General features: G+C 69.8%; 77 protein-coding genes, 1 tRNA gene and 1 pseudogene. 39 read left to right on the forward strand and 40 right to left on the reverse strand.

Annotated features, from left to right (window positions below; translation table 11 throughout):
• Window positions 1–168 (forward strand): annotated as a pseudogene (locus EIZ44_RS36365) (flavodoxin-dependent (E)-4-hydroxy-3-methylbut-2-enyl-diphosphate synthase); the annotation flags it as partial.
• Window positions 169–219: 51 nt separating this feature from the next.
• Here EIZ44_RS36365 and EIZ44_RS36370 read toward each other — a convergent pair.
• Window positions 220–690 (reverse strand): nitroreductase/quinone reductase family protein, encoded by a 471-nt coding sequence (locus EIZ44_RS36370; RefSeq protein WP_134669624.1) that lies wholly within the window; start codon window positions 688–690, stop codon window positions 220–222.
• Between the two features lie 89 nt (window positions 691–779).
• Between EIZ44_RS36370 and EIZ44_RS36375 the strand changes: the two genes are divergently transcribed.
• Complete coding sequence (locus tag EIZ44_RS36375) at window positions 780–1,385, forward strand: TetR/AcrR family transcriptional regulator (RefSeq protein WP_134669622.1); 606 nt, start codon at window positions 780–782, stop codon at window positions 1,383–1,385.
• Here the strand turns inward: EIZ44_RS36375 and EIZ44_RS36380 are convergent.
• Genes EIZ44_RS36380 through EIZ44_RS36390 form a run of 3 tightly spaced genes read right to left on the reverse strand, consistent with a single transcriptional unit; the run spans window position 1,382 to window position 2,835 of the window.
• Window positions 1,382–1,627 (reverse strand): hypothetical protein, encoded by a 246-nt coding sequence (locus EIZ44_RS36380; RefSeq protein WP_134733666.1) that lies wholly within the window; start codon window positions 1,625–1,627, stop codon window positions 1,382–1,384. The two genes, EIZ44_RS36375 and EIZ44_RS36380, sit on opposite strands and share 4 nt — an antisense overlap.
• A 31-nt stretch (window positions 1,628–1,658) precedes the next feature.
• Window positions 1,659–2,579, reverse strand: coding sequence for a DUF2891 family protein (locus EIZ44_RS36385; RefSeq protein WP_134733668.1), 921 nt, complete (start codon window positions 2,577–2,579; stop codon window positions 1,659–1,661).
• 1 nt (window position 2,580) lies between these two features.
• Window positions 2,581–2,835 carry a hypothetical protein gene (locus EIZ44_RS36390; RefSeq protein ID WP_134733670.1) on the reverse strand — a complete coding sequence of 85 codons (255 nt, stop codon included), beginning with the start codon at window positions 2,833–2,835 and terminating at the stop codon, window positions 2,581–2,583.
• Window positions 2,836–2,909: 74 nt separating this feature from the next.
• On the opposite strand from EIZ44_RS36390, the gene EIZ44_RS36395 reads away from it, so the two are divergent.
• Together EIZ44_RS36395 and EIZ44_RS36400 are read left to right on the forward strand one after the other, a co-directional pair.
• The gene (locus tag EIZ44_RS36395) at window positions 2,910–3,734 is read left to right on the forward strand and encodes a helix-turn-helix domain-containing protein (protein WP_134733672.1); all 825 of its coding nucleotides are present in this window, start codon (window positions 2,910–2,912) and stop codon (window positions 3,732–3,734) included.
• Window positions 3,731–4,123 (forward strand): VOC family protein, encoded by a 393-nt coding sequence (locus EIZ44_RS36400; protein ID WP_043830372.1) that lies wholly within the window; start codon window positions 3,731–3,733, stop codon window positions 4,121–4,123. Before EIZ44_RS36395 ends, EIZ44_RS36400 begins: the two co-directional genes overlap by 4 nt.
• On the opposite strand, the gene EIZ44_RS36405 is transcribed toward EIZ44_RS36400, so the two are convergent.
• Entirely contained in the window at window positions 4,120–4,455 is a 336-nt protein-coding gene (locus EIZ44_RS36405; RefSeq protein ID WP_134669616.1) for a cupin domain-containing protein, read from the reverse strand. The two genes, EIZ44_RS36400 and EIZ44_RS36405, sit on opposite strands and share 4 nt — an antisense overlap.
• Window positions 4,456–4,526: 71 nt before the next feature.
• On the opposite strand from EIZ44_RS36405, the gene EIZ44_RS36410 reads away from it, so the two are divergent.
• On the forward strand, window positions 4,527–5,462 hold the full coding sequence (locus tag EIZ44_RS36410) for a GlxA family transcriptional regulator (RefSeq protein ID WP_037820331.1): 936 nt from the start codon (window positions 4,527–4,529) through the stop codon (window positions 5,460–5,462).
• Window positions 5,463–5,506: 44 nt separating this feature from the next.
• On the opposite strand, the gene EIZ44_RS36415 is transcribed toward EIZ44_RS36410, so the two are convergent.
• Window positions 5,507–8,116 carry a fibronectin type III domain-containing protein gene (locus tag EIZ44_RS36415; protein WP_134733674.1) on the reverse strand — a complete coding sequence of 870 codons (2,610 nt, stop codon included), beginning with the start codon at window positions 8,114–8,116 and terminating at the stop codon, window positions 5,507–5,509.
• 235 nt (window positions 8,117–8,351) lie between these two features.
• Here EIZ44_RS36415 and EIZ44_RS36420 point away from each other — a divergent pair, with 235 nt between their 5' ends.
• The 4 genes from EIZ44_RS36420 to EIZ44_RS36435 all read left to right on the forward strand — a co-directional run bounded on the left by EIZ44_RS36420 (window position 8,352) and on the right by EIZ44_RS36435 (window position 12,376).
• Window positions 8,352–9,677, forward strand: a complete 1,326-nt coding sequence (locus EIZ44_RS36420; protein ID WP_240691516.1) for a glycoside hydrolase family 27 protein — start codon at window positions 8,352–8,354, stop codon at window positions 9,675–9,677.
• Between the two features lie 493 nt (window positions 9,678–10,170).
• Window positions 10,171–11,025 carry a GNAT family N-acetyltransferase gene (locus EIZ44_RS36425; protein ID WP_037820337.1) on the forward strand — a complete coding sequence of 285 codons (855 nt, stop codon included), beginning with the start codon at window positions 10,171–10,173 and terminating at the stop codon, window positions 11,023–11,025.
• Window positions 11,026–11,067: 42 nt separating this feature from the next.
• Window positions 11,068–11,925, forward strand: coding sequence for a type I methionyl aminopeptidase (gene map / locus EIZ44_RS36430; RefSeq protein ID WP_037820338.1), 858 nt, complete (start codon window positions 11,068–11,070; stop codon window positions 11,923–11,925).
• 10 nt (window positions 11,926–11,935) lie between these two features.
• Entirely contained in the window at window positions 11,936–12,376 is a 441-nt protein-coding gene (locus tag EIZ44_RS36435; RefSeq protein WP_134733678.1) for a hypothetical protein, read from the forward strand.
• Here EIZ44_RS36435 and EIZ44_RS36440 read toward each other — a convergent pair whose 3' ends face one another.
• Window positions 12,377–13,051 (reverse strand): FadR/GntR family transcriptional regulator, encoded by a 675-nt coding sequence (locus EIZ44_RS36440; RefSeq protein WP_043830359.1) that lies wholly within the window; start codon window positions 13,049–13,051, stop codon window positions 12,377–12,379. It abuts the gene before it with no gap.
• Between the two features lie 48 nt (window positions 13,052–13,099).
• On the opposite strand from EIZ44_RS36440, the gene EIZ44_RS36445 reads away from it, so the two are divergent.
• Both EIZ44_RS36445 and EIZ44_RS36450 read left to right on the forward strand, forming a co-directional pair.
• On the forward strand, window positions 13,100–14,374 hold the full coding sequence (locus EIZ44_RS36445) for a CynX/NimT family MFS transporter (RefSeq protein WP_051729806.1): 1,275 nt from the start codon (window positions 13,100–13,102) through the stop codon (window positions 14,372–14,374).
• A 59-nt stretch (window positions 14,375–14,433) separates the two neighbouring features.
• A complete protein-coding gene (locus EIZ44_RS36450) occupies window positions 14,434–14,751 on the forward strand; it encodes a hypothetical protein (RefSeq protein WP_134733680.1) in 318 nt (105 codons plus the stop codon).
• A gap of 7 nt (window positions 14,752–14,758) precedes the next feature.
• Here the strand turns inward: EIZ44_RS36450 and EIZ44_RS36455 are convergent, their stop codons facing one another.
• The 3 genes from EIZ44_RS36455 to EIZ44_RS36465 all read right to left on the reverse strand — a co-directional run bounded on the left by EIZ44_RS36455 (window position 14,759) and on the right by EIZ44_RS36465 (window position 17,444).
• Window positions 14,759–15,016, reverse strand: a complete 258-nt coding sequence (locus tag EIZ44_RS36455; protein ID WP_134669604.1) for a hypothetical protein — start codon at window positions 15,014–15,016, stop codon at window positions 14,759–14,761.
• A gap of 102 nt (window positions 15,017–15,118) precedes the next feature.
• Window positions 15,119–16,513: a mycothione reductase gene (locus EIZ44_RS36460; protein WP_134733682.1), complete on the reverse strand. Its 1,395-nt coding sequence runs from the start codon at window positions 16,511–16,513 to the stop codon at window positions 15,119–15,121.
• A 70-nt stretch (window positions 16,514–16,583) separates the two neighbouring features.
• A complete protein-coding gene (locus EIZ44_RS36465) occupies window positions 16,584–17,444 on the reverse strand; it encodes a M15 family metallopeptidase (RefSeq protein ID WP_134733684.1) in 861 nt (286 codons plus the stop codon).
• 172 nt (window positions 17,445–17,616) lie between these two features.
• Between EIZ44_RS36465 and EIZ44_RS36470 the strand changes: the two genes are divergently transcribed.
• Entirely contained in the window at window positions 17,617–18,435 is an 819-nt protein-coding gene (locus EIZ44_RS36470) for a S1 family peptidase (RefSeq protein WP_134733686.1), read from the forward strand.
• A gap of 20 nt (window positions 18,436–18,455) precedes the next feature.
• Window positions 18,456–18,887, forward strand: coding sequence for a GNAT family N-acetyltransferase (locus EIZ44_RS36475; RefSeq protein WP_134669598.1), 432 nt, complete (start codon window positions 18,456–18,458; stop codon window positions 18,885–18,887).
• Here EIZ44_RS36475 and EIZ44_RS36480 read toward each other — a convergent pair.
• The 4 genes from EIZ44_RS36480 to EIZ44_RS36495 all read right to left on the reverse strand — a co-directional run bounded on the left by EIZ44_RS36480 (window position 18,884) and on the right by EIZ44_RS36495 (window position 25,862).
• Window positions 18,884–20,050, reverse strand: coding sequence for an 8-amino-7-oxononanoate synthase (locus EIZ44_RS36480; protein WP_134733688.1), 1,167 nt, complete (start codon window positions 20,048–20,050; stop codon window positions 18,884–18,886). The two genes, EIZ44_RS36475 and EIZ44_RS36480, sit on opposite strands and share 4 nt — an antisense overlap.
• Before the next feature lie 640 nt (window positions 20,051–20,690).
• Window positions 20,691–22,400 (reverse strand): DEAD/DEAH box helicase, encoded by a 1,710-nt coding sequence (locus EIZ44_RS36485; protein ID WP_134669594.1) that lies wholly within the window; start codon window positions 22,398–22,400, stop codon window positions 20,691–20,693.
• Window positions 22,401–22,721: 321 nt separating this feature from the next.
• On the reverse strand, window positions 22,722–23,678 hold the full coding sequence (locus EIZ44_RS36490) for a serine protein kinase RIO (protein WP_037820360.1): 957 nt from the start codon (window positions 23,676–23,678) through the stop codon (window positions 22,722–22,724).
• Between the two features lie 669 nt (window positions 23,679–24,347).
• Window positions 24,348–25,862, reverse strand: coding sequence for an FAD-dependent oxidoreductase (locus EIZ44_RS36495; RefSeq protein WP_134733690.1), 1,515 nt, complete (start codon window positions 25,860–25,862; stop codon window positions 24,348–24,350).
• Between the two features lie 92 nt (window positions 25,863–25,954).
• Between EIZ44_RS36495 and EIZ44_RS36500 the strand changes: the two genes are divergently transcribed.
• Window positions 25,955–26,557, forward strand: coding sequence for a TetR/AcrR family transcriptional regulator (locus EIZ44_RS36500; protein ID WP_037820363.1), 603 nt, complete (start codon window positions 25,955–25,957; stop codon window positions 26,555–26,557).
• Between the two features lie 85 nt (window positions 26,558–26,642).
• Here the strand turns inward: EIZ44_RS36500 and EIZ44_RS36505 are convergent, their stop codons facing one another.
• Window positions 26,643–27,629, reverse strand: a complete 987-nt coding sequence (locus tag EIZ44_RS36505) for an aldo/keto reductase (protein WP_134733693.1) — start codon at window positions 27,627–27,629, stop codon at window positions 26,643–26,645.
• An 83-nt stretch (window positions 27,630–27,712) separates the two neighbouring features.
• On the opposite strand from EIZ44_RS36505, the gene EIZ44_RS36510 reads away from it, so the two are divergent.
• A complete protein-coding gene (locus tag EIZ44_RS36510) occupies window positions 27,713–29,260 on the forward strand; it encodes a phytoene desaturase family protein (protein WP_134733695.1) in 1,548 nt (515 codons plus the stop codon).
• A 4-nt stretch (window positions 29,261–29,264) separates the two neighbouring features.
• Window positions 29,265–30,353, forward strand: coding sequence for an NAD(P)/FAD-dependent oxidoreductase (locus EIZ44_RS36515; protein WP_134733697.1), 1,089 nt, complete (start codon window positions 29,265–29,267; stop codon window positions 30,351–30,353).
• 205 nt (window positions 30,354–30,558) lie between these two features.
• Here EIZ44_RS36515 and yaaA read toward each other — a convergent pair whose 3' ends face one another.
• Window positions 30,559–31,302 (reverse strand): peroxide stress protein YaaA, encoded by a 744-nt coding sequence (yaaA, locus tag EIZ44_RS36520; protein WP_037820371.1) that lies wholly within the window; start codon window positions 31,300–31,302, stop codon window positions 30,559–30,561.
• Between the two features lie 65 nt (window positions 31,303–31,367).
• Between yaaA and EIZ44_RS36525 the strand changes: the two genes are divergently transcribed.
• Complete coding sequence (locus EIZ44_RS36525) at window positions 31,368–32,333, forward strand: GNAT family N-acetyltransferase (RefSeq protein WP_134733699.1); 966 nt, start codon at window positions 31,368–31,370, stop codon at window positions 32,331–32,333.
• 380 nt (window positions 32,334–32,713) lie between these two features.
• On the opposite strand, the gene EIZ44_RS36530 is transcribed toward EIZ44_RS36525, so the two are convergent.
• Window positions 32,714–33,070: a VOC family protein gene (locus EIZ44_RS36530; protein WP_043834320.1), complete on the reverse strand. Its 357-nt coding sequence runs from the start codon at window positions 33,068–33,070 to the stop codon at window positions 32,714–32,716.
• A 124-nt stretch (window positions 33,071–33,194) separates the two neighbouring features.
• Between EIZ44_RS36530 and EIZ44_RS36535 the strand changes: the two genes are divergently transcribed.
• Both EIZ44_RS36535 and EIZ44_RS36540 read left to right on the forward strand, forming a co-directional pair.
• Complete coding sequence (locus EIZ44_RS36535) at window positions 33,195–34,943, forward strand: proline--tRNA ligase (RefSeq protein WP_134733701.1); 1,749 nt, start codon at window positions 33,195–33,197, stop codon at window positions 34,941–34,943.
• 5 nt (window positions 34,944–34,948) lie between these two features.
• Complete coding sequence (locus tag EIZ44_RS36540; protein ID WP_134733704.1) at window positions 34,949–35,926, forward strand: DUF8017 domain-containing protein; 978 nt, start codon at window positions 34,949–34,951, stop codon at window positions 35,924–35,926.
• Here EIZ44_RS36540 and EIZ44_RS36545 read toward each other — a convergent pair.
• The 8 genes from EIZ44_RS36545 to EIZ44_RS36580 form a co-directional block, all read right to left on the reverse strand.
• On the reverse strand, window positions 35,866–38,037 hold the full coding sequence (locus EIZ44_RS36545; protein ID WP_134733706.1) for a bifunctional lysylphosphatidylglycerol flippase/synthetase MprF: 2,172 nt from the start codon (window positions 38,035–38,037) through the stop codon (window positions 35,866–35,868). The two genes, EIZ44_RS36540 and EIZ44_RS36545, sit on opposite strands and share 61 nt — an antisense overlap.
• 234 nt (window positions 38,038–38,271) lie before the next feature.
• Window positions 38,272–38,973 (reverse strand): haloacid dehalogenase-like hydrolase, encoded by a 702-nt coding sequence (locus EIZ44_RS36550; protein WP_167754388.1) that lies wholly within the window; start codon window positions 38,971–38,973, stop codon window positions 38,272–38,274.
• 30 nt (window positions 38,974–39,003) lie between these two features.
• Entirely contained in the window at window positions 39,004–39,414 is a 411-nt protein-coding gene (locus EIZ44_RS36555) for a YjbQ family protein (protein WP_134669575.1), read from the reverse strand.
• Window positions 39,415–39,430: 16 nt separating this feature from the next.
• The gene (locus EIZ44_RS36560) at window positions 39,431–40,075 is read right to left on the reverse strand and encodes a response regulator transcription factor (RefSeq protein WP_043834330.1); all 645 of its coding nucleotides are present in this window, start codon (window positions 40,073–40,075) and stop codon (window positions 39,431–39,433) included.
• Between the two features lie 24 nt (window positions 40,076–40,099).
• Entirely contained in the window at window positions 40,100–41,395 is a 1,296-nt protein-coding gene (locus EIZ44_RS46025) for a sensor histidine kinase (RefSeq protein ID WP_134733708.1), read from the reverse strand.
• A 285-nt stretch (window positions 41,396–41,680) separates the two neighbouring features.
• Entirely contained in the window at window positions 41,681–41,899 is a 219-nt protein-coding gene (locus EIZ44_RS36570) for a hypothetical protein (RefSeq protein WP_134733710.1), read from the reverse strand.
• A gap of 8 nt (window positions 41,900–41,907) precedes the next feature.
• A complete protein-coding gene (locus tag EIZ44_RS36575; protein WP_134733712.1) occupies window positions 41,908–43,017 on the reverse strand; it encodes a fatty acid desaturase family protein in 1,110 nt (369 codons plus the stop codon).
• Between the two features lie 17 nt (window positions 43,018–43,034).
• The gene (locus tag EIZ44_RS36580) at window positions 43,035–44,123 is read right to left on the reverse strand and encodes a ferredoxin reductase (RefSeq protein ID WP_134733714.1); all 1,089 of its coding nucleotides are present in this window, start codon (window positions 44,121–44,123) and stop codon (window positions 43,035–43,037) included.
• A 92-nt stretch (window positions 44,124–44,215) separates the two neighbouring features.
• Here EIZ44_RS36580 and EIZ44_RS36585 point away from each other — a divergent pair, with 92 nt between their 5' ends.
• From EIZ44_RS36585 to EIZ44_RS36595, 3 genes are read left to right on the forward strand one after another with little or no spacing between them, the layout of a single operon-like run.
• Complete coding sequence (locus tag EIZ44_RS36585) at window positions 44,216–44,893, forward strand: TetR family transcriptional regulator (protein ID WP_037820460.1); 678 nt, start codon at window positions 44,216–44,218, stop codon at window positions 44,891–44,893.
• A 4-nt stretch (window positions 44,894–44,897) separates the two neighbouring features.
• Window positions 44,898–45,299 carry a VOC family protein gene (locus tag EIZ44_RS36590; RefSeq protein ID WP_134733716.1) on the forward strand — a complete coding sequence of 134 codons (402 nt, stop codon included), beginning with the start codon at window positions 44,898–44,900 and terminating at the stop codon, window positions 45,297–45,299.
• A gap of 45 nt (window positions 45,300–45,344) precedes the next feature.
• A complete protein-coding gene (locus tag EIZ44_RS36595) occupies window positions 45,345–46,073 on the forward strand; it encodes a lipoate--protein ligase family protein (RefSeq protein WP_037820464.1) in 729 nt (242 codons plus the stop codon).
• A gap of 78 nt (window positions 46,074–46,151) precedes the next feature.
• Here the strand turns inward: EIZ44_RS36595 and EIZ44_RS36600 are convergent, their stop codons facing one another.
• Window positions 46,152–46,892 carry an Lsr2 dimerization domain-containing protein gene (locus EIZ44_RS36600; RefSeq protein WP_134733718.1) on the reverse strand — a complete coding sequence of 247 codons (741 nt, stop codon included), beginning with the start codon at window positions 46,890–46,892 and terminating at the stop codon, window positions 46,152–46,154.
• A gap of 145 nt (window positions 46,893–47,037) precedes the next feature.
• Here EIZ44_RS36600 and EIZ44_RS36605 point away from each other — a divergent pair, with 145 nt between their 5' ends.
• Window positions 47,038–48,432 carry a dihydrolipoyl dehydrogenase family protein gene (locus tag EIZ44_RS36605; RefSeq protein WP_167754385.1) on the forward strand — a complete coding sequence of 465 codons (1,395 nt, stop codon included), beginning with the start codon at window positions 47,038–47,040 and terminating at the stop codon, window positions 48,430–48,432.
• 29 nt (window positions 48,433–48,461) lie between these two features.
• Window positions 48,462–49,031, forward strand: coding sequence for a TetR/AcrR family transcriptional regulator (locus EIZ44_RS36610; protein ID WP_037820468.1), 570 nt, complete (start codon window positions 48,462–48,464; stop codon window positions 49,029–49,031).
• 324 nt (window positions 49,032–49,355) lie between these two features.
• Here EIZ44_RS36610 and EIZ44_RS46320 read toward each other — a convergent pair whose 3' ends face one another.
• Window positions 49,356–49,955 (reverse strand): hypothetical protein, encoded by a 600-nt coding sequence (locus tag EIZ44_RS46320; protein WP_439098633.1) that lies wholly within the window; start codon window positions 49,953–49,955, stop codon window positions 49,356–49,358.
• Between the two features lie 2,281 nt (window positions 49,956–52,236).
• On the opposite strand from EIZ44_RS46320, the gene EIZ44_RS36620 reads away from it, so the two are divergent.
• Complete coding sequence (locus tag EIZ44_RS36620; RefSeq protein WP_093576929.1) at window positions 52,237–52,740, forward strand: DUF3145 domain-containing protein; 504 nt, start codon at window positions 52,237–52,239, stop codon at window positions 52,738–52,740.
• Window positions 52,741–52,763: 23 nt separating this feature from the next.
• The gene (locus tag EIZ44_RS36625) at window positions 52,764–53,363 is read left to right on the forward strand and encodes a hypothetical protein (protein WP_037820478.1); all 600 of its coding nucleotides are present in this window, start codon (window positions 52,764–52,766) and stop codon (window positions 53,361–53,363) included.
• Between the two features lie 66 nt (window positions 53,364–53,429).
• Here EIZ44_RS36625 and EIZ44_RS36630 read toward each other — a convergent pair whose 3' ends face one another.
• The 5 genes from EIZ44_RS36630 to EIZ44_RS36655 all read right to left on the reverse strand — a co-directional run bounded on the left by EIZ44_RS36630 (window position 53,430) and on the right by EIZ44_RS36655 (window position 58,687).
• A complete protein-coding gene (locus EIZ44_RS36630) occupies window positions 53,430–54,680 on the reverse strand; it encodes a beta-ketoacyl-[acyl-carrier-protein] synthase family protein (RefSeq protein ID WP_037820479.1) in 1,251 nt (416 codons plus the stop codon).
• A gap of 51 nt (window positions 54,681–54,731) precedes the next feature.
• Window positions 54,732–54,977, reverse strand: a complete 246-nt coding sequence (locus EIZ44_RS36635) for an acyl carrier protein (protein WP_037820481.1) — start codon at window positions 54,975–54,977, stop codon at window positions 54,732–54,734.
• Between the two features lie 70 nt (window positions 54,978–55,047).
• Window positions 55,048–56,031 carry a beta-ketoacyl-ACP synthase III gene (locus EIZ44_RS36640; RefSeq protein WP_134733722.1) on the reverse strand — a complete coding sequence of 328 codons (984 nt, stop codon included), beginning with the start codon at window positions 56,029–56,031 and terminating at the stop codon, window positions 55,048–55,050.
• Entirely contained in the window at window positions 56,028–56,939 is a 912-nt protein-coding gene (locus EIZ44_RS36645; RefSeq protein ID WP_134733724.1) for an ACP S-malonyltransferase, read from the reverse strand. Before EIZ44_RS36645 ends, EIZ44_RS36640 begins: the two co-directional genes overlap by 4 nt.
• A 536-nt stretch (window positions 56,940–57,475) precedes the next feature.
• Window positions 57,476–58,687 (reverse strand): PucR family transcriptional regulator, encoded by a 1,212-nt coding sequence (locus tag EIZ44_RS36655; RefSeq protein WP_037820487.1) that lies wholly within the window; start codon window positions 58,685–58,687, stop codon window positions 57,476–57,478.
• Between the two features lie 155 nt (window positions 58,688–58,842).
• On the opposite strand from EIZ44_RS36655, the gene EIZ44_RS36660 reads away from it, so the two are divergent.
• The 4 genes from EIZ44_RS36660 to EIZ44_RS36675 all read left to right on the forward strand — a co-directional run bounded on the left by EIZ44_RS36660 (window position 58,843) and on the right by EIZ44_RS36675 (window position 63,618).
• The gene (locus EIZ44_RS36660; RefSeq protein WP_043835984.1) at window positions 58,843–59,760 is read left to right on the forward strand and encodes an ABC transporter ATP-binding protein; all 918 of its coding nucleotides are present in this window, start codon (window positions 58,843–58,845) and stop codon (window positions 59,758–59,760) included.
• Window positions 59,757–60,971, forward strand: a complete 1,215-nt coding sequence (locus EIZ44_RS36665) for an ABC transporter permease (protein ID WP_134733728.1) — start codon at window positions 59,757–59,759, stop codon at window positions 60,969–60,971. Before EIZ44_RS36660 ends, EIZ44_RS36665 begins: the two co-directional genes overlap by 4 nt.
• A 726-nt stretch (window positions 60,972–61,697) precedes the next feature.
• Window positions 61,698–62,561 (forward strand): mechanosensitive ion channel family protein, encoded by an 864-nt coding sequence (locus EIZ44_RS36670; protein ID WP_078870822.1) that lies wholly within the window; start codon window positions 61,698–61,700, stop codon window positions 62,559–62,561.
• Window positions 62,562–62,979: 418 nt separating this feature from the next.
• Window positions 62,980–63,618 carry a nicotinamide mononucleotide transporter family protein gene (locus tag EIZ44_RS36675; protein ID WP_037820491.1) on the forward strand — a complete coding sequence of 213 codons (639 nt, stop codon included), beginning with the start codon at window positions 62,980–62,982 and terminating at the stop codon, window positions 63,616–63,618.
• Window positions 63,619–63,620: 2 nt separating this feature from the next.
• Here EIZ44_RS36675 and EIZ44_RS36680 read toward each other — a convergent pair whose 3' ends face one another.
• The 3 genes from EIZ44_RS36680 to aceE all read right to left on the reverse strand — a co-directional run bounded on the left by EIZ44_RS36680 (window position 63,621) and on the right by aceE (window position 68,077).
• The gene (locus tag EIZ44_RS36680) at window positions 63,621–63,866 is read right to left on the reverse strand and encodes a hypothetical protein (RefSeq protein ID WP_037820494.1); all 246 of its coding nucleotides are present in this window, start codon (window positions 63,864–63,866) and stop codon (window positions 63,621–63,623) included.
• Window positions 63,867–63,963: 97 nt separating this feature from the next.
• The gene (locus EIZ44_RS36685; protein ID WP_134733730.1) at window positions 63,964–65,175 is read right to left on the reverse strand and encodes an alpha-hydroxy acid oxidase; all 1,212 of its coding nucleotides are present in this window, start codon (window positions 65,173–65,175) and stop codon (window positions 63,964–63,966) included.
• 106 nt (window positions 65,176–65,281) lie between these two features.
• The gene (gene aceE / locus EIZ44_RS36690; protein WP_043835979.1) at window positions 65,282–68,077 is read right to left on the reverse strand and encodes a pyruvate dehydrogenase (acetyl-transferring), homodimeric type; all 2,796 of its coding nucleotides are present in this window, start codon (window positions 68,075–68,077) and stop codon (window positions 65,282–65,284) included.
• 398 nt (window positions 68,078–68,475) lie between these two features.
• Between aceE and EIZ44_RS36695 the strand changes: the two genes are divergently transcribed.
• From EIZ44_RS36695 to EIZ44_RS36705, 3 genes are all read left to right on the forward strand, one after another.
• Window positions 68,476–68,910, forward strand: a complete 435-nt coding sequence (locus EIZ44_RS36695; RefSeq protein ID WP_009074710.1) for a DUF3052 domain-containing protein — start codon at window positions 68,476–68,478, stop codon at window positions 68,908–68,910.
• 55 nt (window positions 68,911–68,965) lie between these two features.
• The gene (locus EIZ44_RS36700; protein ID WP_020657595.1) at window positions 68,966–69,430 is read left to right on the forward strand and encodes a peroxiredoxin; all 465 of its coding nucleotides are present in this window, start codon (window positions 68,966–68,968) and stop codon (window positions 69,428–69,430) included.
• Window positions 69,431–69,474: 44 nt separating this feature from the next.
• Window positions 69,475–69,546: transfer RNA gene (locus EIZ44_RS36705), tRNA-Val, on the forward strand.
• A gap of 280 nt (window positions 69,547–69,826) precedes the next feature.
• On the opposite strand, the gene EIZ44_RS36710 is transcribed toward EIZ44_RS36705, so the two are convergent.
• Window positions 69,827–71,011 (reverse strand): aminotransferase class V-fold PLP-dependent enzyme, encoded by a 1,185-nt coding sequence (locus EIZ44_RS36710; RefSeq protein WP_134733732.1) that lies wholly within the window; start codon window positions 71,009–71,011, stop codon window positions 69,827–69,829.
• Between the two features lie 45 nt (window positions 71,012–71,056).
• Between EIZ44_RS36710 and EIZ44_RS36715 the strand changes: the two genes are divergently transcribed.
• Together EIZ44_RS36715 and EIZ44_RS36720 are read left to right on the forward strand one after the other, a co-directional pair.
• On the forward strand, window positions 71,057–71,671 hold the full coding sequence (locus EIZ44_RS36715; protein WP_134733734.1) for a GntR family transcriptional regulator: 615 nt from the start codon (window positions 71,057–71,059) through the stop codon (window positions 71,669–71,671).
• Between the two features lie 4 nt (window positions 71,672–71,675).
• The gene (locus EIZ44_RS36720; RefSeq protein ID WP_134733736.1) at window positions 71,676–72,437 is read left to right on the forward strand and encodes a metallophosphoesterase; all 762 of its coding nucleotides are present in this window, start codon (window positions 71,676–71,678) and stop codon (window positions 72,435–72,437) included.
• Here the strand turns inward: EIZ44_RS36720 and EIZ44_RS36725 are convergent.
• From EIZ44_RS36725 to EIZ44_RS36740, 4 genes are all read right to left on the reverse strand, one after another.
• A complete protein-coding gene (locus EIZ44_RS36725; protein WP_134733738.1) occupies window positions 72,427–74,052 on the reverse strand; it encodes a CocE/NonD family hydrolase in 1,626 nt (541 codons plus the stop codon). The genes EIZ44_RS36720 and EIZ44_RS36725 overlap by 11 nt on opposite strands.
• Window positions 74,053–74,157: 105 nt before the next feature.
• Window positions 74,158–75,102 (reverse strand): asparaginase, encoded by a 945-nt coding sequence (locus tag EIZ44_RS36730; protein ID WP_134733740.1) that lies wholly within the window; start codon window positions 75,100–75,102, stop codon window positions 74,158–74,160.
• Complete coding sequence (locus EIZ44_RS36735) at window positions 75,099–76,535, reverse strand: amino acid permease (RefSeq protein ID WP_134733742.1); 1,437 nt, start codon at window positions 76,533–76,535, stop codon at window positions 75,099–75,101. Before EIZ44_RS36735 ends, EIZ44_RS36730 begins: the two co-directional genes overlap by 4 nt.
• On the reverse strand, window positions 76,532–77,209 hold the full coding sequence (locus tag EIZ44_RS36740) for a FadR/GntR family transcriptional regulator (RefSeq protein ID WP_043835998.1): 678 nt from the start codon (window positions 77,207–77,209) through the stop codon (window positions 76,532–76,534). The genes EIZ44_RS36735 and EIZ44_RS36740 overlap by 4 nt, the downstream gene beginning before the upstream one ends.
• Before the next feature lie 391 nt (window positions 77,210–77,600).
• Between EIZ44_RS36740 and dnaE the strand changes: the two genes are divergently transcribed.
• The 4 genes from dnaE (at window position 77,601) to EIZ44_RS36760 (ending at window position 85,259) form a co-directional block, all read left to right on the forward strand.
• Window positions 77,601–81,191 carry a DNA polymerase III subunit alpha gene (gene dnaE, locus EIZ44_RS36745; protein WP_134733743.1) on the forward strand — a complete coding sequence of 1,197 codons (3,591 nt, stop codon included), beginning with the start codon at window positions 77,601–77,603 and terminating at the stop codon, window positions 81,189–81,191.
• Entirely contained in the window at window positions 81,191–82,660 is a 1,470-nt protein-coding gene (locus EIZ44_RS36750; protein ID WP_134733745.1) for an MFS transporter, read from the forward strand. The genes dnaE and EIZ44_RS36750 overlap by 1 nt, the downstream gene beginning before the upstream one ends.
• 497 nt (window positions 82,661–83,157) lie before the next feature.
• Entirely contained in the window at window positions 83,158–83,967 is an 810-nt protein-coding gene (locus EIZ44_RS36755; RefSeq protein WP_037820766.1) for a MerR family transcriptional regulator, read from the forward strand.
• A gap of 101 nt (window positions 83,968–84,068) precedes the next feature.
• The gene (locus EIZ44_RS36760) at window positions 84,069–85,259 is read left to right on the forward strand and encodes a low temperature requirement protein A (RefSeq protein WP_134733747.1); all 1,191 of its coding nucleotides are present in this window, start codon (window positions 84,069–84,071) and stop codon (window positions 85,257–85,259) included.
• The last annotated feature ends 334 nt before the right edge of the window (window positions 85,260–85,593 follow it).

Consider the following 85,593-nt stretch of genomic DNA (forward strand, 5'->3'; position numbering starts at 1 on the left):
GGCGTCGCCTCCGGCAACGGCAAAGGCCAGATCTTCGTCAAGGGCGAAGTCATCAAGACCGTCCCCGAGCACGCGATCGTGGAAACCCTCATCGAAGAAGCCATGCGCATCGCCGAGGAATCCGGCGAGTCGATCGGCGAGGGCGCTCCGAGCGTCACCGTCGGCTGAGTTTTCCCTGCGAAAGGGCTCCCCGGCTTCGGTCGGGGAGCCCTTTCTTTTTCAGCAGCGTTCCAGCAGGACGACCGGAACCTGCCTCCCGGAAGAGGCCTCGAACTCGGCGAATTTCGGGACCTGCGCGATCTGCTCGGCCCAGATCTTGGCGCGTTCCTCCCCGGCGGTCAGCCGTGCTTCGACCGGGATTTCCTCCGCGCCCGCCTCGATGACCGTCCGCGGGTTCGCCATGAGATTGCGGTACCACGCGGGGTCGCGCGGACTGCCGCCGTGCGTGCCGAAGACCGCCCAGCTGTCGCCGACCGGCTGGTAGAACAGCGGGCTGATCCGCGCTTTCCCGGTTTTCGCCCCGACGTGGTGCACGAGGATCAAGGGCATCCCCTTTTCCGGAAACCCCGGCATATGCGGCGGAACTGGTCGGCCCGCGGCGAATTCCTCCGGACTGCTCCAGGCGACGTGTCCGGCGTTCTCCCGGAATTCGGCGAGAATCCGGACATTCCAGTCGTCGAGGGTGGGCACGGCATCTCCTTCACTAGGCGGAGCACTTGCTCCGCAAAGTAGCACACTAGACGGAGCACATGCTCCGGGTAAGCGAGTATGCTCGGCACATGGCCGTGGCTGACCCGCAGACCCCCACCCGCCGTCGCGCCCTCCGTGCGGACGCGATCCGCAACCGGGAGGCGATCGTCGAAGCCGCGGCCGAGGTGATGGCCGAGCAGGGAGCCGCCGTCGACGTCCGCGAGATCGCCCGGCGCAGCGGGGTCGGCATGGGCACGCTGTACCGGCATTTCCCGAAGAAGGAAGACCTCGTCCGGACGGTCCTGGACCAGGACTTCTCCCGGTGGGCCGAGTCCGCGCGCCAGGCAGCCATCGAGGCGGAAGACCCGTGGGCGGCACTGACCGACTTCTATCGACAGGCGTTGTCCGGCTGCGCGCGGCACCGGGCGATCATGGAGAGCTTCGCGCTGACGTGGACCGACCCAGATCCGACGGGGATCCCGCAACTCCGTGCGGTTCTGGAGGAGCTACGGGCGCGCGCGGAGGAGTTGTTGCGGCCCGGGGTGACTACGGATGATCTGGTGCTGCTGCTGATCTCGCTGGGGTACGCGGCGCAGTTCACGGACGCTTGCCGGCCGCACATGTGGAACCGGCTGCTGCGGGTATCCCTCGACGGATTGCGGGCGGAACATCGGGAGCCGTTGCCGGAAAGCTAGCCGCCAGGGGTGATCGTGAGCCCGTGGCGCGGATCCGGCACGGCGTCGAGCGCTGTCCTGACTGACGGCTGGGCGCAGAATTCGTCGCGGATCGCCTCGGTTCTGAAGGCGATCTCGAAGACGACGCCGCGTTCGAGCGTCCGCCAGGACCATCGCACGGCGCGGTCGATGATCGCGGCTTTGAGCAACGCGTCGGAGAAGGTGCGCCGCCAATCGCTCGCGGAGGATTCTCCGTCCAGCACTTCGATGGATAACCATGGATCCGACACTGCTTCAGGCCTTCCCCGCCTCGGCGTCGCTCAACAGAAGCAACGCGTAGTAAGCCAAGAAATGCTCCACCGCATACGGCCCCTCCGTAACCTGCGGCAGCCCGGCCTCCGCGTGCTCGCCCGAAGCTGCCTCAATCACCGCGATCCGGCCGTCTCCCTCCGGCAATGCCGCCGCGATCCGTTGCCAGCACCACGCGCGGTGGAGGTTGAGCCCGTGCAGATGGGCGATCAACCCGTCGGAAGCGTCGGTCACCACCGCGGGAGTGAAGAGAGCCGCCGGGTTCCGCTCGCCGATCCCCGGCAGGAAACCCTCCAGCCAGGCACCGAAATCAGGTACCAGCTGGCTCATCAGCTCGGCTTCGGCCAGGGCGGGGCTGAGGAAATCAGCACCGGACGGTTCCCAAGCCCCGGGGTAGTCGCGGTCTGAGCCGAACCAGCGCCAGGCCGTTTCGGTGAGGACCTGCAACAGCTGCGGCTCGCCCCGGGAGGCCAGGTGCCGAGCGTAGGGAAGCGCACGAGAGAGTCCGAAAGCGCCGTTCTCGTGCAGCCCGCACCGCATCGGGTAGGTCTCGAACGTCAGCGCCAGCAGGATCGACCAGCCATACGGACGCTGGGTCGTACGGTGCTGCTTCGGCGCGAAGTAGGCGGCTTCGGCAGCCAAGGCGGGCTCAGTCAGGTGCGCATTCAGCACGGCGCGGATCTCGTCGGCCGGGGCGAGCGTCGGGTATCGGCGCAGCAGATGCACCAGCACCCAGAACATTTCCACGCACGAATGCCAGTCGAAGCTGCCGTAGAAGCAGGGGTGCAGCTCGCGGATCGCCGGGACGGGAGTGTCGTCGAGGCGCCAGTGGCTCTCGTAATGCGGATACTCGCGTACGACATTGGCCAGCGCGACTTCCGCCAGCTCACTGGCGTGCGCGACCATGTCAGCCGCGCAGGTGATGTTGGGCGGCTTCGCGGATCTGGATCCGGACGTTCTCCAGCGAAGCCGCGACCTCGTCGATCTGCCGGATCGCGATCTGCACCGACCCCTGGATCGCGGTCGCGGAGCCGGTTTCGCCGAGCAGGCCGAGCACCTGGGTCTGCAGGTCTTCCAGTTCGCCCGTGGTGGCGAGGGCGATTCCGGTCGGCACCTGGTCGGCGAGCAGTTCGAGCTGCTGTGCCTGTTCCTGGATCGTCATCGGGTTTCTCCTCATCGTGGGGACCGCTCTCCCGTGGTAGCAGAATTCGCCCGCATCGGGGCTAGCCTGGTCGCGTGAGTCACAGCTGGGCCGCCCGTCCGCCGCATCCGGTGCTGCGGGGCCTGGTCACGCGCTACGTCGGGTACGCGCAGGAGAACGTCACCCTCGAGGTGCACCGCGGGCTGCCCTCGCGGCACATCACGCTCGTGATCAGCCTCGAAGACCCGATCCGGTACGCCGGGCTGGCCGGGGCGGGAGCGCTGCAGAGCGTGGTCGGCGGCCTGCACACCGAACCCGCGCTGATCACGCAGGACCGGGTGCAGCGCGGGGTGCAGCTGGAGCTGGATCCGCTGGGGGCGCGGACGTTGCTGGGCGTCACCGCTGCGGAGCTGACCGGCCGGGTAACCGACCTGGCCGACTTCGGCGGCGACCTCGCCCGTTTGCCGGACCGGCTGGCCGCGGCGGACGACTGGCGCACCCGGTTCGCGATCCTCGACGAGGTGCTGGCCGCGCGGGCGGTCGAGCGCGCCGAACAACCGCCGGAGCTGGACCGCGCGTGGCACGAGCTGCGCCGCAGCGGCGGGCTGTTGCGGGTCGGCGAGCTGGCGAACGAGGTCGGCTGGAGCCGCCGTCACCTGGGGGAGCGGTTCCGCGCCGAGCTGGGATTGGCCCCGAAACAGGCGGCCCGCGTACTGCGATTCGAGCGGGCGGTTCGGTTGCTGCGCACCGGACATCGCGATTTGGCTGGGATCGCTTATGCCGCAGGGTATTACGACCAGGCACACTTCTCGAACGAGTGGCGTGCGCTGGCGGGGTGTTCGCCGCGGACGTGGATGGCTGAGGAGCTCCCGTTTCTCCAAGACGAGTCGAAGACCGCCGCCGCAGAATCGGTGGCATGACTCCGCAACCGACAGTCTGGCCCGCTTTCCGTTACAACGACGCGCGCGGCGCGATCCGTTTCCTCACTGACGTTCTCGGATTCGAAGAAACCCTCGTGGTGCCCGGAGAAAACGGCGTCGCGCACGCCGAACTCCGTTGGCCCGAAGGCGGTGCCGTGATGCTGGGCAGTTGCGGCGGCCCAGCCGACGGCGTGCACGACGAGATGAAACCCGGTGCCAGCGCGGTGTACGTGGTCTCGGATCGGGTCGACGAGATCTACGCCCGCGTGCGCGAAGCCGGTGCCGAAATCAGCCTGGAGCTGCACGACACCGACTACGGCTCGCACACGTTCACCGTCCGCGACCCCGAGGGGAACGCTTGGACGATCGGGAGTTACCGCGGCGCTTAGCCCTCGGGGTAGAAGACGAACAGCGTGCAGCCGGTCGCCGAAGCCGGGACGTGCCACGAACCCGCCGGGGCGTGGATGAACGTGCCGGCCGGGTAGTCGCGGGCGCCGTCGTTGAAGGTGCCGGACACGACGAAGACCTCTTCGGGACCGGGCTCGTGCACGTCGCGTTCGGGCCACGTGCTGCCGGGATCGAACTCGACCACGTTGGCGTGCGCGCCGTTTTCGCCCTTCCACAGCGGGCGGAGGCGGATGCCGGGGAAAAGGTCCTTCACCGGGGCTTCGCCGACCGGGACCGAGGTGTAGCCCGGCTGGGCAAGGATTTCGGAGTGCATGACACCCAGGTTGGCTTCCCGTGCCCGCGCGGGACAGTGTCAGGAAAGACGTCATCGGGTACTTTCTTGCCATGCATCGCGTGGTCGCCCTCGTCCGGCCGGTGCAGTCGACGTTCGAACTCGGCTGCGGCGCCGAAGTGTTCGGCACGCCGAGAGACGGCGTGCCGCAGTACTACGAATTCGAGGTGTGCACCGAGAATCCCGGCCCGGTACCGACGTCGGCCGGGTATGCGATGCACGTGTCCAACGGGCTCTCCAAGCTCGCCACGGCCGACACGGTGCTGATCCCCGGCTGGCTCCCGGTCGAGACGCCGCTTTCCCCGAAAGTGCGCCGGGCGTTGCTGAACGCGCACGAACGAGGCGCGCGGCTGGTCACGATCTGCTCGGGTGTCTTCGCGCTCGCGCAGACCGGACTGCTGGACGGAAGAACGGCGACGACGCACTGGGCGCGCGCCGAACAGCTGCGACGGGATTTCCCGGCGGTGCACGTGGAACCGGACGTGCTGTACGTGGACCACGGCGACGTCGCGACGAGCGCGGGTGCGGGAGCGGGCATCGACCTATGCCTGCACCTGGTCCGCCAGGATCACGGAGCGGCGCACGCGGCGCTCGTCTCGCGGCACATGGTGATGCCGACGCATCGCGAGGGCGGGCAGGTGCAGTACGCGCCGCCGCAAGCGTCCGCGAACACGTTGGACGGGCTGCTCGACTGGGCGGGGGAGCGGTTGGGCACGCCGCTGTCGGTGGAGGATTTGGCTGCCCGCTTGCGGATTTCGCCGCGGACGCTGGCTCGCCGGTTCGCTGATCAGCTCGGGACGAGCCCGGGTGCGTGGCTGTTGTCGCGGCGGGTGGCCGAGGCGCGGCGGCTGCTGGAGGAGACCGATCTGCCGGTGGACGCGATCGCGGTGCGAGTCGGCCTGGCGTCGGCGGTGAACTTGCGGCGTCGGTTCCGGGCACAGGTGGGAACGACGCCGGGGGCTTATCGAAGGGCTTTCCGGATAGGGTGATCGGCGCGCACCGGCAGGGAGGTCCGGTACGCGCCGATCACCGGTTACGCGGTGGTGGCTTGCACCGTCACCGCGGGGCCGACGCCGTTTCCGGTCACGGCGGCGATGGTGAACGTGTACGCGGTGCCGGACTTCAGCCCGTCCACGACACGGGTCAGGCCCTTCTGGGTGGGCTGGCTGACGATCGTGTCGCGTCCGGTGACCTCGATGGTGCGGCCGTCGGACACGGTGATCCGGTAGCCGATCACCGGGGTCGACCCGGTTTCCGCCGGCGGCGTCCAGTGGATGCTCGCCGCGTCGGTGCTCGGCAGCGCCTTCGCCTTGGTCGGAACAGCAGCGAGCTGGGTGCCCGGCTGCGCGGCGGTGACCGGTGCCGAAGGCAGCGACGGCAGGCCAACCCCGTACCGGTTGCGCGCCGCCACCGTGACCGTGTACGTCTGGCCGTCAGTCAGCTTCGGGATCACCGTGTACCCGGTGCGTGCGAAGTCCTTGGCAGACACCGAACTCGTGACGCTGTGCTTGCCGTCCGACGCGGTCAGCAGGTAATCCTGCACCGGCGCGCCGTTTTCCGCGACAGTCGGGTTCCAGGTCGCGTACAGCTGGCCGGACACCGAGAAGGTGCCGATCCGCGTCGGGGCCTGCGGAGCGGACGCGCCGTCGATCCGGCGGTTCAGCACCGAGCGGTGGCCCGGTTCGATCCCCGCGTTGTCCACAATGGACTTAGGCGCGGCGGCCGGGTTGTTCAGCAGGTGGTTGCCCGAGGTGATGACGCCCTTCTTGTCGCCGTCCGGATCGCCCTGCTCCCAGTAGTTTCCGGAGATGACGGTCGGGTCGTTGTTGCCGAGCGAGTCGCGGTAGTCGACGTGCGTTGAGGCCACGTTGGCGTACGCCGCGTGGTAAAGCACGTTGCCGGAGACGGTTTCGTAGGTGCAGCCGTTGTCGGTGTAGACCGACTTGCCGAGGCCCCACTGGTCGTAGATGACGTTCCCGGTCACCTTCTCGCCCTCGGACTGCGACGGGCCGGTGATGCCCTGGGTGTAGATGCCGCCGCCGTCGTCGAGGGAAAGCATGTAGTCGTGGATCAGGTTGTCCGACACCACGTTGTTGCGCGAGACGTTCGGCGTCGCGGCCTGCTTGATCTTGTCCGGCCAGCCGCCCCAGCCCATCGAGATGCCGGAGTACGCGACGTGGTCGATCTGGTTGTGCGACACGACATTGTCCTGCGAGTACCCGTTGACGATCGGCACCCCGCCGGTGAATTCGCGCGGCATGCCGTACAGGTGGTTGTTGGTCACCTTCACCCGCGTCGTCAGGTCCGCGCCAGCGGCGGTGGGCTTGCTGACCCCGCCGATTTCGACGCCGTTGCCGGAGATGTCGGTGAACACGCTGTCGGACACGCTGCTGTCCTGCGCGCCCTCGCCGAGATCGAGCCCGGCCGCGCCGAGGTGCGCGAACACAGCGTCCCGGAATTCGATCCGGTGTCCGTGCGACATCGAGACGTTGCCGGGTTCCTTCGTCCAGTCCGCGTACGGGCAGGTGCCGCCGGGCGTGAACTGGCAGAGACCTTGCGTGGCCCAGCCGCGCTCGCCGGTGATCCGGTAGCCGGCCTGGATTTCGGAGAAGCCTTCCGGCGACGAGGGTTCGAGCCAGGTCGCGTAGGAGAACTGGATGCCGCGGAACGAGATGTCGTGGATTGGCGCTTCGGCGGTGCCGCGACCGTCCACGAGCTTCTCCAGCGCGGGCATCTCGACGTCGGCCCAGTGCAGGTTCTCGCCCTTGCGCGGCAGGTAGTACACGGTGTGCGCGGCGCGGTCGAGGTACCACTCGCCGGGCGTGTCCAGCAGCTCGAACGCATTCTCCACATAGGACGGTTGCCGTCCGTTGGTGAGATCGCCCGGGCCGACCATGTTGACCGAACGGCCGGGGATGTCGGCGAACATCACGCGCCGGGTCGAGTTGTCCCAGCACGGCTGCGCCATGGTGATCGTCGTGCCCTGCGCCGACGCGACCGGGCAGCGCGGCTCGGTCCACTGGCCGAGGCCGTTGCGCTCGACGTTCCACAGCTCCTCGCCGCTGGTGTACACCAGTTCGAGGTCGCTCGGGTTCCGCCAGTGCGCCATGGTGTCCGCGGACGCGGTGTACCCGGTGTCGGTCGCCTTCACCGTGACCGGAAGCCGCCCGGACGCTCGCTGCGCGCGGACGCCGTCGACGTACAGCTGGCGAGTGTTGTTCAGTCCGGCGGGCGCGGGCGCGGAGTAGAGACCGGGACGTCCGGCGACCGGATGCCAGCCGGTGACCTGCTTGCCGCCGCTGACCACGGTGCCCGGCGAGCCCTGCCAGACGACCCGGTGGCCGTTCGTGCCGGAATCGGAGGCATCGAGTTCGAGCGGTTTGTCGAGCCGGTAAGTGCCGGAGGCGACATGCACGGTCAGGTCGGAGTTCAGGTGCGCGGCGCGTTGCCGGACGAGCTGCTGGGCGCGGGGGAGCGTGCGCACCGGCGACCAGACGGCCCCGGAGCCGGAATCGTTGCCCCACGGCGAGACGTACACGTCCTGGCTGCCCGGCCACGCGGCCGCCGCACCGGCGGGCAGCAGCGCGGTCGCGGTCAGCGCCGCGATCGCGAGCCCGAGGGTGCGCGCTGGTCTGAACTTCATCCGGGACCTCCGTGTTCGCCAGTGAACGACGCTGGGGCGCGCCGCAAGAAAGATAGGATCTATTCGCGATCGTGTCGAGAGGTCTCCGACGGATATTCCCAGCATTCACGGTGGTGAACAGGGTTGATCCGGTCGGCGGGTTCCGTCCCGGCTAGCGGTCAGTGATCCGATGAATCATTGCTGCGGCCGCCGCGCCGCTTGTACAACGAAGCGATCCCCGGGAGAGGTGGTCGCGATGAAGCGAAGTCGGATCGGTGTGCTGGCCGCGGCGGTGGCGGTGCTGGCCGGAGCGCTGGCGGGAACAGCCGCCGCGGACAGCCAGTCGATCGAATCCTGGACGCCGGTGGCGAGAACGCCGCCGATGGGCTGGAGCAGCTGGAGCGCGCTGCGCCGGAAGTTCACCGAGGAAACGATCAAGGCGCAGGCCGACGTCATGCACGACCGGCTCGCCGCGTACGGCTACCGCTACATCAACATCGACGCGGGCTGGAACGACCACGTCGACGAGTTCGGCCGCGTCGCGCCGGACCCGAAGAAGTTCCCGAACGGCATCGCGTCGCTGGCCCGGTACCTGCACCAGCACGGCCTGAAATTCGGCATCTACCTGGTGCCCGGCGTCCCGGCGCAAGCGGTCGCGGCCGATTCGCCGATCGAGGGCACGCCGTACCGGGTGCACGACATCGTCATGGCGGGCGCGGGCAACACCGCGGACGACAAATCCGCGAAACTCGACTTCAGCAAGCCCGGCGCGGCCGCGTACGTCCGCTCGCAGGCACGGCAGCTGGCGTCGTGGGGCGTCGACTACATCAAGATGGACTTCGTCGGACCCGGCGGTGGCAAAATCCCGGCGGACAACCGCGAGGACATCCGGCAGTGGCACGCGGCGATCCAGGCCACCGGCCGTCCGATCCACTTGGAACTGTCGAACTCGCTCAGCATCGCCGAGGCCACGACCTGGCAGCGCTACAGCAACGGGTGGCGGATCGAGGGCGACATCGAGTGCTACTCGCACTGCGTCGGCCTCACGAACTGGGACGTGCGGGTCAAGCTGCGCTTCGCCGACGCTCCCAAGTGGACTGGCTTCGCAGGCCCCGGTCACTGGAACGACCTGGACTCCATCGAGATCGGCAACGGCGACGCGAATGGCATCACCCCGGACGAACGGCAGAGCGTCATGACGCTGTGGGCGATCGAGGCGTCGCCGCTGCTGCTCGGCACCGACCTGACCAAACTCGACCCGGACGACCTGAAGCTGCTCACCAACCGCGAGGTGCTGGCCGTCGACCAGGCGGGACGGGCGGCGCGTCCGGTTTCGCAGGCGACCCAGCAGCAGGTGTGGTTCAGCTCCGACGGCCGCGGCGGAGTGACGGTCGCGCTGTTCAACCTGGGCTCGACGGAGGCCCCGGTGACCGCGTCCTGGCAGGACCTGGGTCTGCGCGGCCCGGCGGCGGTGCGGGATCTGTGGACGCACCGGAACCTGGGCGTGAGCCGGGACAGCTTCACCGCGACGCTCGCGCCGCACGCTTCGCGGCTGCTGCACCTGGTCCCGCGGCACCACTGAGCCCGCGCACGCGGCAGCCGCCCGTGAAGGGCTCCTTCACGACCGGCTGCGGGTCGTGAGGGGAACCCTGCGGGAATCTGCGTCCGTGAGGGTGGCCCTCACGGACCTTGCCGTGCCCGGGCGTCCGTGAAGGGCTCCTTGCGGGAATCCAAGTCCGGGAAGGGGCCCTTCACGGCCCGCAGGCGTCGTCGGCGAGGGGAGCCCTGCGGGAATCTGCTTCCGTGAGGGTGGCCCTCACGGACCTTGCCGTGCCCGGGTGTCCGTGAAGGGCCCCTTCACGGACGCTGATTCCCTCGGGGAGCCCTTCACGGATCCCCGGGGAAGCTCCGGAGGCGCCCGGGCGGGGTGCCTCCGGAGCGCTCTTCTCTCGATTCGGGCACGGTCGGTGGCGGAGCCCGCCGGGGCGCCGCCGTTCGGGTGCGAGGGCCGTTCATCTCAGCGTGTCGGCCGGCTCGCGTTCCGTTCACCCGGTTCATCTGGCACTCTGGACCCCGTGTTGCGGCTTGCAGGTGCACGGCTGCTCGATGATCGGGACTATCCGGCGGTGCGCGCTGCACTCGCCGCCGACCCGGTGGGCAGCTGCATGGTCAGCGCCCGGGTCGAGGCGGCCGGTCTCGACCCGTGGCGTCTTGGTGGCGAGCTGTGGGCGGCCGACGCCCGTCCGGTGCGCGCCGGACGGCTCACCGGGCTGTGCTTCGCCGGGCCCAACCTGATCCCGTTGCGCGGCAACGCTTCGGCGCTGCGGTCCTTCGCCGACCGGGCGCTGCGCCGTCAGCGCACCTGTTCCTCGCTCGTCGGGCCCGCGCCGCAGGTGCTCGGGCTGTGGGACGAGCTGTCCTCGGAATGGGGCCCGGCCCGCGAGGTGCGCGGCGACCAGCCGCTGATGGCCCTCGAAGGCGACCCGCTGGTGCCCGCCGACCCGCAGGTCCGCACCGTCCGGCCGCACGAACTGGACCGCTACCTCCCCGCAGCCGTCGCGATGTTCATCGAGGAGGTCGGCGTCGACCCGCGCGCGGGCGACGGCGGGGCCAGCTACCGCGCCCGGGTCAGCGAGCTGATCTCCACCGGCCGCGCGTTCGCCCGGTTCGAGGACGGCGAGGTCGTGTTCAAGGCCGAGATCGGCGCGATGTCCGCGCGGGTCGGCCAGATCCAGGGCGTGTGGGTGCACCCGGACCGGCGCGGCGGCGGGCTCGGCACCGCGGGCACCGCGGCGGTGGTGAACCGCCTGGTCCACGGCCTCGGCCGGACCGCGAGCCTGTACGTGAACGGGTTCAACGCGCCCGCTCTCGCGGCATACCGGCGGATCGGGTTCCAGCAGGTCGGCCAGTACGCGACGGTGCTGTTCTGAGCTGGCTGCGCCGCGGCCGGGCGAGGTCGTAGGCTGGGGGACATGTCCGTTCGCGCCCCGTTGAAGCCCGGCGTCCAGACGCCGCGCCGTGCCGTCCCCGCCGACATCGCCCGTCCCGAGTACGTGGACCGGCCGGCGCCGAAACGGGACACCGGCAACGGAGTGCGCACGCCCGAGGTCATCGAGGCGATGCGGGTCGCGTCGAAGATCGCCGCGCAGGCGCTCGAGGAGGGCGGCAAGGCGGTCAAGCCGGGCGCGACCACCGACGACATCGACAAGGTCGTGCACGAGTTCCTGCTCGACCACCGCGCGTACCCGTCCACGCTCGGCTACCGCGGCTACCCGAAGTCGTGCTGCACCTCGCTGAACGAGGTGATCTGCCACGGCATCCCGGACTCGACCGTGATCGAGGACGGCGACATCTGCAACATCGACGTGACGGCCTTCATCGGCGGCGTGCACGGCGACACCAACGCGACGTTCCTCGCCGGCGACGTCTCCGAGGAGGTACGGCTCCTGGTCGAGCGCACCCGCGAGGCGACCGCACGCGCGATCAAGGCAGTCCGCCCGGGTCGGCAGCTCAACGTGATCGGCCGCGTGATCGAGGCGTACGCGAAGCGCTTCGGCTACGGCGTGGTCCGCGACTTCACCGGCCACGGCGTCGGCCCGGCGTTCCACACCGCGCCGACGGTGCTGCACTACGAGGAGCCCTCGGTGCAGACGCTGATCGAAGAGGGCATGACCTTCACGATCGAGCCGATGATCACGCTCGGCACCATCGACTACGACCTGTGGGCCGACGACTGGACGGTCACCACGAAGGACAAGAAGTGGACGGCGCAGTTCGAGCACACCCTCGTGGTGACTGCTGACGGCGCGGAGATCCTGACGCTTCCGTGAGAATGCCGTCGTGAACAACGACGCGAGACGCGCCGCGGTGGCGGCCCTGATTCGGTTGTCGGAAAGCCCCGGCTATCTCGACCGAGCGGACGCCGGTCGCGCCCTTGCCAGCTTCGCCGAGATGCCGGAGGCCAAGGGGCCGCTGCTGGGGCTCGTGCTCGACGCGGACAACACGTTTGTCACTCGCGAGACGGCGGAGGCTTTGCTCCGCCGTCACGACTCGGCCGGGCTTGCCGTGGTTGCCGCCGCTCTTGCCGACGCCGACCAGAACCAGGGCGACTGGATTCATACCGCGGTGGACGATGTGTTCACGGTGTACGACACCGAACGGGACGCAGCGCTGCGGGAGTGCCAGGCGCTGGAAGAGGACGCGGACGAACGGACGCGCCGCGGCGCGAAGCGCTTGATCAGAGCGCTCTCCACCATCCTCGGCCCAGCGCGGAACGACTGATCACAAACCCTCGGCCCGCGCGATCAACTCGTCCAGGAACCCAGCCGCCTCGTCCGCGGCCCGGTCGGCGTCGCGCGCCTCGATCGCGTCCACCAGTTCCCGGTGCCGGATCATCTCCGCGTGTTCCGGATTGTCCGAAGTGGACGCCACGCTCGCGGTGATCGCCTCCATCAGGCCGCGGTAGAGCTCCAGCAGCAGCCCGTTGTGCCCGCACCGGACCACGACCTGGTGGAATTCCGCGTCGCTGCGGGCGAAATCGTCGAGGCGGCCCTCGTCCCAGTCGGTGTCGCGCCGGTTGAGCAGGACGCGCAGTTCCGCCAGGTCTTCCTCGGTGCGCGCGGTCGCGGCCAGCCGGGCGCCCTCGACCTCCAGCAGCCGCCGGACGTGCAGCACCTCGCGCAGTTCCGTCCCGCACAGGCGGCGGATCGCGCCGGACACCTCGCTCGTCGCGCGCACGTATGTGCCGTCACCCTGGCGGACTTCCAGGATCCCGGTGTGCGCCAGCGCTCGCACGGCCTCGCGGACCGTGTTGCGCCCGACGCCGAGCTGCGCCGACAGTTCCGGCTCGGTCGGGATCCGGTGCCCGATCGGCCATTCGCCCGCGGTGACCGCCTCGCGCAGCTGATCGATGACCTGGTCGACGAGTCCGGCGCGGCGGGTGGTGGCCAACGGCACAGCCTGATCCCTTCATCCAATCATCCTACGTATGGAATAGTAGCGCACATGCCCGCCGACTCCCGAGACGCTGCAGCCGTGTCCACCGCCACCTATTCCGACCGGCTCGAGCTCGAACTGGAAGGCAGCCTCGAGGAGGAGGTGCCCGCCGGTCGCCGTCCGGGCGTGGTGGCGGGTGGCGTGCTGCTCGCGGTCGCGGTGGTGCTGACGGCGATGAACCTGCGGCCGGCGATCACGAGTGTCGGCCCGCTGCTCGCGGAAATGCGCGGCAGCCTCGGCGCGTCCGCGGTGTGGGCGAGCATCCTCACGACCCTGCCCGGGCTGTGCTTCGCCGGTGCCGGATTGGCCGCGCCCCTGTTGTCGCGCCGCTTCGGCATCGGCCCGGCGATCGGCCTCGCGCTGGCGGTGCTGACCGCGGGCCTCGCGGTGCGGGTGCTCGACGGACCGTACGTCGTGCTCGGCGGCACGCTCGTCGCGACCGCGGGAATCGCGCTGGTCAACGTGCTGATCCCGGTGGTCATCAAGGATTCGTTCCCGGCTCGCGTCGGGCTCATGACCGGCGTCTACACCGCGGCGCTGCAGGGCGGCGGCGCAGCGGGTTCCGCGCTGAGCCCGCCGCTGGAATCGGCCCTCGGCGGCTGGCGCGCCGCGCTCGGCAGCTGGGGCGTTCTCTCGGCGATCGCGTTGGTGGCATGGCTGATCGCTTCGCGCGGCACCGGCCGTCCGCCGCGACCGGCCGCGGGCTCCGCTCCCGCCCGGTCGCTGATGCGCAGCCCGCTCGCGTGGATCGTCACGATCTTCTTCGGCCTGCAGTCGTTCATCGCCTACGTCGTGATGGGCTGGCTGCCGCAGGTCTTCATCGACTCGGGCGTCAGCAAGGCCGACGCCGGTCTGCTGCTCGGCCTGATCTCGGTGATCGCGGTGCCGATCAGCCTGGTGATCCCGCCGATCGCCGCGCGGCAGAAGAGCCAGAGCCCGTGGATCGTCGGCATGGGCGTCTTCGGCGCGGCCGGCATGCTGGGCCTTGTCATCGCGCCCGGGTTCTCGCCGCTGCTGTGGAGCATCCTGCTCGGCATCGGGATGAGCGTGTTCTCGCTGGCCCTGACGGTGATCGCGCTGCGAGCCCGGACCGGCGCCGAGACGGCGAGGCTGTCGGGGATGGCGCAGGGCTTCGGCTACCTGCTGGCCGCGGTGGGGCCGTTCGTGTTCGGCCTGCTGCACGACGCGACGGGCAGCTGGACGGTGTCGTTGATCGTGCTGCTCGTGGTGATGGTGACGCAGATGATCTTCGGTGCGCTGTCCGGGCGGCGCCGTTTCGTGTGAGGCTGGCGTGACTGTGTCACGCTGAGGCCATGACGGCGCGGCCACGACGGAGCGGCACGGTGAGCCGAGCGGTCTTCTTGTGCCTGATGGCCGTCGCCGGGGTCGCACTGATGTGGTTCACCATCGACGTCTTTTTCGTGAGCTGGAAGCCGAAGTGCCAGCCCTCGCCGAAGGTGCGCTGCCAATGGGTGGACAGCGGGAAGACCGCGACCGTCGCCGACCAGTGGGATCAGAACGCCTTCATCGTGGCCGTCATGTTCGGTCTCAGCGTGTTTCTCATTGTCGCGCCGGTCTTTCTGGCGATCCACGACGTCCTGCGCCGCCGGGACGAAAGCTTCGAGGCTCAGCTGCGCGGGTCGGATCCGCCGCGCAGCTGAACCTCTGTCAGCTCGCCAGCGCCGCCTCGGGCAGCTGGCCAGTGTGGCGGACGTCGTCCAGCGCGGCCACCGCGACCGCGAGGCATTCCGCGGCCCGTTCGGACGGCATCGCCCGAAGCTCCTCCAGCAACGCGAGCGTCGCGGCTGTCGTCCCGAGCTTGGCCCGCCGCACGGCGAACACCAGCTCGAGATCCGTCACGTCGGTCCAGCGAGCGGCCAGATTCTCCGCGGCCGCAACGATTTCCCCGGCGATCATGTCGGTCATGTCAGTCCCCGCACCTCCGCGGAGAACAGTAACAACGCGACATCCTTGTTACCCGATTCGGGAATCCCCGCCCCGGGTGATCAACTCTGGGTATCCCCGGAGTCAGTCCAGCGGCAGATTCAGCAGCGCGTTCTCCACCAGTTCCGGCATCGCCGGGTGGATCCAGTACTGCCCGCGCGCCATCGACCGCGCGTCGAGGCCGAAGCTCATCGCCTGGATCAGCGGCTGGATCACCGTCGACGCCTGCGGGCCGATGATGTGCGCGCCCAGCAGCTGCCCGGTCGCCGGATCGGCCAGCAGCTTCGCGAAACCGGAGGTGTCCTCCATCGCCCAGCCGTAGGCGATGCCCGCGTAGTCCTGCTTCGAGACCACAAAGGACAGTCCGCGCTCGGTCGCCTGCGCCTCGGTCAGCCCGACCGACGCCACCTGCGGCGAGGTGAACACCGCGTGCGGCACGAACCGGTGGTCGGCCTTGATGCGGTCGTCCGGGTGCGCCAGATTGTGCTGCACCACGCGGGCTTCGTGGTTCGCGACGTGCTTCAGCTCCAGCGGCGACGAGATGTCCCCGAGCGCGTAGATGCCTTCGACGGACGTCTGCTGGTAGTCGTCCACCACGACGTGCCCGCGCTCGGTGGTGGCGACGCCGGTGGCGGCCACGTCGAGCAGATCCGAGTTCGGCTTGCGGCCGGTGGCGACCAGGATCAGGTCGGCCTCGACGGTCTCCGCGCCCTGCGGTCCTTCGAGATCCAGCGCGACCCCGTTGTCCGTGCTGCGCGCGCGAACCGTCTTGCGGTCCAGCCGGACGTCGAACCGCTGCGAAGCCAGTTCGGTGAACCGTGCGCTGACGTCCGCGTCCTCCTGGCGCAGCAGCGCGCCGGAACGGTTCACCATCGTGACCGCGACGCCGAACGACGCGAAGACGTGCGCGAACTCCGCCGCGATGTATCCGCCGCCGAGGATGACGATCCGCTCCGGCAGAGTGTCGAGCCGCATGACCGTGTCGGAGGTGTAGTAGCCGGTTTCGGCCAGCCCCGGCACGTCCGGGATCACCGGCCGTCCGCCCGCGGCGAGCACGAACCGGTCCGCGGTGACGACCTCGTCCGGACGGCCGTCGGCGAAGCTGACCCGCAGCTCCTTCATGCCGGTGAACCGGCCTTCGCCGCGGTAGACGTCGACGTTGCGGTTGTCCTCGTGGTTCTCGCGGTACTCCGCGCCGCCCTCGGCGATCGGGTCGATCCGGCCGAAGATCCGGTCGCGGATGTCCGGCCAGCGCACCGCGGTGAGCTCTTCGTCCACGCCGAAGCGCGAGCTGTGCGCGGGCGTCGCGGCGACGTCGGCGGCGTAGACGAACATCTTCGTCGGGATGCAGCCGACGTTCAGGCAGGTCCCGCCGAACACGCCCTTCTCGACGATGGCCGTCCGGAGGTCGGCGAACTCCGGCCCGAGGATCGAGTTCCCCGATCCGGTCCCGATGATCACCAGGTCGTAGTGCGGCACGGCGGTCCTTCCCGAAAGCGGTCTGCTGCCAGCCTAGTCAACCCCGGATGCCCGCCCCGGTGTTCCCGGCTCACTCGCCGTTGGCTGTGAAATGCATCCGGTCGACCGGCGACATCCACGCCCCGCCCCACTGCCAGCCCGCCGCGGCGAAGGCGCGCACGACCGGGCCGCCCGCGGTGACCATTCCCGGCCGCACGTTCGCGCGGTCGACGTAGGCGGACGCCAGTTCGGGGAGGACGAGGTCGTCCTTGGTGTAGGGGTTGCAGAACGGATTGACGTCCACCGCGAGCCCGTACGCGTGGGCGGACCAGTTCTTCTGCCCGCGCACCGGGCGGCAGACGAACGCGCTGGTGTCGTTGCCGTCGCCGGTCGGCGGGGCGTCGAGTTCGGCGGGGGAGGTGATGCGCATTTCCTCGATGGGGAACTGCTGCGCGTACAGCTCGCCGAACGCCTTGACCACCCCTGGAGCCGCGTCCTTGTTCACCAGGAGCTCGCCGGTGTGCGTGCGATGGTCGAAGCCCCAGAAGGAAAGCGTGACGTACCGGAGGTCGGCCGACGACACCGGACAGGCGGCTTGCCAGGTGCTGCGCTTGAGCACGGCGTCGGGGACGTCGGCGATCTTCGAGGTGTACGTCGTGCCGGACGGCGGCGGGAGGAAGTCCTGGGTCGGCAGCGAACGGTTCACCAGTTCGGGTGGAGTCGGCCGGATCTCGCCGAAGCCGTCCGGGCGGCGCGGCAGCGGATGAGCACCCACCTGCCAGGTGACGGCGGGCGCGTTCGTCGCTGTCCGAGTTGCCGGAAGTGTCGGACTGGGCGGTGTCGACGGCGCGCTCAACGGGCTGGGCGGGGGAGCCGCGGGGGTGCTGGTGGCACATCCGGCCAGCAGAAAGAGCGTCAGCGCGCCGGCCGTCGCGGCTGTTTTCCGTCGCATGCCCCCAGCTAAGCGAATGCGCTCGGTGTATAGAGACTCCACCCGTTCCAGTGACACCGTTTTGGGCTTGGCCCGTTTAGGGTAATCGCGGCCGTGTGTGCACGCGCCGGAGTCGGTTGATTCCCGTGCGCGTCCAGGCTGTGCCGTCGTAGTGCCGATGAAGGGAAAGCCCATGCCCGCGAAGTTCCGTCGTCCGGTCCTGCTCGCGGCGGGCTCGCTGCTCGCCGCCGCGATCGCGGTCCCGGTCGGCTCGGCCTGGGCGGCGACGCCGTCCGACCCGGGTTCGCACGCGCAGCCCCGGATCGTCGGCGGCAGCGAGGCTTCGCTGGCCGACCACCCGTACGCGGTCTACCTCACCGACCAGAGCGGCTCGCAGTTCTGCGGCGCGGTGATCGTGAGCCCGTCCGCGGTGGCGACAGCCGCGCACTGCGCGAAAGCCCTGCCGAAGTCGTCCGTCCACGTGGTCGCGGGCCGCCAGGACAAGCGGAGCAGCGACGGCGTGGAACTCGGCGTCTCGCGGGTCTGGGTGAACCCGGACTACAGCGACCCGACGAGGGGCGACGACATCGCGGTCCTCACCGTGCGCGGACGGCTGCCCTACCGCGCGGCGAAGGTCGCGGACAAGAGCGACCAGTCGCTGTACGCGGAAGGCACGCAGGCGACCGTGCTCGGCTGGGGACGGCTGTCCGAAGGCGGGGAGCGGTCGGACGTGCTGCGCAGCGCCCAGGTGCCGCTGGTCAGCGACTCCACGTGCAAAACGGCCTACGACACCTACGACCCGTCGAGCATGGTGTGCGCCGGCTACCCGCAGGGCGGCCAGGACGCCTGCCAGGGAGACTCCGGCGGCCCGCTCGTCGAGGGCGACACCCTGATCGGCATCGTGTCCTTCGGCGACGGCTGCGGAAAACCGGGCAAGCCCGGGGTGTACACGCGGGTTTCGCAGTTCTCCGACGACATCGCGGCCCAGTCCCAGGCGCGGCTGTTCGGCTGAGCTGTGTTAAGCAAGGCGGCGTGACGACTCTGCACCGCGCCGCCGGGCCCGACCTCTCCGCGGCCGACCTTTACGCGATTCTCCGGCTGCGGTCGGACGTGTTCGTGGTGGAACAAGACTGCGTGTACGCCGACATCGACGGGCTCGATCTGCTTCCGGAGACGGAGCATTTCTGGGTGGCCTCCGATACCGAGGTTCTCGCGTGCCTGCGCGTCCTGGCCGAGCCGAGCGGCGGACGGCGCATCGGCCGGGTAGTGACGGCGAAGTCAGCCCGCGGCCAGGGTTTGGCGGCGCAACTGATGGCGGCTGCGCTGGACGGTGCGACCGGCGCGTTCGTACTGGACGCGCAGACCTATGCGCAGCAGCTTTACGCGCGGTTCGGTTTCGTGGCTGAGGGCGAGGAATTCCTCGAGGACGGGATCCCGCACATCACCATGCGCCGCCCGGCTTAACCGCGGGGCGCGGTCGCGGCGATCACCTTCACCGCGCGGTCGATGTCCGCCTCAGACAGATCCGCGCGGGCGGTAAGCCGCAGCCGGGAAACGCCGTCCGGCACCGCGGGCGGGCGGAAGCAGCCGACCTGAATCCCTTGCTCCGCACAGGCTTCCGCCCACGCGGTCGCTGCTTGCGGCGACGGCGTCCGCACCGCGACCACGGCAGCCTCCGGAAGATCGACCGGCAGACCGGCGTGCTTCAGACTCATCGCGAGGTTCCCGGCGTTCTCGATGACCTTCGCCGGCAGGTCCGGTTCGGACTTGAGCACCTGCAACGCCGTCAGCGCGGCAGCGGCACTGGCCGGCGCGAGAGCGGTGTCGAAGATGAAGCTGCGCGCCGTGTCGACGAGATGCCGGATCACGCGGCGCGGACCGACCACTGCGCCGCCTTGCGCGCCCAAGGCGTTGGAAAGCGTGAGCGTGGTGACGACGTCCGGCGCAGATGACAACCCCGCAGCGCTCACCGCGCCCCGGCCGCCTTCGCCGAGGACACCGAACCCGTGCGCGTCGTTGACGACCAGCGCAGCACTGTGCGCACGACAGATCTCGGCGAGTTCGCCCAGCGGCGCGACCTCACCGTCGGCGGAAAACACCGAGTCAGTAACCACAATCGCCCGCGGTTTGCGTCGGGTGGCCAGCGCGTGCTTGATCGCCGACGGAGTCGAGTGCTCGACAGCCGCGATGTCCGCGCGGGACAGCCGACAGCCTTCGACCAGCGACGTGTGGACGTATTTGTCGGTGACAATCGCCGATTCGGCCCCGGACAGGGCGGTCACCGCGCCGAGGTTGGCAGTGAATCCGGAGGAGAAGACGAGCGCCGCCTGGGCCCCGCAGAAGCGGGCAAGCTCGTGTTCGAGCTCGACGTGCAGCTCGGTGGACCCGGTGAGAAGACGCGATCCAGTCGCCCCGGCCCCCCACCGCAACGCAGCCGCGGCAGCCGCCCCGGCGACGCGCTTGTCGCGGGCGAGGCCGAGGCAGTCGTTGCCAGCGAGGTCGAGCACGGAATGCTGCGCGGGCCGAGGATTCATCCGCCGCGAGAGACCGGCTTCCGCCCGCCGCTGGCCTTCGGCTTCAATCCAGTCGAAGACGTTCTCAGGCGGCAGCGGCGGAGTGTCAGTCACTGAGGCAGTGTCGCATCCGGCCGGGCGCCGCGTTCCCCACCCCCGCCCGGGGACGGACGGGAAGCGGGGCAGGGCAACGGAAACAGACTGGTGCGGAGGGGTTGGGCGCGGGCTCTGGTCGGGGTGGCGGGCGCGGCTGTCGGGGTGCGGGCTGGCTGGTGGCGAGGGCCCTGTTTGGCAATGGCCCCTTTGTCGGGTGCGGACTGGCTGAGTGTCGAGATCGTGGTCGGCGGGTGGGGCTTTCCGGGGGTGCTGTCTGGCGTGCACCCCTGCTTAGCAGCCGGAGCGCGACTATCGGGATGAGGGCTGGCGGTGTGTGGTTCGGCAGGTGAGCACCTGCTCAGCGACGGCCGCCCTGTCGGGTCGTGACTCTCGGAGTGCAGGCTGCGGTGGGCGGTTTGGCCTGCGACCCCCGCTCAGCGACGACCGCCGTGTCGGGGTTCGGGCGCGGGCTGGCTGGCGCGCGAAACCCTGCTCGAAGAAGACTGCTGCGTCGAAGCGCGACTGTCGGGGTGCGATGGCGTCCCGGCCTGACGCCGAGCCCAGGCCCGGCCGCGGCATGCGACCTGGTTCAGCAGGCGGAGCCGGTCCGGAAACGAAGAACGGCCCCGCCGAAGCGGGGCCGTTCTCCATGGATCAATCAGGCGTCGTGACCGCGGCGCGGGCCGCGGCTCGGGCGGCCGAAGCCGCCGCCGGAGCGGGACTGCTGGCGGCTGCGGCTGTAGCCGCCACCGCCGCGGTTCTCGCGGGAGCCGTAGCCACCTTCGCGGGCGTAGCCGCCTTCGCGACCACCCTCGCGCGAGTAGCCGCCCTCGCGGGCGTAACCGCCTTCGCGGGAGCCCCGGCCTTCGTTCGAGCCGCGGTTGTAGCCGCCTTCGCGGGGACCGCGGTCCTCGCGCGAGCCGTAACCGCCGCGGTCTTCGCGCGAGCCGCGGTAGCCGCCGCCTTCGCGTCCGCCGCGGTAGCCGCCGCCCTCACGCGGGCCGCGGAAGCCGCCGCGGTCGCCGCCGAAGCCTCGGCCGCCGGAGCGGCGCGGGGACTCCCGGCGACGCTCCACGACCGGCTCGCCGCTCGGCTCGCGGGCGCCGGTGATGCGGGACAGGTCGTCGTCGTGGGTGCGGATCATCGTGGTCTCGGCGCGCACGCCGGCCCGGTCGGTCATCCGGCGGACGGTGCGCCGCTGGTCGTGCGTCACCAGGGTGACGACGATGCCGGACGCGCCCGCCCGGGCCGTGCGGCCGGCGCGGTGCAGGTAGTCCTTGTGGTCCGCGGCCGGGTCGACGTGCAGCACCAGCGAGATGTCGTCGACGTGGATGCCGCGGGCGGCGACGTCGGTGGCCACCAGGACCGCCGCGTGGCCTTCCTTGAAGTCGGACAGGACGCGGTTGCGCTGGCCCTGGGTCTTGCCGCCGTGCAGGGCCACCGCGTGCACGCCGCTTTCGCGCAGCCGCTCGGTGAGCCGGTCCACGTGGTGCTTGGTGCGCACGAACATGATCGTGCGGCCCTCGCGGGCGCCGATCCGGGTGATGATGTCCTGCTTGTCGGAGTGCGACACCTGGAACAGGTGGTGGTCCATCGTGGTGACGCTCGCGGTCGACGGCGCGACCGAGTGCGTGACCGGGTCGGCCAGGTACTGCCGGACCAGCTTGTCGACGTCCCCGTCGAGCGTCGCGGAGAACAGCAGCCGCTGTCCGCCCGGAGGGGTGAGGTCCATGATCTCGCGGACCTGCGGCATGAAGCCCATGTCGGCCATCTGGTCGGCCTCGTCGAGCGCGATGAAGTTGCAGTCGCCGAGCGAGGCGGTGCCCTGGCGGACGTGGTCCGACAGCCGGCCCGGGGTGGCGATCAGCAGGTCGACGCCGCGGGCGAGCGACTCCGCCTGGCGGCCGAAGGACATGCCGCCGACCGCGGTGCGGCACCACAGGCCGAGCGACTTGGCGAGCGGGGTCAGCGAGTCGGCCACCTGCATGGCCAGCTCGCGGGTCGGCACCAGCACGAGCGCGCGGGGGCGCTTCGGGCGGGCCTTGCCGCCGTCGAGCCGGGCCAGGATGGCCAGGCCGAAGGCCAGCGTCTTGCCGGAGCCGGTCTGGGCGCGGCCCAGCACGTCGCGGCCGGCCAGAGCGTCCGGGATGGTCGCGGACTGGATCGGGAACGGAGCGTCGATGCCCGCCTCGGAAAGCGCCCGCAGCAGCGGCTCGGGCAGGCCCAGCTGGGCGAAGGTCTTCACGGCGGGGGTTTCCACCGTGTCGTCGTGGAGAACGTCTCCACCGGCCGGCCGGTGCCGCGGCTTGCGCTCGGGGCGGCCCGCTCGGGAGCGGGCGGACTGGCCGGAGTCGTACGTGATCGTCACAAATGCCTCTCGGACGTGGCACGTCGCAAGGAGGCCCGGGCTGCCCGCGCGCAGGCAGGGCAAGATGGTGTGGCGATGGGCGTTCACAGGGACGGACCCGGTGTGCCGAGCCATGGCATGGCACACCGACGGAAATTGCTTCGGATGGCCGCGAGTCCTTCTGCGGACTGTGGAGGCGACGGACACCAACTCATCCACGCCGCCGTTGCGGTCTTGACACACTCTACCTGAGAGAGAGCGGTTGCCCCGCACCCAGGTGCGTGGTTGTGGGCGGGGTCGCAGGTGTGGCCTGTCGCACAACCCGCGGCCCCGCCCGGGGACTCAGCCGAGACCGGCCGCGTTTTCCAGTTCCCGCACCAGGTCATCGGTGCCGGTGACCTGTTCGGACAGTCCGCGGCTGTGGAACCAGCCGGCGAGATTCGCGACGTCGCGGGCGAGGAATTCCCGGCCGCGCGGGTTCGCGATCACGTCGACCGCCTGGGGCAGGTCGATCACCATCAGGTGGCCTTCGTGCACCAGGAGGTTGTACGCGGACAGGTCGCCGTGCGCGAGTCCTTGCCCCGCCAGGAGTTCCAGCGCCGACACGGCCTGCTCCCACAGGTCGGCCAGCTCGTCCGGCCCGGGCCGCAGCTGAGCCAGCCGCGGCGCGGCGGTGCCGTCGGACTCGCCGAGGAACTCCAGCAGGATCTCGGTGCCGTGCCGCTGCACCGGATACGGCACCGGCGCGCCGATCGTCCACAAGCGACTGAGGACGGCGAACTCCGCCACCGCCCACTGTTCGGCGATCAGGTTGCGGCCGAACGAGGTGCGCCCGGCCATCGCCCGCATCTCGCGGGACCGGCGCATCCGCCTGCCCTCGAGATAACCCGCGTCGCGGTGGAACAGCTTGTGCTCGTCTGAGCGGTATCGCTTGGCTGCCAGCAGAACTCCGTCTTCTCCGGGAAGGTTGCGGCGCAGCAGATGCACGTCGGCTTCCTTGCCGGTCTTGAGCACGCCGAGGTCGGTGTCGACCGCGGCGAGTTCGGTGACCACCCAATCGGGCCGCGGATGCGGACCCTGGTCGGCGTCGTCCCAGTTGGTCCATCGGTCGGCACCGTCGGGCAGTGCGGTTTCGGTGTAGGCGTCTTCGCGAAGCTGAGCGAGACGGACTCGCTCGGCTTCGGTGAGCCGTCCCCGGCGAGCGGGGGCGGGCCCGTCGTCGAAGCGGGGGCGACGGCGCATCCGGCGGTCGGTGTAGTCGGAGGCGTCGGAAAATTCGTCGAAATCGTGCTCGCGCACTGGTGGGTTCTCCTAGATGAGGGTGCCCACCGGGCGAGCGCGTGCTCTAGCCGAGGCGGGCGGGCGGAAGAGGGCAGGACAGCGCCCGGACAAACTCCACGACGCACCTCCCTTGCTTCCGGCAGCCGACGGCAACCCGTCGGACGCCGACTACCTTGCCGACCGTCTCGAACTCGCGCAACTGATTTATTTCGCCCGCTCGGCGCGCGTGTGCGGCGTTGGGGCTTCTGGTTGTTGTTTCCGGGACTGGTCTAGGGGATCACTCCGTCTGGGTGGGTGGGGTGGCTCGTTGGTTGAGCCGCGTGACTGGACTGTTTCGCGCCCGTCTGCCGTGTGCGTGCGGGTCGGGGAGCTTCTTGTCGGTCCCGGGACTCGGCTGGGGCGATCCGGGCGGGAGAGGGGCTTGGTTTGTCGGCTGGACTTCGTGGCTGATCGTTTCGTGCCTGCCTAGCGTGTGAGTGCGGTGCCGGGAAGTTTCCGGTTGTTGTTTCCGGGTCTGGCCTACGGGCTCGCTCCGTCCTGCGCGGGCGAGGGGCTTGGTTTGTCGGCTGGCCCGCGCCGCTGGTCATTTCGTGCCAGCCTCCGTGAGAGTGCGGAGTCGAGCAGGTGTCGGTTCTGGGGCTGGCGGCTGGCTAGGGGCTTGGCTCGTCGGCCAGGCTGTGTGGCTGGTCATTTCGCGCCTGCCCATCGCGCAAGGGCGGCGTCGAGGAGCTTCAGGTCGTCGCTTCCGGAACTGGCCCACACGATCACGCCGTCCGGGCGGACGAGGAGGCTCGGTTCGTCGGCTGGGTCGGCTACGTGGGTGAGCCGGTCGGTCAAGCCGGTGACTGCGAAGCGGCCGTCGGGGGAGCGGTCGATGAGGACGAAGCTGCCGTCGTGGGCGTGGTCGGCGAGGCGGGAGCCGGAGGTCAGGTCGACGTCTCCGGCGATTGACCCGACTGGGGCGGGGGCGTCGTCGGCGACGTCGTAGTGCTGCAGGATTCCGGACGACAGCGCGACGATGCGGTTCATCGCGGCGGGCACTCGGAGCAGTTCGCCGCCGACGATGGTGCGGAGTTGTTCGGTGCGTTTGTCGCCGCGGAGGAGGGCGACTTGGGCGCGGGTCCAGTCGAGCACTGCTGCGCCGATGGGGTGGCGTTCGGTTTCGTAGGTGTCGAGCAATCCCGCCGGTGCCCAGCCTTGGACGGTCGCGGCGAGTTTCCAGCCGAGGTTTGCCGCGTCGCCCAGGCCGAGGTTCAGGCCCTGGCCGCCGAGTGGCGAGTGGACGTGTGCCGCGTCGCCGGCCAGGAATACGCGGCCTTGGCGGTAGTGCCGGGCCTGGCGCGCGTTGTCGGTGAAGCGCGTTGCCCGGCCCTGGATTCCGGTGATGGTGACCGGGACACCGGTGACGTCGCGGACGGCTTCCTGCAGCTCTTCGACCGACACCGGGGCGTCGCGGTCTTCCGGCGGTTGCCGGAAGCGGCTGAGGAAGATGCGGCCGGGGACCGGGCCGTACGCGTAGACGCCGCGGGGTGTCCAGGTCCAGCCTGGGCGCAGGCCGGTCGCGTCTTCGAAGTCGGCGATGGCCTGGTAGCCGGTCATTTCCGGATCCGTGCCGTCGAACTCGATGCCGAGTTGCTTGCGGATGACGCTCCGCCCGCCGTCGGCCGCGACGAGCCAGCTCGCGGCGAACTCGCCCGCGCTCGTTTCGACTGTCACGGATTCGTCGGCGGCGCGCACGCCGTGCACTTCGACGCCGCGCCGGAGGTCGACGCCCAGTGTGGCGCAGTGTTCGGCGAGCATCTGCTCGACTTCCTGCTGCGGCACTCCCAGCCCGTTCGACACCGCCCGGTGCGCGGCGAGCACGGGATCGCTCTGGTCGATCAGGTCGTTGTCGAACAGGAAACCGGCGAAGTGCCCGGCGGCCAGGAACCGGCGGCCGCCTCGTTTGGCCGCCTCGACCGTGGGGCCGAATTTGCCGACTGACGCGAGGAACCGCCGCTGCGCCGCCTCCGCCGCGGGCAGCAGGCCGCGCCGGTCGAGCAGTTCGGCGCTCGCGACGTTGACCGACCCGGCCTTGATGGTCGGGTCCGGCTCCGGCAGCCGGTCCAGCACCGTCACTGTCACCCCGCGCAGCGCCAGCTCTCCTGCGAGGAACAGCCCGGTGGGCCCAGCCCCCGCGACGATCACCTCAGTCCGCTCCATGTCGTTCTCCCCTCTACCCTTGCCTGACGGCTTAACCAAGTGTGCTTACTGGGTAAGCTTACCAGGTAAAGGTAACACGGAAGGGTGGACTCATGCCCAATCGCGGCGATCGGGGCGGGGCCAAGACGCGGGCGCGGATCGCCGAGGTCGCGACCGGGCTGTTCCTCGAGCGCGGGTTCGACGCGGTCACGATCGCCGAGGTCGCCGCCGCGGCCGGGGTGTCCAAGGTGACGGTGTTTTCGCACTTCGAGCGCAAGGAAGACCTGCTCCTGGACCGCCTGCCGGAGGCGATCGACCTGGTGCGGTCGGCGGTCCGCGAACGGACTGGGGGCGTGGTGGACGCGCTCCGGCAGCTCGCGCTGACGCTGCAGGAAGAGGGGCACGTGCTGTCCGGCGTGGGCGGCGACATCGAGCCGCTGATGCGCACGGTCGCGGAGTCGCCCGCACTGATCGCGCGGCTGCGGGCGTTCGGGTACGAGATGGAAGCCGAACTGGCTGCGGAACTCGCCGCGGACGCGCGGTTCTCCGGGGATTCGACGCTGCTCGCGGCGTTGGTGGTGGCGGCTTACCGGACCGTGGCGGTGGAGACGATCCGGCGGCGGCTGGAGGGGGAGGATCTGGCTGAGCTGGCGGCGTCGCACCGGGAGCGGTTGACGCGGGCGTTCGACATGGTCGATCGCCTGGTCAGCGGCTGAGGCACGCCGCTGCGTCCAGGTCTCGCCTCGGTCAGGGGGCGGCTGAGGCGGCGCTGGACGGAAATCCAGCGCCGCCTCCGGCAAATCAGCCGTTGACGAACGCGAGGTGTGCGGCGTCGTAGCGCTCGCCCGCGAAGTTCTCCGGCGCGGCGACGGCCTCGATCGCGGCGAGATCGTCGGTGGTCAGGTCTACCGTCAGCGCCGCGAGGTTTTCCTCCAGGTACTGCTTCCGCCGCGTGCCCGGGATCGGCACCACGTCCTCGCCGCGCGCCTGCACCCACGCGAGGGCCAGCTGCCCGGTCGTGACCTCCTTCGCGGCGGCCAGCTCCTCCAGTTTCGCCACGATCGCGAGGTTGCGGTCGAGGTTGCCGTCAGCGAACCGGGGCTGGTAGCGGCGCACGTCGTTGTCCGCCATCGTTTCGGTGGAGCGGTAGCGGCCGGTCAGGAAACCGCGGCCGAGCGGCGAGAACGGGACGATGCCGATGCCCAGTTCGCGGCAGGCCGGTGCGATTTCCGCCTCCAGGCCGCGGGTCCACAGCGACCATTCGCTCTGCAGCGCCGCGATCGGGTGCACCGCGTGGGCGCGCCGGACGGTCTGCGCGCTCGCCTCGGAAAGCCCCAGGTGGCGGACTTTCCCGGCCCGAACCAGCTCCGCCATCGCGCCGACGGTTTCCTCGATCGGCACGTCTGGATCGACTCGGTGCAGGTAGTACAGGTCGATGTGGTCGATGCCGAGCCGTCGCAGCGAGGCGTCGCAGGCCTGGTGCACGTAGGCGGCGTCGCCGCGGACCTTGGTCGGTTCGCCGAGGCGGTTCGCGACGCCGAATTTCGTGGCCAGCACGACCTCGTCGCGGCGGTCGGCGATCGCGCGGCCGATCAGTTCCTCGTTGTGTCCGGAGCCGTAAAAGTCAGAGGTGTCAAGGAAGTTCACCCCGAGGTCGACGGCGTGGCGCAGCGTCTCGATCGACTGCGCGTCGTCGGTCGCGCCGTAGCCGTGGCTCATTCCCATGCAGCCCAAGCCCTGTGCGGAAACCGTCAGGCCGCCGAGGCTCCGGGTCGGGACGTCGGTCATGGTCGCTCCTTCTGCGCTGGATCCTGTCTCCGGCGACGCTAAATCCTGGAGCGCGCTCCGGGTCAAGCATTAGGCTCGCGGCGGTGGACTACGACGCGGTGATCGTCGGCGGCGGGCACAACGGGCTCGTCGCCGCTGCCTTTCTGGCCCGGGCCGGACGGTCGGTGCTGGTGCTCGAACGGCGTGCGGAGATCGGCGGCGCGGCGGTGTCGTTCCGCGCTTTCCCTGGCGTGGACGTCCGGCTCTCGCGCTATTCGTACCTGGTCAGCCTGCTGCCCCGGCGGATCGTGGCCGAGCTGGGCCTGGATGTCCAGCTGCGGAGGCGGCGGATGTCGTCCTACACCCCGGCTGGCGCCACGGGTCTCCTTGTCGACACGGGCGACGACGAGCGGACCGGCGCGTCGTTCCGTGCGGTCACTGGGTCCACAAAGGACTATGCGGCCTGGCAACGGTTCTACGCCTCGGCCGCGCGGGTGGCGGAGGCGACTTTCGATTCGCTGACCGAGCCGTTGCCGACGCGTGCTGAGCTGCGTCGACGGATTGGCGACGACGAGGCGTGGACGACGTTTTTCGAGCGTCCGGCAGGGGAAACGCTGCGCGAGCTGTTCGAGAACGACGTCGTGCGCGGCGTCGTGCTCACGGACGCGCTGATCGGCACTTTCGCCGCTGCGGACGACGAGCAGCTTCGGCAGAACCGTTGCCTGCTCTATCACCTCATCGGCAACGGGACTGGCGACTGGGACGTCCCGGTCGGCGGGATGGGCGCGGTCACCGATGCGCTCGCCGATGCAGCCCGTCGCGCCGGGGCGACGCTGGTCACAGGCGCGGATGTGCTGTCTGTGACGCCGGACGGAGAAGTTCGTTACCGCGTAGGCGATGCGGAACAAGTGGTGGTCGGTGGGCATGTGCTGGCGAATGTCGCGCCGCGCACGCTTGCCCGGTTGCTCGGCGAGGAGCCCGCGGAGTCACCGGAGGGTGCGCAGCTGAAGGTGAACATGGTGCTGCGCCGGTTGCCTCGGTTGCGGGACACGGCGGTCGATCCGCGCGACGCGTTCGGCGGGACTTTCCACGTCAACGAATCGTTTGCCCAGCTCGAAACTGCTTACCGGGAGGCTGCTGCGGGCCGGATCCCGACGGTGCCGCCGTGCGAGATCTACTGCCATTCGCTGACTGATCCGTCGATTCTCGGCCCGGCTGAGCGGGCGGCGGGCGTGCAGACGCTGACGTTGTTCGGCCTGCACATGCCTGCTCGGCTGTTCGAGGCGGACAACGACAGGGCGCGGGCGGAGGCGTTGCGGGCCACGGTGGCGTCGCTGGACAGCGTGCTCGCGGAGCCGATCGAGGACTGCCTCCTGCTGGACGGCGACGGAAAACCGTGTATTGAAGCCAAAACGCCGCTGGATCTGGAGGCGGAGCTGGGATTGCCGCGCGGGCACATCTTCCATCGCGACCTGTCGTGGCCGTATGGCGATGACGAGACGGCGGGGACCTGGGGCGTCGAGACCGGGCACGAGCGGGTGTTGCTGTGCGGGGCCGGCGCGGTCCGTGGCGGCGGGGTCAGCGGGATTCCCGGGCACAACGCGGCGATGGCGGTGCTCGGTCGACGTTTCGGCGGCGGACAGGCAGGGTGAAGACATGCGCGTGATCGTGATCGGCAGTGGAATCGGCGGGGCTTCGACGGCTTACCACCTGGCACTGCGTGGAGCGGACGTCGTCGTGGTGGACGCGGACCGGGCCGGGGTGGCGACAGATGCCGGCGCCGGGATCGTCAGCCCTTGGACGTCTTCCTGGGACGAAGCGGTCTATCCGCTCGCCGCTGCTGCTGGGCGGTATTACCCGGCTTTGGCAGCCGAATTGAGCGAGGCTGGGCACGAATCGTCGTATGAGGTGGTCGGCGGGATGGTGGTGTCGGCTTCTGAAGGGGAGCTGACTGAGGCCTATGACCGGCTTGCCGGGCGGGCGGCGGATGCGCCGGAGGCTGGGGTTGTCGAGCGGCTTGACGCCGGGCAGGCGCGGGAGCTTTTTCCGCCGTTAGCACCGGAACTGGCTGCGGTGCATTTGTCGGGGGCCGGGCGGGTGGACGGGCAGGTGCTGCGGCGTGCGCTGATCTCCGCGGCGATTGACCGGGGCGTTGAGTTCGTGACCGCTGAGGCTGCGCTGGAACCTGGACTGCGGGTGCGGGCTGGGGCGGAGGAACTCTCCGGGGACGCGGTGGTGCTTGCCGCTGGGGCTTGGTCCGGGGAGGTGGCCGAGGCGCTGGGGGTGCCGGTGCCGGTTGTGCCGCAGCGGGGGCAGATCAGTCACTTTGATCTGCCTGGGGTGGAGACTGCTGGGTGGCCGGTGGTGTTGCCTCGCAGCAGCCATTACCTGCTGGCGTTTCCCGGTGGTCGGGTGGTGGCGGGGGCTACTCGGGAGAGCGGGGCTGGGTTTGACCATCGGGTGACTGCGGCTGGGCAGCGGGAAGTGCTGGAGCAGGCGTTGGCTGTTGCGCCTGGGTTGGGGGATGCGGGGTTGGTGGAGACTCGGGTGGGGTTTCGGCCGGTTTCGCCCGACGGGTTGCCGTTGCTGGGGCAGGTGGCGCCCGGGTTGTTTTTGGCTACTGGGTTTGGGCCCGCTGGGCTTACGTTGGGGCCGTTTGCCGGGAAGTTGGTGGCGGAGTTGGTTTTGGGGGCGGATGTTCCTGGGGAGTTGTTGGCTGGGTTCGGGGTGGGGAGGTTTTCTTGAATCGTCCTCGGCTCGTCGCCTGGCGGCGACATCGCGTCCTGGCGTGCGTGGGGCACCCCGAAGCTTGATTGTGCTGACGGTCGGTGGGTGCTTGTCAAGGCGGGAAAGATGCCTTGACAAGCACCCACCGACCGCAGGGGAGCTTCGTATCGGGGTGCGGGGGAGGTCTGGGTGCCTCGCTCGTTGGGTGCGTCGGTGCGGGTGGTTAGTCGGTTAGTAGTTCTAGGGCGTGGTCGCCTGTGCGTTCTACTGTTAGGCCTGCTTTGGTGATTACGCGTACTAGCTGGTCCACAGTGGACGGTTCGGTGCGCGAGGTGGCTAGTACTGCTGCCAGTTTTCCCTTGTAGGCCTTGTTGAAGTGGCTGACTGTCGTGCGGTTGCCGTTGGCGTCTTCGGTTACTACGCGGACGGTTACTGCGTCCGAGGGCAGCTTTGCGAAGGCTGCGTACGTGCCGGAGCGGAGGTCTACCAGCAGGCCTTCTACGTTGTGCAGCACTGGTTCCAGGACTGGCTTCCACAGGCCTCGTACGGTTCCTAGTGCGGGGACCGTGTTGCCGCCGGAGAGGCGGTAGGCGGGGATGGGGTCGGTTGCCGCTACGACGCCGAACAAGGAAGACGTGACGGCCAGGCGCTGTTGTGCTTTCGCTAGTCCGGCGCGGGTGAAGCTTTTGACGTCTAGTGCGTCGTAGAGGACGCCGGTGTAGCGGTGCAGGGCGGGCATCGTCGGGGAGGTCCAGAGCTGGGCGTTGCGGGTGACCTCGTCCGATTGGCGCGCGGAGATGCCCAGTGCGGCGAGGCTCGCGGGGACGTCCGCCGCGAGTTCTACCAGGGCGTCGGCCAGTTTGGCGCGCACTGGGTTCAGCTCTGGGAACGACAATGCGTCCAGGTCCAGCGGCGCGCCTTTGCCGCCGTCGGCTTTGGTTTCTGAAGGGGGGAGGAGCACCAGCACCCCCGGAGCGTAACCGCCCGGTAATCCAGGTGCGGCGGCCGTGTGCCGGTCCTTACCCTGGCCGCATGGAACTCACCTGGCGCCCGCTCGCGCTCGCCGACGTCGAGGCCGTCACCCGGCTCTGCGCGGTCGCGGAGGAAACCGACCGGACCGGTGAGCATTGGGACGAGGGTGACGTGCGCCAGGAAATGTCGGGCCCGTCGGTCGACCTGCCCGGCGCGAGCATCGGAGCGTGGGATGGTTCGCGCCTGGTGAGCTACGCCCTGGTCATCCCGCGCGACGCCGCTGACCCGGTGCACCAGCCGCACGTGGCGGCGCTGACTGACCCGGAGTACCGGACGGACGAGGTCGCTTCAGTGCTGACGGAGTGGCTCGTGCGCACGGCCCGGAGCGTCCACGCGCAGCACTTCCCGGACGCGAAGCTCGAACTCCACGCCGGTGCGCACGAAAACGAGCATTGGTACCTCTCGCTCCTCGAACGCGGCGGGTTCAAGCAGGAACGCACCTTCGTGGAGATGCGTGCGGACCTCACCGCGCTGCCCGCCGCACCGCCGCTCCCGGACGACCTTCCGCTGGTCGCCTGCGAGGAGCGCTACGACGCCTTGGTTCTCGACGCGCGCAACGCCGCGTTCGCCGGGCACTGGGGCAGCACGTGGCTTTCGGCCGACGAGTGGAAGCACCGGTTCCGCGACAGCAAGGACTTCCAGCCGGACTTGTCGTTCCTCCTCCTTTCCCCGGAGCGCGACCGGGTGGTGGCGTTCGTGATGTCGTCGTTCTTCGATGCGGACGCACAGGCGACCGGCGTGCGGGAACTGCACGTCAACTACGTCGGGACCCTGGCGGAGGCCCGCGGGCGAGGACTGGCGTCGGCCCTGCTGGCCCACACCCTCGAAGCCGGTCGCGCGGCCGGTTTCGAGAGGTCGTCGCTGTCGGTCGACGTGGACAACACCCATCGCGCGCTCGCGGTGTACGAGCGGTGCGGGTACCGGACGGACGCACGGAATTACGGGTACGTCCTGCCGCTCGACTGACCGCCGGTGCGGGGCTGCGGCGGGGGCGGCGAGCGGGGAGCTGCCCGACGCCGACGGCAGTTGCCCGCTGACTGAGCGGACTGGCGGCCGCGCTGGACCAGACGCGCTCGCGCGGACCCGCTGGTCGAGACGCGCCCGCTTGGACGTGCTCGCGCAGACCCGCTGGTCCAGACGCGCCCGCCTAGACGTGCTGGCCCAGACGCGCTCGCGCGGACCCGCTGGCCCGAACGCGCCCGCCTAGACGTGCTCGCCTAGCCGCGCGCTGCTGGGCGTTCCGTCGCCCGCGCCCGGTCCAGCCGGGTGTGACTTGGGCTCAGCCGCGTTCGGTGCTGGTCGCAGTTCGCCGACGTTCGCGCCCAGCGCGACCCCTCACCACATCCTCAATGCGCCCCCTTCGCCGACACGCAGAACACGTTCCCCTCCGGATCCTCCAGCACCGTCCACTCCAGCCCGGGCACCGAATGCCCTCCCCGCTCCACCGCGCCCAGCCCCACCAGCCGCCGGACCTCGGCTTCCCGGTCGTCCGCTCCGAAGTCCACGTGGACGCGGTTCTTCCCGGCCCGCGGCTCCGGCACCCGCTGGAACCCCAGCCGAGGGCCGCCCGACGCCGGGTCCTCCAGCATCACGAACTCGCCGTAGTCCGCGGCCACCGAAACGCCCAGCGCCGCCGTCCAGAACTCCGCCAGGCGCTGCGGCTCGGCGCAGTCGACGGTGATCATGCCCATTTCCAAACCCATGCCCGCACGCTAACCGCGACCACCGACAAAAACGGCGTCCGCCGATAACCCGCATGCGTCGCGGCCAGGGGGTTGACTACTCTGTGCGAAACGTCTAAGGCCCGCTCAGCGCAGGGAGTTCCCAGTGATCACCAGGATGTCGTCGTTGTTCCTCCGCACGCTGCGCGAGGATCCGGCGGACGCCGAGGTACCCAGCCACCGGCTGCTGGTACGCGCCGGCTACGTCCGCCGGGTCGCCCCGGGTGGTTACTCGTGGCTGCCGCTCGGGCTGCGCGTGCTGCGCCGGGTCGAGGAGACCGTGCGCGAGGAGATGAACGCGATCGGCGCGCAGGAGATCCAGTTCCCCGCGCTGCTGCCCCGCGAACCCTACGAGGCCACCAACCGCTGGACCGAGTACGGCGACACGCTCTTCCGCCTCAAGGACCGCAAGGGAGCCGACTACCTCCTCGGCCCGACCCACGAGGAGCTGTTCGCGCTCACCGTGAAGGGCGAGTACAGCTCCTACAAGGACTTCCCGGTCACGCTCTACCAAATCCAGACCAAGTACCGCGACGAGGCGCGTCCCCGCGCGGGCATCCTGCGCGGCCGCGAGTTCGTCATGAAGGACTCCTACTCCTTCGACCTCGACGATGAAGGCCTCGCCAGCTCGTACCAGAAGCACCGGGACGCCTACATCAAGCTGTTCGACCGGCTCGGCATCGAGTACGTCATCGTGTCCGCCACGTCCGGCGCGATGGGCGGTTCGGCGTCCGAGGAGTTCCTGGCGGTCGCGGAGAACGGCGAGGACACCTTCGTCCGCAGCACCGAGTCGGGCTACGCGGCGAACGTCGAAGCGGTCGTCACGCCCGCGTCCGCTGCCCGCCCGCTCGAGGGGCTGCCCGAGGCGCAGGTGCACCACACGCCGAACACGCCGACCATCGAGACCCTCGTCGCGTTCTTCAACGCCGCCGGGCTCGGCCGCGAGTTCACCGCGGCGGACACGCTGAAGAACGTCCTGGTCAAGACGCGCCAGCCGGGCGCGAAGGAGTGGGAGCTGCTCGGCATCGGCGTCCCGGGCGACCGCGAGGTGGACTTCAAGCGCCTCGAAGCCGCGCTCGAACCCGCCGAGGTGGAGCTGCTCGAAGAAGCCGACTTCGCGAAGAACCCGTTCCTCGTCAAGGGCTACATCGGCCCGAAGGCGTTGCAGGAGAACGGGGTCCGCTACCTCGTCGACCCGCGCGTGGTCGAGGGCACCGCCTGGCTGACCGGCGCCGACCAGCGCGACCACCACGTGCTCGACCTGGTCGTCGGCCGCGACTTCACCCCGGACGGCACCATCGAGGCCGCCGAGGTGCGCGAGGGCGACGCGTCTCCGGACGGGCACGGCACGCTCGTCGCCGCGCGCGGCATCGAGATCGGGCACATCTTCCAGCTCGGCCGCAAGTACACCGACGCCTTCGAGGTCGACGCGCTCGGCCCGGACTCCAAGCCGGTCCGGATCACCATGGGCTCCTACGGTGTCGGCGTCTCCCGCCTGGTCGCCGTGCTCGCCGAGCAGAACCACGACGAGCAGGGCCTCGTGTGGCCGCGCGAGGTGTCGCCGTTCGACGTGCACGTGGTCATCGCGGGCAAGGACGAGACGGTGCGCGAGGGCGCGGAGAAGATCGCCGCCGAGCTCGACGCCGCCGGTCTCGAAATCATCCTCGACGACCGCAAGGCCACCCCGGGCGTGAAGTTCGCCGACGCGGAGCTGGTCGGCGTCCCGACGATCCTCGTCGTCGGCCGCGGCCTCGCGAACGGGCTGGTCGAGGTCAAGGACCGGCGCACCGGCGAACGCGAGGAAATCGCCGTCGACTCGGTCGTCGACCACCTCGCGAAGCTCGTCCGCGGCTGAAGCCAGTGGGCTGGTTCGGGCGCAACCGCCGCGACGACGGCGGGTACCGGGACAACGCCGCGCTGAGCGGCTTCGGCGGGTACGAGCCGTCCGACGCGCCGAAGTTCCCGAGCGCCGGGTACGGGAAACCGGACCCGGCGCCGTCCGAACCAGCCCCGGAGCCGCGGGCCGACCCGATGCGGCAGTCCCTCACCCCGGCGCAGCTGCGGCGAGGGACGCCCCGCAAGACCAATCTCCGCCTGGTCAAGGCGGTCCCGATCGTCATCCTCATCGGGGTGTTCGGCTACAACGTCTTCTCCGCCAACAGCCGCCATTCCGCCAGCACGGACGACACTCCGCGCGCCCCGTACACCTACCAGCCGGACCCCCGCGTCGTCGTGCCGCCGGTGGTCGCGGGTTGGCAGTCAGTGGCGGGCAAGGACGGCAGTTACGCGTACGACGTGCCGCCGTCCTGGGAACCGGCTCCGACCACGCTGCACGGCTGGGACCCGGTCGCCGGATCGCCCGGCATCAACCTGTCCACCAGCGCGTTCCTCGGCAAGGGCAACTGCAAGGAAGATCCGGTCGGCCAGATCGGCGGCTCGGGTTTCACCACCGAGAAGACCAGTGACGCCGCTGAAGCCGCCCGTAAGGCCGTCACCGACCTGGGCGTCAGCGCGTACACCGGCGAAGGCGCTCCGGCCGCGAAGGTGACGCCTGGTGCGCCGGAGAAGACCGAAGTCAAGATCGAGAACGAAAGCCGCGAGGGCACGCTCGTGGTTGCCGAGGTCTCCCCGAGCAACGCGCCATGCCAGCCAAAGAGCGCGCTGGTCGGGGCGCTCGCGCTCACCGCCGGCGAAAAGTCGGCCGTGCTGGTCGCGTATTCCGAACAAGGCCGCCCGGGATCCGCGTCCCGGGACGACCTCGTCCGGATTCTGCACAGTTACCGCGGCGTCCCGGCCGCGGACCGGTCCACGACCACGCCGCCGCCGACCACGCGCTGACGGCGCAGCGCCAGCTTCGCGAAGTCCATCAGCCCGGCGTTCGGCAGATACGCGCGGCCGAGCGCGATCCCGATCCGCGGCAGATCCGCTTCGTCGCGGTAAGCGAGGTACAGCGGCTCGTGCCGCGGCTGGAACTTCGCCTTGAACGCGTGCAGGGAACGGAATCCGTAGTACGGCTCCATCATCGAGCCCAGCGCGTCCAGCATCCGGTCGACCATCTGCCGCGGCGTGCTGTCGTTGCTGCGGACCAGCGGCGCGCCCGAGAGCGACACGAACTGCGCGCCCTCCTCGCGGAACGCCAGGCAGGCCGAGGCGATCAGGAACTCCATCACCGGCCGGAACCCGCCCGTGCGGCGGCGCATCACGTCGAGCGTCCAGCCGCCGACCTCGCCGTCGCCGGTGTGCACCGGCAGCCACGACGTCACGCCGTGCACCGTGCCGTCGGCGTCGACCGCGAGACCGACCCGGGTCGCCGGGTCCATCGCCTGGTCCACGCCGCCGAGCGTGAAGCCCATTTCCGGCAGGCCCTTGTCGCAGATCCACTCCTCGGACAGCGCGCGCACCTGGTCGCGGATCGACCACGGCTGCTCGGCCAGTCGCACCAGCCGGAACTCGATCCCGTCCTTCTTCGCGCGGTTCAGCGCGGTCCGCACGTCCTGCCACGCCTTGCCGCGGAATTCGAGGTTTTCCAAGTCCACCAGCGTGTCCTCGGCGACCTGCACGTGCTGCCAGCCCAGTTTCGCGGTCTGCGCGGCGGTTCCCGCGGTCGCCGAGAACACGCACGGCACGAGCCCGGTGTTCTCGCACATCGCGGCGAATTCCCGCAGCGTGCGGTCGCTCGTCCCGTCCGGCGCGACCGGGTCGCCGAGCGCCACCGCGACGCCGGCGTGCCGCTGGTAGGCCAGGTACGAAGCACCGTCGGAGGCGACGAAGTAGGTGTTCTGCGGCCACGTCGTCATCCACGAGATGGTGCTGCCGCCGTTGCGGCCCAGCAGAAGCCGGGCGAAGGCCGGGTCCGGGCCGCCGCGGAACAGCTTGCGCCGCCTGCGCCGCGAGGGCACGCGGAACGCGCGCCGCGCGGAGATCAGCAGCACCAGTTCCACGCCCCACAAGAGATTGTCCACAATGAACAGCGGCGGGTTGCTGAGTTCGGCTTCCTGCCGGACGACCTGCGTGATCGCGACGACCCCGGCCAGCACCGCCATCTGCGACGCGGCGAGCACGCACAGCGTGATCGCGCACCGCCAGGCGAACCGCGAACCCCGGCGCAGCCCGTTGAGGATCGGCACCGCGATGAGGCACAGCGGGATGAGTTCGTTGCCGGACATCGAGATCGAGTCGGACGAGCCGAACGGTCCGTCGCCGGGCACCAGCCACATCACCACTTCGGCGACGACCAGCAGCACCAGCCCGGCCGACGCGAGCAGTCGCCATTCGCGCAGCGACGGCTTGTTGGCGTTGCGCGCGGCGGGTCCGGCGAGGCGTCGGCCCAGCGGCAGCGCGAGAACGAGCGCGAAGAAATGCACGAGATCGGCGAGCGTGCCGACATAGACGATCGCCACCCCGGCGTACACGCACAGCCCGGCTCGCAGGCGCAGCCGCCACGGCGTCCGCAGGGTCGCGCTGGTGATGGCGATCGCGGCGAGCGCACCGCCGGAGAAGCCGACGTCGAGCGTGCCGGCGATCCGGTCGGCCCAGGCCCAGCCGGAATTGCGGGAAAGCTCGAGGAACTGCACCGCCACGACCGTCGACACCAATTGCCCGCCGATGGTCACCGCCATCGCGCGCCGGGTGCCGAGGTGCCATTCGGCGAATCCGGCCATCAGCGCGAAACTGCCCGCCATCGGCAGGTAGAACCACGGGCGCAGGGCGTAGAACGGGCCGGTGAACAGCGTCCACCAGCGTCCGTGTTCGAGCGAGGGAAGGCCGTAGGCGTAATAGTGGAAAGCGTGCTGGTGCTCGGCGGCGTGCCAGAGCGAACCGGTCGCGACCCCCACGATCAAGATGGCAAGCACCACGGTCGTCGTGAACGGAACCCGGTGCCACAGCACTGCTAGCCGCCCGCGTGCCTCTCCGGCCGTGAGGCCGGTTCCCCCCTGTGCGATCGTCATGGGGAAAGTTTGGCGCGGCGATCTTAAGCGGTCATCGGCCGTCGGACCTACTTCTCCCCCTAAGGGACTGCTACCCCAGGGGGACCCGACCCTGGTCCCAAGACTGACCCGCGGTGTGCGGCAACGCTCTCACCAGCGGAAAGGGACTGGCGTTCGGCTAGTAAGCGGCGCCTCCGACCCGGAGTAGGGGTTGACGCCGAAAGCCGCCCGAACGAGTGATCCCGGTCGCTTGCCTCACGGCGTTCCGAGCACTGCCGCGCGGACGGCGGAAAGGTCGGCGAGATTCGGCAAAACCGCGTGCGCACCGGCACCGGTCAGTTGTTCGGCGGAAAACCGGCCAGTAGCAACGCCGATCGCCACCGCGCCGTAATCGAGCGCGGCCTCGATGTCGTGCGGTGTGTCCCCGAGAATCACTACGGATTCGGCAGGAAATTCCGTGCCATGCTTCGTTTCCGCCGCTTTGACGGCGTGCGGGACGAGATCTGCGCGGCGGGCCGAAAGCGAACCGTAGCCGCCGATCTCCAGATCGAGATGTTCGTCGAGACCGAGCGCGGCGAGTTTGTGCAGCGAGATCTCCGGCAGGTTCCCGGTGATGAGGCTCTGCACGACGCCTTCGCGGCCGGCGAAGTCGGCGAGCACGGCCGCCGCGCCGTCGAGCGCCCGGCCTTCCTCGGGCAGCGTTTCCCTGGCGCGTTCGACGGCCGCGATCAGCTCCCGCCACATCCGCTGGATGGTTTCCTCGTCCGGCTCGATCCCGTGCATCGCCAACACGTCGGCGGTGATCGCGCGTTCGGTCCGGCCGCCGAAGTCCGGGGGCGTGCGGAACTCCGCGCCGGTCGCGGCGGCGAGCGCGGTGCCGTACCAGCCGATGCCCAGCCCGGTGTAGTCGACGAGCGTGTGGTCGATGTCCCAGAGCACCAGCCGGTGCGTGCGAATGGCTGTCACGTCCGCGATGCTACGGCGGGCTCAGCCGGTGAGGTAGCTGAAGCGGACCCGGCGGACGGGGTTGTCGACGTTCGTGTCCACCAGGCACACCGACTGCCAGGTCCCGAGCAGCAGCACGCCGCCGAGCACCGGCACGGTCGCGTACGGCGGGAGGAACGCCGGGAGCACGTGGTCGCGGCCGTGTCCGCCGGTGCCGTGCTGGTGGCGCCAGCGGTTGTCGCGGGGGAGCAGGTCGTCGAGCGCGGCGAGGAGGTCGTCGTCGCTGCCCGCGCCGGTTTCCAGCACCGCGAGCCCGGCCGTCGCGTGCGGCACCCACACGTGCAGCAGGCCGTCGGTGGCGTCGGCGTCGCGCAGGAACTTCTCCGCTTCCCGGGTCAGGTTGTGCACGACCGCGGCGTTGCCGGTGTGCACCTCGATCTCGGTGGAGTACATCCCGTCAGCGTAGGCGTCAGGAATCGAGATAGCGGAGCACGGCGAGGACGCGCCGGTTGTGCCCGTCCGACGGCGGCAGGCCCAGCTTGCCGAAGATGCTCGTCACGTACTTTTCGACCGAGCCCGCGGACAGGAACGCCTCCGCCGCGATCGCCGAGTTCGACCGGCCCTGCGCCATCAAGCCGAGGATCTCGCGTTCGCGCGGCGTCAGCTCGGCGAGCGGACCGGCCTGGCCGGTGGTCGCGAACAGCTGGCGGACGACTTCCGGATCGAGCACCGTCTCGCCGGCGGCGACGCGTTCCAGCGCGGTGAGGAAGTCCGACACCTCGGCGACGCGGTCCTTCAGCAGATAACCGACCGCACCCGCTTCCCCGGCGAGGAGTTGCTTGGCGTAGTTGGTTTCGACGTACTGCGAGAACACCAGAATCGCGCAGCCAGGCCGTTCGGCGCGCAGATCGATCGCCGCGCGCAAGCCTTCGTCGGTGTGGGTCGGCGGCATTCGGATGTCCACAATGGACACATCGGGACGATGCTCGCGGACGGCGGTGCGGAGGTCGTCGGCGTTCTTCACCGCCGCTGCTACCTCGTGGCCGCGCAGGCCCAGCAATTCGACGAGACCCTGGCGCAGGATGGCCGAGTCCTCCGCGATCACGATCCGCACGGTTTCCCCCTCATTTCACCGAGTTTAGCGGGGCAGCGGGAGCGTGGCGGTGACGACGGTCGGGCCGCCGGGCGGGCTCGACACGGTCAGTTCTCCGTCGGCGGGGCGGAGGCGTTCGGCGATGCCGGACAGTCCGCCGCCGGGGATGATCGCGGCACCGCCGGAGCCGTGGTCGATTACGGTCAGGCGCAAGACGTCTTCGCGGTCTTCGACCAGGACGGTGCAGCGTCCGGCACCGTGTTTGGACGCGTTGGTCATGAGTTCGGCGGCGGCGAAGTAGACGATCGTTTCCAGCGACGGTGGCGGACGGCGGCTCAGTTCCACGGTGACTTTCGCGGAGAAATCGGCGGAACTGGCCAATGTGGACAGTGCGAGGCTCAGGCCTTTGTCCAGTGCCGCGGGGTGGATGCCGCGGGCCAGGTCGCGCAGTTCGGTGAGGGCTTGTTTGGCGTTGCTGTGCGCGGTGTCGACCAGGGTGCGGATCTGGTCGAGGTTGACCTGGTCGGTGGCCAGTTCTTCCTTTGCCAGGCCCAGTTTCATGGCCATGGCGACCAGTTGGGCTTGGGCGCCGTCGTGGAGGTCGCGTTCGATGCGGCGGAGTTGTTCCGCTGCCTCGTCCAGGGCGGTGGCGCGGGTTTCTTCGAGGAAACGGACGCGTTCGCGCAGGCCTGGGTCGGCTACCAGCAGGCGGAGGAGGAGGCGGTCCACTCCGGCGACGAGGTGCACCACGGCGGGCCAGACGGCCAGGATCAGGATGCCGGAGACGCACCAGACCAGGGAGCCGATCCAGTTGTCGCTCTGGATGTTGAAGACGGGGAGGCCGTGGCCGGGTCTGGTCTCGAGGAGCCAGGTGAAGGGGTAGGTGAAGGAAGCCAGGCCGTAGAAGCCGAGGGTGCCGGTGCCCAGGAGGGCCAGGAGGGCGGTGGGGAGGCGGACCAGTAGGTAGGCGACGGAGCGCCAGGCTGTTCGGTCGGAGAGGCGGGCCGTTAGCCAGTTCCAGAGGCCTGGTTTGAGGTCGGTTCTCGGTGGGGGCGGGAGGGGGAGGTTGAGGAGTTTGGCGGCTAGGCGGCGGTGGAGGCTGCCTAGGAGATTGGCGGTTTTTAGGACTGTGGTGAGGATTAGGAGGCCTAGGAAGAGGGGGGTTAGGGCTAGGCCGAGGGTTGTTCCTGCTAGGAGGATTATTACGGAGAGTAGTGGGAGTAGGCCGGTGGTGGCTATCCAGGTTGCTTCGGTCAGGGTTTGGCGGGGGGTGGCTGGCCAGAGGTGGCGGAGTTGGGCAGGGGTTGGGTGACCTGGGTGGGGTTGCTTGGTGGTGGTCACCTTCTGAGTTTGCCGGGTTGCGGGGGTGGCTGGTAGCGGGGTGGCCTGTGTTGTTGGGTGGGGGGTAGCCCTACCTCGTCGCCTGGGGGCGACATTGGTACGGGCGTGCGTGGGGCACCCCGAAGTTTGATTGTGCAGATGAGCTTCGTATCGGGGTGCGGGGGAGGGCTGGGTGCCTCGCTCGTTGGGTGCGTCGGTCCCTGTTTGGTGGGCTTTAGACGTGCGTGAGGGGAACCCTCGCGGAATCAGGGTTCCGGAGGGTTCCCCTCGCGTATTGGGCTCGCGTCAGTCTGTTTTGGGGGGTTGGGTCAGGTTGGGGGCGTCTTCTTTTGCGCGTTGGGCTGCTTCGCGCATTTCGATCATGTCCGTGAACCAGTCGCCGGTTTCGCGGGCTATGTCGCGGACTGCTCCCGTGATGATCGTGGCGATGTTGCCGATGTGGGTGGCTGCGGACTCCGTCAGCTCCTGCACGGTGTCCTTGCCACTTTCGAATGGGCCGACCATGGGCTTCCTCAGGCTGCTCGGAGTTGCCGTTCCGGGTCCACGGTAGCGGGCGCCGCCGGTTTTCCGGGGAGGGCCAGCCGCGCGATCTTCTTCGCTACCGACCACAGCTGCTTGCGCAGGGGGCCGGTGTTGTAGGGCAGGCCGTAGCGTTCGCAGATTTCCCGCACCTCGTCCGCGATCTGCGGGTAGCGGCGGGCGGGCAGGTCCGGGAACAGGTGGTGTTCGATCTGGTGCGACAGGTTCCCCGACAGGATGTGGAACAGCGGGCCGCCGGTGATGTTCGCGGAGCCCAGGATCTGGCGCAGGTACCACTGGCCGCGCGATTCGTTCTCCGTTTCCTCCTCGGTGAAGCTCTCGACGTCCGCCGGGAAGTGGCCGCAGAAGATGATCGAGAACGCCCACAGGTTGCGGACCAGGTTGGCGCTCGCGTTGCCCAGCAGCGTCAGCGGCGCCAGCGGTCCGGTGAGCAGCGGGAACAGGACGTAGTCCTTGCCGATCTGGCGCGAGGCCTTGCGGACGATCCGGCGCAGCACCGGCACGTTCTCCGCCCACGTCCGCTCGCCCTTCACGACCCGCTCGACCTCCAGGTCGTGCAGCATCACGCCCCACTGGAACAGCAGCGCGAGCAGCGTCGCGTACACCGGGTTGCCCAGGTAGTACGGATGCCACTTCTGCGCCGGGTCCATCCGGAGGATTCCGTAGCCGACGTCGCGGTCCTTGTCGACGATGTTCGTGTACGTGTGGTGGATGTAGTTGTGCGAATGCCGCCAGTTCTCCGCCGGCGCGACGGTGTCCCATTCGAAGCGCTGCGAGCTCAGCTCCGGGATGCGCGTCCAGTCGTACTGGCCGTGCATCACGTTGTGGCCGATCTCCATGTTGTCCAGGATCTTCGCCGCCGACAGCGCCGCGACGCCGGCCAGCCACGCGGGCGGCAGGAAGCCGGCGAACAGCAGGCCGCGGCCGGTCACTTCCAGCGCGCGCTGGGTTTTGATGATCTTGCGGATGTACTCGAGGTCTTCCTCGCCGAGGTCGTCGACGATCCGCTGGCGCAGCGCGTCGAGCTCCCGGCCGAATTCCTCGACCTGTTCGGGGGTCAGGCGGTCCTGCAGACCGGTCATGATGCTTCCTCCGGTGGTCAGGCGTCGATTTCGACGTCCCCGACGGGGACGCTGACGCAGAGCTGGATTTCTTCGTTCTCCTCGCCGGAGACCTCGCCGGTGCGGGCGTTGCGGACGCGGCCGGCGGTTTTGAGCTGTGTGCAGGAGAAGCAGATGCCCATCCGGCACCCGTGTTCCGGCGTCAGGCCCGCGTCCTCGGCCTGTTCGAGCAGCGGCTTGCCGGAGTTGTCGCACTCCCGGCCGCTGCGGGCGAAGCGCACTCGGCCTTCGGCGGCCTCCGCGGAGAAGGTCAGCGGCGCTGCCGTGAACTCTTCGGTGTGCAGTTGTGCACTCAACCCTTCGTTTTCGAAGAGTTCGCGCGCGGCGGCCATCAGCGGAGCCGGGCCGCAGAGGAACGTCTCGGCCTCGCGGAACCACGGTGCGGCCTTCTCCAGGTGCTTGACGGAGAACAGGCCGTGCAGGTCGCCGCCGCTGCGGGCGTGGGTGTGCGCGTGGACCACGCGGAACGCCGGGTGCCGGGCGGCGAGTTCGGCCAGTTCCGCCCGGTAGAGCGCGTCCGCGGGGGTGTTCGAGTAGTGCAGGAACACGATCTCGCCGGGATGTCCCTCGGCGACGAGCGTCCGGGCCATCGCGAGCACCGGCGTGATCCCGCTGCCGCCGCTCATCAGCACGATCCGGTCCGGCCGCGGCGACGGCAGGGTGAACTCGCCGTCCGCCGGCGAAAGGCCGACCACCGCGCCGACGGCGGTGTCCTGCAGATGCCGCGACACCAGGCCCTTCGGGTCGGCTTTCACGGTGAACTCCAGGTCGCCCGTGCCCTGCGCGCCGCACGGCGAGTAGCAGCGGGTCCGGCGCACGCCGTCGATCTCCACCTGCATCCGCACGTACTGGCCGGCGAGGAAGCCCTGCCACGCCCGGCTCGGGCGCACCGTGAAGGTGACGGTGTCCGGCGTCTGATGCCGCACGGCGGTGACGCGGCCGCGGATCTCGCGCCGCACCAGCATCGGGTCGACCAGTTCGAGGTACCGGTCCGCGCCGTGCGGGGTGAGCAGCGCCTCGGCGAGCGAGACGAGTCCGCGCACGCGGCGCGGGAGCAGTGCGGTCATCACCCCTCCAGAAGTTGAGTGCACAGTCGTACACTGACTAGTGTGGGGGCAAGGCCCCGGGGCCTGTCAACGCGGAAGCGAGGTGATGTGACGTGGGCCATGCGGCGATCGCCAGTACGCTGCTCGACGTGTCCGCAGCCGAGGAGCCGGCCGGCCCGGTGAGCCGGCAGGAGCGCAAACAGCGCACCCGTCAGGCGCTGCTCGACGCGGCGCTCGACCTGCTCGCCGACCGGAGTTTCGCCAGCCTTTCGCTGCGCGAGGTCGCGAAGGGCGCGGGCATCGTGCCGACGGCGTTCTACCGGCATTTCTCGTCGATGGAGGAGTTGGGCGTCGCGCTGGTCGAGGAGACCACGCGCACGCTGCGCGGCCTGCTCCGCGGCGCGCGCACCGAGCAGAGCGGCTACGGCGGGATGATCCGGGCTTCGGTGCACACGCTGCACCGGCACGTCCGCGAGCACGAGGACCACTTCCGGTTCGTCACGCGCGAGCGTTACGCCGGCGCCGGCGCGGTGTCCCGGGCGATCGCGGTCGAGATGCGGATGTTCTCCAGCGACCTCGCCCTGGACCTGGCGCGCTTCGATCCGCTGCGCACCTGGCCCACCGAGGACCTGCACCTGCTCGCCGACCTCATCGTCACCGCGATGCTCGGCACGGTCGCCGAGCTGCTGGAAATCCGTCCCGGCGACACCGCCGCGGACGAGCGCACGTTGGCCGCGGCGGAAAAACGGCTCCGGATGATCCTGCTCGGGGTGCCGCACTGGCAGCCTTAGCGGCATGGCCTTCCTGCACCTGACCGCGATCATCGTCGACGACTACGACGAGGCGATCGCCTTCTTCGCCCGCGCGCTCGGCTTCGACCTGGTCGAGGACTCGCCGTCGCTCACCAACGACGGCCGCCCCAAGCGGTGGGTGGTCGTCCGCCCGCCCGGCGGCGAAACCGGCATCCTGCTCGCTCAGGCCGACGGCGACCGGCAGTCCCGCGCGGTCGGCGACCAGCACGCCGGTCGCGTCGGGTTTTTCCTGCGGGTAGACGACTTCGCGGCCAGTTATGCGCGGATGCGGGACGCCGGGGTCGAGTTTCTCGGCGAACCGCGGACCGAGCCGTACGGCCAGGTCGTCGTGTTCCGCGACGTCGCGGGCAACCGCTGGGACCTGCTCGGACCGGCCGCTTCCTGAGCCTGTTCTACGATCCCGGGGTCCAGCAGATCGTGGAGGAACGCTATGCCGAGCGGGTCGGAAGTCCGAGCCGAATTCACCGACCCAGTGCTCAACCTGGCGTTCGACGAGGCACTGCTGCGCGAGGGGCCGACCGCGCCGGTGGTGTGGCTGTGGCGGAACCCGGTGTGCGTCGTCGTCGGCCGCGGGCAGCGAATCGCCCGCGAAGTCCGCGTGGACGAATGCGCCCGGGACGGCGTTCCCGTGCTGCGGCGGGCAAGCGGCGGCGGCACGGTGTTCCACGACCCGGGCAACCTCAACGTGACGCTCGTGTTGCCCGGCCCCGCGCCGCGTCCGCTGGAAATGCTCGGCCTGGTGATGTCCGCCGCGGTGGAGAAACTCGGTCTGCCGGCCAGGATCGGCGACCGCGGGATCTTCGTCGGCGACGCGAAACTGTGCGGGTTCGCGGTGTTCCGGACCAAAGACGTGCTGCTGGCGCATTCGACGCTGCTGGTCGACACCGACGCCGCCCGCGTCGGCGCTTACCTCACCGGTCCGCCGCCGGACCCGAAGCCGCTGGATTCGCACCGGAGCAAGGTCGCGTCCCTGCTTGACCACGGCGTGCGGCTGCCGCTGGCGGAAGTGGAAGACACCGTCCGCGCGGCCGCGGCGGGACTGCTCGGCCCGCTCCCGCCGCGCGAACCGACGGCGGGGGAGTTGGAGCGGCAGCGGGCATTGCTGTGGAGCCGCTACGAATACCCGGACTGGCACGCCGAGGGACGCCAGCGTTCGTAATCGCTTTGCCCTGGGCGAAAGTGCGTGAGGGGAACCCTCAGGGAATCTGATTCCCTGAGGGTTCCCCTCACGGACGGATCAGGTGGCGGAGGAGGAGAACAGCACCTGCGGCACCGCGCTGGCCGCACGGCGGCGCGGCTTGGCCGTTGCCGGAGCGGCGGTCTTCGCCGGGGCGGTCTTCGCGGGTGCGGAGACCTTGGCAGTGGCGGTCTTCGCGGGTGCCGGTGCCTTGGCGGACGCAGTCTTTGCAGCTGCGGGTGCCTTAGCGGACGCAGTCTTCGCAGCTGCGGGTGCCTTGGCAGTCGAAGTCTTGGCAGGTGCCTTGGCCGTCGCGGTCTTCGCCGTCGTCGCGGCGGGAGCCTTGACCGCGGCGGTCTTCGCCGACTTGGGCGCGGACTTGGTCGCCGCGGCGCTCGTCGACTTCGCGGTGGTCTTCGTCGGCTTGGTCGCGGCGGTCTTGCGCGCAGTTCCGGTCGCGCCACCCGTTCGGGCAGTCTTCGCCGCGGTCTTCGCGGTAGCGGCGGCAGCGGTCTTCTTGCCAGCAACGGCTTTCCCGCCCTTGCCCGCCGCGGCGGCCTTCTCCGCTGCCGGCTTCGCCTCGGCCTTCTTCGCCCCGGCGACGAGCCGCGGACGCAGCTTCCGCCCGCCCGTCCGGCGGCCTGCCTTGGCGTACCGCTCCAGCAACCGCCGGAGCGCGGCCGCGTTGCGGGCGCCGAGGTCGATGTCGTACTCGATGCCGTCCAGCGCGAACGCGACGGTCTCGGCCGCGCGTCCTCCGGTCAGGTCGTCCTGAGTGCGGACAGCAGTGTTCCTCGCCATGGGAGCCTCCCGTGCTCGATCGTGGTCGTGCGTGCAACCGGCACGGCGACGACCCGGATTTCGCGGTGCCGCCGGTTTCTTGCAGCTCTCGTACGAGAATACCGGCAGGCTTGCGCGAACCTGCGCGGTGGTGTGCGCTGGGGCAATGGCAGCAGAGACTTTCGACGTGGTGGTCATCGGGGCGGGTCCGGTCGGGGAAGTGGCCGCCGAACGGGCCGCCAAGGGCGGGCTGAAGGTGGCCCTGGTCGAACACGAACGGTTCGGCGGGGAGTGTTCGTACTGGGCGTGCATCCCGAGCAAGGCGTTGCTGCGCCCGGGAAACCTGCTCGCCGCGGCCAAGCGGATGCCCGGGGTGCCGATCGGCGACGCGCTCGACGCGGGCAAGGTGCTCGCCCGCCGCGACTGGTTCACCGGCAAGGGCGACGACTCCGGCCAGGTCGAATGGGCGCGCGGCGCGGGTATCGAACCGGTGCGCGGGTACGGCCGGATCAGCGGCGAACGCGAGGTCACGCTTGACGACGGCCGTGTTTTCGCCGCCCGGCACGCGGTGATCGTGTGCACCGGCAGCGTCCCGCGCACGCCGCGGATTCCGGGTCTGGACACCATCAAGCCGTGGGGTTCGCGGGAAGCGACGTCGGCGACCGAGGTGCCCGGACGGCTCGGCGTGCTCGGCGGCGGCGTGGTCGGCGTCGAGATGGCGCAGGCGTGGGCCCGGCTCGGCGCGCAGGTCGACCTCGTGATCACCGGCGAGCGCCCGCTGCCCCGGCTGCCGGAGTTCGCCGGAGACCTGGTCCTGGACGGATTGCGCGAGGCGGGCGTCCGCGTGCACGCGAATTCGGGCCTGAGCGAAGTGTCCAGTGTGGACGGTGGAACCCGGCTGAAGCTCTCCGACGGCGGGGAGATCGTCGTGGACGAACTCCTGGTCGCCACCGGCCGCGCGCCCGCGACCAGCACAATCGGGCTGGACGTCCTCGGTCTGCCCACCGACGGCCCGCTCCAGGTGGACGAAAGCGGCCGAGCGTCCGCTGTGGAGGGTGGCTGGCTGTACGGCGCGGGCGACGTCACCGGCCGCGCTTTGCTGACCCACCAGGGAAAATACGCCGCTCGCGTCGTCGGGGACTCGGTCGCCGCCCGCGCCCGCGGCGAGGAGATCTCGACCGAACCGTGGAGCCGCTACAGCGCGACCGCCGATCATCACGCGGTGCCGCAAGTGGTGTTCACCGACCCGGAAGTGACGTCAGTCGGCCTGACCGAGGCGCGCGACGGATCTGCCGACCGAGTGGTGGACATCGACATCGCGGTCGCCGGTTCGTCCTTGCACGCCGACGGGTACCAGGGCAAAGCGCGCATGGTCGTCGACACCGAACGCGGTGTCGTGCTGGGTGTCACGTTCGTCGGGCAGGACGTGGCGGAACTGCTGCATTCGGCGACCATCGCGGTCGTCGGCGAAGTGCCGCTGGACCGGTTGTGGCACGCGGTCCCCGCGTTCCCGACGATCAGCGAGGTGTGGCTGCGGCTGCTGGAGGCTTACGGGCTCTGAATGTCGGTGCGGTCCGGTAGCGTCGGGGCATGACCAGTGCCCCCGTTCCCGGCCGGCGTGAACGCAAAAAGGCGGCGACCCGCCAGGCGCTGGCCGACGCTGCCCTGCGGATGTTCCTGGAGCGGGGCTACGACCAGGTGACCGTGCGCGAGATCGCCGATGCCGCCGACGTGTCCACCACCACGCTGATGAAGCACTTCCCGACGAAGGAAGCGCTCGTGTTCGACCGGGAGCCCGAGGTGGACGAGGCGCTGGTCTCGGCTGTCCGCGACCGGCCGGAGGGCACGTCGGTGCTGGAGGCGCTCCGCGCGCACATCCACGTGCGGGCGACCTCCGGCATCCGCGCGGAAGCCGAACCACTGCTGCGGCTGGTGCGGGAGACGCCCGCGCTTTCCGAGTACTGGCACAAGATGTGGATGGGGCACGAGCACACGCTGAGCCGCGTGATCGCCGCGGAAACCGATGCGCCGGAGGACGACCCGCGGTGCGCGGTGCTGGCTCATTTCGCACTGGAGACGGCCTCGCTGGCCGACCGTTCGGACGACCCGCCGCGGGTCGTCGACGTGGCGTTCGACCTGCTGGAGAACGGGTGGCAGTGAGTTGTTCGCGCGGTGCTGCGGTGGCGGTGGGTTGGTGAGCTGTTGGCTCGGTGCTGTGGTGGCTGTTGGTTGGTGAGCTGTTGGCTCGGTGCTGTGGTGGCTGTTGGTTGGTGAGTTGTTCGCGCGGTGCTGCCGTGGCGGTCGGTTGGTGAGTTGTTGGCTCGGTGCTGTGGTGGCGGTCGGTTGGTGAGCTGTTAGCTCGGTGCTGCAGCGGAGATCGGTTGCTGCGCCGTTCGCCGGGTGCCACGGCGGCGGGCGATTGCTGGGGCATTCCCTCAGGCCAGAAGTGGTGAACTGAACCCGGTCGGCCGCTGAGCTGTTCCCTCAGGACGGCAGCTGCAAGTCGAGCGCGCCTTTCGCCGCGCGGGCGAGGCCGGGATCGTCCGGAGTGGACGGTCCGGGCTGCCAGACCGCCTGCACGATCCGGACGCCCTTCCCGTCGATCTTGCTGGCGTAGGCGGCGCCGTCGAACTGCGGCGGCCCCGAAGGCCACTTGCCGGTTTCCGTGGCGACGTCCAGGATCCCGCCGCCGCCCGGGTTGTCGGCGATCTGCTTGAGATGATCGGCCTGCCCGGCATCGGAAAATTCGACCACCGCGACGGTCACCGCGGCCGGCCGGCCGTCCACGAGCGCCGTGTAGCTCGCCCGGCGGACCGCGGAGCAGCTGGTTTGCTGGAGGCTCGCCTGGACGTCCCCGAACGCGTGCGAGGCGCACTTCTGGTCGGCGCTGCTCGCACGGGGTTCGAAGGTGAGAGTCGGGGCCGGCGGGGCGCTCGACTGGACGCTGCTAGGCGCGGGACTTGGAACGCTGCTCGGCGGCGCACTGCTGACGGGCGCGGCGGCGGTGTCGTCACCGCCGCTGGTCGCCACGACGATCGCCGACACCACCAAGACGACCAGCAAGACGATCGCCGCGATCGGCACCCACTTGACAGTCCGGGAGCCCGGTTTCCCAGGCCCGGCAGGGGAGTTCGGCCCAGCCGGGGAGTTCGGCCCGGCTCCGGCACCGGTTCCCGCGGCGGTTGTCGCTGCTCCTGCCCCGGTGCCGGTCCCCGCGGAGGTTGCCGCAGCTCCCGCCCCGGCCACGGTTCCCGCGGGGGTTGTCGCTGCTCCTGCCCCGGCCGCCCCGGCACGGTTTCCCGCGGGAGTTGTCGCAGCGCCCGCCCCGGTTGCCCCAGCGCCGGTTCCTGGCGTGGCGGTTGCGGCTGAGCTTGCCCCAGTACCGGGTCCGGCCATGACGGTTGCCTCAGGTCCTGCCCCTGCTGTCCCGGTGCCGGTTCCTGGCGTGGCGGTCGCGCGTGTTCCGGCAGCGGAGGGTGCACCTGCTCCAGCTCGGGCTGCCCCAGGCGCAGGTCCTGCCGCAGCGGTTGTTCCGGTTCCGGGACTGACTGCCTTCGATCCGGTACCGGGGCTGGCGGCCGAGCTTGCGGAGGGAGCCGGTCGCGGGGGTTGGGGCGGACTGCTCGGCACGACTGGCGGAACGGCACCGCGCGGACGTCCGGCAGGCTGCGGCTTCGCCGGGGACGGCATCTTCTCGGTCGGCGCCTCAGGCGGGTCCGCGGACTCGGTAGGCGCTTCGGAAAGCGACTCCAGTTCGATCGACGGAATCTCCGGACGAGGCGGCCGTACCGCGATGATCTTCGGCCTCGGCACCGGCGGAGTGACGGACTTCGGTGCGGCGGAAGGGTTGCTGGGGGAAGCAGCAGCCTTCGGCGTCGCGGTGCCTGCGGATCCCGACGTCGGGGCACCGGGGAAGACGGGAAGCCCTCGGACATCACCGGCACCGGCTGGAGTTTGCGGCCTCGCAGTGCCGCCGGGGACGGCCTCCGCGGTGGATGGAGCGGTACCGGGAGCGACAGCGTTCGATCCGGCAGCACCGGAAGGTGTGGTACCGGGAGCGAGAGCGTTCGATCCGGCAGCACCGGAAGGTGTTGTGCCGGGAGCGACGGTGTTCGATCCAGCGGCACTGGACGGGGTTGCGCCGGACCCGACAGCAACGGCCCGAGCCGAGTCTGGAGCGGAGTTTCCCGGGCCTGGCGAGCCGGAACCGGCGACGGCCCCAGCAGGATCGGGCTTGGCGGCGGTTCCAGCAGGGCCGGATGTCGCCGCGGTGGCCGCAGCAGCTCCGAGCCCTGCGGCCGCAGTCCCAGCGGATACCCCCGTTCCGACTGCGGAACCGGGGTTCGCGGCGGCAGTGCCATTGCTCGCCGGGCCAGTGTTGACTGCGCTCGCGGCAGGAGCCGAACCAGCCGAACCAGCGCCAGCCACCCCGGCAGCCGCAGCACCAGAACCAGCCGAACCCGCAGGAGACCGGGGCCCAGGAGGAACCGGAACGTCGTCCGCGAACCGGACGAAACCTTCCCCGCGCAGGACCTCGTCCGAAAGCTCCGGCGCGTCCGGCGCCAGCGCCGCGATCAACGCGCGGGCCTGGTCCACTGATCGCGGATGCCGTGCCGTGGCGAGGGAGACCGTCGCTGCCAGCATGGTCGTCGGCGTCGGGTGCAGGACGCGGACCGGGCCCGCGAGGTCGCCGGGGGGCTGGTCGACCGTCTCGACGTACGGGCCGACCGCCACGATCGTGCCGACCGGGCCTCCGCCTAGTTCCGCGATGCGGCGCTCGCATTCCTGGGACAGGTCGAGAGCTTCGGTGGCGGGGTTGACGTCGTCGCCGTGGACCAGGGGCCAGCCGTCCGCTTTCCACGGGCCGCTCAGCGGGGCTTCGAGGCGCAGGGCCGGGTCGGGCAGGTCGACGCCGATCACGACGAGCACGCCCGCGGGCAGCACCACGACCGCCTCGACCGAACGGTCTCCGGTCGGGCGGGCGCCGACGAGCGCTACGCCGCCGATCACCGTGCTCCCCCGGCCGAGGGAGGCCAGTGCGGCCCGCACGTCTTCCGCGACGCGCGAGGGCTGCTGCCCGAGACGGACCAGTCGCACCGAAATTCTCCTGTCGAATCCGCAGCGTTTCCGGTGCACCACGCTAGCGTGCCGGGCCGCCGGAACCGTGCTTCGCGCCCTCGCGTCGGCGTGGCTCACCACAATGGGTCGTCCGCTGCGACTTGTGGTGTTCATGTGGCCAAACGGCACGGTTGGGGTGCAGAATGTGCTACACAGGTCGGGAACTGCCGTGGAGGCTACGCAACCTGCGCAGGGTTCGAGAGGTCGTAGGGGAAGACGTCCCTCGTCGAACAAGCGGAGGTCAGCAGTGAGCACCCGTGGCAGCACCCGAGGCGTGGTGTACGTCCACTCGTCGCCGTCTGCGGTATGTCCGCACGTCGAGTGGGCGATTTCGGGCACCCTTGGTGCCCGTGTCGAGCTGAAGTGGACGGCCCAGCCGGCCAGTCCGGGACAGCTCCGGGCCGAATGCAGCTGGAGCGCGCCCGCAGGAACCGCGGGCAAACTCGCCGGCGCGCTCAAGGCGTGGCCGATGGTGCGCTTCGAAATCACCGAGGAACCCAGCGCGGGCGTCGACGGCGAGCGGTTCTGCTTCGCGCCCGGACTCGGGCTCTGGCACGGCCGCACCAGCGCCAACGGCGACATCGTCGTGGGCGAGGACCAGCTGCGCGCGCTCGTCAGCATGACCCGCGGCGGCGAAACCCTCGCGCACAAGCTCGACGAACTCCTCGCCGCGGCCTGGGACGAGGCGCTCGAGCCGTACCGGCACGCGGGCGACGGCGCCCCGGTCACCTGGCTGCACCAGGTCGGGTGAGCGGGGGCGGTACCCTCACCCGGGTGAGCGTTCACCCGGCCCCGCCTTCCCGTCAGCGGTGGTTGATCCCCGTGCTCGTGGTGGTCCTGTCCATCACCGTCGCCGGGGGTCTGCTCGCCCGCGAGCTGTACCGCCGCCCCGATTCGCCGCGCGCGGCCGACGGCGAAGCCATGGCTCCGTCCGCCACCACCAGCGGCGGTGCGGCCGACAAGTCCGGCGCGGTCGAGGTCGGGGCCACCCCGGACGCCGAGAACCACCCGCAGGACGACGCCGTCCGCACGGTGCTGAAGTCCTATTTCACCGCGGTGAACCAGAAGGACTACGAAGCCTGGGCGGAGACGGTCAGCGACGCTCGCCGCAGCAAGATGCCGGAGTACGACTTCCACCGGAGCTTCCAGTCCACTAAGGACGTCGACGTGATGCTGTACCGCATCGAACCGGGCGCGCAGGGAACGCTGCGGGCGCTGGTCGGGTTCACCAGCACCCAGTCGCTCAACGAGGCCCCGGTCGACTTCCAGGAGAAGTGCATCCACTGGCGGCTGGTGCTGCCGCTGAAGTTCGAGCACGGCTCGTACCGGATCGACACGGTCGACGGCACGGCCACCGAACACGACAAGTGCTGAGAACCCGGTGAAACGCTGAAGGGCCCCGCGGAAGATTTCCGCGGGGCCCTTCAGCGTGAAAAGGACTCAGTTCGCCGGCGTGAACAGCAGAGCGGTGTTGTGCCCGCCGAAACCGAACGAGTTGGACAGCGCCGCGGCGAGTTCGACCTTGCGGTTCTCCCCGGCCACGACGTCGAGCTGCACCTTCGGGTCCAGTTCGGTGAGGTTCAGCGTCGCGGGAACGACGCCCTCGTACAGCGCGAGAATTGTCGCGATGCCCTCGACTGCGCCCGCCCCGCCGACAAGGTGGCCGAGCGCGCCCTTCGGCGCGGTGACCACCGGGTGCTCGCCGATCGCGGACCGGATCGCGGCCGCCTCGCCGATGTCGCCGACCACAGTGGACGTCGCGTGCGCGTTCACGTGGCCGACGTCCGAAGGGGACAGTCCGGCCATCGTCATCGCCGCGCGCATCGCCGCGATCTGCCCGATGCCCTCCGGGTGGTTGCCCGTGATGTGGTAGGCGTCGGACGTCAGGCCGTAGCCGGCCAGCTTCGCGTAGATCCGCGCGCCGCGGGCCTTCGCGCGGTCGGCCCGCTCGAGCACGACGACGCCGGAGCCCTCGCCGAGCACGAAGCCGTCGCGGCTCACGTCGAACGGACGCGACGCCGCGGCCGGGTCGTCGTTGCGCGTCGACACCGTGCGCGCCTGGGCGAACCCGGCGACGGTGATCGGGTGGATGCACGCCTCGGAACCGCCCGCGACCACCACGTCGGCCCGTCCGGACCGGATCATCTCGAAGCCGTTCGCGATGCCCTCGGCCCCGGACGCGCACGCCGACGCGGGCGAGTGCACCCCGGCCCGAGCCTTCAGGTCGATGCCCACGTGCGCGGCGGGCCCGTTCGGCATCAGCATCGGCACGGTCAGCGGCGACACCTTGCGAAGACCCTGCTGGTGCAACAGATCGTTCTGGGTCAGCAGGGTCACCGGCCCGCCGACCCCGGTGCCGATCGAGACGCCGAGGCGTTCCGGTTCGACGTCGGCGTGCTCGTCGGTCTGCTCGGCGAACCCGGCGTCGGCCCAGGCCTGACGGGCGGCGATGATCGCCACCTGCTCGCACCGGTCGAGCCGGCGGGCCTGCACGCGGGGCAGGATGTCGGTCGGCTCGACGGCGAGCTGCGCCGCGATCCGCACCGGCAGGTCCAGCTCCGCCGCCCAGTCCGCCTCGATCGTGCGGATCCCGCTGCGGCCGGCCAGCAGACCGTCCCAGGTGGACGCGACGTCCCCGCCGAGCGGCGTGGTCGCGCCCATTCCGGTGATCACGACGTCGATGTTGCTCATGGGTGTCTCCCCAAGGTCGGCTCCGGACCGGGGCCCGGGTACGAAGAGGACTTACTTCGAGTTGGCGGACACGTAGTTCACCGCGTCGCCGACGGTCTTCAGGTTGGCCAGCTCGTCGTCCGGGATCTTGACGCCGAACTTGTCCTCGGCCTGCACGGCGATCTCGACCATCGACAGCGAGTCGATGTCCAGGTCGTCCACGAACGACTTCTCGGCGGTGACGTCGTCCTGAGCCACGCCGGCGACCTCTTCGACGATCTCGGCGAGGCCGGCGAGAATCTCAGTGTTGTCAGCCATCGGTGTTGTTCCCTTCTCGGTTCTTCTGGAGGTCCGCTCGCGGGCACGGTGCCCGCGGGGGAAGTATCGCTCAGGGCAGGACGAACGCCTGCGCGGCATAGGAAAGCCCGGCTCCGAAGCCGACCGCCAGCACCACGTCGCCGCTTTTCGCCGTCCCCGCCTTGCGCATGTGGTCCAGCGCCATCGGGATCGAAGCGGACGAGGTGTTGCCCGAGTACTTGATGTCGTCGGCCACCACCATGTCCTCGCGTGCCCCCTTGGCGCGCAGCTTCTTGGCGATCGACTCGACGATCCGGAGGTTCGCCTGGTGCGGGGCCAGCACGTCCACATCGGACGGTTGCAGCCCGGCGGCTTCCAGCGCGCGCAGCGCGATCGGCGCGATCTGCGTGGTCGCCCAGCGGAAGACCGACTGGCCCTCCTGGTAGATCCATTGGTGGTCGCGCATGTAGATGAGGTCGACGAGGTCGCCCGCGCTACCCCACACGACCGGGCCGATGCCCGGTTCGTCGGACCCGCCGACCACCGCGGCTCCCGCGCCGTCGGCGAAGATGATCGCGTTCGCGCGGTCGGTCGGGTCCACGACGTCGGTGAGCTTCTCCGCGCCGATCACGAGGACCTTCTTCGCCGAGCCCGCGCGCACGAGGTCGGAGGCGACGCCGAGGCCGTAGCAGAATCCGGCGCACGCGGCGTTGAGGTCGAACGCGCCGGGGGCCGCGACGCCGATCCGCGCGGCGACCTGCCCGGCCGCGTTCGGGATCTGGGAGGGCATGGTGCAGTTGGGCACGATGACCGTGTCCACTTCGGACGCGTCGAGGCCCGCGTCGGCGAGCGCTTCGGACCCGGCGGCGACGGCGTAGTCGACCAGCACGTCGTCCTTCTCGCCGAACCGCCGCTCGATGATGCCGACGCGGTCGCGGATCCACTGGTCGCTGGTGTCCATGACCTGCGACAGGTCGTCGTTCGTGACGATCCGGTCCGGCTGGTAGCTGCCGAAGCCGAGGATGCGGGCGGCGGGGGCGCCCTGGGTCAGGCGCAGGGTGGGGCGGGCGGTCACTGGGCGTCCTCCTCGCGCAGCGCCGCCAGCTCGGCGGGCGACTTCAGCGCGGTGGTAGTGGTGACGACGCCCTTGAGCTGCCGCTTGACCAGTCCGGTCAGGGTGCCCGCGGGCGCCAGTTCGACGGTGCGGTCCACGCCGAGCGAGACGAGCCCGTCCATGGTGAGGTCCCAGCGGACCGGGCGGGTCACCTGGGCGACGAGCCTGCGCAGGTACTCCGCGCCGCTCGTGACGACCTGACCGTCGGCGTTGGACAGCAGCGGGCGCGTCGGGTCGGCCGGGGAGAGACCGGCGGCGTGCTCGCGCAGGGCGTCTTCCGCGGGGGCCATGTAGGGCGTGTGGAAGGCGCCGGCGACCTTGAGCGCACGGATCTTCGTGCCCTCCATCGGCTCGGCGATGATCTTCTCGATCGCGGCGGCGGACCCGGAAGCGACGATCTGCCCGGCCCCGTTGCGGTTCGCGGCGGCGAGGCCCTGGCTTTCCAGCCACGCGGCGACTTCCTCGGGATCGCCGAGCATCACCGCGGCCATCGACGTCGGTTCGAGCGCGCAGGCCTTGGCCATCTCGGCGCCGCGGACCGCGGCGAGCGCGACGGCGTCGGCCGGGCTGAGCACCCCGGCGATCGCGGCCGCGGCCAGTTCGCCGACGGAGTGGCCGGCGACCGGAGCGTCGTCGGCGACCGGGAGGTGCTCGAAGGACAGCAGGGACAGCGCGACGATCAGCGGCTGCGCGACAGCGGTGTCCTGGATCTCCTCGGCGCCGGCCTCGGTGCCGAGCCGGATGAGGTCGAGCCCGCAGCGGGCGGACCACTCTTCGACGCGCGCGCGGGCGCCGTCGAGATCGAGCCACGGAGCGAGCATGCCGGGGGCTTGGGAACCCTGGCCGGGGGAGAGGACTGCAACTGTCACGCTGTCTATGAGACCACGGGACCCGCCGCGCTTCGGCTGCGGGCGGTCACCAAGTCCGCGCGGCGTTATTGGAGAAAACCTCCAAAGACCCGCCGGAGAACCCGGCCCTTAACCCATCCGCCTTGTGGGATTCAACCAGCGCTTGCCGTGAAGTCTGTCACCCGTCACGCGCTCGCCGCGTCCCTGTCACACCGTGGTCGCGCCTCGGCTCGAAGGGGCGGGGCGGGATGCTCCCAATGTGGCATTGGGTGCGTCAGACGCACCGAACGCCACATTGGGTGCATCCGACGCACCCAATGCCACATTGGGGTTTTTCAGCAGCGAGGCGTGCGGCGTTGCCGCGTCGACCGGGCCGCGCTGCTTCCCGCTCCGGGTGGCGTCTGTGAGGGGGCCTCTGAGGGAATCAGATTCCCTCAAGGAGCCCTTCACGGACCGAAACGGGAGAGGAAGCCTCCCTGTCGGCGGGTGCCCGCAGCACCTCGCAAGCACCGCTGCCGCTCGCGCACCGCGCTACTGCGAAAACCGCACTGGAACGGTCACCAAAGCCCGCGGGCCCGGGCGAGTCTGCCCACCGTGAGCGCGACCCGCAGCACCAGTGCGTCGCGGGCGTCGGTCGGGTTGCGGCCGGTGAGTTCGGCGGCTTTGCGCAGCCGGTACCGGACCGTGTTCGGGTGCACGAACAGCGTTTGCGCGCAGCGTTCCAGCACCCCTCCGGTGTCCAGATAGGTCTCGACCGTCCGCTGCAGGGCGGCTCCGGCTTCTTCCAACGGCCGGGCCACGAGGTCGACCAGCAGCCGTTCCGCGCCGGGGTCGCCGGAGAGGGCTCGTTCGGGGAGGAGGTCGTCGGAGCGCACCGGGCGCGGGGCGGCGGGCCAGCCGACCACCGCGCGCAGGCCGGACAGCGCCTCGGCCGCGCTGTGGTGCGCCTCGGCCAGCGTCGGCACTGTCGGGCCGGCGACGACCGGGCCGTCGGCGAAGACCGTTGACATCCGGGCCAGGATTTCGCGTTCCTTCGGCCCGCCCTCGGTGGGGCCGCCGATCACGATCACCAGCCGCGAGCCCTGCACCGACAGCAGCACCGCGCGGCCGACGCGGGCGGCGCGGGCGCGGACGTCGAAAACCACCGTCGGCGGGTCGTCCGACGGTGGATTTCCCACCAGCACAGTCGCCGCCGCGGCCGGATCCCACCCGAGCGCCGCGGCTCGCGAAAGGACGGATTCTTCGGCGTCCCCGCGGACGATTCCGTCCACCACGAGCGCTTCGAGCCGGGCGTCCCACGCGCCGCGCGCTTCCGCCGCCGCGGCGTAGGAATTGGCCGCGGCGAAAGCGATTTCCCTGCCGTAGCGCAGAATTCCTTCGATCAACGCGGCACGTTCGGCTTCCGAAGCGGCGAATTCGGGGAGCTGCTCCTCGAATACCTCGATCGCGAGCCGCACCATCGCGACGGCCTGGCGCAGGCTGATCCAGCGCGACACTTCGGTCGGCGCGTCGCGGAAGGCCTCGGTGGTGAGCTTCAGCGCTTCCTTCGAATCCCGCAGCCACGCGACGAATCCGCTGGCCCCGGTCTGCGTGATCAGCAGAACGCTGGCGCGCTGGTCGGCGGGAAGCCGCGCGAACCACACCAGCCGGCGTTCCATTTCCGCGACGCTCGCGCTCGCCAGCCGCCCGGAGGCGTGCTCCAGGCTGCGCAGGGTTTTCGCGGACAGTCCGTGGTGCTTGCGCGCTGGGCGTCCCGTGGTGTCGGCCATGTCGGATCCGATCCTACGTGCCGCGCGCGACCCGCAACTTTAGGCGGATGCGACGGCGACCTCGGGCGGTGGGCGGCGCCTGGACGAAGTGCCTAGGATCCGGGGTGGGGTGGTAGGGGATCACCCCGCGCGAAAAAAGAACAGGGGGACGGGCCATGCCAGAGCCCGGACTGGAGATCGACGGGATCTCCAAACGGTACGGCGCCGTGGTGGCGCTCGAGAAAATGACGTTCGACGTGCGGCCGGGGGAGCTTTTCGGATTCGTCGGCAGCAACGGGGCGGGCAAAACGACCACCATGCGCATCGCGCTCGGGGTGCTGAGCGCCGACGCGGGCCAGGTTCGCTACGCGGGCGAGCCCATCACGCACGAAACGCGCCGGCAGATCGGCTACATGCCCGAGGAACGCGGCCTGTACCCGAAGATGAAGGTCGGCGAACAGCTCACGTATCTGGCCCGGCTGCACGGAATGCCCGCCGCCGCGGCGAAGGCGTCGAGCGAACGGTGGACCGAACGCCTCGGCGTGGCCGCGCGCCGCGACGACGAGGTGCAGAAGCTCAGCCTCGGCAACCAGCAGCGCGTGCAGCTGGCCGCCGCGCTGGTGCACGAACCGCGGATTCTCGTGCTGGACGAACCGTTTTCCGGATTGGACCCGGTGGCCGTCGACGTGATGAGCGACGTGCTGAAGGAGAAGGCCGCCGAGGGCGTTCCGGTCGTGTTTTCCAGCCACCAGCTGGATTTGGTGGAACGGCTGTGCGACCGGATCGGGATTGTCCGGAGTGGACGGATGGAGGCGTCCGGCACGGTGGCGGAACTGCGCGCGGGCGGGACCGTCCGGCTGCTCGTCGACGCGCCGGAGGCTCCGGAAAACTGGGCCGCCGCGCTGCCCGGCGTGACCGTGCTCGGCCGCAAGGGCCCGGTGACCGAACTGGAACTGGCTGACGGCGCCGACGACCAGGCGGTGCTGCGCGCCGCGCTGGCGACCGGCCCGGTGCGGGAATTCGCCCGCAAACTGCCGTCCCTGACCGAGTTGTTCCGTTCTGTCGTGTCCGAGCAGCAGGAGGCCGCGGCATGACCGGGTCGAACATCCAGATGAGCCCGATGTCCGCGGTCGGCCTCGTCGCCGGGCGGGAAATCACCACACGGGTCAATTCCAAGGCCTACCGCATCACCACGCTGGTGATGGTGGTCATCGTCGTCGGGCTGGCGCTGGTCTTCAAGCTCTTCAACGGCGGCGGGGGCGCCGACGCGACGGTCGGCTACGTGCCGGCCGCCTCGCCGCTGGCGCAGCCGCTGAGCGCGACGGCGAAGTCGATCGGCCAGACCGTCGCGACGCAGCAGGTGCCCGACGAGAAGACCGGCCAGGACAAGCTGCGGGACGGTTCGATCGACGCGCTCCTGGTGCAGGACGCGAAGCGGGTGCACGTCCAGGTGAAGAAGGACCTGGACGCGAAGCTGAAGAACACGTTCACCGTGCTCGAGGGGCAGCTGGCGCTCAACCAGCAGATCGAGTCCCTCGGCGGCGATCCGGCGAAGGTGCGCCAGGCGACCGCCGAGGCGACGATCGACGAACTGCCGCCGCTCGAGAAACCGTACGACTACAACGGGCAGCAGCTGGTGCTCGGCATCATCGCGGGCATCCTGATCTACCTCTCGCTGATGCTCAACGGGCAGAGCGTGGCTCAGGGCGTCGTCGAGGAGAAAACCTCGCGGGTGGTCGAGCTGTTGCTGTCGACGATCAAACCGTGGCAGCTGATGGCCGGGAAGGTGCTCGGCATCGGCGTCGTCGGGCTGATCCAGATGCTGGCGATCGGTGTGGCGGGCGTCGCGGCCGGGCTCGGGTTCGGGGTGCTGACGATCTCGGTGAACGCCGCGGTCGGCACCGTGATCTGGCTGATCGTCTGGTACCTGCTCGGGTTCTTCATGTATTCGATCGTGTTCGCCGCTCTCGGCGCGCTGGTGTCGCGGCAGGAGGACGTAGGCGGCGCGACGATGCCCGCGCTGATGTTCGTGATCGCCGGGTACGTGGTGGGGATTTCGATCCTGCCGTCGAATCCGGGCAGCCCGCTGGCCGAGGTGCTGTCGCTGATCCCGGTGTTCGCGCCGACGCTGATGCCGATGCGGCTCGCGATGGGCGGCGTGCCGGTGTGGGAGGCGGTGCTGTCGGTGGGTCTGGTGATCGTGCTGATCCCGGCGCTGATCTGGCTGGCCGCGCGGATCTACCGCAACGCGGTGATGCGCACCGGCGCGAAGGTGAAGCTGCGGGACGCCCTGCGCGCGGCCTGACAGTGAAGTTACAGACGGCGGGCCGCGGCGGAATGCCGCGGCCCGCCGTTTGTGTGCCGAAGCCTCTACTCTCGGTGGACGCGTTGTCCCGGTGAGGGACCTGGGCAGCGGAGGCCCTAACCCACGTGGGTTAGCGGCATCGGGTGAGTTGCGTGAACGCCGCCCTCGCGAACCCGCCGTTCCGGCCAACCGGCCGAGCGCCCGTTAATGACCTTCGCGCGGCATCTCCGCCGGGCGCTATTGCCGCCGCGCGGTAATCCGGCACGTGTGCGGAAGGCTCGCGCAATTCGCCGCCGCGGGCTGTCGCGCGACGCGAATTCGCACCGCACAGACCGCGCCCGCACGGGATTCCCGTCCGGACATCTCCGCCGCCGTCCGCTGGTCGGCACGCAAATCCGTCGGCGACTCGCCAATCGCCCGAACATGAAGGCCAGATGAACGGCGGAGAAAACCCGAACCGTATTCGTCTCGGAAGCGCCCGCGCGCGGCGATAAAGAGCGGAAAATGTTCGAGGCCGCTCGGCGCTTGCGGTTTTCGCTGCGCCGAGCGGCCTCGTCTCCCCGGTCCCCACCGGTAGGACAAGTATGGCGGCGATTGATCTTCCCGCGCCAGTCGTCTCACTCGATCGTGGTGCACAGCACTCGGGCGCAGTGGGTACCTGTCCTGCGACCCGGTGCGACAGGACGGTGCCGGAATCCACGTCGAACCGCGGCGAAGGGAGCCAGCGTGGGTGAACAACTCAAGGACGGACTCGGACAGGCCTGGAATCTGGTGGCCACGTTCGTCCCGAAACTCGTGGGTTTTCTGATCATCCTCTTGATCGGCTGGCTGATCGCGAAAGCCGTGTCCAAAGCGGTCGGGCTCGTTCTCGGAAAGCTCGGTTTCACGCGGATGGTGGAGAAGACCGGGCTGACCGGAATGGTGAAGGGCGCGAATCTCGACGCCACCGCGGTGCTCGTGAAACTCGTCTACTACTTCATTCTGCTGATCGCGCTGCAGCTGGCGTTCGGGGTGTTCGGGCAGTCGAACCCGGTGAGCCAGCTGCTGAACGACATCATCGCGTTCCTGCCGAGGATCCTGGTCGCGGTGGTGCTGATCATCGTCGCGGCGGCGATCGCGAAGGTCGTGCGGGACGTCGTCGCGGGCGCGCTGTCGGGCCGTTCGGCCGGGCGGCTGCTCAGCACGATCGCGTACTGGCTGGTGATGGCGTTCGGCATCATCGCGGCGCTGGGCCAGGTGAACATCGCGACGGCGGTGACCGGCCCGATCCTGATCGCGGTGCTGGCGACCGCGGGCGGCGTGATCGTGGTCGGCTTCGGCGGCGGCCTCATCAAGCCGGCCCAGGAACGCTGGGGCGGCTGGCTGGCGAACCTGCAGGGCCAGGTCGGCTCCGGCAACGGTGCGCGGGAGCAGGGCCAGGTGAGCGGGCAGCACGCGCACGCCGGGCAGGCCCGGACGCAGAGCTACCCGCAGTCCCAGTCGGGCAGCCTTCCGCAGCCGGGCGAGCAGACCCGCCAGATGCCCGCGGACGGCGGCCGCCCGCCGGAGCCGCCGACCCCGCCCGCCGGGTTCGGGCGCGTGGACCGCTGAGCGGAGGCCAGTCGAGCCGGGGATTCCGCGGACAGCGAGCTGATCCGCGGAGGTTCGCCGGCTCCGGGCCGTGCTGCTGACCGGATTCGAACCCGGCAGGCGGCTTCGCTGACGGCCTTCCCCGATCCGCGGATCGGGGACAAGGGGCCGCGTTGCTTCGGCAGCGCGGCCCCGCGGTCTGCCCGCCGCCATTTTGCTCGTGGCGGTCGGCAAGGGCGGCACGCGGGGCTGGGTCTCGATGACCCACAGTCGGCCCCGCCGTTCCGGGCGATGGAGGCCCGGCGCCACCTCGGCGCCGGGCCTCCGCCATGTCCGGCTCCGGCGTCCACTCAGCGGGACTGTCTGCAGTCTCACATCGGCACGGGAATGGCGGCTCCGTGTTGCATGTTGGGAGGCGTAGATCGGAAGGGGTGCCGACGTGGACTTCCTGTTGCATCACGGCGTGACCGTGTTCGGCCAGTGGATCTCGATCGCCGAGCTGGCCGGGCAGGTGTTCGCGCTCGCGGTCGTGTTCCTCGCGCAGCGGCGGACGCTGTGGACCTGGCCGGTGCAGGTCGGCGCGACCGTCCTGCTCTTCTCCGTGTACGCGTCCGCGCATCTCGGCGGCCTCGCCGGACGGCAGGTCGCGATCCTGCTCATCTCGCTCTACGGCTGGTGGGCCTGGAACCGCCGGACCGACCCGGTGTACGGCGTCGTGGTGCGCAAGGGCCGCTGGACCGAGCGGGCCGTGATGCTCGGCGCGTTCGGACTGGGCACGGTCGCGATGGCGCTGACGCTCCAGGCACTCGACGCCTCGTGGGCGCCCTGGCCGGACGCCGCGATCTTCGTCGGGACGCTCGTCGCGTTCGCCGCGCAAGGCGTCGGGCTCGTGGAGTTCTGGGGCGTGTGGCTGGTGGTCGACGCGATCGGCGTGCCGCTGCAGATCAGCTCCGGCCTGTACTTCTCGGCCGCGATCTACATTGTCTTCGCCGCGCTGGTCGTCCACGGCTGGGTCACCTGGAACCGCTCGGCGCGCACCGCGGTGTCCGGCGAGAAGGCCGTCGCCGCGGCGCGCTGAGGTCAGGCGCCGAGCGCGAGCTGCCCGTCCGGGGTCAGCTCGGCCCGCGTCCACTGCCCGACCGGTCCGCCCAGCGCGGACACCGGGCGGACCAGGCCTTCCCGGACGAGATCGTGCGCCGTCGTCTGGTCGCAGCAGGGCAGGCCGTCGACCCTCAGATCCGGTTCGCAGCTGCGGGTGAGTTCGGCTCGGCCGGCGGCGATCGCGCGGAGCATCGCCAGCGCGCGGCGGTTCAGCGTGACGGACATGGTCTTTCCCCCTCGGATCTTCCGAAGGCAAGAGACGTGATGTCCGTCACTGGATACGCGATTACGCCGACCGCACCAGCCCGCGCCGACGCCCCGCTCAGCGGAGCGTGGCGTGGGTGGGGCGCAGGTCGTCCACCCGCCGGACCCCGAGCAGCTGCATAGTGCGGATCATCTCGGTGCGCAGGATGTCCACGCAGCGCTGCACGCCGCGTTCGCCGCCCGCCATCAGGCCGTACAGGAACGCGCGGCCGATCAGCACCGCGTTCGCGCCGCGGGCGAGCGCGGCCACGATGTCGCCGCCGGACAGGATGCCGGTGTCGACCCAGACTTCTGCGCTGTCCTGGACCGCGTCCAGCGTCGCGGGCAGCAGCTCGATCGGCGTCGGGGCCCGGTCGAGCTGACGGCCGCCGTGGTTGGACAGCAGGACCGCGTCCGCGCCGTGTTTCACCACCTCGCGGGCGTCGTCGACGTTCTGCACGCCCTTGATCACGAGCTTGCCCGGCCAGGTCTGGCGCACCCAGTCGAGGTCGTCGAAGTTCAGCGTCGGGTCGAAAAGCTTGTCCAGCAGTTCCGCGACGGTGCCGCCGAACCGGTTGAGCGACGCGAAGTTCAGCGGCTCGGTGGTCAGCATGTTGAACCACCAGGCCGGATGCATCGCGCCGTCCACGAACGTCTTCAGCGTGATCGCGGGCGGGATGGTGAGGCCGTTGCGGACGTCGCGCAGCCGCTGGCCCGCGACCGGGGTGTCGACGGTCAGCAGGAGCGTGTCGTATCCGCTCTCCCACGCGCGATTCATCAGATCTTCGCCCGCGCCGTGGTCGCGCCACACGTACAGCTGGAACCACTTGCGCGCGTCCGGTGCGGCGGCCGCGAGATCCTCGATCGACGTGGTGCCCATCGTCGAAAGCGCCATCGGCATGTTGTTGCGCTGCGCCACCCTGGCCACCGCGCGCTCGCCCGCGGTCTGCATCATCCGCGTGAACCCGGTGGGCGCGAACGCGAACGGCAGCGCCGAGCGCTTGCCGAGGATCTCCCTGCTGGTGTCCACATCGGACACCCCGCGCAGCACGTTGGGCTGGAATTCCACCCGGCGGTAGGCCTGCCGGGCGCGGCGCAGGCTGTCCTCGAGCTCGGCCGCGCCGTCGGTGTAGTCGAACGCCGCGCGCGGGGTCCGCTTGCGCGCGATCATCCGCAGGTCGGCGATCGTGTGCGCGCCGGCCAGGCGCCGGTCGGTCGGATTGAGCACGATCGGCTTCGGCCGCAGGATCTCTTTGAGCTCGCTGGGCCGGGGCAGGCGACGCTGGGTCACGCTCGACCACCTTTCGTCAGGCATCCGGATACATCCGATGTCTACCTTAAGGCAGAGGCCCCTCCGGGACATCGTCCCGGGAGGGGCCTCCGCGGTCAGGCAGCGGTCACGCGTTGCCGGAGTCGGACGTCTGCGGCCCGGCAGCCGCCACGTCGTCGAGCCGGTAGCGGCGCGCCGCCTCGGCGACCTTCGCCTGGTCGAACTCGCCGCGCTTGGCGAGCGCGGACAGCGCGCCGACGGTGATCGACTCGGCGTCCACCAGGAACTTGCGCCGCGCGGCCGGGCGGGTGTCGGAGAAGCCGAACCCGTCGGTGCCGAGCGTGAGCATGTCGGTGGGCACCCACGGGCGGATCATGTCCGGCACCGCGCGCATCCAGTCCGACACCGCCACGACCGGGCCGGAAACCTCGGCCAGCTTCTGCGTGACGTACGGAACCCGCGGCGTCGCGTCCGGGTGCAGCAGGTTCTCGTGGTCGATCTCGACCGCTTCGCGGCGCAGTTCGCCCCACGACGTCGCCGACCACACCGCGGCCCGCACGCCCCACTCCTCGGCCAGCATCTTCTGCGCCTTGAGCGCGTCCGGCATCGTGACGCCGGAGACCAGCACCTGAACCTCCGGACCGTCGCCCTCAGGGGCGTCGGCGTACCGGTAGAGGCCCTTCAGGACGCCGTCGACGTCCAGGTTCTCCGGCTCCGCCGGCTGCTGGTACGGCTCGTTGTAGATGGTGATGTAGTAGAAGACGTTCTCGCCGTTGCCGTCCGGGCCGGTCTCGCCGTACATCCGGCGCAGGCCGTCCTTGACGATGTGGGCGATCTCGAACGAGTACGCCGGGTCGTACGCCACCACGGCCGGGTTCGTCGCCGCCAGCAGCAGCGAGTGCCCGTCCGCGTGCTGGAGACCCTCGCCGGTGAGCGTGGTGCGGCCGGCGGTGGCTCCCAGCACGAAACCGCGGGCCATCTGGTCCGCCGCCGCGTACAGGCCGTCGCCGGTGCGCTGGAACCCGAACATCGAGTAGAAGATGTAGATCGGGATCATCGGCTCGCCGTGCGTCGCGTACGACGTGCCGACGGCGGTGAACGACGCGGTGGAACCCGCCTCGTTGATGCCCTCGTGCAGCAGCTGGCCCTTCTCGGACTCCTTGTACGCCAGCATCAGGCTCGCGTCGACCGAGGTGTAGGTCTGGCCGTGCGGGTTGTAGATCTTGGCGGTCGGGAACATCGAGTCGAGGCCGAACGTGCGGGCCTCGTCCGGGATGATCGGGACGATCCGCTTGCCGATCTCCGAGTCCTTCGCCAGCTCGCGGATGAGCCGGACGATCGCCATCGTGGTGGCGACCTCCTGCTTGCCCGAGCCCTTGCGGACGCCCTCGTAGACCTTGTCGCCGGGCAGCACGAGCGCCTTGGCGGTCTTCGGGCGGCGCTCCGGCAGGTACCCGCCCAGCGCCTTGCGGCGGCCGCGCATGTACTCGATCTCCGGCGAATCCGGGCCGGGGTGGAAGTACGGCGGCAGCTTCGGGTTCTTCTCGAGTTCCTCGTCGCTGATCGGGATCCGCTGCGCGTCCCGGAACAGCTTCAGGTCGTCGAGGGTGAGCTTCTTCATCTGGTGCGTGGCGTTGCGGCCCTCGAACGACGGGCCGAGGCCGTAGCCCTTGATGGTGTGGGCCAGGATCACCGTCGGCTGGCCGTGGTGCTCCATGGCCGCCTTGTACGCCGCGTACACCTTGCGGTAGTCGTGCCCGCCGCGCTTGAGGTTCCAGACGTCGGCGTCGGACAGGTCCTTGACCAGTTCCTTCGTCCGCGGGTCGCGGCCGAAGAAGTGCTCGCGGACGAAGGCGCCGTCGTTGGCCTTGTACGTCTGGTAGTCGCCGTCCGGCGTGACGTTCATCAGGTTGACCAGCGCGCCGTCGCGGTCGGCCGAGAGCAGCGCGTCCCATTCGCGGCCCCAGATGACCTTGATCACGTTCCAGCCCGCGCCGCGGAAGTAGGACTCCAGCTCCTGGATGATCTTGCCGTTGCCGCGCACCGGGCCGTCGAGCCGCTGCAGGTTGCAGTTGATCACGAAGGTCAGGTTGTCGAGGCCCTCGCCCGCGGCCACGTGGATCAGGCCGCGCGATTCGGCCTCGTCCATCTCGCCGTCGCCGAGGAACGCCCAGACGTGCTGGTCGGAGGTGTCCTTGATGCCGCGGTCGTGCAGATAGCGGTTGAACCGCGCCTGGTAGATCGCGTTCATCGGGCCGAGGCCCATCGACACCGTCGGGTTCTCCCAGAACTCCGGCATCAGCCGCGGGTGCGGGTACGACGGGAGGCCGCCGCCCTCGCCCGCGTGGCTGTACTCCTGGCGGAACCCGTCGAGCTGCTGCTCGGAAAGGCGGCCCTCGAGGAACGCGCGGGCGTACATGCCGGGGGAGGCGTGGCCCTGGAAGAAGACCTGGTCGCCGCCGCCGGAGTGGTCCTTGCCGCGGAAGAAGTGGTTGAAGCCGACCTCGTACAGCGCCGCCGACGAGGCGTAGGTGGAGATGTGGCCGCCGACGCCGACGCCCGGCCGCTGCGCGCGGTGCACCATGATCGCCGCGTTCCAGCGGATGTAGCGGCGGTAGCGGCGCTCGATCTCCTCGTCGCCCGGGAACCACGGCTCGTTCTCGGTGGGGATCGTGTTCACGTAGTCGGTCGACGTGAGCGCCGGGACGCCGACGTTGCGCTCCCGGGCGCGCTCGAGGATGCGCAGCATCAGGTACCTGGCCCGCTGCTGGCCCCCTCGCGCCAGCGCCTCGTCGAAGGAGTCCAGCCATTCGCTGGTCTCTTCCGGGTCGATGTCGGGAAGGTGCGCCGCGAGTCCGTCACGGATGACGCGTACGCGAGCCGGGGTCTCCTTGCCGGAGGCGCCGTCGTTCTGCGGGGCCAAGGGGTCTCCTTGTAGCTGGTTGTAGCCGTTGTAGCTGGTGGGCGGGAGTGCTCGCCGACGTCCATGGTCGTCCCGGTTGGGGTTCCCGTCACCTGTACTGCCCGGTAACATCGGCCGCCCGAGTGTCGCCACTCCCCGCGCACGGTGTATCGCGCGCGCGTTTTCTCTCCCCCACCCTAAAGGAGGCTCTCGGGGAGGGCGTCGCAGCGGTGGGTACTGAGTGCCACCCGGAGTCGGGCGGGGAGGCGGCAAGCCCCTACGCTGCAGACACGACTTGCCAAAGATCCGGTGTGGACGGTTGCGCGCAGCGCCGCGTCAGTGTTCGCTGTTCGACAACCGTGTATCCGAGTGCGGCGGACCTACCGCCGCGCTCCGTCGTAGTTGGAGGAGTGGAAGCAGTGGTCGCCGCGGGAGACGCAGGCAACGCCGGCGTCGCCGAGAGCCTTGGCATCAAGCCGGACATGGTGGTCCAGGAGATCGGCTGGGACGAGGACGTCGACGACGACGTCCGCGCGGCGATCGAGGAAACCATCGGCGGTGAGCTCCTCGACGAAGACGCGCAGGAGGTCATCGACGTTGTGCTGCTGTGGTGGCGCGACAACGACGGAGACCTCGGGGACGCGCTGGTCGACGCGCGAGGCCCGCTGGACGAGAACGGCGTGATCTGGGTGCTGACCCCGAAGACCGGGCAGCCCGGGCACGTCGAGCCCAGCGACATCGCCGAGGCGGTGCCCCAGGTCGGGCTCGCCCAGACGGCCAACATCAGCGTGGGCCCCGGCTGGCTGGGCACCCGGCTGGTGTCGCCGAAGTCCTCGAAGGCCAAGCAGCGCTGAGGCCGCGATAGGGTGGGCGGCACGCTCGTGTTCGCTCTGGAGAGGAATCGCCGGTATGGCCGTCGAGGTCGGTTCGCAGGCCCCTGACTTCACGCTCAACGACTACAACAAGCAGCCGGTCACGCTGTCGCAGTTCAAGGGCGACAAGCCGGTCCTGCTGGTGTTCTACCCGTTCGCTTTCAGCGGGATCTGCACCGGCGAACTGTGCCAGCTGCGCGACGAGTTCGGCGACTACGACGGCAAGGGCGTCCAGGTGCTGGGCGTCTCGGTCGACACGCCGTTCTCGCTCAAGGCGTGGGCCGAGGTCGAGGGCTACCAGTTCCCGCTGCTGTCGGACTTCTGGCCGCACGGCGAGGTGGCGCAGAAGTACGGCGTGTTCAACGACCAGGCAGGGCTCGCCGTCCGCGGCACCTTCCTGATCGACACCGAAGGCGTGGTCCGCTTCGCCGAGGTCAACGCGCCGGGCGAGGCGCGCGACCAGGCCGGGTGGAAGAAGGCGGTCGAGGAACTGACCGCCTGAATTCTTTTCGCTCGCCGGGGCGGGGATTCCCCGTTCCGGCGCGCGGGCGCATAGCTCAGCGGGAGAGCACTCGGTTTACACCCGAGCGGTCGCAGGTTCGATCCCTGCTGCGCCCACCGTTTTCGAGCCGACCCCATCCGGTGGAGTTTTCACCGGATGGGGTCGCTTGTTTTCGTTGCCTGGACTGTCGAGCATCCGGTGCGGTCTCCGCGGACGCAAGAGAAGGCCCCTTGAACCGGGATCCCCCATCGTTCCCGGCCCAAGAGGCCTTCTCGTTCCTCCCCTTGCCCCGTCGGGCCTGCCCCCTCGACAGGCCCGGCCGCAGCGCACTCCGCGGGTGTACGCGAGACAAGAGGCGGCTTCGGCGGCGCTGGATACTGCGCCAACCGGGTGATCTCACCGCGTGAGTGCGGCGACCTCTCCGATCAGCCGGTCGATCTCCTCGTCGGTGTTGTAGTAGTGCACCGACGCGCGCACCAGATCCGGCAATTGGCGGGCGGTGAAGTCGTACTGCGCCGACGGCGGGCGCGCCACGCTCGTGTTGATTTTCGCCGCGTTCAGCCGGTCCTTGATCTCGTCCGCGGGCAGTCCGTCGACGCTGAAGGTCACGAGCCCGCATTTGCGCGCGCCAGCGTCGTGCACGGTGACTCGGTCCAGTTCGGCCAGGCGGGAGCGCAGGGTCGCGGCCAGGGCGGTGACGCGTTCTTCGATCGCGGGCAGGCCCCATTCCAGCGCGTAGTCCACGGCCGCGCCGAGGCCGAGTACCGCGGCGTAATCGCGTTCCCATACCTCGAATCGCTTGGCGGTCGGGTCGACGACGTACTCGGTGGGGGAGGTCCACTTGGCCGAGTGCAGGTCGAGCATCGCCGGTTCGAGACGGTCGCGCAGCCGCGGGTGCACGTACAGGAAGCCGGTGCCGCGCGGCCCGCGCAGGTACTTGCGGCCGGTGGTGGTCAGGGCGTCGCAGCCGATGCGTTCGACGTCGAGGTCCAGTTGTCCGGCCGACTGGCACGCGTCGAGCAGGAACGGGATGCCCGCCTCGCGCGCGACGGCGCCGATTTCCTCGGCGGGGTTCACCAGGCCGCCCTGGGTGGGCACGTGGGTCACCGCGATGAGCTTGACGTCGGAGTCGATGCGGCGGCGCAGGTCGGCGACGTCGAGTTGGCCGGTTTCGTCGTCGCCCACGACCTCGACGGTCGCTCCGGTGCGGCGCGCGATCTGGAGGTAGGCGATGGCGTTGCTGGCGTATTCGGCGCTCGCGGTGAGGATCCGGTCGCCCGGCCCGAACGGCAGCGCGTAGAAGATCGCCTGCCACGAGCGGGTGGCGTTGTCGCTGAGCGCGATGTCTTCCGGGGCGGCGTTGAGCAGCCGCGCGATCGAGGCGTACACGCCGTCGATGCGGTCCTTGGCCTGTTCGACCGCTTCGTAGCCGCCGAGCAGGGATTCGGTGCGCAGGTAGTCGATCACGGTGTCGGTGACGCGTGCGGGAGGGAGGGCGGAGCCGGCGTTGTTGAAGTGCGTGACTCCGACGCACCCTGGGGTTTCGGACCGTGCGCGGGCGACATCGAAAGAGCTGGCCATATGAACTGAATACAGTACGAGTGAACTGTGTGCAATACTCGCCGCATGGGCAAGAGACTCCTGCGCGGTGAACTCATCGAGGAGATCACCGCGCGCGTCCTCGACGGACGGTTTCCCGCCGACACCCGGATCAACGAGGTCCACCTGGCGAACGAGCTGGGCGTCTCCCGCACGCCGTTGCGCGAGGCGCTGATCGGACTGGCCGACCGCGGGCTGCTCGTCGCCGCTCCGGGGCGCGGATTCCTCGTCGCGCCACTCGATCCGCAGGAAGCGCGCCGGCTGTACCCGCTGATCGCCGAACTGGAAGCGCTCGCCCTGCGCTGGACGTCGCCGCTGGAACTCGCCTCGCTGCCGGACGCGCTCGACCGGATTTTCGACGAGATAGCCGATTCCTGCGATCTCCCGGCAGCCGACGACCGTTGGCACGCGCTGCTCACGTCCCGCTGCGGCAACCCCCATCTGCTGCGCTTGATCGAGCAGACAAAGCCGTTGCTCAAACGCTACGAGACGGCATACTTCGGCGGGCGGGACCGAGTGGCGGAGAGCGTGGCCGAACACCGCGAGATCGCGGCGGCCTTGCGGGCGAACGATTTGCCCGGCGCGTCCGCGCTGCTGGTCCGGAACTGGGTGAAAGCGTTGACGTACTTGCAAGGGAGCTGATCCGGTGCGGGTTTTCGCGCATCTTTCCGACATCCACCTCGACGGCAGCGAGCGCGCCGACGCACGGGCCGCCGCAGTGACGCGGTACCTGCGAAACCTCGAAGCGCCGGTCGACGCTGTGTTCGCCACCGGCGACATCGCCGATCACGGCCTGCCCGAGGAATACCGTCGCGCGGCCGAACTGCTGGACCTTCCGGTGCCGGTGGTGGTCTGCCCCGGCAACCACGACGTCCGCGCGCAGTTTCGCGAAGCGCTGTTGGGAGAACCGGCTGGCGACGCACCGGTGAACTCCGCGACCAAGGTGGCCGATGTCCTGCTCGTGTCGTGCGATTCGACGATCCCGGGCAAGGGCGCGGGCTACCTCGCCGACGAGACGCTCGCCTGGCTGGACGACACGCTCGCTGGCCACGACGGCCCGTCGTTCGTCGCGTTTCACCACCCGCCGCTCGACGTCGGGGTGCCGCTGGTGGACGCGATCCGCCAGACCGGCGAAGACCGTCTCGCTGCCGTGCTGAAGCGGCATCCCGGCGTCGTAGCGCTGTTGTGCGGGCACGTGCACACCGGCGCTGCAACAGAGTTCGCGGGCGTGCCGGTGCGGATCGCGCCGGGCGTGGTGTCCGGATCACTGCTGCCGGTGGAACCCGGCGCGGGCCGCGGCTGGGACGAAGGCGGGCCGCTGGACTTCGACAGCCCGCCGTCGCTGCTGCTGCACGTGCTGCACGACGACGGCAGGCTGACGACGCATCAGCGCACGGTCACCGAGTAAAGACCGGCAGCGTGACCCGCGAGGGCCGGGTCTCGTCGTGGAACACCTCGAACCGGTTCGGCGTGCCGCGCACCGCGGACGAAACCCGTTCTCCCGTACCGTGATTGCGCGCGAACCGGGGGAACGCGCCGCCCGCGACCTGAACCCGCAAGCGGTGCCCGCGACGGAAGCGGTACGCGGTCGGGTCGAGCTCCACCTCGGCCCGCACCACTCCGTCGGCGTCGGCTTCCGGCAGGCCGGGACGCAGTCGCAGGATTCCGTCGGTGACGTTGCGCGAGATGCCGCCGGGATCGACGTCGCACAGCCGCACGTACACGTCGGCGTCGGCCAATTCGGTCCGCACGAACACGGTGGCGGACACATCGCCGATCACGTCGACGTCGTGCACCAGCGGTTCGCCGGTGAACACCAGCACGTCGTCGCGCGCCTCGATCTCGGAATTGTCGCGCTGCTTGGACTTTCCCATCAGCAACGGCCCGCCGACGGCCGGGGTCGGGTCCGCCGGGTCGTAGGTGAAGGGCGTGGGCAGGGCCTCGCCGGGCACCGTTTCGCCGAGACCGCCGACCGGGCGCAGGTGTGCGTGCGTGGGCTCGGAAGCCGGCGGCCAGTGGTCGAAATCGAGCCAGGTCGACGCCTTCTGCAGGAAGATCCGCACGGGGGAGCGCTGTAACTGGGTGCGGTCGTCGGCGAGGTGCGCGCGCAGGAAGCCGAGCTGGTCCTGGATCAGCACGCGGAAGCTGGCCGGTTCGCCGTGCGACCACGGGCCGACGGTGATCCGCGGCGACCGTCCGGCGTCCTGCAGCGTGCGGAAGTCCCGCATCTGCGCGCGGATGAACAGGTCGTACCAGCCGGTGACCATGCTGACCGGCACGTCGAGTTTCGCGACTTCGGCGCTGTGGTCGGACATCTGCCAGAAATCGTCGTCCGGGTCGGCGTGCTCGGTGACGTCCTGGAGGAACTGCACCGGCTTGCCGATCGCCGCCACGTCCGCGCCCGCGATCGGCAGGTACGCCATCGCACTGCGCGTGCGCCGCGTCTGCAACGGGTTCGGCAGCGCGGCGAACCGCTCCTCCTGCTTCCCGATCATCGCCGACCAGGACACCATGTTGTCCGCCGCGAGCACCCCGCCCGGATAGAACGTGCTGACGAATTCCGACGCGGTGATCCCGAGGCACATGGCTTCCAGCGGCGGGTCGAGATACGGGCCGACTGCCCATTGCGTGTGGCCGAGGTAGCTCGCGCCCGCCATCGCGATCCGCCCGTCGCACCAGGGTTGGGCGCGCAGCCATTCGGCGGTGGCGATCCCGTCCTCGCGTTCGAGGTGGAACGGGCGGAATTCTCCTTCGGAGCCGAAGGTGCCGCGGGTGCTTTGCAGGACGGTTTGCAGGCCGTGGCGCGCGAAGGTTTCGCCGAAGAGCTTGGCGAGGGGGCCGGTGCGGCCGTAGGGGGTGCGGATCAGGACTACGGGGCCGTTCGTCAGGCCCGCCGGGGTGTAGCGGTCGGCTAGCAGGTGCACGCCGTCGTGCATCGGGACGCGGAGGCCCTTGGCTGCGGTCGGGGCCGGACCCTCGGCGGCGGGGAGACCGAGCAGTCGGTCGACGATTCGGTTCAGCACGTAATCGAACGTACGCGAGTCGCTACCGTTCCGCTCCTGCGGAGAAGGCGGTCCGTGAGGGGAACCCTGGGGGAATCAGCGGCTGTGCGGGTTCCCCTCACGGACTTAGGCGGCGAGTGCGTCCGTCACCTGGAGAGCGGGGTTGCGGAACGGGGCGAGCAGTTCCGGATCGACGCCTGCTCGTGCCAGCGCCGCCGCGAGTACGGCAGGACGGGCTCGGTCGCCGCCGTCCGCGATCTTCAGCGCCACTGCGGTTCCGTCCGGCAACGCGGCGAGCTGCACGGCCTCGAAACCGTCCTTCGCGATCAGTCCCGGCACGGCCCGCATCAGCCGGGTGACGTCGCGTCGGCTCCCGGCCACCAGATCCGGATGCTGCCGGATCCCGTTGGCCACCAACGATTCCGGCGAACCCTCTGGCGCGGTCGCGATCCGCGAAGCAGCCTTCGCCAAACCTCGCAGAGACAGCGCGAACAGTGGCGCACCGCAGCCGTCCGTGGCTACGCGCGGCACGGTTTGCCCGGTCAGTTCCTCGACGGTTTCCCGGATCGCACGCTGCAGCGGGTGTGCCGGATCGAGGTAACCGTCGACGTCCCACCGCTGCTCTTGGCACACGGCCAGCATCGCGGCGTGCTTGCCGGAGCAGTTGTGCGCGAGTCGCGACGGCTGCCGTCCAGCAGCGATCCAGGCGTCCCGCTCGACCGGGTCGTAGGGCAGGTCAGCGGGGTTGCCCAGATCGGTTTCGGTGAAGCCGCGGCTTTCCAGCACGGCGGCGGCTGCCTCGAGATGCCGCGGTTCGCCGGAGTGGCTGGCCGCGGCGATCGCGAAACCGGACGGGTCGAGGCGCAGTCCGAGCCGGGCCATCGCGGCGGCCTGCAACGGCTTCGCGGTCGAACGCGGGTACATCGCGACGTCGGGGTCGCCCGCCTCGAACAGCGTCGAACCGTCGGGCGAGAGCACGACGACGGAACCGTGGTGGACGCCCTCGACCATGCCGTCGCGCAGAAGGTGGACCAGCGGGACGTGCCGCGGTTCGCGTTCCTGCGGGATCACGACGCCTCTGCCTTGTCGAACGCGCTCATGTCGATCCGCTTGCGCACGACGAACCAGCCGGCGACGAGCGCGACGACGATCACCGGCAGCGCCATGAGGGTGATCCGGCCGGTCTTGTCGAAGCCCATCAGCACGACGACCGCGGCGAGGAAGGCGAGCGTCGCGATTTCGGTGTAGGGCGAGAACGGCAGCCGGAAGTGCGGCCGGGTCACCTCGCCGCGCTTGGCCTTCCGCACGAACAGCAGGTGGCTGAGCACGATGATCGCCCAGGTGCCGAGGATGCCGACGGCGGCGAAGTTCAGCACGATCTCGAACGCGTCCTTCGGCACCACGTAGTTCAGCCCGACGCCGACCACGCACACCGACGACGTCAGCAGGATCCCGCCGTAGGGCACCTGGTTGCGGTTCATCACGCCGGTGAACTTCGGCGCGGACCCGGCCAGCGACATCGAGCGCAGGATCCGCCCGGTCGAGTACAGGCCGGAGTTGAGGCTCGACAGCGCGGCGGTCAGCACGACCAGGTTCATGATGCTGTCCGCGCCGGGCACGCCCAGTTTCGCCAGCACGGTGACGAACGGGCTCTGGTCGGCCGAGTAGGCGTCCCACGGCAGCAGCATCGCCAGCAGCACGACCGAGCCGACGTAGAACAGCGCGATCCGCCACATGATCGAGTTGATCGCCTTGGGCACGATCTTCTTCGGGTTCTCCGTTTCGCCCGCCGCGACGCCGACCAGTTCGCACGAGGCGTAGGCGAACACGACGCCCTGCACGATCAGGATCATCGGCACGATGCCCGCCGGGAACACGCCGCCGTGGTCGGAGATCAGCTGCGGGCCGGGGATGTGGCCGTCGATCGGATGCTGCGTCACCAGCAGGACGATGCCGACGATCAGGAACAGCACCAGCGCGGCGACCTTGACGATCGAGAACCAGAATTCCATCTCGCCGAACAGCTTCACCGACACGAGGTTCAGCGACAGCACGACCGCCAGCGCGATCAGCGCGAGCACCCACTGCGGGATCGGCGTGAAGAACGACCAGAAGTGCGCGTACAGCGCGATGGCGGTGATGTCCGCGATGCCGGTCGTCGACCAGTTGAGGAAGTGCATCCAGCCCGCGACGTACGCGCCCTTCTCGCCCATGAACTCGCGCGCGTAGGACACGAACGCGCCGGACGACGGACGGTGCAGGATCAGTTCGCCGAGCGCGCGCACCACGAAGAACGCGAAGAGCCCGCACACCGCGTACACGATCGCGAGCGCCGGACCGGCCTGCGCGAGCCGTCCGCCCGCGCCGAGGAACAGGCCGGTGCCGATCGCGCCGCCGATGGCGATCATGTTGATGTGCCGGGATTTCAGCGCCTTGTTGTATCCGGCGTCGCCCGCGTCGGCGGGACCCGCCTCGGCAGTGGCGGGCAGGGTTTCTTCACTCACGCGGTGGTACCTGTTTCTGCTTCGCCGGCGCGCGCCGGTCGGACGATCGTGGTCAGGGTCTTCTCGACGTGATCGAGATGCTCGGTCATCGCGGCCGCCGCCGCGTCTTCCTCGCCTTCGGCGATCGCCGTGACGATGCGCCGGTGCTCGACGTTCGACTGGGTGCGCCGTCCGCCGAGCTGGTTCAGGAACGCCGACTGGCGGGCCAGTGCGTCGCGGATCTCCTCGATCACCTTCGCGAACACCGGATTGCCAGATGCCCGTGCGATCGTGACGTGAAACTGTGAGTCGAGCGCCACCCAGGCGGCGTCCGCGGTCTCGGCGTCCATCCGGTCGACGAGATCGGCGAGCCGGGCGAGCTGGTCGGCGTCGCGGCGGCGCGCGGCGTACGCGGCCACCGGGACCTCGACGTGCCTGCGCACCTCGACCAGGTCGCGGGCCGAGTAGTCGCCGAACGTAGGGTTCTCCGGCGGGCCGCTCGCGGTGACGAACGTGCCGCGGCCGGTGCGCGACACGGTCAGCCCGAGCGCCTGCAGCCCGCGCAGCGCCTCGCGCACGACCGAGCGGCTGACCTCGAACTCCCTGCTCAGCGCGGCCTCCGACGGCAGCTGGTCGCCGATCGCGTACTCGCCGTGCTCGATCGCCTGCCGCAGATGGCCGAGGACGGCCTCCATCGCGCTGACGCGCCGGGGGAGCGGTCCGGCTGCCCGGCTGTCAGACAGGTTCACGCGACGGATCGTCGGTTCCGGCCCGGCCGCTGTCAAGCGGAGCCATGGCCCCTTGCTCGGCGGTTGTGGGCTGGTTCACGCTCCCGGGTGACTCTGGGGGCCCGGCTGTCCGAGGCGCCGGTTTTTGTCGGTGCCGGGTGCGACCGTGTCCGGGTACTGAGGGGCGCACCGGCGATCACCACGCCGAACGCGCCCGGCGCGTCGGAGCCGCGCCCGGCCTACGGAAGAGAGAGGATCCAGACGGAGCGCTCAGACCGCGGCGGACTAGGGTGGACAGCCCGGGCCCGCCGCGTCGACCGGAGCCGGGAAGCCGTCTGCCTAGGGGAGGTTTTCGCTGGTGTCGAACGATTCTTTCGTCCACCTGCACGTCCACACCGAGTACTCCATGCTGGACGGTGCGGCGAAGATCGGTCCCTTGTTCGCGGAGGCGGCCCGGCTGAACATGCCGGCGGTCGGGATGACCGATCACGGGAACATGTATGGCGGGGACGAGTTTTATCAGACGTCGAAGAAGCACGGGATCAAGCCGATCATCGGGATCGAGGCGTACATCGCGCCGGAGTCGCGGTTTCACAAGAAGCCGGTGTTCTGGGGGCAGGCGTCGCAGCGGGGGTCGGACGAGTTCGGCGAGGGCGGCGACGTCTCGGGTGGCGGTGCGTACACGCACATGACGATGGTGGCGGGGAACGCGACGGGGTTGCGGAATCTGTTCAAGCTGTCGTCGCTGGCGTCGATTCAGGGGTATTACCGCAAGCCGCGGATGGATCGGGAGCTGATCGCGGAGAACGCGTCCGGGATCATCGCGACGACCGGCTGCCCGTCGGGCGAGGTGCAGACCCGGTTGCGGCTGGGGCAGCGCGAGGCCGCGATCCAGGCGGCCTCGGACTACAAGGACATTTTCGGGGCGGGGAATTTCTTCCTGGAGCTGATGGACCACGGGCTGCCGATCGAGCGGTCGGTGCGGGAGGGTTTGCTGGAGATCGGGAAGCTGCTGGACCTCCCGCCGCTGGCGACGAACGATTCGCACTATGTGACGAAGGACCAGGCGGACACGCACTCGGCGTTGCTGTGCGTGCAGGCGGGGAAGACGCTGAACGATCCGACGCGGTTCAAGTTCGACGGGGACGGTTATTTCCTGAAGTCGGCGGAGGAGATGCGCGAGTACTGGGACCGGGAAGTCCCGGGGGCGGCGGACAACACGTTGTTGATCGCGGAGCGGGTCGAGTCGTACGAGGACGTGTACACGCACAAGGACCGGATGCCGGTCTTCGACGTCCCCGAAGGACACACCGACGCTTCCTGGCTGCGCCACCAGGTGGCCGAGGGCCTCAAGTGGCGGTTTCCCGAAGGCATCCCGGACGGGTACGAGGAACGCTGCGACTACGAACTCGGCGTCATCGAGGGCAAGGGCTTCCCGTCCTACTTCCTCATCACCGCCGACCTCATCCAGCACGCGCGGGAGGTCGGCATCCTCGTCGGCCCCGGCCGAGGGTCCGCCGCCGGCGCGCTCGTCGCGTACGCGCTCGGCATCACGAACCTCGACCCGATCCCGCAGAAGCTGCTGTTCGAGCGGTTCCTGAACCCGGAGCGCATGTCGATGCCCGATATCGACATCGACTTCGACGACCGCCGCCGCGGCGAGATGATCCGGTACGCCACCGACAAGTACGGCTCGGACCGGGTCGCGCAGGTCATCACCTTCGGCACGATTAAGACCAAGGCGGCGATCAAGGACTCCGCCCGCGTGCACTTCGGCCAGCCGGGCTACTCGATCGCGGACCGGATTTCGAAGGCGCTGCCGCCGCCGATCATGGCGAAGGACATCCCGCTGTCGGGCATCGTCGACTCGAAGCACGAGCGCTACGCCGAGGCCGCCGAGGTCCGCACGCTGGTCGAGACCGACGAAGAGTGCAAGACGATCTTCGACACCGCCCGCGGCCTCGAAGGCCTGATCCGCAACGCGGGCGTGCACGCCTGCGCGGTGATCATGTCGAGCGAGCCGCTCACCGACGCGATCCCGGTGTGGCAGCGCGACGACGGGTCGATCATCACCGGCTGGGACTATCCCTCCTGCGAGGCCATCGGCCTGCTGAAGATGGACTTCCTCGGCCTGCGCAACCTCACCGTCATCGGCGACGCGCTGGAGAACATCAAGGCCAACCGCGGCGAGGAGATCGACCTCGACCGGCTCGGCTTCGACGACCCCGAGGCGTACAAGCTCCTCGGCCGGGGCGACACGCTCGGCGTGTTCCAGCTCGACGGCGGCGCGATGCGCGACCTGCTGCGGCGCATGCAGCCGACCGGGTTCGAGGACATCATCGCGGTGCTCGCGCTGTACCGGCCCGGTCCGATGGGCATGAACGCGCACAACGACTACGCCGACCGCAAGAACAACCGGCAGCAGATCAAGCCGATCCACCCGCAGCTGGAGGAACCGCTGCGGGAGATCCTGTCCGAGACCTACGGCCTGATCGTCTACCAAGAGCAGATCATGCAGATCGCCCAGAAGGTCGCGGGCTACACGATGGGCCGAGCGGACACGCTCCGCCGCGCGATGGGCAAGAAGAAGAAGGAAGTCCTCGAGAAGGAGTACGAGGGCTTCGAAGAGGGCATGAAGTCCAGCCCGCTGGTCGAGGGCGGCTTCTCGCCGGAAGCGGTCAAGGCGCTGTGGGACACGATTCTCCCGTTCGCCGGGTACGCGTTCAACAAGTCGCACGCCGCCGCGTACGGCCTGATCGCGTACTGGACCGCCTACCTCAAGTCGAACTACACCGCGGAGTACATGGCCGCGCTGCTCACGTCGGTCGGCGACAACAAGGACAAGTCGGCGATCTACCTGTCGGAGTGCCGGCGGCTGGGGATCAAGGTGCTGCCGCCGGACGTGAACGAGTCGGCGCTGCGGTTCGCGGCCGTCGGGAACGACATCCGGTTCGGTCTGGGCGCGGTGCGCAACGTGGGCGCGAACGTGGTGGAGTCGATCATCAAGACGCGCGAGGAGAAGGGCAAGTACTCCTCGTTCACCGAGTTCCTGGACAAGTCGGAGCTGGTGGCCTGCAACAAGCGGGTGATCGAATCGCTGATCAAGGCGGGCGCGTTCGATTCGATGGGCCACACGCGGCTGTCGATGATCCAGGTGCACGAGGACGCGGTGGAAGCCGTCGTCCCGCTCAAGCGCCAGGAAGCGATGGGCCAGTTCGACCTCTTCGGCTCGTTCGGAGCCGACGACGGAGACGCGGCCGAAGCGGCGCCGTCGTCCTCGCCGCTCGCGCACCTCAAGTTCGGCGAGGAGGAGTACCCGCGCAAGCAGCTCCTGGCCTATGAACGCGAAATGCTGGGCCTGTACGTGTCGGCGCACCCGCTCGACGGGGCCGAGCGCATCCTGCGCAAACACGCGCCGAAGCCGATCGCTGCGCTGCTCGCCGACCCGCCGAAGGAGGGCGAGGTCGTCATCTCCGGCCTGCTCACCTCGCTCGAACGCCGGGTCAACAAGAAGGGCGAGCCCTGGGCGATCTGCACCGTCGAGGACATGGACGCCGCGCTCGAGGTGCTGTTCTTCGCCAAGGCGTACTCGATGTTCGCCGCGGACCTGGTCGAGGACAACGCGGTGCTGGTGAAGGGCCGGGTCAACTGGCGCGAGGACAAGATGTCGGTGTTCGGCGGCGGGCTCGTGCCGCTGGACCTGTCCGAGATCGGCAACGGCGACGAGGAACCGCCGCTGGTGCTGCTGGCCGCCGCGGAGAAGATCGACCAGGCCGTGGTCAGCGAGCTGAAGTCGACGCTGCTGGCGCACAAGGGCGATACGCCGGTGCACCTCAAGCTCGTCGGCAAGAACCAGACGGTCTTCGCGCTTTACGATTACCCGGTGAAGGTCAGTTCGATGCTCATCGGTGAGCTCAAGGGCATCCCTGGGATCACCGCCAACACCTGATGACCGGGGCGGAGCCGGATCCCCGCCGCTGGCGGGCGCTCGCGGTCACCCTCGCCGCCGGGTTCATGACGCTGCTGGACGTCAGCATCGTCAACACGGCTCTGCCCTCGATCCAGCGCGACTTGAACACCGGCGCGGGCACCATCCAGTGGGTGGTCTCGGGCTACGCGCTCGCCTTCGGCCTGGTCCTGGTCACCGGCGGCAGGCTCGGCGACGCGCTGGGCCGCCGCCGGATGTTCCTCATCGCGCTGGCGGCGTTCGTCGCGACGAGCGCGCTCGCCGGCGCGGCCCCCGACCCGGCGACCCTCGTCGCCGCCCGGCTGGCCCAGGGCTGCGCCGCGGGCATGCTGACGCCGCAGAACAGCGGCCTGATCCAGGATCTGTTCCACGGCGCCGAGCGCGGGCGGGCGTTCGGCATGTTCGGCGCGGTCGTCGGCATCTCCACCGCGGTCGGGCCGGTGCTCGGCGGCGTGATCCTCGCGCTGTTCGGAGACCCGGACGGCTGGCGGTGGGTGTTCTACGTGAACGTGCCGATCGGCGCGATCGCGTTCGGGCTCGCGATGAAGCTGCTGCCGCGCACAGACCGGCGAAAACTCCGGCTGCGCACGGAAATCGACTACGCCGGGATCGTGCTGCTGGCCGTCGCGGTGCTCGGGGTGCTGCTGCCGCTCGTGCAATCCGAACGGGGCGGGTTCGGCCGGTTCTGGTGGCTGTTCGGGGTGGCGATCGTCTTCGGCGCGGCCTTCGTGTGGTGGGAACGGCGCGTCGTGCGCAAGAACCGGCCGCCGTTGCTGGACATCCGGCTCTTCACCGGCACTCCGGGCTACGCGAGCGGCGCGGCGGTCGGGGCACTGTACTTCTGCGGGTTCGCCGGGATCTGGCTGGTGTTCGCGCTCTTCTTCCAGCAGGGCCTCGGCTACACGCCGCTGCAGTCGGGGCTGGCTGTCACGCCGTTCGCGCTGAGCTCGGCTGTGACAGCAGCCGTCGCCGGACGGCTCGTGGCCCGGTTCGGCCGGAAGCTGACCGTCATGGGCCTGAGCATCGTCGCGCTCTCGCTGCTTTCGGTGGGATTGGTCGTGCAGCTGGTGCCGCCGTCGGCCGCGGGATTCGCGGTGGCCGGACCGTTGCTGATCGGCGGGATCGGCGGCGGGATGGTGATCTCGCCGAACACGACGCTCACCCTCGAATGCGTGCCGAACCGGCTGGCCGGCGTCGCCGGGGGAGCGCTGCAGACCGGCCAGCGGATCGGCACCGCGATCGGCACGGCCGTGCTGGCGTCGGTGTTCGAATCGGTGGTCGCGACCGCCGGGCACCAGACCGCGCTCACCGCGGCGATGTGCTGCGCGGGCGGGCTCACCCTGGTCGCGCTGGCTTTCGCGACCCTGGAACTCCGCGCCCGCCGGCGGCGTGCCATCCTGACGGAGGACCAGCAAGCGGCGCAGTCCGCGGCGAATATTCACCGAACGTGACCACGCAACGCTGATCCTGCCTATTCGGTGAGCTACTTACCGCCACCAGGTGATACTCCATCCGGGTGACAGGTGACCTTCGCCCCTAGTGCTACTCAGAGCAACCGAGTAGACCTTATGGAGCCTTCAGAACGGCACTTTGGCTACCGACAGTGGCAATTCGCTCGATCGACCGGGGATGGGTCGATCGGCCGGACGGCCCGGGAGTCCGAAGTTCCGGGGAATGGACACCCGGAGTCGCATCCCGGTACGAAATTCGTCGGCGTCCGCGGGGGACCGTACGGCGAATCGCCGGGGCACTGCCCGGAGTGGCAGGCCGAGTGCGTGCGAAGGCAACGGGGCGGGCCCGGGCGAGGGGGAACCGGGCCCGCCCGCCTTTCTTCCTCCCCGGCCTTCCCTCGGTTCCGCGAGGCTCCGGAACGCCGGGGCCGCCGCGCGCTTGACCTTCCCCTCGGGGCTGGCCCCACGCTCAGGGTGTTCCGAACGAGGGAGAACCCATGCCGGACCTGCTGACCATCGGCGCGTTCGCACGCCTGGCCCGCCTTTCGCCCAAAGCGCTGCGGCTGTACGACGAGACGAACCTGCTGCCGCCTGCCCGCGTCGACCCGGACACCGGCTACCGCTGGTACTCGCCGGACCAGCTCGAGCGGGCGCGCCGCGTCGTCCAGCTGCGCCGGATCGGGATGCCGCTGCCGCGGATCCGGACCGTCCTCGACCTGCCGCCGGAAGCGGCGGCGGCCGAGGTCCGCGCGTACTGGGACGAGCAGGAGCGGGAGTGGCGCGCCAAGCGGGAACTCGCCGGGTTCTTCCTCGACCGACTGGCCGGGAAGGAAACCCCGATGTACGACGTGTCCGTTCGCGAAATGCCCGCCCGCACGCTGCTCGTCGCCTCCGAGCACCTGACCGCCGACCGGATCGGCGCATTCGCCGCCCCGCTGTTCGCGTTCTTCGGCGGCCCGGCGGTCCCGCGTCCGTCCGGCGATGCCGGAAGGCCTTTCCTGCGCTACTACGGGGAAATCAGCGATGACAGCGACGGCTTGGTCGAATTCTGCTGTCCAATCGACCCCGACGGCGGGGACATCGCCTTCCCGGACATGACGCTCAGCAGCGACGACGCGGGCCGCGAGGCGTACGTCACCGTGCCGAAAGCGAACATGAATACCGCGCTCGGGGCCGAATCGCTGCACCGCTGGCTGACCGACCGGGACGTGCGGGCCGACTGGAAGCCGCGGCAGATCTTCCTCTGCGATCCCGGACAGGCCGCCCTCGACGATCCGGTCTTCGAACTGGCGGTCCGGCTGCGCTGAGGCGTCCGGTTTCACCCGGTTCCGGCTGCTCGGGATGTCGCGCTCGCGCCGCGCCGTCGATCATGTTGGGATGGCCGCGTTCTGCGGAAAGGGGAGCGCACATGGCCCACGAATCAGTGCCGGGCAACCGGATCCGGGTGTGGTACCGGCCGATGCGACCACGCGACACCAGCGAAGGGCACCGCGCGTCAACGCCGCTGGAGCTGCTGTTCGACCTGTGTTTCGTGGTCGCCGTCGGCCAGGCTGCCGCGCAGCTGCACCACGCGCTTTCCGAGGGGCACGTCGGGCACGGGGTGCTCAGCTTCGGGATGGTGTTCTTCGCGATCTGGTGGGGCTGGCTGAACTTCAGCTGGTTCGCGTCGGCGTTCGACACCGACGACGTGCCCTATCGCCTGGCCACTCTCGTCCAGATCGGCGGCGGTCTGACCGTCGCGGCCGGCGTGGACAAAGCCTTCGAGGGCGACTTCACGATCGTGGTCATCGGGTACGTCCTGATGCGGTTGGCCGCGGTCACGCAGTGGCTCCGCGCGGCGCGGCAGTCACCGGAAATCCGCACGACCGCGTACTTCTACGCGGCAGGCATCACGCTCTGCCAGATCCTGTGGATCGCCCGGCTGGCACTGCCCGGCACTGCTGGGTTCATCGGCTTCTTCGTGGTGCTGGTCCTGGAACTCGCGGTGCCCGCGGTAGCGGAGGCGCGAACGACCACGCCGTGGCACTCGCACCACATCGCCGAGCGGTACGGGCTTTTCACGCTGATCGTGCTCGGCGAAACCGTGCTCAGCGCCACCAACGCGGTGAAGGAGGGGATCGCGGAGGGGGAGCACACCGGCGAGCTCGTGTCGCTGGCCGTCGCCGGCCTGGTCCTGGTGTTCTCGATGTGGTGGCTGTATTTCGACCAGCCGGGGCACGCCCGCCTCGAACGCGGCAACTCGCGGTGGACCGCGTTGAGCTGGGGGTACGGCCACTACCTGATTTTCGGTTCGGCCGCGGCGGTCGGCGCCGGACTGGAACTGGCGGTCGGATTCGACAGCGGGCAGGTGCACGTCAGCGGCATCGTGACGGCGCTGGCCGTGACGATCCCGGTCGCGGTCTTCCTGCTGAGCGTGTGGCTGCTGCACATCGGCCCGACGAACGAATGCCGCCCGATCGCGATCGGCTTCCCGGCGGCCGCGGTGCTCGTGCTCGCCGCGTCGTTCGGCCCGGCGCCGATCCACGTGACGGCGGCCCTCGCGGCGATCCTCGTCGGCGTCACGGTGATCGCGACGCACGGCGAGCGCGAGCCCGGCTGACCGGCTTCCGGCCGCGACCGCCGGATCGACGCAGGTCAGCGGCTTGGCGCGAAAAAAGGGACCCCCCTGTTCGAGGGCTGTTTCGGGGCGTGTAATGTTCTCTTCGTCGCCAGGGAGACCGGGCGGCCGCCGGGAACACGAACCAAGCTCCCACAGTAGTGGTAGAGTGGGTGGTCCCAAACCTCCGGAGCTGAACCAGCCCCCGACGAAGCCTCGAGCTTCCCAGGGTGTAGAGTTGGACTCCGGAAAAACAAAAGCTTGAAATAACGCATCGAGCTTGGCCTGGTTGATTACGGGGCTGGTTCGGGGTGTGTTGCTTGAGAACTCAACAGTG

Origin of the sequence: Amycolatopsis nivea, assembly GCF_004522235.1 — a bacterium.
Lineage (GTDB): Bacteria > Actinomycetota > Actinomycetes > Mycobacteriales > Pseudonocardiaceae > Amycolatopsis > Amycolatopsis nivea.

Coding starts and splice junctions, on each gene's coding strand:
- EIZ44_RS36410 (WP_037820331.1), top strand. CDS start 4,527: ATGCATCGCGTGGTCGCCCTCGTCCGGCCGGTGCAGTCGACGTTCGAA.
- EIZ44_RS36530 (WP_043834320.1), bottom strand. CDS start 33,070: ATGGGTTTGGAAATGGGCATGATCACCGTCGACTGCGCCGAGCCGCAG.
- EIZ44_RS36575 (WP_134733712.1), bottom strand. CDS start 43,017: ATGACCGGTCTGCAGGACCGCCTGACCCCCGAACAGGTCGAGGAATTC.
- EIZ44_RS36525 (WP_134733699.1), top strand. CDS start 31,368: ATGGAACTCACCTGGCGCCCGCTCGCGCTCGCCGACGTCGAGGCCGTC.
- EIZ44_RS36570 (WP_134733710.1), bottom strand. CDS start 41,899: ATGGTCGGCCCATTCGAAAGTGGCAAGGACACCGTGCAGGAGCTGACG.
- EIZ44_RS36580 (WP_134733714.1), bottom strand. CDS start 44,123: ATGACCGCACTGCTCCCGCGCCGCGTGCGCGGACTCGTCTCGCTCGCC.
- EIZ44_RS36470 (WP_134733686.1), top strand. CDS start 17,617: ATGCCCGCGAAGTTCCGTCGTCCGGTCCTGCTCGCGGCGGGCTCGCTG.
- EIZ44_RS36415 (WP_134733674.1), bottom strand. CDS start 8,116: ATGAAGTTCAGACCAGCGCGCACCCTCGGGCTCGCGATCGCGGCGCTG.
- EIZ44_RS36630 (WP_037820479.1), bottom strand. CDS start 54,680: ATGAGCAACATCGACGTCGTGATCACCGGAATGGGCGCGACCACGCCG.
- EIZ44_RS36545 (WP_134733706.1), bottom strand. CDS start 38,037: ATGACGATCGCACAGGGGGGAACCGGCCTCACGGCCGGAGAGGCACGC.
- EIZ44_RS36445 (WP_051729806.1), top strand. CDS start 13,100: ATGCCCGCCGACTCCCGAGACGCTGCAGCCGTGTCCACCGCCACCTAT.
- EIZ44_RS36455 (WP_134669604.1), bottom strand. CDS start 15,016: ATGACCGACATGATCGCCGGGGAAATCGTTGCGGCCGCGGAGAATCTG.
- EIZ44_RS36590 (WP_134733716.1), top strand. CDS start 44,898: ATGGCCTTCCTGCACCTGACCGCGATCATCGTCGACGACTACGACGAG.
- EIZ44_RS36420 (WP_240691516.1), top strand. CDS start 8,352: ATGAAGCGAAGTCGGATCGGTGTGCTGGCCGCGGCGGTGGCGGTGCTG.
- EIZ44_RS36635 (WP_037820481.1), bottom strand. CDS start 54,977: ATGGCTGACAACACTGAGATTCTCGCCGGCCTCGCCGAGATCGTCGAA.
- EIZ44_RS36465 (WP_134733684.1), bottom strand. CDS start 17,444: ATGCGACGGAAAACAGCCGCGACGGCCGGCGCGCTGACGCTCTTTCTG.
- EIZ44_RS36740 (WP_043835998.1), bottom strand. CDS start 77,209: ATGGAGGCCGTCCTCGGCCATCTGCGGCAGGCGATCGAGCACGGCGAG.
- EIZ44_RS36655 (WP_037820487.1), bottom strand. CDS start 58,687: ATGGCCGACACCACGGGACGCCCAGCGCGCAAGCACCACGGACTGTCC.
- EIZ44_RS36755 (WP_037820766.1), top strand. CDS start 83,158: ATGCCGGACCTGCTGACCATCGGCGCGTTCGCACGCCTGGCCCGCCTT.
- EIZ44_RS36760 (WP_134733747.1), top strand. CDS start 84,069: ATGGCCCACGAATCAGTGCCGGGCAACCGGATCCGGGTGTGGTACCGG.
- EIZ44_RS36715 (WP_134733734.1), top strand. CDS start 71,057: ATGGGCAAGAGACTCCTGCGCGGTGAACTCATCGAGGAGATCACCGCG.
- EIZ44_RS36610 (WP_037820468.1), top strand. CDS start 48,462: ATGACCAGTGCCCCCGTTCCCGGCCGGCGTGAACGCAAAAAGGCGGCG.
- EIZ44_RS36495 (WP_134733690.1), bottom strand. CDS start 25,862: ATGGAGCGGACTGAGGTGATCGTCGCGGGGGCTGGGCCCACCGGGCTG.
- EIZ44_RS36700 (WP_020657595.1), top strand. CDS start 68,966: ATGGCCGTCGAGGTCGGTTCGCAGGCCCCTGACTTCACGCTCAACGAC.
- EIZ44_RS36665 (WP_134733728.1), top strand. CDS start 59,757: ATGACCGGGTCGAACATCCAGATGAGCCCGATGTCCGCGGTCGGCCTC.
- EIZ44_RS36710 (WP_134733732.1), bottom strand. CDS start 71,011: ATGGCCAGCTCTTTCGATGTCGCCCGCGCACGGTCCGAAACCCCAGGG.
- EIZ44_RS36405 (WP_134669616.1), bottom strand. CDS start 4,455: ATGCACTCCGAAATCCTTGCCCAGCCGGGCTACACCTCGGTCCCGGTC.
- EIZ44_RS36555 (WP_134669575.1), bottom strand. CDS start 39,414: ATGTACTCCACCGAGATCGAGGTGCACACCGGCAACGCCGCGGTCGTG.
- EIZ44_RS36400 (WP_043830372.1), top strand. CDS start 3,731: ATGACTCCGCAACCGACAGTCTGGCCCGCTTTCCGTTACAACGACGCG.
- EIZ44_RS36680 (WP_037820494.1), bottom strand. CDS start 63,866: ATGTCCGTCACGCTGAACCGCCGCGCGCTGGCGATGCTCCGCGCGATC.
- EIZ44_RS36515 (WP_134733697.1), top strand. CDS start 29,265: ATGCGCGTGATCGTGATCGGCAGTGGAATCGGCGGGGCTTCGACGGCT.
- EIZ44_RS36750 (WP_134733745.1), top strand. CDS start 81,191: ATGACCGGGGCGGAGCCGGATCCCCGCCGCTGGCGGGCGCTCGCGGTC.
- EIZ44_RS36390 (WP_134733670.1), bottom strand. CDS start 2,835: ATGACGATCCAGGAACAGGCACAGCAGCTCGAACTGCTCGCCGACCAG.
- EIZ44_RS36600 (WP_134733718.1), bottom strand. CDS start 46,892: ATGGCGAGGAACACTGCTGTCCGCACTCAGGACGACCTGACCGGAGGA.
- EIZ44_RS36595 (WP_037820464.1), top strand. CDS start 45,345: ATGCCGAGCGGGTCGGAAGTCCGAGCCGAATTCACCGACCCAGTGCTC.
- map (WP_037820338.1), top strand. CDS start 11,068: ATGTCCGTTCGCGCCCCGTTGAAGCCCGGCGTCCAGACGCCGCGCCGT.
- EIZ44_RS36385 (WP_134733668.1), bottom strand. CDS start 2,579: ATGGTCGCGCACGCCAGTGAGCTGGCGGAAGTCGCGCTGGCCAATGTC.
- EIZ44_RS36375 (WP_134669622.1), top strand. CDS start 780: ATGGCCGTGGCTGACCCGCAGACCCCCACCCGCCGTCGCGCCCTCCGT.
- EIZ44_RS36505 (WP_134733693.1), bottom strand. CDS start 27,629: ATGACCGACGTCCCGACCCGGAGCCTCGGCGGCCTGACGGTTTCCGCA.
- EIZ44_RS36605 (WP_167754385.1), top strand. CDS start 47,038: ATGGCAGCAGAGACTTTCGACGTGGTGGTCATCGGGGCGGGTCCGGTC.
- EIZ44_RS36660 (WP_043835984.1), top strand. CDS start 58,843: ATGCCAGAGCCCGGACTGGAGATCGACGGGATCTCCAAACGGTACGGC.
- EIZ44_RS36500 (WP_037820363.1), top strand. CDS start 25,955: ATGCCCAATCGCGGCGATCGGGGCGGGGCCAAGACGCGGGCGCGGATC.